A 112,028-nucleotide genomic window follows, 5' to 3' on the forward strand; every position below is an offset into this window, starting at 1 on the left:
GGCCAGCCCGAAACCGGAGGCGAGGTAGAGCAGACCGGCGAGCATCCATGGGCTGATGTCGCCGAGCAGCGCTTTCGCTAAAGGCGTGCTGGCGCCAAAGAGCGCGGCCGAGAGAAGCGCGTAGGCGATACCTTGCCAGCGGTGGGTCATGTCAGTTCCCCTCGGACGACATCAACCGGAACAAGGTGGAGGCGGCCGCCATCGTTTTCGACCTGAATGGTCGTGTGGCCAATGCCGCAACGCCCCGGCTTGGCAGTCGCGAGTGACGCCAGCAAACCAAGGCCCACGACCTCGCCATGGCAAAGGGCGAGTTCAGCCACTGACACCTGGACTGCAATCTGCTCAGACCAGGGTCCGGGCGATGGCGTTGATGGCCTTCATGCCGGAGCCGAAGCGGGCGATGGACTCCCGGTGGCTCTCGAGTTCACCGTACGGCAGGTAACGAACTTGGAGGTCGGCGACTCGGCTGAAGGCCGGTCGGGTCAATTGGGCACGGACCTCGTCCTCGCGGCCGTTCGGCGCCACCAGGAACATCCCTTCCAGGGCATGTGCCTCGGTGCCGAGCGCCAGGTCGAGCATGCGGACGATGCCCGAGTAGATCGAGGTGGAGTGCTCGACTTCGAAGGCGGCGGCGACGTGCGACTTGCCGCGATCGAGCCACAGCACGTCGATGAGCCGGACAGCGTCGGCGCCCGGCGACCTCTCGATGGCCTCCGGCAGGCGCTCGAGGCAGTCCTCGCCGAGCTTGCCGCCGTTGTAGGCCCGGTTGCGGTCGTTGGAGGCGATCCACACGTCGTAGCCCAGCGCCTTGCCCAGGTCGCGCAGCCAGCCCTGGATCTCGGTGTGCGTGCGGTCGCCCTCGCGCTCAGCCGCCGCGGCCTTTGTCGCCTTGGCGGTCTCCTCGCGCACCTTGGCCAAGTCGGCTTCCCAGGCGGCGCGAGCGGCCGCGTCATCTTCCCGCGGCGGGGGGGTGTACCGGCCGGAGCCAACATCGAACAGCAGGCCGCCGATGGCGCCCAGGTCGTTCGACAGCAGGGGGCGGTATTCGGCGTTGAGCGCCAGGATGCCCCGGCGCATGGCCAGGAACTCGTCCCACTTCCCGAGCTTCACCTTGGCGCCGGTGAGCGCGTTGTAGCCGTTCACGATGGCGGTGTTGAACGGCGGCACGATGGTCGGGTGCAGAAAATACAACAGGTTGGCGACGGCCGGACCGAGGCCTTTGACCTGCTTGGCGTCCAGCTGCTGAATGGCGGCGAGGACCTGGGCCTCGGCGTTGCAGCAGACGCACGTGTCGAGCAAACGGCCGAAGGCGCGCTGGTTGTCGGCGTTCTCGTAGATGTCCGGGATGCGCAGCTTGGGCTTCCACAGAAAGGCGTGGTCGGCGCCTTTGAAAATTTGGCGCTGCTCGGCGATGGAGTGGACGACCGTCTCGAGCGAAGAACCGCGGTAGGCATTGCCAAAGGTGCCTGCTTCAATGTCGGCGACGACCTGCTGGATGCCACGGCGGATCGAGCGGAAGTTCTTCACCCGCTCCTCCCAGAGAAACCAGCTGCGATAGGTGGCATTGAGGTCCTCCCGCCACCGCTGGATCAGAGTGCGCATCGCGTCCGACAAGGCCGTTCCCCGGAGAAAGTCCACACTCGGCCAAGGTAGATCACCGGAACGCCGAGGCGCAATCGTCGAGGTGTGGATTACCCGGCAGCTGCAACTTGGACAGCACGTACCCCTCTCCCATCAGCGCAAAACGATGCATGGCAATCGCAACAGATCAGGCAGGACCCGCGGCTGATCGCCTCCGCCCAACGAGCGCAGGGTGGCTGAAGAGGGCCTCGTGTATAGGGAGTTTAGTCCAGTTTTCTAAAATCTCGAAAACTCCAGAAAACTCGGTTGCCAATGAGCCCAGGACCTGCGGATCCTAGCCATGGCCATGGCCATGGCTATGGCGGCCCCGATTTCCTCGGACACGCTCCGTGGAGTCGTTGGGCTGGCACACGGGAGCCGCCCGTCGAGTCGGTCCTCGGCCGGTGAGCGGACTGGAGACCGAACGGCAGGCGCCGGATGTTACCCAAGGCGGTCCACAGCAGGGGCGATACTCGGCGCACAGAACAACGGTCCTGAGGCATACCCAGGTACCCGTCTTCAGTGCCTGCCGCTAAAGTGGAGGCTGGGCATTTCGTGGCGCCCCCTTCGGCGAAACAGTCGAAAACTTGGCCTGGCAGGCCGCTGAAGCCGTGTCGTCGCCTGGCAGCCTTTCCAAAACTTGATTGCCGGAGGAACGAAACAGGAACAGTATCCTGAAGCCGACCAGGGCGGAGGAATCAATGTCCGGCAGACAGATCATAATCCTTGAGCCTTATTTGAAAGACTCGTCTCCCGGTGCCCGCCACCGCCTCCGCATGGGGCGGCCTCTGGTTTGCTGCACAGAAAGAGCCGCCTGGGTGCAAGCCGAAAGAATGCTTGCCAGCATGGCCGGTGTGGTTGGCGTGCGCATCGTGCTGGCGCAGCCCGGCACCGACTCCGCCGACGTGGAATTCCTCGGATCGGTCGGCCGTGTCCCCAACGACGTGGAATAGGAGACTCACATGAAGGACAACAACTTTGTGGCGCAGGCGGGATACGTAATCCTGCGAGACACAACCGGGCTTCGCCATGCCGTGCGCCCCGAAGAGGTGATCGGGGTGAGCGAACTGTATGAGGACGGGGCTGAGTGCCTTGTGACGCTGTCCTGTGGGCAGTTCCTGCGGGTGCCCCGCGCACTTACAGAAATCCTTGAGGGGCTGAACTGACCAGCCTGCCAGCGTTCCAATCGGCTCGAAGGAGACCCCCATGGTCCCAGCGAACGACATGAGCAGTGGATTCACCGCGGGGCTTGATGAGCCCACGAAGGTGGAAGCAGGCGCGGGAGCAGCGGTCGGCGATGAAATGCTCAACGACCCGGCAGAGGCAGCGGCCTTTGAACTCCTTCATCAAGCGCTGGAGGCGGCACCTGGGCTGAAGGAAATGTTGGCGGTCGATGAGCCTGTGGCTGTGATCGTTGAGGTTCCCGGATCGGCGTGGGTTGCCCCTGTGGCAAGGATTTGGGGTGGGCTGGTCTGGCCGAACCGGACAGAGGACGATAACGGTGACGCCATAAGGCGCTCGTTCGGCTGGGAACCGCTCGAGACCTCGTCGTGGGTGGCCTACCGCCGTGACGGCACCCAGACACATCATACGCCCAACTGTGGAAATGAAGGAGTTTCAGCCGCTCTTGGTGCCGGATGCTCGGTGGTGGGATTCAGCCCGTCCCCAGAACGTTACCTTCCTCAGGACCTGATCCGGGTCGCCGATGCCCACGTCACTCTTCCGCAGATCAATGCAGAGGCGTTGGCCAGGTCGGTCAGCGCGTTGACCGGCCATCTCCCGTCGGCTGGGCTGCCGGATCGGTTGCACCGCTTGATCACCCTTGAGGATTTGCGCTTGGCTTGGCGGCCTGACCGGAACTCCGACGTCTATGTGGCGCGCTTGCGGCGGTTGCTTGAGCGCAAGGAGAGAGTCTCTCCCCTGGCCCTGGACCAGATGCACGGGATGGAGGAAGCGGTCGCCTGGGGAACGGCGCTGGCGCGTGATCTCGAGGATTACCGGCGCGGTCGCCTGCCATGGTCGGCAGTCGACCATGGCGTCCTGCTATTCGGTCCACCCGGCACAGGCAAGACAACCTTCGCAAGGGCTCTGGCAGGAACGTGTGGTGTTCCGCTGATCTGCGGTTCCTTGTACCAGTGGCAGGCAGCTGGACACCTGGGCGACCTGCTCAAGGCGATGCGTGCAACCTTCAACGAGGCGCGCGCCATGGCCCCGAGCATCCTGTTCATCGACGAGATCGACTCCTTCGGCGTCCGGGCCGCCTTCAAGCACGAATACAGGGATTACAGCATCCAGGTCGTGAACGCATTGCTTGAGGAGCTCGACGGCGTCAGAGGACGGGAAGGCGCTGTCGTGGTCGGGGCCTGCAACACGGCCGATCGTATGGACCCGGCCATTCTCCGGTCGGGACGGCTTGATCGGACCATCCATGTTCCCCGGCCGGGCAAGGAGGCATTGGCAGAAATCCTTCGGCACCACCTTGGTGGTGACCTCCCGGACGTCGACTTGGCCGCCGCAGCATTGTTGGCTTTGGGCAGCACCGGCGCTGATTGCGAGCGCTGGGTGCGCGGCGCCCGGCGGCGTGCCCGGCATGGCAGCCGGGCCATGACGGGAGACGACCTGCTGGAGGAAATCCGCGGAACACGGCATGCCCGATCCACCGAAGAGGCCTACCGCTACGCCATCCATGAGGCTGGGCACGCATTGGTGCTGGCGGTCGAGCGCCCGGGTGCCTTGGTCATCGCTTCCATCCGGGAAACCAGCGATTCCCAAGGTGGCGTTGTGTCCGACGGTCGGCTCCGGGGACCTGTGACGCGCAAGGAAATTGCCGGAGAACTCCGGATGATGCTGGCAGGTCGTGCGGCCGAGGAGGTGGTGTTCGGCGACGTGTCGGCTGGAGCGGGCGGCAGTGAGGACAGTGACCTGGCACGGGCGACTGCATTGGCGGTGTCGGCGCTGCACGCCTATGGCCTCGACGATGGTGAAGACGGGTTGCTCTGGCGCGGGATGCCGACGCCGGATGCATTGGCGGCGATGCTTGCTGTCCGCCCAGACCTGGGCAAGCGCATCACCGTCATACTGGCGACCGCCTATGCCGAGGCCAAAGACCTGATCGTGCGGCACCGACCGGGCTTGGATGCCGTCGCCCAACTGTTGGTCGAACGGGAGACGGTTGGCGGCAAGGAGATCGAGGCGTTGGTTAGCAGCGCACAGGCCTAACCGACCAGTGTGTAGGCCGGTAGGCCCGGCGCGTCAGTGTCGGAACATGGGGAGGCGCGCAGGCGATACCGAAGGATGCAATCCGCGAGAAAGACGTCACTGATACGAACCTGCTTTTATCCTTGCGCCTGCGCCTGGTTGCAATGGTTTCTTAACGAAAGCCGAGAATGCTGCACGCTGTCTTGATGGAGAGCAGCATGCCGGTCGTCGAAGCCAAACGTGGTCGCGGCCTTACTCCTCGCCCCAAAGGCTTCTTCAAAGCGCACGTGCACGACATGGGCCGGAGCACCTCCTTTGTTGCGCTGTGTGCCGGGTATGAGAGCGAGGCGTGGCGGACCCAAGGATTCGCCGAATACCTCATGGACTACCTGATCGAGTTTGCCCTCACCCGGGACGAGTGGCCGAACGTGAACACTGCGACGGCCTTCCGGTCCCTTCGGCAGGCAGCGCGGTCGGTCTATACGACCAAGAAGTCGGCCACCCGTGGCGAGATCGGGGAACTCCTCCTGCACGCCGTGATGCGGGAGCACTACGGGTCCGAACCCCTGGTGTCCAAGTTCTACTTCAAGAGCGCGGCCAATGACACGGTGAAGGGCTTCGACGCCGCCCACATCATGCTGACAGGCACGGGCGTGGAACTGTGGCTCGGGGAGGTCAAGTTCTACACGGAGGTTGCACGCGCTATCCGCGACGTGGTCAAGGAGTTGGATGCCCACTTGGAGGACCAATACCTCCGGGAGGAGTTCATGTGGCTCAGCCGGAAGGTGCCGGAGAACACGCCGGAGCTCGAGAACGTGATGCGCCTCCTCGACGAGGCGACCACGCTCGACGAGATCGTCGAGGTCATCCACGTGCCGGTGCTGCTGACCTACGAGAGCCCCGTCGTCGCGGCGCACAATCGCACCACCGACGCCTACGTCAAGGCCTTCGAAGCCGAGGTCGAGGCCCATTACCGGGCCTTCACCAGCCGGAACAAGCAGCGTCGCGTCGTCGTGCATCTCTGCCTTGTTCCGCTTCACAACAAAGAGGCGCTGATCACGAAATTCGACACCCTGCTCAAGGGCCAACAGGGACTGGGCTGAGATGGCTGCTGCTCTTCAATCGATCGCCGATCTGCGGGCGGCACTCGCCGATCCTGAAACGGATGGGGCGTCCGCATTCGCCCTGGCAAAGGGCATCTCCAGGTTTGTCAACGGTGGCGACGGCGCGCTGGCGCGAGAACTCGTCATCCGGGCGCTGGAGCGCCGGGACATCTTCGCTGGTCTGCCCGGCGTTCTCGACAGTCTGGTGCGTAGCGTCGGCTTGTTCCCCTACGCCGATCCCACCACCTTGGGCACCGCAGAGCGCCTTGCTTATGAGTACCACCGTGCGGATGGCCTGAGCCTTGATGGCGAGGACATCGTCTTCCACCGCGAGCAGGCCGAGGTGTTCCGTAGCTTGGCATCTGGGGAGAACCTGGTGTTGAGTGCCCCCACCAGCTTCGGAAAGAGCTTGGTGGTGGATGCGCTGGTGGCCAGCGGCCGCTACGCCACCATTGTCATCATCGTGCCGACCATTGCCCTGATCGACGAAACCCGGCGTCGCCTGAGCCGATTCGGCGACCGGTACAAGGTCGTCACCCACGGGTCGCAGACGCGGGCCGAGCGCACCATCTTCGTACTCACTCAGGAGCGCGCTGTCGAGCGCGTCGACCTGGGAACGATCGACCTGCTGGTCATCGACGAGTTCTACAAGCTCGACCCCACGGAGGACGACGGGGATCAGCGCAGCACGACGCTGAACCATGCGTTCTACAAGCTGAGCCGCAAGGCGGCGCAGATATACCTGCTGGGCCCCAACATCAATGAGATCCCGGAGGGGTTCGGGCAACGGTTCGACTGCCGGTTCAAGCGCACTGATTTCAACACTGTGGTTTCCGAGCTCCACCGGGTCCCGTGGAAGGGCGACCGTTCGGCTGCGCTCCTGAAGCTGTGCCATGGACTGGACGAGCCAACCCTCATCTACTGCAAGTCGAAGCCGCAGGCCCAGGAGGTCGCGACCATTCTCGCCAGAGCCAAGCTGGGAACGCCCAACCCCATGCTGGATGCGGCGGCCGATTGGGCATCGCAGGAGTACCACCCAGCTTGGAGCTTCGCCCACGCGCTGCGGCAAGGCATCGGACTGCACCACGGCGGCATCCCGCGCGCGCTCGCCCAGCAGAACGTGGCGTTCTTCAACGACGGGACATTGCGCTTCCTGGTGTGTACGTCGACGCTGACCGAAGGCGTGAACACGGCAGCCAAGAACGTGGTCGTCTACGAGGGGAAGGTTGCGACTCGGAAGCTGAACCATTTTGCGTTCAGCAACATCCGGGGGCGTTCCGGGCGGATGCGGCGCCACTTCGTGGGCCGGGTCTACATTTTCGACGACGCTCCGGCCGAGGAATTCGACTTCGTGGACATCCCAGCGTTCACGCAAGGCGATGACGCTTCCCTGGCGCTCCTTGCCCAGTTGGACGACGGAGACCTGACGCCCCGGTCGAAATCCAGGCTGTCCCCGGTGCATGGACAGCTGGAACTGTCCTTCGAGACCATCCGCGCCAACTCGGGCATCGACCCGCAGTCCCAGATCGCTCTGGCGCGAAAGATCCGCCAGAACGCCCAGGCGTGGCGGCATCTTCTCGGATGGAACGGGTATCCGACGTACGACCAGCTGAAGCTGGTGTGTGGGCTGATCTTCGATGCCTTCGTCGGCAAGCGTCGTGACGGCATCTCGTCCGGCAGCCAGTTGACCTTCCGGCTGAACCGCTTCCGGATGGTCAACGGCGACATCCGGGCTTTCATCGCCGACGTGCTGGCGAACGACAACCAGGTGGCGGGAGAGCCGGACGCCGCGGTCTTGACGGCGCTCGAGTTCCAACGCAGTTGGGCCATGTTCCGCTTCCCGAAGCTCCTGATGGCGCTGGACCGCATTCAATCTGAGGTTCTGTCCAGCCTCGGCATGAAGCCTGGAAACTATGGGAAGTTCGCCTCCGACCTCGAAAACGGCATGATGCCTCCGGAGTTGGTGGGCCTGGACGAGTATGGCCTGCCGGTCCAGATTGGCCGCAAGCTGACCGGGGCACTGCCCCTCGGGCAGGGTTTGGACGCGGCACTGGTTGCCTTGCGCAGGCTCAATCCGGCATCGGTCAGGTTGACCGCATACGAGCGCCTAGTCCTGGATCGCGTGAAAAGCAGCATTTGACGGCCGCAGCTGGGACACCAAATAAGAGATGTCCGGGATGGCCCAGCGCGTGCATCGAGGAGGCCTCGTCACCATGAGCTTCCCCCGCCGACAGAAGGCCTCACGATGCCGGGGCGGCCCCAAGGTCGACCGGTGTGCACGCTGTGGTCGGCGCCCGGACCAGGTATGGTTCGGACCCAATGCTCTGGATGGGCGGGACTGGTGGTCGATGTTCGGGATTGTAACGCTCTGCCCGGATTGCGTGGCCCGCTTGTGGCGCAGAGCGCCTGAGAAGGCGGACTGGGGTGACTATGATCAAGTCTGGGCGATGCTGCTGCGCCATGCTGGTCTGCTGGATGACCGGCAGCGACGCCCTCCTGGCACGCCGATTACGCTCGACTGATGCACCCAGTGAATGCTTATGACTCGATCGGGTTGGTCACAAAGCAGATCACGTTGAAGATTGGGCAAGTTATGTAATCGTGGGCAGCGTGATTGCTCGCCGTCGCCGCCCTTAGAGTCATTAAGGCGGTAGCTACTCGGCTAATTCAACTATCGTAGTGAGCAACTGCCAAGCCTTCTGCCCAGCAGAGGATCAGCAATTAGCCTCCTTTTAGGTCCACTTTAGACAAAATTCTCATTTGCGCCCACACCAACCAGTAGACGCTTCTCTACCAATCCAAACCGAGAGGCAAGGACCGCCTGCCCAGCATGAACACGCGAGCAAACTTCTTCCCACTGAGGGGAGGCCTTCAGTGCCCGATACCGGTCCTTTGCTCGCTTACGTGCTTCCGTATCCAGATCCATGCCCGACCATCTGATGGCCAGTTGCAGCGGCTCAAAGTGGGTAAGGATGGTATCGTCTGACTCATCCACCCCCTCGAGGTTTCTGCGCACCTCCGCAAGCACATCGGTGCCATCGAAGCCAAATACGTGGCCCATGGTGAGACCGACCAGAGCGAGGTGGGTTTCTGTCTCTGTAGTCAGCATGGTTTCCTCGTGGCTCTCAAGCATGTGTCGCACTTTGCCATCATATTATGAATCCGTGGGCGATTCACAAGTAGGGTCGTTATAGCCTGTTGAGTATGAAATGAGATTTGGTCCATCTGTTCGTACACGGTACGATAGCGATGGTTCCTTGCTACTGGGCCAAGAACGATGTCAAAGTTTGCATTGGTGCCAACTCTGCCATGGTCCTCTAAATCATTTTCGCGAAATCTATCAACAAAAGACCAAAAATGCTCCGTGGTGCGGCTAAAGTGCAGACACGACAGAGGAATAAGGTCTTCCCTGCACACCGAAAACTCCAGCATAGCCGGGTTCTTAGAGTGTAGCTGCGTGGCGAATTTGGACGCCTGTTCCGGGCATTCGGTACAATAGAAGCCAGGTCCGAAATCCGCGTTCGGATCGGCTTTGCCCAGGTCCGGACCTCCGGTGAGGATGGCCATGGCTGCCTCACGCGAGGTGCCGTGATATAGGATTAGCGGTTGGCTCCAGTTCATAGTGGCGCCTCTGTACCACCTGGGTCGGGGAACTTCAACTGCCATCCACAACCGACCACTGAACAAATGCAATTGTTTGGCGCTTTCCTTTGTGCGGCGGATGAAGAGGTCTTTTGCGCGCAGTTTGAAGGGACGGGGAAGGCGTTGTGCTTATTCCTGATCGAAGGGCGGTGACCCAGCCGGACCCAGGCTGGGATGCCAACCTATGTAGAGTATGATCAGCGGGCGACACAGGCCGCGTCCTCCATGTGACGCTGGCGACGCTCACCTGCGAGGTATTCATTGACCAAACGCGCGCCACACATCTGGCGACATCGATCTTGTGGCACAATGTTGACATGTAACAAGCTGTGCTTGATGCCACGCTGGTGGCGTACAACCAAAAATCTCATCCCAGGCTTAAATTCCTAATCCCTCAAGAACGCAACCTTTTGTCGTCTGGGTTTATGCGTCAACACGCACACGCGAATCCGTCTTTATGTGTCAAGGAATCCAGGTTTATGTGTCACGGGGGGACAGGGAACCAAAGAGTTGATGAGGGCGACAGGCAGGGTTATGTGTCATCCGACAGGTGGCTGGTTGAGCGAAAACGAAAAAAGCGGAGCCTCCATGGCTCCGCTTTTTTTTGCCCTGACTTTTTATGCCCTGACGCAGCCGCCCTCGCCTGCGTCCTTACTGCTGCGCCTCGCGCGCCTTGCGGGCCATCTCGTTGAGCGTGGTCACCGCCTCGTCGAAGCGGTGCTCCGCCTCGGCCTGGCGCTGGAAGGCGACGCGCTGCACCAGGATCTCGCGCGGGGTCGGCTGCTGCCGGAACAGCGCCATCACCTCGTCGATGAAGTCGGCCAGCGGCAGATAGCCCGGACGGCTGGCCTGTCCGGGGGTGAGGTCGGTCTGGACCGCCGGCGGCACCAGCTCGATGACCTCGATTTTGCCCTTCAGCGCCTCGCGCAGGGCGACCGTGTAGAGGTGCATGGCCGCCTTGGTCGCCGAGTAGGTGGGCGCTGCCACGAGCGGCACGAAGGCCAGGCCGGAGGTGACGTTGACCAGGGCCGCGTCGGGCTGGCGGCCAAGATGCTCGACCAGGGCGTCGGTCAGCCGGATGGGGCCGAGCAGGTTGGTGGCGACGGTCGCCTCCGCATCGCCAAGGCCGCGCTGCCGGTCCAGCGCCTCGAAGCGCATGATCCCGGCATTGTTGATCAGCACGTTGAGAGCCGGATGCTCCGCCGTCAGCCGTCGGGCGAAGTCGGCGATGCCCGCGGCGCTGTCGGCATCGAAGGTCATGGCGTGCATGTTCGGACGGCCGGAGATCGCCTGTTGCAGCACGTCGTCGCGGCGGCCGGCGACGATCACCGTGTTGCCGAGATCATGGAAACGGTGGGCCAGAGCCTTGCCGATCCCTGAGCCGCCACCCGTGATCAGGATGGTGTTCCCTTCGGTCTTCATGGGCGTGACTTTCGCTGTTGTCTGTCCGTAAGCTATCGCCCACACTCTCCAGACAGAAGTAGGCACCGAAAAGATTTATACGCACCAAAAGGAGAGTGTGTGATGCGCAAGGCTTTGCCCGACCCGCAGATCGAGGCACGGCGCCGGCAACCGCCCCCCGACACGGTCGATCCGGCCATCGAGGCGCTGGTCCACGACATCATCGGCAAGGTGGCCGACAAATGGACCATGCTGATCCTCGAAGCGCTGCATGAGCATGGCACCTTGCGCTTCACGCAGCTCGGCAAGGCGGTGGGCCGCATCAGCCAGAAGATGCTGACCCAGACCGTGCGCCAGATGGAGAGGGACGGGCTGGTGCGGCGGACGGTGCATCCGGTCATCCCGCCGCATGTGGATTACACGCTGACACCGCTCGGCGAGAGTTTGGGAGCGGCGTTCTGCGGCGTGTGGATCTGGGCGGAGACGCACCATGCCGAGATCGAGCAGGCGCGGGCGGCCTTCGCCGAGCGCGAGGCGGCATCCGGCACCCCGGCGATCCCGGCGCCGGACATCCTGCCGCCAGGCACCGGGCGGGGTCCCCACCCCGGCCCGGCTTGAGCGACGGGACAGGCGTCGATTACGCGCCCACCTCGTCCGTCCAGACCCGGAATTCCGTCAGCGTGTTGGGGCCGAAGGTGTGGGTGAGCGGCACATCGGCCGCATCGCGCCCCTGCGCGATCAGGATGCGCCCGATCCGGGGGGCGTTGTTGCGCGGGTCGAACACATGCCAGCGGCCGCCCAGATAGACCTCCATCCACGCCGCGAAATCCATCGGCCCATAAGGGGGCGGCAGCCCGATGTCGCTGATGTATCCGGTGCAGTAGCGCGCGGGAATGTTCATCGCGCGGCAGAAGGCGATGGCGAGATGGGCGAAGTCACGGCAGACCCCGCGCTTCTCGGCATAGGTCTGGGCGGCGGTCCGCGTCGGGCGCGAATGCTCGTAGCCGAATGTCACGTGGTTGTGGACGAAGTCGCAGATCGCCTGCACCCGGGCCCAGCCCGGCGCCGTGCCCGCAAACATCCGCCATGCCTCGTCCGACAGGACATCGGTCTCGCAATAGCGGCTTCCCAGCAGGAACAGCAGCGTGTCGGCCGGCAATTCGTCGACGCGGTGCTGGACGGCGCCGGGATCGACCGGGTCGAACGCCCCGCTGTCCCGGATGATGCTGTCGGCGCTGATGGTGACGGGACCGGCGGGCGCGACCAGCCGGCTGCACCAGTTGCCGAAGCTGTCGCGATAGCCCTGGATCGGCGCCGGAACGCTGGTGACGATATGGTCTGGCCGCTCCAGGTCGCCGACGCGGGAGTAATGCACGTTCAGCATCACGATCATGGGGGTGGGGGCGGGAAAGCTGAAATTCAGCTGGTAGCCCAGGCGTATGCGCATGAATGCCCTCCGATGAAAAAGCGTGCTGGCGCTGCCGGATACAGGTGTTGCCTCCGAGGCTGAAGAAGATCGAGGGAAAAGGATACTTATTTTATGGTATCGGCCGGCCAGCCTGGCAGGAATGGAAAATAAAAAAGGGCGGACCACACCGGCTCCGCCCGTTCTTTTCGCGACATGCCTGAAAAAAGAGCAAATTCCCCGCAGCGGTGGCACTGCGCGCCGCCGGCCGGTATCAGAAGATCACGCCATGATCCTTGCCGAAGGTCTTCAGCTTGTCGCGCAGGCTGTGGTCGGCACCGGTGTAGAGCCCGCTCATATATTGCCGCAGGGCGGCGACGTCGAGCGAGCGCAGCATGGTCTTCACCGGGCCGACGGACGGCGGCGACATCGACAGGGTGCGGAAGCCGACGCCGATCAGCGCCATGGCGTCCAGCGGCCGCCCCGCCATCTCGCCGCAGATGCTGAGCGACACCTTGTGCCGGCTGCATTCGTCGACCAGACGGCGCAGCACGCACAGCATCGACGGCGACAGCGGGTCGTAGCGGGTCGAGGTGCGCGGGTTGCCGCGGTCGGCGGCGAACAGATACTGGGTCAGGTCGTTGGAGCCGACCGACAGGAAGTCCAGCTTCGGCAGCAGGGCCGGGAGTTGCCACAACAGCGACGGCACCTCCAGCATCGTGCCGACGCGCAGGCTGCTGGGCGCCTCGATCCCCTGGGCGGCAAGGCGCTTCAGCTCCAGCTCCAGCAGGCGGCGGGCGCCGTCGAACTCCGCGACCTCGGCGATCATCGGGAACATCACCGACAGCGGCCGGCCGGCGGCGGCCAGCAGCAAGGCTCGCAGTTGCTGGCGCAGCAGCGACGGGTGGTCCAGCCCGATGCGCACCGCACGCCAGCCCAGCGCCGGGTTCTCCTCCTCGCCGCCGGTCATGTAGGGCAGCATCTTGTCGCCGCCGACATCCAGCGTGCGGAAGACGATCGGCTTGTGGCCGACCTCGTCCATGATGCGGGAATAGAGGGTCGTCTGCGCCGTCACGTCAGGATATGACGCCCGGACCATGAAGGGGATTTCGGTGCGGTAGAGCCCGACGCCCTCCGCCCCGCTGGCGGTCAGATGCGGCAGGTCGATCAGCAGGCCGCAGTTCAGCTGGATGGAGATCGGCACGCCGTCGCGCGTCACCGAGGGCAGGTTGCGGATCTCCGCATACATCTGCTCCTTGCGGTGCTGCAACGCCACCGCCTCGCCGAAGGCCATCTGGATGTCTTCGGCCGGGCGGATGAAGACCGAGCCATGGTCGCCGTCGACGATCAGCTGGTCGAGCGGCTCGATCCGGTTCAGCGCGTCGGCGGCCTGCACCACCGGGATGTTGAGCGCGCGGGCGACGATGCAGACATGGCTGGCCGGCGACCCTTCCTCCAGCAGCAGGCCGCGCAGGCGGGTGCGGTCGTAATCCAGCAGCTCCGCCGGCCCCATCGAGCGGGCGACCAGGATCATGTCGTCCGGCAGGGTGGCGCCGTCGGCGGTGCCTGTCTTGCCGGCCAGATGTTGCAGCAACCTGTTGGTCAGATCCTCGAAATCCATCAACCGTTCCCGGATGTAGGGATCGGTCAGATGGCTCATGCGGGCGCGGGTGTCGTTCTGGACCTGCTGCACCGCCGCTTCCGCGGTCAGGCCGACGCGGATCGCCTCGCGGATGCGCGACAGCCAGCCGCGGTCCTCTGCGAACATCCGGTAGGTCTCCAGGATGTCGCGCGGCTCGCTCAAGCCCGCCAGCGACGCCGCCTCCAGCAGATCGTCGATGGCACTGTGCATGGTCTGGAGTGCCGTGTTGAAGCGCTCCAGCTCGGCATCGGCGTCCTCCGCCACCATCTGGCGGACGGTCAGCTGCGGCCGGTGGATGACGGCGAGGCCCATGGCCAGCCCGGCGCTCATCGCCGTGCCCGACAGGCGCGCCGGCGCCAGCACGGGGTCGCCGGTGGTGGTGACCTCGACCGGGTTGACCAGCTCGCTCTGCGCCACCAGCTCGGCGACGACCATGGCGATGGTCTGAAGGGTCTCGACCTCCTCCTCGACATAGCGGCGACGGTCCTTGTGCTGGATCACCAGCACGCCGCGCACCTTGCTGCCGCGCAGGATCGGCACGCCGGCCAGCGACTGGAACGGATCCTCGCCGGTTTCCGGACGGTAGGCGAAGCTGGGGTGGGAGGGCGCGTTGTCCAGCGCCACCGGGCGGGCATGGCCGGCGATGTAGCCGACGATGCCCTCGCCCACGCGCAGGCGGGTGTTGTGGACGGCGGTCTTGTTCAGGCCCTCGGTGGAGAACAGCTCCAGCACCTCGCCGGCGCGCATGACGTAGCAGGAGCAGACGTCGGCCTTCATCTCGGCGGCGATCAGCGTGACGATCTTGTCCAGCCGGTCCTGCCCCGACCCCGACCCGGCCATGATGTCGCGCAGCCGGGCGAGCAGCCGGCGCGACGAGGTGCCGTCGAAGCGGGGATGCACACCCCCGCCCATACCGCCGTCACCGGCTGCCGTGTCGAGGGTGTCGGTCATCGCTACAGCGCTCCCACCGTCGGCTCCGTCATCACGCTTAACGATGCCTCATCCATCGCCCGCCGTGCCAGCGCCGATTCGGCCTGGGCGATCAATTCGGCCAGGATTTCGGCCACCGGCTGTTCGCGGGTGACCAGCCCGACGCTCTGCCCGGCCATCAGGGAGCCGCTCTCCACGTCGCCCTCGATCACCGCGCGGCGCAGCGCGCCAGCCCAGAAATGCTCGATCTCCAGCATGCCCTCGTCGCGGCTCATCGCGCCGGAATCGACCCTGGCGATGACGTCGCGCTGGAACTCCATGAAACGCTTTGATGCCTCGTTCGCCAGCGCGCGCACCGGGATGACGGGGAAGCGCGGGTCGATCTGCACCGACGGCTGGGCGTCGCGGGCGGACGCCCGGATGAAGGCCTGCTTGAAATTGGCATGGGCCACGCATTCGGTGGCGCAGACGAAACGGGTGCCGACCTGCACGCCGGCGGCCCCCAGCTCCAGATAGGAGAGGATCGTCTCGCCCCGGCCGATGCCGCCGGCGACGAACACCGGGACCTCGCGCAGGTCGGGCAGGATTTCCTGCGCCAGCACGGTGGTGGAGACCGGGCCGATGTGCCCGCCGGCCTCGGTTCCCTCGATCACCAGCGCGTCGGCGCCATGCTTCGCCAGCCGCCGGCCGGCGGTCAGGGTCGGGGCGAAGGCCATCGCCTTGGCCCCGCCATCCTTGATGCGGCGCAGGGTGGCGCCGGTCGGCAGCCCGCCGGCGACGACCACATGACCGACCGCCTGCTCGCGGCAGACGTCGATCAACTGGTCCAGCGCCGGGTGCATGTTGATCAGGTTGACGCCGAACGGCTTGGTCGTAAGCGCGCGGGTGCCGGCGATCTCAACCGCCAGCTGGTCCGGCGCCATCGAGCCGCAGGCCAGCACGCCGAAGCCGCCGGCGTTGGAAATGGCGGAGACCAGATGCCGTTCCGACACCCAGCTCATCGCACCGCCCATCACGGCGGTGCGGGTGCCGAGAAAGTCCCGGCCCCGCTGCCAGAGACGATCGAGCCGGGCCGATGCTGCCGCCGCGTAAGATGTGGCGTCGGTCATGGCCGGCCCTCTCCTGATGTTCCCGTCCCCGGCACCCGCCTGCGATCAGGCGGCGTCCAGGCCGTAGGCGGTGTGCAGGGCACGCAGCGCCAGCTCCGCATACTCTTCGGCGATCAGGACCGAGATCTTGATCTCCGAGGTCGAGATGACCTGGATGTTGATGCCCTTGTCGGCCAGCGCCTTGAACATGCGCTGGGCGACGCCGGCATGGCTGCGCATGCCGACGCCGATGACCGACACCTTGACCACGTTGGCATCCGACACGATGCGCTTGTAGTTCAGGGTCGACTGCGCATCCTCCAGCACCTTCACGGCGCGGGCGATGTCCGCCTTGCCGACGGTGAAGGTCATGTCGGTGGACTTGCCGTCTTCCGACACGTTCTGGACGATCATGTCGACGTTGACGGCGTTGTCGGTCAGCGGACCGAAGATGGCGGCGGCGACGCCCGGCTGGTCGGCGACGCCCACCAGGGTGATCTTCGCCTCGTCGCGGCTGTAGGCGATGCCGCTAACAACTTCCTTTTCCACGATCTCGTCCTCGTCAACAACCAGGGTTCCGGGAAGCGAACTGCCCGCCGCCGCTTCGAAGCTCGACAGCACCTGCACGCGCACGCGGTGGTTCATCGCCATCTCGACCGAGCGGGTCTGAAGCACCTTGGCGCCTTGCGAGGCCAGCTCCAGCATCTCCTCGTAGGTGATCTTGTCGAGCTTGCGCGCCTTGGTGACGATGCGCGGGTCGGTGGTGTAGACGCCGTCCACGTCGGTGTAGATGTCGCAGCGGTCGGCCTTCACCGCCGCCGCCAGCGCCACCGCCGAGGTGTCCGAGCCGCCGCGGCCCAGCGTGGTGATGCGGCCATGCTCCGACACGCCCTGGAAGCCCGCGACCACGGCGACTTCGCCGGTCTGCAGGGACTTTTCCATCTCGGTGGTGTCGATGGAGACGATGCGCGCCTTGCCGTGCGTGTCGTCGGTGCGGATCGGAATCTGCCAACCGGCCCAGGAGCGGGCGGGAATGCCGAGCGACTGCAGGGCGACGGCCAGGAGACCGGAGGTCACCTGCTCGCCCGACGCCACGACCGCGTCATATTCGCGGGCGTCGTGCAGCTTGTCGATTTCGTTGCAGTATTTGACGAGCTGGTTGGTCACGCCGGACATCGCCGACACGACGACGGCGACCTGATGCCCCGCCTTCACCTCTTGCTCGACCTTCCGGGCCACGTTCTTGATGCGGTCGATGTCGCCGACCGACGTGCCTCCGAACTTCAGGACGATCCGCGCCATACCTCACACCATGTCTGGCCGCCCGGTCATGCCGTCTGGATCTCGCCATCTGGGTCATGCGGGTCGGCTGTGCGCACCCCCGCTCCACCGTTGCCGGCGCGGGGCGGCGTATCCATACTCCGTCGCTGGAAGCGAGGCAAGTTGCCCGCGCCCGTCCCGCCTCACAGTTTACGGATTTTCACCATGACCGCCTCATCCTCCGCCTTCCCGCACGCGTCCGCAACCGCTCCTGCCGGCGGAATTGGCGGCGGAACCGTGGATCCGGAGGATGTCGCCCGCTTCTCCGCCATCGCCGCCGAGTGGTGGGATCCGGCCGGAAAGTTCAAGCCGCTGCACCGGCTGAACCCGCTGCGCCTGACCTACATCCGCGATGCCGTCTGCAGGCGGCTGGGCCGCGACCCGCTGGCGCCGAACCCGCTTGCCGGCCTGCGCATCGTCGATATCGGCTGCGGCGGCGGGCTGCTGGCCGAACCGCTGGCGCGGATGGGCGCCACGGTGGTCGGGGTCGATGCGTCGGAGAAGAACATCAAGACCGCCGCCACCCACGCCGCCGAGACCGGCACTACGGTGGACTACCGCGCCACCACCGCCGAGGCGCTGGCGGCCAGCGGCGAGACGTTCGACGTGGTGCTGGCGATGGAGGTGATCGAGCATGTCGCCGACGTGCCCCTGTTCGTGAAGTCGCTGTCCGACCTGCTGGCGCCGGGCGGCGCGCTGTTCCTGGCGACGCTGAACCGCACGCCGAAGTCCTTCGCGCTGGCCATCGTCGGGGCGGAGTACATCCTGCGCTGGCTGCCGCGCGGCACCCACAACTGGCGCCAGTTCCTGCGCCCGTCCGAACTGAACGCCATCGTACGCCCGTACGGCCTGAGCGTACGCGACCTGACCGGCATCACGTACAACCCGCTGAGCGACGAGTTCCGGCTGAACGCGCGCGATCTGGACGTGAACTACATGGGCTGGGCGGAGCGGGGGTGAGGGTAGAGAGTCGCCCTCCGGTTCCTAGTCCGCACGACGCCAAAGAAAAAGGGCCGCGCACAGCCCGTGCGGCGGCCCTTTTGGCATACCATTCCCCCTCACTGGCGGCCCGTCAGTTGGACGGGCTCGGCTCGTGCTGGGTCAGGAGCGCGTACATCGCGTCGCCCGACTGGGCTCCGCGCAGCTTCTCGCACATGGACTGGTCCCGCAGAAGACGCGAGACGCGGGCAAGGGCCTTCAGATGATCGGCTCCCGCCTGTTCCGGGGCGAGAAGGAGGAAGATCAGGTCGACCGGCTGCTCATCGATCGCATCGAAATCGATGGGCCGCTCCACACGGGCGAAGACGCCATGGACGCGGTCCAGGCTGGATAGCTTGCCGTGCGGGATGGCGATGCCATGGCCCACGCCGGTCGTGCCCAGCCTTTCGCGCTCCAGAAGCACGTCGAAGATCGCCCGCTCGTGCTGACCGGTCAGCTCGGACGCTTTGCGCGCCATCTCCTGCAGGGCCTGCTTCTTGTTGCCGGCCTTCAGGTTCGGGAGGATGGCGTGCGGAGAAATGAGGTCGAGCATGACGCTTCTTGACCAGCGAGACGGGTCGGCGCCGTCAGGCGCCGGCCTTCTCCGCCGGGTCGACCCAGCCGATGTTCCCGTCGGCGCGACGGTAGACCATGTTCAGGCGGCCATGCGCACCGTTGTGGAACATCAGGGCCGGGGCCTGCGCCAGCTCCAGGCGCATCACCGCCTCGCTGACCGACAGGGTGGCGATGCTCGTCTCCATCTCGGCGACGACCATCGGGTTCGCGGCGCCGTCGGCGGCAGCCTCAACCTCGTCGTGATGCTCCTCGGTCTCGGCTTCCAGCACCCGGTAGCTCGCCGGGAGGGCGGCGCCGTTCTCGGCCGCGTGGTGGTCGCGCAGGCGGCGCTTGTAGCGGCGCAGGCGCTTGGCCAGCTTCTCGCAGGCGATGTCGAAGGCCGGATAGGGTTCGGTGGCGTCGCCCGCACTCTGCAGGACGATTCCGCGGCCGACATGGGCCTGGATGTCGGCCTTGTAGAGGTGCGCGTCCTTGGTCAGGATCACGTTCGCCTCGATCGGCTTGTCGAAGTACTTGCCGACCACGGCGTTCAGGCTGTCGGCCACATGGGTGCGCAGAGCGTCACCCACATCGAGCTGCTTGCCTTTGACGGAGAGTTGCATGGTGGAACGTTTCCAATATTGGTCCGCTGGGGACGGTGTAGACACGACGTCCGAAGATGTCGGGCTCATAGATGCTGATCCGCCGCTTGCGGGCCGGGACGATAGGCAAGGGTCACCGGACTGTCAATCGAGCCCTCCCCCATCGAACCCGCTTACATGCGTGACATCTTGGCACGGCGTCGCTGCACCGATGACGGTATTTTCATCGCTTCACGATACTTCGCGACAGTCCTTCGCGCAATGTCGATCCCTTCCGCCCGCAGAATCTCCACCAGTTTGTCGTCGGACAGCACATCGTCGGGCTTCTCGGCATCTATCATGGTTTTGATGCGGTGCCGAACCGCTTCTGCGGAATGGGATGCCTGCCCGTCCGCACCCTGGATTGCGGAGGTGAAGAAATATTTCAGCTCGAAGACGCCGCGCGGGGTCGCCATGAACTTGTTGGTGGTGACGCGGCTGACTGTGCTTTCATGCATGCCGATGGCCTCCGCGATGTCACGCAGGATCAGCGGTCGCAGGTGCGAGACGCCATGGATGAAGAACGCATCCTGCTGGCGGATGATCTCGCTCGCCACCTTCAAAATGGTGGTGGCGCGCTGGTGCAGCGACTTGACCAGCCAGTTGGCCGACTGGAACCGCTCGGAAATATACTCCTTGTCGGCCTTGTTGCGGGCGCCGTCGGAGATGCGGGCGAAATAGCGGTGGTTGACCAGCACCCGCGGCAGCGTGTCCGGGTTCAGGTCGATCAGCCAGCCGCCGCCGGGATTGGCGCGCATCAGGATGTCGGGGGTGACCAGCTGGGCCGGGGTGTGGTCGAAGGCCAGCGCCGGCTTCGGGTTCAGCTTGCGGATGTCGACGACCATGTCGGCGACGTCCTCGGCATCGACGCCGCAGACCTTCATGATGGCCGGCAGGTTGCGCGCGGCCAGAAGCTCCAGGTTGTCGAGCAGCGCCGCCATCGCCGGATCGAGCCGGTTCTTCTCGCGCAGCTGGATCGCCAGGCATTCCTTCAGCGAGCGGGCGAAGATGCCGGGCGGGTCGAAGCGCTGGCAGGCGGCCAGCACCCGCTCCACCCGGTCGGCACCGCAGCCGAGTTGCTCGGCCAGCGCCTGGGCGTCGAAGCCGATCAGCCAGCCGGCCTCGTCCAGCATGTCGATCAGGGCCAGCCCGATCAGCTGGTCGCCCAGGTCGGGCAGGTCGATCTTCAGCTGTTCGGTCAAATGGTCGCGGAGGTTCTTCTCGCTGGTCAGCGTCGCTTCGAGGTTGCTGTCGTCATCCTCGAAGCCGCTGCGGCCGCCGCGCTCGCCGTAGGAGCCGTAGACCTCGCTGCCGCCGTCCGAGCCGTCGGAAAAGCGGTCGTCGCTGTAGACATTCTCGAAATCGGTGTCGAGCGGCGACTCCGACGAGGAGGCCATCGTGTCCGACGAGGTCATCTCCACCGTGTCGCGGGTGCGTCCGTCGCTGGGGGCCAGACCCGGCCCGTCATCGCGGCCGTTCAGCCCGTCGACGCTGAGGCCGTTCGCCTCCATGCCGCCGGGGCCGTCCAGCCCGCCCGGAACATCGCCGCCGTCCGCCGGTCCCGCCGGATCGCTGCCGCCGTCGGCCGATCCGCCGTCACGCTCCAGCAGCGGGTTCTGCTCGATCTCGCGGTCGACGAAGTCCGACAGTTCGATGTTCGACAGCTGCAGCAGCTTGATGGCCTGCTGCAGCTGCGGCGTCATCACCAGGGTCTGGGCTTGTCGAAGGTCGAGACGTTGAGCAAGCGCCATGGCTGTGGAACCGGAACCAGTGGAAACGGAGGGCTACAGACTGAAGCGGTCACCGAGATAGACCCGGCGAACCCCCTCGTGCGCCACGATCTCGTCGGGCCGTCCCTCCATTAGTACCACACCGTCGTGCAAAATGTATGCCCGATCGACGAGGTCCAATGTTTCACGCACATTGTGGTCGGTGATCAGCACGCCGATGCCGCGGTCGCGCAGGTGGCCGACCAGCTCGCGGATGTCGTTCACCGCGATGGGGTCGATGCCGGCCAGCGGCTCGTCCAGCAGGATGAAGTGCGGCTGCCCGGCCAGCGCGCGGGCGATCTCCACGCGCCGCCGCTCGCCGCCCGACAGCGCCAGGGCGGGGGAGCGGCGCAGATGCGTGACCGAGAACTCGGCCAGCAGCTCGTCCAGCATCGCTTCGCGCGCGTCGCGGTCGCTCTCGACCACCTCCAGCACGGAGCGGATGTTGTTCTCCACCGTCATGCCGCGGAAGATCGAGGCCTCCTGCGGCAGATAGCCGATGCCGAGCCGGGCGCGGCGGTACATCGGCAGCGCGGTGATGTCCTGGCCGTCCAGCGTGATCGTGCCGGAGTCGGCGGCGATCAGCCCGGTGATCATGTAGAAGCAGGTGGTCTTGCCGGCGCCGTTGGGGCCGAGCAGCCCGACCGCCTCGCCGCGCTGAACGCTGATCGAGACGTCGCGCACCACCGGCCGCTTCTTGAACGACTTGCCAAGATGCTGGGCCACAAGCCCTTCGGTCGGGACGGATGCTGCGGCGATGCTGCCGGCAGAAGCGGCGCCGGGCCCGTTCGCGGTCAGCACGGTCACTGCTTCTTGCCCGCGGGCGCGCCGGGCCCGTTCTTCTCGCCGGGAATCAGCAGGCCGCTGACCCGGCCGCCGGCGTCGCGGCCGGCGATGACGCGGTTGATCTTGGTGTTCATGTTCATCTCGGCGGCTTCGCCGTTCAGCTGGTTGTCGCCGCGGGTGATCTTCACGTTGCCGATCAGCACCGCGACATTGTCGGCGACCGAATAGACCAGCTTGTCGGACAGCGCCACGTCGGTGGGGGTGGTGACGACGATGTTGCCGGACCCGTCGATCCGCTCCATCTGGGTGGTGCCGTCCGGCATCTTCTTCAACCGGCCGATCAGCACGTCGGCGCGCAGCCGGTCGTTGCCGCGCACCGCCACCGCGTCGCCGCGCGCCACGGTCAGGTCCTGCGCCTCGTAATATTCCAGGCTGTCGCGGGCGGTGACCACGTCCTTGGTGGTGATCAGCCTCAGATCCCGGCCGGTGACGACGGCGACCTGCTTGTCGACGTCATAGACGCCGTGGTCGCCATAGACCTGCTGGGTCGGGCTGACGATGCGGACGTTGCCGTCGGCCACCAGCTGGAACACCTCGTTCCCCTTGCCCGGGGTCTCGCGGTAATAGGCGGTCAGCACGTCGGCGAAGACGGTCGAGTCGTTGCGCTTGGCCGACGCGTTGCCGCGCGCCACATAGGCGCGGACGTCCTGGTGCCATTCGATCGCCTGGTCGGCGTTGATCTCCACCGGCTGCTTGCCGCCCATGCCGGGCAGGCCCTGGGCGAAGGCCGGAGCGGAGATCGGAGATGCGAAAGCGAAAAACCCGCCGGCCAGGATGGCCGACAGGGTCAGGGCGGTACGAAATGGGGCGGTACGGAGTGTTGGGGGACGGATTGGCGACCGTTTGGACGTCACGGCTTCTTGCTCCCGGGGCGCTCGGCGGCCTGGACCTCGGCCTTCGACTGGTTGAGGAAGACGACATTCTTGCCGCGGTCCGTCATGCGGAAGCCGATGGCGTTGATCTCGCCCTGCGGACCCTGGCCGGTCACCGCCTTGTCGCCCCAGGCGTTGCCCTTGCGGATGTCGGCCTCGGCCTCGCTGGTGGTGAACTCGTTGCCGTCGTCGCGCAGCACATGGACGTTGCCGCGCATCAGCAGGATGCCGGTGGCCTGGTTGTACCAGCCCTTGTCGGACCGCATGGTCACCCAGGTGCCGGTGGTCTCCGTCATCTCCGCCTGCGGGTCGTCCAGCAGGACGATGTCGGGCTGGTCGGCCGACTTGTCGGCCTTGGCCGCCACCAGCGAGAAGGGCTGGTTGTGCTCGTCCAGGCTGAAATAGCGCGGTTTCAGCATCTCGCTCTGCCCGGCGTCGGCGCTGACGCGGGCGCTCTGCGGGCTGTTCAGCGACGGCCAGGCGGCCAGCAGGGCCACCATCGCCAGCGCCGCCGCCGGCAGCACGAACTTCATTGCGGAAACGAAACGGCTGTAGACCCGGCTAACCGGACGGGTGTCGCGCCGCCGGTGCGCCCGCAGCGCCGCCGGCGGTTCGGCGGCGGCCGACAGGCGGCGGTCCGGCGCGCGAAGGTTCGGCGCACCGGCAGCGGACAGGCCGCCGATGGAGCCTTGCCCGCTGCTCGGGGCGGCGGGGGCGGTGCGATCAGGGCTGCGCAGGTCGTCCAGGCTCAAATCCTCGTCCCTCCGGCTCGGCGCTTCGCTTCCATCATGGACAGAACAATCGTCAGGCCGCACCGGCGCGCAGGACATCGTGGATGTGCACGATGCCGAGCGGCCGGTCGGCCTCGATCACGAACAGGGTGGTGATCTTCTTGTCGTTCATCTCGCGCAGCGCTTCGACGATCAACGCCTTGGGGCGGATGGTCTTGGGCCGCGGCGACATGATGCTGTCCGCGCGTTCCGCCAGAAGCTCCGGCGTCAGATGACGGCGCAGGTCGCCGTCGGTGATGATCCCGACCAGCGCGCCGGCATCGTCGGTCACCCCGACGCAGCCCAGCCGCTTGGCCGTCATCTCGAAGATGACGTCGGACAGCGGCGAGTCAAGACGGCACAGGGGCAAATCCTCGCCCTTGTGCATGATGTCGGTGACTTTCAGCAATGCGCGGCCCAACTGGCCGCCGGGGTGGAACTCGCGGAAATCGGCGGCGGAGAAGCCGCGCCGCTCCAGCAGGGCCACCGCCAGCGCATCGCCCAGCGCCAGCATCATGGTGGTGGAGGTGGTGGGCGCCAGCCCCAGCGGGCAGGCTTCCGGCTCCGGCGGGATGACCAGCGCCACGTCGGACTGTTCGGCCAGGGCGGAGGCGGCGCGCCGCGTCATGCCGATCAGCGGAATGCCGAAGCGGCGGGTGTAGGCGATGATGTCCGCCAGCTCGTGCGTCTCGCCGGAATTGGACAGCGCCACCACCGCGTCGATCTTCGCGATCATGCCGAGGTCGCCGTGGCTCGCCTCGCCCGGATGGACGAAGAAGGCCGGCGTGCCGGTGGAGGCCATGGTGGCGGCGATCTTGCGGGCGACATGGCCCGACTTGCCCATGCCGGTGACGATCACGCGGCCTTCGATGCCCTGCAGGATGTCGAGCGCCCGCAGGAACTCGCCGTCGAGGCTGTCGGCCAGCGCCAGCAGCGCATCGGCCTCGGTCCGCAGGACGCGGGTGGCGCAGGCGAGATCGCGGTTTTCCACCGGGCTCGACTCCGTCGAAACGGCCTGGCTGCCGGCGAGGCTGGACGTAATGACACTGGTCAAGGCTGTGATGCCTTCCATTCGCAAGGCCCGGCGATGGGCCGTTCACAAAGACGGCGCCTGCCCGGAGGACTCCCGGACAGGCGCATCAGGCAGTATGCCCACCGGCGGACGCCGGGTCAAATCAACGCCCGGTCAGCCCCCTCTCCTCCCCGCTTTCGCGCAAACGAAGTTTGCGCTGTCGCGACAGGCGGACCGAAGGTCCGCTGAGAGCGGGGAGAGGGATTCCTCCCGCCATTTGAAGCACCAAAGACGCCCGCTGTCAGTGCGCCAGAATGTCCGGGGTTTCCCAGCCGCCGAGGTCCAGCTCGCCGCGGGCGGGCAGGAAGTCGAAGCAGGCCTGGGCCAGATGGGTGCGGCCCTCGCGCGCCAGCATGACGTCCAGCTTCGCCTTCAGGTCGTGCAGGTGCAGCACGTCCGACGCGGCGTACTTCATCTGGTCGGTGGTCAGCTCCGGCGCGCCCCAGTCGGAGGACTGCTGCTGCTTGGAGATCTCCACGCCCAGCAGGTCCTTGCACAGGTCCTTCAGGCCATGGCGGTCGGTGAAGGTGCGGACCAGCTTGGAGGCCACCTTGGTGCAGTAGACCGGCTGGCAGCTGACGCCCAGATAGGCCTTCATCACCGCCACGTCGAAACGGGCGAAGTGGAACAGCTTGGTCACGGTGGGATCGGTGAGCAGGCGCTTCAGGTTCGGCGCCTCATACTGGCCGGGGCGGAACTGCACCAGATGGATCGCACCGTCGCCGGCCGACAGCTGCACCAGGCAGAGGCGGTCGCGGTGGGGGTTCAGCCCCATGGTCTCGGTGTCGATGGCGACGCAGTTGTCGCGGGCGCCGGCGCCGAGGTCGAGGCCGTCGGGGAGGTCGCCGTCATGAAGGTCGATGGGCATGGTCGCGTTCCGGGGTGGTCAGGCCCCCGGCCATGGACCCTAGAAACGACGAACGCCGCTCTGCACGTCCTCCCTCTCGATCGAAGGAGCTGTGCATGCGGCGCAGCCGGGTAGAAAGAAATGGTGCCCAGGAGAAGACTCGAACTTCCACGACATTTCTGCCACAGGTACCTGAAACCTGCGCGTCTACCAATTCCGCCACCTGGGCTCGGTGCTCGGTGTGTGGGCGGTTGTTTAATGATCCTTCCGGGGGGCGTCAACAGCTTTTTTCCGACCCCTTCATTTTTTTGCCGCATCGCGGGTTTTCGCCCGCGGAGCACCGGCCGCGGCGATGCAGTCCCTAGATTGGGCGCGGTCCATTCGCTATAAGCAGGACCGCAGTTCCAGCAGTCCTTTATGGCGACACACAGTCGGACGACGCGCGGGGGCGCGCGCAAAAAGCGCGAAGACCCCGGTTTCGGCGCGCAACGGCACGGGAGACGGTCGATGTCCTATCGCACTCAGGTTATCACGGTGTTCGGCGGTTCGGGCTTCATCGGCCGCCACCTGATCCGGCGCCTCGCCAAGTCGGGCGCCCTCATCCGCATCGCCACCCGCAACCCGGGCAAGGCCGGCTTCCTGAAGACGGCCGGCGCCGTCGGCCAGATCGTGCCGTTCGCCACCGACTGCACCGACGACCTGTCGGTCGCCCGCGCCCTCCAGGGGGCGGATGTCGCCATCAACCTGCTGGGCGTGCTGTACGAGCGCGGCAGCCAGAGCTTCCAGGGCGTGCATGTCGACGCCGCGTCGCGCATCGCCCGGCTGGCCGCCGCGGCGGGCGTCAACCGGCTGATCCAGATCTCCGCCATCGGCGCCGACGCCTCCTCGCCGTCGGTCTATGCCCGCTCCAAGGCGGCCGGCGAGCAGGCGGTGCTGTCCGCCTTCCCGGCGGCGACCATCCTGCGCCCCAGCATCGTCTTCGGGCCGGAGGACAATTTCTTCAACAAGTTCGCCGCGATGGCGCAGAAGGCCCCGGCCCTGCCGCTGATCGGCGGCGGCAAGACCCTGTTCCAGCCGGTCTATGTCGGCGACCTGGCCGACGCCGTGATCGCGGCGCTGGACAGCGACGCCAGCCGCGGCAAGACCTACGAGCTGGGCGGTCCGCGCATCTACACCTTCCGCGAACTGCTGGAACTGACCCAGAAGGACATCCAGCGCCACCGTCCGCTGGTGACCATCCCCTGGAACGCCGCCGAGTCGCTGGCCGGCATCCTGGAGAAGGTGCCGGTGCTGGCCCCGGCCCTGACCCGCGACCAGGTGGCATTGCTGAAGCAGGACAACGTCGTCTCGCCGGGCGCGCTGGGCTTCAAGGATCTGGGCATCACCGAGCTGGCGGCCTGCGAGGTGATCCTGCCGACCTACCTGTCGCGCTTCATCGTCGGCGGCAAGTTCAGCGGCCAGACCAACAGCGCCCATTGAGGCAACGCCCGCCAGCAGGCGGGTTCGCGCCCATGCCTCCCGAAAGCCCCGGCCCTGCGCCGGGGCTTTTCCTTTGCCCGGACCATCGGCCTGCTGCCGCGGGCATGGCACGCCTGCTCCAACACCGCTTGAATTCCCCCGCCGCCGCCGTCATGTGGGCGGTTCAACCAGGGCGGGAACGGTGATGACGGGAGCAGAGGATATCCGGGGCGTTTCGGGCCGGATGGCGGAACAGGCATCGGCCGCGCGCTGGGCGACCGTCGCCGCCTTCTTCCTGAACGGCACCGTCTTCGGCGTTTGGGCGACGCAGATTCCGCTGCTGAAGAACCGGCTCGACCTCAGCCCGGCGGTGCTGGGTGCCGCCCTGCTCTGCCTCGCCGTCGGCGCCCTGACGGCGATGATCGCCAGCGGGCCGCTTCTGGGCCGGCTGGGCAGCGCGCCGGTGACGCGGGTGACCGCCCTGCTGTTCGCCGGGCTGCTTCCCCTGCCCTCGCTGGTGCCGGACGTGACGACGCTGTGCATCGTGCTGGCGCTGTTCGGCGCGTCGGGCGGCACTATGGACGTCGCGATGAACGCCCAGGGCGCGCTGGTGGAACGGCGGATGGGCCGGCCGATCATGTCATCGCTGCACGGAATGTGGAGCCTCGGCGGGCTGGCCGGCGCCGGCCTGGGCGGGCTGCTGCTGCCGCTGATGCCGCCGGCGGCGCAGGCCGGACTGGTGTCGGCCGGGCTGCTGGCGCTGTTCCTGGCCTTGCAGGGGCGCTTCCTGCCCGACCGCAACGCCGGCGGCGGCGGGCTGGTGCTGCCCGACCGCAAGACCCTGCTGCTCGGCCTGCTCGCCGCGATGGCCTTCATGGGCGAAGGCGCCATCCTGGACTGGAGCGCCATCCACCTGCGCGACGATCTGGGGGCGCCGGCTTCCATCGCCGGCATGGGCTTCGGCGTGTTCTGCGCCGCCATGGCGGCCGGGCGGTTCAGCGGCGACCGGCTGCGCCACCGCTTCGGCGGGGCGACGCTGATGCGCGCCGGCGGACTGCTGGCCACGGCCGGGCTGGGCTGCGTGCTGGCCGGGGGGATCGTCGGAGGGGGAGCGCCGGTGCTGGCGATGGTCGGTTTCGGACTGACCGGGATCGGCCTGTCGAACATCGTCCCGGTGCTGTTCAGCACCGCGGGGTCGGTGGACAGCGGTCATCCCGACCATGCGGTCGCCGCGGTGTCCACCATGGGCTATGCCGGCGTGCTGGCCGGTCCGCCGCTGGTCGGCTTCATCGCCGAGGCCACCAGCCTCGCCACCGCCTTCGCGATGATCGCGCTGCTGGCGCTGGGCATGGCCGCCGCCGCGGCCCGTGCGGTGCCGCGGCGGGTGGTTTAGCTTTTTTGCCCTCAATCGGCGGGCGCGGCCATCCGGCCGCTTGCCTGCGCAGGCATGGGCCTGCGGGGGCCGCAGTCGCGGCCCTCGTCCTTACAGGTAAAGGAACGCCAGCATGCCGGTGCCGACGGCGATGCGGTACCAGCCGAACGGGGTGAAGCCGTAGCGGCCGACGAAGTCCACCAGCGTCCTCACCACCAATGCTGCGGCAATGAAGGCGGTGACGAAGCCGACCAGGATCAGCAGGCCGCTGTCCAGGCTCATCACCGACCAGTTCTTGTAGAGGTCGTAGACGGTGGCGCCGGCCATGGTCGGCACCGCCAGGAAGAAGGAGAACTCGGCCGCCGCCTTGCGGTCGACGCCCATCAGCAGGGCGCCCAGGATGCTGGCACCCGACCGCGACACGCCCGGCACCAAGGCGAGGCACTGGCAGAAGCCGATCTTCAGCGCCAGCGGGGCGGAGAAGTTCTCGATCTTGTGGTAGCGGGCGACCGGGATCAGCCGCTCCACCAGCAGGATGGCGATGCCGCCGACGATCAGCGCGATGCTGACCACGGTGGGGTTGAACAGCACCGCCTTGATGACGCCGTGCAGGCCGGCGCCCAGCACCATCGCCGGCAGGAAGGCAATGACCACCGCCATCACGAAGCGCCGGGCGCCGGGATCGTCCTTCAGCCCTGTGGCGACATGCCACAGCCGCTGGAAATAGACCACGCAGATCGCCAGGATGGCGCCGAGCTGGATCACCACTTCGAACACCTTGCCGGGCGGGCCCTCGAAACCCAGCAGTTCGTCCAGCATGATCAGGTGGCCGGTGGAGGAGACGGGGAGGAACTCGGTCAGCCCCTCGATCAGCCCCAGGAGGGTGGCGTCCAGATATTGATCGATCATCATCGCGGCACGCAGCCTTCGGCACGGTGAATGTTGCAGCGCTTATAGCAGGCGGCGGCGGCGGTTGGCGATGGCGTGGGGTCGGTACCCCTATTCGGGCGATAGTCCTGAATTGGGACTAATTTTCTGTCGCGTTTTTGTGACACCCCACCGCCACGCCCACGCATTTCAGCCTTGCGGAAGAAAAGGTCAACAAACCGGACCTATCGGTGTTTTTGTGCTTCCGCGGGGTGGGCGCATGCGTTATATGACGAGCGTCCGCCACTTCGCGGACGTTCGATTTCAACCCATCCGGTCGGTGTAGGCCACAGCCGCAGCCCCCGGTCAGGCCCAGCAAGGCGATGCCCCCGCGACAGCGGGCGGGGCCGCGAAGCAAGGAGCAGACGTCATGGCGAACCAGAAAATGTTGGGCTTCGTGCACACCGCGCAGAAGATGCCCGACAAGCGGTCTGCCGCCGACCGCCGCCAGGACTTCGCCGAGATCTATGCCCGCTTCAGCAACGAGCGCGCCGGCGAGCAGGCCAACCGCTGCTCGCAGTGCGGCGTTCCCTTCTGCCAGGTGCACTGCCCGGTCTCCAACAACATCCCCGACTGGCTGAAGCTGACCGCCGAGGGCCGGCTGGAGGAGGCTTACGAGGTCTCCCAGGCCACCAACAACTTCCCGGAAATCTGCGGCCGCATCTGCCCGCAGGACCGGCTGTGCGAGGGCAACTGCGTCATCGAGCAGTCGACCCACGGCGCCGTCACCATCGGCTCGGTCGAGAAGTACATCAACGATACCGCCTGGGAAAACGGCTGGGTCAAGCCGCGCAAGCCGGCCCGCGAGCTGGGCCTTTCGGTCGGCGTGGTCGGCGCCGGCCCGGCCGGTCTCGCCGCCGCCGAGGAGCTGCGCGCCAAGGGCTACGAGGTCCATGTCTACGACCGCTACGACCGCATGGGCGGCCTGCTGGTCTACGGCATCCCCGGCTTCAAGCTGGAGAAGGACGTCGTCGCCCGCCGGGTCCAGCGTCTGGCCGATGCCGGCGTCATCTTCCATTCCAATTTCGAGGTCGGCCGCGACGCCACCCTGGCCGAGCTGCGCGAGCGCCACGTCACCATCCTGATCGCCACCGGCGTCTACAAGGCCCGCGACATCGAGGCCCCCGGCTCGGGGCTGAAGAACATCGTCCCGGCGCTGGAATACCTGACCACCTCGAACAAGGTCGGTCTCGGCGATTCCATGGAGGCCTATGAGGACGGCTCGCTGAACGCCGCCGGCAAGAAGGTGGTGGTGCTCGGCGGCGGCGACACCGCGATGGACTGCGTGCGCACGGCGATCCGCCAGGGCGCGACCTCGGTCAAGTGCCTTTACCGCCGCGACCGCAAGAACATGCCGGGCTCGCAGCGCGAGGTGGCGCATGCCGAGGAAGAAGGCGTCGAGTTCGTCTGGCAGGCCGCACCCGAGGCCTTCACCGGCACCGATGTCGTCACCGGTGTGCGCGCCGTGCGCATCCATCTGGGTGTCGCCGACGCCACCGGCCGCCAGACCCCGCAGGTGATCGAGGGCTCCGACTTCACCGAGCCGGCCGACCTCGTCATCAAGGCGCTCGGCTTCGAGCCGGAGGACCTGCCGGGCATGTTCGGCTCGCCGGACCTGACCGTCACCCGCTGGGGCACGCTGCTGGTCGACCACCGCACCAAGATGACCAGCCTGGACGGCGTCTTCGCCGCCGGCGACATCGTCCGCGGCGCCTCGCTGGTGGTGTGGGCCATCCGCGACGGCCGCGACGCCGCCGACGCCATGCACGCCTACGCCCAGACCGTCGGCGCGCCCAAGCTGGCCGTCGCCGCCGAGTAAGCCGCTCCGTCTTTCCGCTATCAGTACCACCGTCTACCCCAGGGGGCCTTCCCTTCCGCCCCCCAGGTCAACGTCCAGACTGTGAAAGGGTCGTTCCATGACCACCGAATTGAACCAGGGTGAGCAGTTCGTCGCCGATTTCCGCGCCAACGCCGCGGCGCTGACCACTGCCCACGCCTACAATCCGGCCGACGAGCACGACGCCTGCGGCGTCGGCTTCATCGCCGCGATCGACGGCAAGCCCCGCCGTTCGGTGGTCGAAAAAGGCATCGAAGCCCTGAAGGCGGTCTGGCACCGCGGTGCGGTGGACGCCGACGGCAAGACCGGCGACGGCGCCGGCATCCATGTCCAGGTGCCGCAGAAGTTCTTCAAGGACCACGTCAAGATCATCGGCCACCTGCCGCCGGAGAACAATCTGGCGGTCGGCCAGGTTTTCCTGCCGCGCATCAGCCTGGACGCCCAGGAAGCCTGCCGCTGCATCGTCGAGACCGAGATCCTGGCCTTCGGCTACTACATCTATGGCTGGCGCCAGGTGCCGATCAACGTCGACATCATCGGCGAGAAGGCCAACGCCACCCGGCCCGAGATCGAACAGATCATCATCGGCAACGCCAAGGGCGTGTCGGACGAGCAGTTCGAGCTCGACCTCTACATCATCCGCCGCCGGATCGAGAAGGCGGTGCAGAACGAGCGCATCAACGACTTCTACATCTGCTCGCTGTCGGCGCGCTCGATCATCTACAAGGGCATGTTCCTGGCCGAACAGCTGTCCACCTTCTATCCGGACCTGACCGACGACCGCTTCGAGTCGTCCTTCGCCATCTACCACCAGCGCTATTCGACCAACACCTTCCCGACCTGGCCGCTGGCGCAGCCCTTCCGCATGCTCGCCCACAACGGCGAAATCAACACGCTGAAGGGCAACGTCAACTGGATGAAGGCGCACGAGACCCGGATGGAGCATCCGGTGTTCGGCGCCAACATGGGCGACCTGAAGCCGGTGATCGGCGTCGGCCTGTCCGACTCCGGCGCGCTCGACAGCGTGTTCGAGGTGATGGTCCGCGCCGGCCGCAGCGCGCCGATGGTCAAGATGATGCTGGTGCCGCAGGCGCTGACCAGCTCGCAGACCACGCCGGACAACCACAAGGCCCTGATCGCCTACTGCAACTCCGTCATGGAGCCGTGGGACGGCCCGGCGGCACTCGCCATGACCGACGGCCGCTGGGTCGTCGGCGGCATGGACCGCAACGGCCTGCGCCCGATGCGCTACACCATCACCACCGACGGCCTGATCATCGGCGGCTCCGAGACCGGCATGGTCAAGATCGAGGAGAACCAGGTGGTCGAGAAGGGCCGCCTCGGGCCGGGGGAGATGATCGCCGTCGATCTGCAGGCCGGCAAGCTGTTCAACGACCGTGAGCTGAAGGACCATCTGGCGAGCCAGAAGCCCTGGGGCCAGTGGGTCAAGAACACCACCCATCTGGACGAGCTGGTGAAGACCGCCGCGCTGAAGGGCGAGCCGTCGGAGATGGAGAAGGACGAGCTGCGCCGTCGCCAGATGGCCTTCGGCCTCGCCATGGAAGACATGGAGTTGATCCTCCACCCGATGGCGGAGGACGGCAAGGAGGCCGTCGGCTCGATGGGCGACGACAGCCCCATCGCCGTGCTGTCGGACAAGTACCGCGGCCTGCACCATTTCTTCCGCCAGAACTTCTCCCAGGTCACCAATCCGCCCATCGACTCGCTTCGCGAGCGCCGGGTGATGAGCCTGAAGACGCGTCTGGGCAATCTCGGCAACATCCTGGACGAGGATGAGAGCCAGACCCGGTTGCTGCAACTCGACAGCCCGGTGCTGACCACCGCCGAATTCCACGCCATGCGGGACTATATGGCCGACACCGCGGCGGTGATCGACGCCACCTTCCCGGTCGACGGCGGCCCCGACGCGCTGCGCGACGCGCTGCGCCGCATCCGCCAGGAGGCGGAGGACGCCGTCCGCGGCGGCGCCAACCACGTCACCCTGACCGACGAGGCGATGGGCCCGGCCCGCGCCGCCATCCCGGCGATCCTGGCGACCGGTGCGGTCCACACCCACCTGATCCGCTCCAACCTGCGCACCTTCACCTCGCTGAACCTGCGCACGGCGGAATGCCTGGACACCCATTACTTCGCGGTGCTGATCGGCGTCGGCGCCACCACCGTCAACGCCTATCTGGCGCAGGAAGCGGTGGCCGAGCGCCAGCGCCGCGGCCTGCTCGGCTCGCTGTCGCTGGAAAAGGCGATGACGAACTACAAGAAGGCCATCGACGACGGCCTGCTGAAGATCATGTCCAAGATGGGCATCTCGGTCATCAGCAGCTACCGCGGCGGCGGCAACTTCGAGGCCATCGGCCTCAGCCGCGCCCTGGTCGCCGAGCATTTCCCGGCGATGGTCAGCCGCATCTCCGGCATCGGCCTGAACGGCATCCAGAAGAAGGTCCTTGAGCAGCACGCGCTGGCCTATGCCGGCGAGGCGCTGCCCCTGCCGGTCGGCGGTTTCTACCGCTTCCGCAAGTCGGGCGACCGCCATGGCTGGGAGGGTGGGATCATCCACACCCTGCAGCAGGCCGTCACCAACGACAGCTACACCACCTTCAAGAAGTATTCCGAGCAGGTGAACAAGCGGCCGCCGATGCAGCTGCGCGACCTCTTGGAGTTCCGCACCACCAAGGCCGCCGTTCCGGTGGACGAGGTCGAGAGCATCACCTCGATCCGCAAGCGCTTCATCACGCCCGGCATGTCGATGGGTGCCCTGTCGCCCGAGGCGCACGGCACGCTGAACGTCGCGATGAACCGCATCGGCGCCAAGTCCGACTCGGGCGAGGGCGGCGAGGATCCGGCGCGCTTCCGTCCCGACAAGAACGGCGACAACTGGAACTCCGCCATCAAGCAGGTGGCGTCGGGCCGCTTCGGCGTCACCGCCGAGTACCTGAACCAGTGCCGCGAGCTGGAGATCAAGGTCGCCCAGGGCGCCAAGCCCGGCGAGGGCGGGCAGCTGCCCGGCTTCAAGGTGACGGAGATGATCGCGCGGCTGCGTCACTCGACGCCGGGCGTCATGCTGATCAGCCCGCCGCCGCACCACGACATCTACTCGATCGAGGATCTGGCGCAGCTCATCTATGACCTGAAGCAGATCAACCCGGACGCCAAGGTCACGGTGAAGCTGGTCAGCCGGTCCGGCATCGGCACCATCGCCGCCGGCGTCGCCAAGGCCAACGCCGACATCATCCTGATCTCCGGCAACTCCGGCGGCACCGGCGCGTCCCCTCAGACCTCGATCAAGTTCGCCGGCCTGCCCTGGGAGATGGGCCTGTCGGAGGTCCATCAGGTCCTGACGCTGAACAAGCTGCGCCACCGCGTGCGGCTGCGCACCGACGGCGGCCTGAAGACCGGCCGCGACATCGTCATCGCCGCCATGCTGGGCGCGGAAGAGTTCGGCATCGGCACCGCCAGCCTGATCGCCATGGGCTGCATCATGGTCCGGCAGTGCCATTCCAACACCTGCCCGGTCGGCGTCTGCGTCCAGGACGAGAAGCTGCGCGAGAAGTTCGTCGGCTCGCCGGAGAAGGTGGTCAACCTCTTCACCTTCCTGGCCGAAGAGGTCCGCGAGATCCTGGCCAAGCTGGGCTTCCGCTCGCTGACCGAGGTGATCGGCCGCACCGACCTGCTGCATCAGGTCAGCCGCGGCGGCGCCCATCTCGACGACCTCGACCTCAACCCGCTGCTGGCCCAGGTCGATCCCGGCGAGAACGCGCGCTACTGCACGCTCCAGGGCCGCAACGAGGTGCCGGACACGCTGGACGCCCGCATCGTCGCCGACGCCCGCCCGCTGTTCGAGGAAGGCGAGAAGATGCAGCTCGCCTACAACGCCCGCAACACGCAGCGCGCCATCGGCACGCGGCTGTCCTCGATGGTGACGCGGAAGTTCGGCATGTTCGGGCTCCAGCCCGGCCACATCACCGTCCGTCTGCGCGGCACTGCCGGCCAGTCGCTGGGCGCCTTCGCGGTGCAGGGCATCAAGCTGGAGGTGATGGGCGACGCCAACGACTATGTCGGCAAGGGCCTGTCGGGCGGCACCATCGTCGTCCGTCCGGCGACCAGCAGCCCGCTGGAGTCGAACCGCAACACCATCATTGGCAACACGGTGCTGTACGGCGCCACCGCCGGCAAGCTGTTCGCCGCCGGCCAAGCGGGCGAGCGGTTCGCGGTGCGCAACTCCGGCGCCACCGTGGTGGTGGAGGGCTGCGGCTCCAACGGCTGCGAGTACATGACCGGCGGTACGGCGGTCATCCTGGGCAAGGTCGGCGACAATTTCGGCGCCGGCATGACCGGGGGCATGGCCTACATCTACGATCCGGAGGACTCGCTGCCGCTCTTCATCAACGAGGAGAGCGTCATCTTCCAGCGGGTCGAGGTGGCCCATTACGAGGCCCAGCTGCGCGCCCTGATCGAGGAGCATGTCGCCGAGACGCAGAGCCGTTTCGCCGCCGAGATCCTCAACGACTGGCAGCGTGAACTCGGCCACTTCTGGCAGGTGGTCCCGAAGGAGATGCTGCACCGTCTGGCCGTGCCGGTGACCCTGCCGCGCGCCATCCCGGCGGAGTGACCGACGGCCGAACCTCCGCCCCGCCCTCACCGGCGGGGCGGAGGGCGGATAGGGGAACGGCGCGCCATCCGGCAGGACGGCGCGCCGTTTTCCGTTTCAGCGGGGCGAGGCCTGGCTAAAGGCCCCGCTCCATCACGATGCTGTCGAAGCGGTTGCCGGGCGGGAACTCCATCGAATTCCGGCCGGTCGCCACGAAGCCGGCGGAGGCATAGAATTCCTCCGCCACCAGGCTGGCGTAGCACAGCATCCGCGATGCACCAGCATCGGCGGCATCGGCGAAGCAGCGGTCGAGCAGCGCCCGTCCGACGCCGCGGCGCAGCCAGCCGGGATGGGTGGCGAAGTGCCGGACATGGGCCAGCCCGGCTTGCTGCGGACGCACCGGCTCACCCGGCCAGTCGAAGCTCCAGCCGCCGGAGCCCACCGGCGTGCCATCCGCGGCCTCCGCCAGATAATAGGTGCCGGCGCCCAGCAGCGCCGGATTCGACCGGGTGATGATGGGCAGCACCCTGTCCATGACCTCGGGCGGATAGCCGGCCGGCATCAGGGCCGGGTAGGAGGCCGACAGCACCCGGTCCACCGCCGCGGCATCCTCCGGCCGGGCGGTGCGGACGGTAAAGCTCACGGTTCAAATTCCCACGGCTCATCCTTGGCCGCCGCGGTCCAGTCCCGCATCGCCGGCAGCGCCAGCACGGCGTCCATATAGGCGCGCGACACCGGCGACACCGCGACGCCATAGGTCTCCAGCCGCGTCACCACCGGGGCGAACATGGCGTCGGCGATGGTGAAGGAGCCGAACAGGAAGGGGCCGCCGGCCGGAACGCCGAAGCGGGCGCGGGCATCGGCCCACAGCGCCTCGATCCGGGCGATGTCGGCGGCGGTCGCCTCGGTCATGCCCTGGCCCTTGCGGTCGCGCTTGAGGTCCATCGGCATGGTGGTGCGCAGCGAGACGAAGCTGGAATGCATCTCCGCCGCCACCGAGCGCGCCACCGCCCGCGCCGCCCGGTCCGCCGGCCACAGCCCGGCCTCCGGCGCCAGTTCCGCCACATACTCGCAGATCGCCAGCGAATCCCAGATGGTCAGCCCGTCATGGATCAGGGCGGGCACACGGCCCGACGGCGAATGCTCGGCGATGCGCGCGGCGCTGTCCGGCTGGCGAAGGACGATCGGGGTCTCGGCGAAGGCGATCCCGGCCTGCTTGAGGACCAGCCATGGACGCAGCGACCAGGACGAATAGGCCTTGTTCCCAATCACCAGGGTCGGGTCGGACATCGGACGGCACCTTTCGCGCGAAGGAATAGGATGGGAACGGTTGGAGCGACGGATTGCGCCTTCGCGCAACCGCTCCCCCCTTCTTACGCCGGCACGAGGTCCTGGGGAACCCGCGGCGCGTGCGCGACACGGTTGCGGCCGTCGCGCTTGGCCTCGTAGAGCGCCATGTCAGCGGCATGGACGAGGTCGGGCCAGTTCTCCCCCAGCCGGACGACCTGGGCGACGCCGATGCTGGCCGTCACCCCCAGCGGGTTTCCCTGAAGCTGGAACGGGATCGCCTGGATCGCCTCGCGGATCCGCTCGGCGACCGGCAGCGCGTCCGATGTCCGCAATTCCGGCAGGAACAGCAGAAATTCCTCCCCGCCCATCCGCGCCAGCACATCGTCGGAACGCTTCAGGTTGCGCAGCGTCGCCGCCACCGCGACCAGCACGGTGTCGCCGGCGGCATGGCCGAACCGGTCGTTGATCCGCTTGAAATGGTCGAGGTCGATGCAGAAGACGGTGTCGCCGGGACGCAGATGGCCGGGCAGCATCCGTTCCAGCCAGCGCCGGTTGCCGATGCCGGTCAGGCTGTCCAGCTCCGCCATCAGGCTCAGCTTGCGCTCCGCCCGGTCGGTGGCGACGCTGTAGATCAGGATCGAGACGGCGAAATTGCCCAGGATCTGGATGAAGAACTCCCAGGCCAGCCAGGGCACGAAATCCGCGACGAACAGGATGACCACAGCACCGAGCAGGAACGACGCCCCGCTGAGCGCCAGCACCGCCGCCAGCGGCCGGCAGGACGGCAACTGCTCGACCCGCCGGAGCCGGGTCACGATCCGCGCCGCCAGCATCAGGCAAAGCGCCGCATTCAGATGAAAAAAGGCGGCGCGGAGTTGGTTGTCCAGGTGGAAACCGGTCGCCCAAGCGGCGATCAGGACCGAAAGCGGATAGAGCGCCAGCAGGCGCCACCCCCGCGGCAGGCGCCCGGACCGCAGGCGTTCGATCCCCAGCGCCAGCAGCCCATGCCCGACCACGCCGAGCAGCAGGCTGCCCAGGGTCCAGACGATCTTCGGCAGCATGGCCTGCTCGCCGAAGCCGGCCAGGGCGCCGCCGATCCCCACCAGGGAAAACGCCGCCGCCAGCGTGCCGAATCCCGATGCGGGGACGTTTCGCAACCGCGCGAGCAGAAAGACGGCCGCCCCCACCAGAAGTGACGACTGGTACAGAAACAGCACCGTGGCGATGTCGAGCACAATCATGGACGGCAACGCCGGTTGATGATCACAGGGTCTTATACCGTGAACGTCGCTGTTGGTGAACCGGGCCGTTGGGGAAAATCTCTCAGTCTGAAATATCGGACACCGCAATCGAGCTTTGCAAAAATGATCGGAGCCATGAAATTTTCCGCTGATTTTGGTGAAGTGGGTGAAACCGAAGGCTTCTGGTTCGCATGACGGATTTTCCTTTTCCCTGTCCTTAAAGGCTTGTTGGGGCATGGATTCGGCAGTCACCGGACCCGACGCCCAGCGCCCATGCCGATCGAAGGAAACATCCATGCGCCAACCGTTTCACTCCGTTCCACGCCCCCCCTTTCCAGCCGGCTCCAGGCGCGCCATCCTTGGGGGATGGGCATCCGCATCGGATGCGTGACGTGTTCTCGTGAAAAGGAACCCCCCGTCTTGCTCGCCACCCTGCTTGCCGTCGACGGTCCCGACACCGTCGCCCTCACCCCCGTGACCAAGGCCGGGCTGGCCGACTGGCTGGCGGCGCAGTCGCCGGCCGTTGCCTCCTGGGTCAAGGCCGTGGGCTTCACCGGCGAGGCCGGATCGACCGTCTTCCTGCAGGGGCCGGACGGCGCCGTCGCCCGCGTGCTGGCCGGCGTGTCGGCGGTCGACGACCTGTGGGCCTTCGCCGGCCTGCCCGCCGCGCTGCCGGCCGGCTCCTACCGGATCGACGCGGCGCTGGATGCGCGGGCGGCGACGCGGGCGGCGCTGGGCTGGGCGCTCGGCAGCTACCGCTTCACCCGCTATCGCAAGCCGCCCGAGAAGGGCTTCGCCGCCCTGGTCTGGCCGGCGGAGGCCGACCGCGGCGAGGTGGAGCGGGCGGCGACCGCCACCTGGCTGGTGCGCGATCTGGTCAACACCCCGGCCTGCGACATGGGTCCGGCCGAGCTGGCCCAGGCGGCGCAGGATCTGGCCGCCGAGTTCGACGCGGCGGTGGAGGTCATCGTCGGCCAGGACCTGCTCGACCGCGACTATCCGGCCATCCATGCCGTCGGCCGCGCCAGCCCGCGGGCGCCGCGGCTGGTCGACCTGCGCTGGGGCAACCCGGAGCACCCGAAGGTGACCATCGTCGGCAAGGGCGTCTGCTTCGACACCGGCGGGCTGGACCTGAAGCCGTCGTCCGCCATGCTGATCATGAAGAAGGACATGGGCGGTGCGGCGCATGCGCTGGCGCTCGGCCGGATGATCATGATGGCCGGGCTGCCGGTGCGGCTCCGCGTGCTGGTGCCGGCGGTGGAGAATGTCGTATCCGGCGACAGCTTCAAGCCGCAGGACGTGCTGAAGACCCGCAAGGGCCTGACCATCGAGGTCGGCAACACCGACGCCGAGGGCCGCCTGATCCTGTGCGACGCGCTGGCCGAGGCTGATTCGGAGAAACCCGAACTGCTGATCGACTTCGCCACCCTGACCGGCGCCGCCCGCGTGGCGCTCGGTCCCGACCTGCCAGCGCTGATGTCGAACAACGACACGCTGGCCAACGACCTGACCGAGGCCGGGACCGCGGAGGACGATCCGTTGTGGCGGCTGCCGCTGTGGGCGCCCTACCGCAAGGGGCTGGACAGCAAGGTGGCCGACATCAACAACGTCACCACCAACGGCTTCGCCGGCGCCATCACCGCCGGGCTGTTCCTCCAGGAATTCGTGTCGAAGGAGACGCCCTGGGCGCATCTCGACACCTATGCCTGGAACGGCTCGGCCCGTCCCGGCCGTCCGGAAGGTGGCGAGGCGCTGGGCCTGCGCGCCGCCTATGCGGTGATCGCCAAGCGGTTCGGCTGACCATCCACGGCGGTGGAGACTGGGGGAAGGACGGCGGCATGCTTCGCCGTCCTTCGATCCGGTGACGGAGGTGCCGCATGGCCGAAAGAACGGCAGCCGGAAAGAATGACTGGGTGGCGGTGCGCCGCGATTCGGAGACCGGCATCGAGACCATCCGCGCCCATTTCCGCGGCCATGCCTATGACCTGCACGACCATGACGAGCTTCTGGTCGGCGTCACCGAGCAGGGGGTGCAGGCCTTCCGCTGCCGGCGGCGGCTGCACACCAGCGTTCCCGGCCGCGTCATCCTGATCGAACCCGGCGAGGCCCATGACGGCCACAGCCCGGGAGAGGATGGCTTCACCTACGCCATGCTCTACCTGCCGGTGCCGCTGCTGACCGCCCGCAGCGAGGCCCTGCGCAGCCTGACGCCGCGGGGAACCGGCCTGCCGCTGGGCTTCCGCGACACGCTGGCCGACGATCCCGGCCTTGCGGCGACGATCCGCTCCGCCTTCCTGGCCCTGCACCAGGGCGAAGGGCGGCTGGCCCGCGACCTGTCGGTGGACCGGCTGGCGGCGAGGCTGGCCGGCCATCTGGCACCGCCGGAGGAGCGCCGGCCGCTTCGCCCCGACCGCGCCGCCGCCCTGGCGCGCGACCTGCTGCAGGCCCGGATGGCCGAGGATGTCGGGCTGGACGAACTGTCCGCCGCGGCCGGCGTCGACCGGTTCCGGCTGAACCGCGCCTTCCACGCCGCCTTCGGCCTGTCGCCGCACGCCTATCTGGTCCGGCTGCGCCTGCGCGCCGCCCGGCGCCGGCTGGCCGAGGGCGAGGCGCCGGCCCTGGTCGCGGCGGAGGTGGGGTTCGCCGACCAGAGCCATCTCGGCCGCTGGTTCCGCCGCGCCTATGGCCTGACGCCGGCCGCCTACCGCGATCTGTGCACGAACGTTCCAGACTGACGCGCCGCCGTCGGGCATCTGAAGGGGCGAAGGAGATGATTGCCATGCCCGACAGCACGATGTCCGATAACCCGCTGCCCGAAACCACCCCCGCGGATGCGCCCGTCCGCTTCGACACCAAGGTCGCGCTGGTCGTCCGCGCCGATCTGGCGGTCTGGCAGAAGCTGAACGTCACCGCCTTCCTCGCCACCGGGATCGCCGCCGCGGCACCGGACGCGCTGGGCGAAGAGTATGTCGACGGTGCCGGCCGCCGCTATGGCCGCATGCTGGGCCAGCCGATGATGATCTTCGCCGCCGACCGCGACCAGTTGCGCGCCATCCGCGATGCGGCGCTGGAGCGGGGCCTGACGCTGGTGCCCTATGTCGCCGCCATGTTCGCCACCGGCCACGACGCCGCCAACCGCGCCGCCTTCCAGGCCGAGGATCCGGACAGCCCCGATCTGGTCGGGCTGGCCCTGCGCGGGCCGAAGAAGGCGGTGGACAAGACGGTGAAGGGCCTCACCCTGCACGGATGAGGAACAACAGGGGGTAGCGTCAACCCGCCCGTCACAGCTCCTGCGGGACGGTGATCGTCACTGTGGTGCCGTTGCCCGGCGCGCTGTCGATGGCGAGCCGGCCGCCGAGCGGGCCGGTCACCGTGTTGAACACCACCGCCAGCCCCAGCCCCTTGTGGCCGCGGTAGCGCGCGGTGGTGAAGAAGGCATCGGTCAGGGTCGGCAGGTTGTTGGCCGGAATGCCGGCGCCGCGGTCGCGGACGATCAGGTTCCAGGCCGGGACCGCATCCAGCGTCGCCGGCTCCACCGTCACCTCCACCTCGCCCGGGCCGCCGCCATAGCCATGGGCGGCGGCGTTGGTGAACAGATGGTGCAGCACCCGCTCCAGATGCGGGGCATAGCCGATCCAGGGGCAGGCGGTGCCGGGGACGACCCGGACGGCCAGCGGCAGGTCGGGATGCTGGACCGCGAACAGGCTCGCCGCGTCCTCCGCCATGCGGCGGAGGTCCAGCGCCTCCAGCGGTTCGGCGGTCTGGCAGGCGGCGATGGCGGAAAATGCCTCCACCAACTCCACCGCGCGGGCGAGGTTGGCGTCGAGCAGGGCTGCCGGCTCCCGCAGTTCCTCGGTCGCCAGCGGGCCGTTGCCGGGGCGGGCCAGATCCTGCAAATGGCTGGCCGCGGTGACGCAGACGCCGAGCGGCGTGTTCAGCTCATGCGCCAGCCCGGTCACCGCCTGGGTGATGGCGCGCTGGCGGGCCAGCGCCGATTCGGCGATGCGGGCGCGGCGCTCCAGATCCTCGCGCACCACCCGCTCCGACACCTCGCGGATCATGCGGCTGAGTTCGCGCAGCAGCTTCGCCAGCAGGTCGGGCGAGGGGGAGATCAGCGCCAGGAACAGGTCGCGTTCCAGCTCGAACACCGTGACCGGCGTGGCGGCGATGACCGAGGCGGAGCGGGCGCCGCCGTCGATCAGCGCCATCTCGCCGAAACAGTCGCCGGCGCGGCGGAACCCGACCTCCACCTGACCGCCGAAGGGATCGTCGCGCACCACGCGCACCGTGCCGTCCAGCAGGACATACAGCGAGCTGGCGCTGTCGCCTTCGCGCATCAGGACGGCGCCGGCCGGGGCGTCGAACACCCGCCCGCGCGAGGCCACGGCCGCGCGCTCCTCCGGCGAGAAGGCCTCGAACAGGACGATGCCGTCGAGGATTCCGCCGGGCGCGGTTGTGCCGGTGGTGGCGCTGGTCATGGTGAGGGGATGCTCCGAATGGGCCTTGTCCCGGCAGCATAGATCAAGCAGCCGGGAAACCGCGAGACGTTACCCGAGGCTTTCGCGAATCGGAAACCGGCTTTCGCGCGACAGGCGGTCCAGCAGGCCGCGCGACCCGGCCTCGCACAGGTCCAGCACCTGCTCGAAACCGTCGGGGCCGCCATAATAGGGATCGGGCACCTCACGGCCTTCCAACCCAGGCGCATCGTCCAGGAACAGGCGCAGCGCCGCGGTGGCGCCCGCCGGGGCGATGCGGCGCAGTTGGGCCAGATGGCCGTGATCCATCGCCAGGATGTGGTCGAAGCGGGTGAAGTCGGCCGCCGTCACCTTGCGGGCGCGCAAGCCCGACAGGTCGACGCCGCGGGCCAGCGCCGCGCGCACCGTGCGCGGATCGGGCGGCTCGCCGACGTGATAGCCGTGGGTGCCGGCGGAGTCGGCGCTCACCAGGGCGCCGAGCCCGGCGCGGTCGGCCAGATGGCGGAACACTCCTTCGGCGGTGGGCGAGCGGCAGATGTTGCCCGTGCAGACGAACAGGACCTTGACCACCTTCGGTATCCCCTCTCTCGTGTTTCTTGCGGCTTTACATCGGGGCGTGACGGGCGTACGCCGCAGAAGTTTTCCACATGACCGGTTTCCGAACCGCTAAGGGGATTTCATGCCCGCTCCCGCCCTGACCAACCGCCTGCGCCCGACCGACCGGATCGTCATCCTGACCGGGGCCGGGATTTCCAAGGAATCGGGGCTGGACACCTTCCGCTGCGCCGGCGGCATCTGGAGCCAGGTCGATCTGGAGGATGTGGCGACGCCGGAAGGGTTCGCCCGCGATCCCGATCTGGTCCACCGCTTCTACAACGACCGCCGCCGCGGCCTCGCCGATCCGGCGGTGCAGCCCAACGCCGCGCACAGGGCGCTGGCGGAGCTGGAGCGGCGCTGGACGGGCGATGTCCTGCTGGTGACGCAGAACATCGACGATTTGCACGAGCGCGGCGGCTCGAAGGCCCCGCTGCACATGCATGGCGAGCTGCTGAAGGCGGTCTGCCTGCATTGCCGCACGGTGGTGGAGGTGCAGGGCGACCTGTCGGTGCACGACCATTGCCTGACCTGCGGCCGCAAGGGCGGCATGCGGCCCGACGTGGTGTGGTTCGGCGAGATGCCCTATCAGATGGAGCGCATCCAGCGGGCGCTGGAGGAATGCGACCTGTTCGTGTCGGTCGGCACCTCGGGCCATGTCTATCCCGCCGCCGGCTTCGTGGCGGAAGCGCGCTCGGCCGGCGCCTATACGGTCGAGCTGAACCTGGAACCGTCGGAGGGCGCCTCCTATTTCCACAGCTCGATCCACGGCCCGGCGACCCAGGTGGTGCCGGCCTTCGTCCAGGATTTGCTGACGCTTGTCTGATGAAACCGTTGACGGCGGCTCTGATCTCGACCGCCTGTTCTCGCGGGTGCGCGCCTGCACGCTGTGTGCGGGGGTTCTGCCCCATGGCTGCCGCCCGGTGCTGCGCGGCAGCCCGACCGCCCGCCTGCTGATCGTCGGGCAGGCGCCGGGCGCGCGGGTGCATGCCAGCGGCATCCCCTGGGACGACGCCTCCGGCGACCGGCTGCGCAAATGGCTGGCGATGGACCGTCCCGCCTTCTACGACGAATCCCGCATCGCCGTGGTGCCGATGGGACTGTGCTATCCCGGAACCATGCCGAAGGGCGGCGATTACCCGCCGCGTCCGGAATGCGCGCCGCTGTGGCACCCGCCGCTGCTGGACGCACTGTCGGGCGTGCGGCTGACCCTGCTGATCGGGCAGTATGCCCAGGCGCGCTACCTGGGCGAGCGGCGCAAGGCGACGATGACCGAGACGGTGGCGAACTGGCGGGAATACGGCCCGGCCCACATGCCGCTGCCGCACCCGAGCTGGCGCAACACCGCCTGGCTGAACCGCAACCCGTGGTTCGAGGAGGATCTGGTGCCGGCCCTGCGCCGCCGGGTGGCGGACGCGCTGGACGATTGAAGGCCCTGCCCTCCCCCGCCTGCTCCCCTACTCCATCGTCTCGATCCGTTCCATGTCGTCGTCGGAGAAGCCGAAATGGTGGCCGATCTCGTGGATCAGGACATGGCGGACGATGGCCGGCAGTTCCTCCCCCGTCTCGCACCAGTAATCGAGGATCGGGCGGCGGTAGAGGAAGATCATGTCCGGCCCGCCTCGCAGGTCGGCGACGCTTTGCCGCGTCAGATCCACGCCCCGATAGAGGCCCAGCAGGTCGAATGGGCTTTCCAGCTCCATCTCCCGCTCGGTATCCTCATCGGGGAAATCCTCGACATGGATCACGAGGTTCCCGACCGGGGCGAGCAGCTCCGCCGGGATGGTGTCGAGCGCCTCTTCGGCCATGCGCTCCAGGTCTTCGACCGTGGGCGGAACCGTATGGGGACCTGAAGGTTTCCGTATCATGCCGCAGAAGGTAGCGAACCGCCGCCCGTTCGCCAAGAAGCTGCGGGCGGCAAAAGAGAGACTTGAGGAAAGGGAGGTCATCATGTCGGATCGTCTTGTCGGCGCGCATCGCCAGACGGCGCTGAAGGAACTGCACGGCTGGGCGGAGGTGCTGGAACGCGACGCCATCCGCAAGACCTACCATTTCGCCGATTTCCCCGCCGCCTGGGGGTTCATGAACCAGGTCGCCCTGCTGGCCGAGAAGACCGGCCACCATCCCGAATGGTTCAACGATCTGGGCCGGGTCGAGGTGATCCTCTACACCCGCAACAACGACGCGGTGACCCAGGCCGACATCGACTTCGCCCATCGCCTGGACCAGATGGCGCCCCTGCACGACCGCTGATGGACCCAACGCCCGCTTGCGGGCGTTACCCTAGCCCTGTGACGTGCGGAGCCGCCGACCATGCCGAAACCCCTGACCCTGTCCATCCCCCACTCGCTTGGCCGGGCGGAGGCCAAGCGCCGGCTGGTCGACGGCATGGGCGAGGTGCGGGCGCGCCTGAGCGCCGTGTCGGCCAGCGTCGACGACAGCTGGACCGACGACCGCCTGAACTTCCACGTCGTGGCGCTGGCCCAGACCATCGCCGGCCACATCGACGTGCTGGACGACCGGGTCGAGATGGAGGTGCAGTTGCCCTGGGCGCTGGCCCTGCTGGCCGACAAGATCAAGAACAAGGTCTCGCGCCAGGGCACGCTGATGCTGGAGAAGAAGTAAGGGTTGACCGGGGAGGTGCGGGACTCGACGCCCTCACCTCCCCACCCATCCTTACCTGCCCTACCCCTCCGACGCCTCCTCCACCTTGCGGCGCGCCAGCGGATGGTGGTCGTGCATGACCCGCTTCAGACGTTCCGTCACGACGTGGGTGTAGATCTGCGTCGTCGCGATGTCGGCATGGCCCAGCATCTTCTGGACGGAGCGCAGATCGGCGCCATGGTCGAGCAGATGGGTGGCGAAGGCGTGGCGCAGGACGTGGGGGCTGACCTTTTCCGGGTCGATGCCGGCGTCGATGGCAAGTTGCTTCAACAGCTGGGCGAAGCGCTGGCGCGTCAGGTGCCCTTCGGCGGAGATGCGGGACGGGAACAGGAAGGGGCTGTGCCCGGCCTCCCCCCCTGCACCGGCGGCCGGCGGGATGAAGTGGCCGCGGAACGGGATGTAGCCGGCCAACGCCGCCAGCGCCGGGTCGGACAGCGGCACCATGCGTTCCTTGCCGCCCTTGCCGCGCACCAGCAGGCCGCGGCCGTCGCGCATGATCGCCGTCATCGGCAGGCCGACCAGCTCCGACACGCGCAGGCCGGTGGCGTAGAGCACCTCCAGCAGGGCCACCAGCCGCAGCCCCTCCGGCCCGCCGCGCGCCTCGGCGGTGGACAGCATGGCGCCGACCTCCGCCTCCGTCAGGATTTTGGGCAGCGGACGGCCCTGCTTGGGGCTGTCGAGCGGCGAGGCGGGATCGTCGAAGCGGCGGCCTTCGGACAGCAGGAAGCGGTAGAACTGCCGCATCGCCGACAGCCGCCGTGCCACCGTGCGGGGGGCACCGTCCTTGCTCTGCACCGCCAAATAGGCGCGCAGATCCTCGGTGCCCGCCGCCTCCAGCGCCACGCTGCGCTGGGCCAGCCAGCGGCCGAGGTCGGCGAGGTCACGCTCGTAGGCCAGCCGCGTGTTCACCGCCGCCCCGCGCTCCGCCGTCAGCATGTCGAGGAAGGCGTCCAGATGCGGCGAGGTGGCGAGCGGGCGCGGCTTGCACGGCCGGCCGCGCCGCTTGGCGCCGGCTTTGACGGCGGTCTTTTTGCTGCCGGTCATGGTGTCGGCGTCATGGTGGTGGCGGGCTCCACGGGGCGGAAGGTCATTCGGCAGTCGGATTTGGGGTCGGATTTGGGGTCGGATTCGGGATGGGGGTATGGGCGGTGGGGCCGGCGATTACGGCCATCGCCTCGCGAACCAGCGCGCGGGCGTCCGGTTCCAGCCCCACCGCCTTCAGGTTGGCCGCCACGCGGGCGGTGACGACGGGCGGAAGGATGGCGGGTCCGGCCTTCCCAAGCAGGATCAGGGCGACGGCCACCGTCTCGCCGATGCGCCCGCCGGCCGCGGCGTCGCCCAGCCGCTGCCACAAGGCGGGATCGACACCGGCCTCGCTGCCGCTGGGCGGGCCGGCACCGTCGGTGACGGTCATCCAGGCCGCGTCTGGGACGGCGACCCCGGTCGCCTGGAGAAGCGCCAGCTGGCCGGCGATGCGGCTGCGGGCGGCGGTGTCGGCGCCGCGCAGCGCCTCGTCCAGCCATTCGGTCAGGGCCCTCGGGTCTTGAGCCCCCTGCCCCGTCGCCACCACCGCCAGCGGCCACAGCCAGGCGGTGTCGGCGCTGCGGCCGCTGCGCAGGGCCAGATCGTGCCAGCGCCGCGCCTGGTCGAGCCGGCCTTGCGCGTAATAGAGCCGCGCCGCCGCCGGGGCCAGCAACGCGGCGTCGCCGGTCGGCGACACGCCGTCGAGCAGACCGGCGGCGGCACCGCCGACCGGCCCGGCGCGCAGGCGCGGATCGACCAGCTCCACCGCCAGCGCGGCCAGCGCCACGCGCAGCCGCCCGTCCATCGCCGCCGCCATCGCCTGATGGACCAGCGCGCGGGTGCGGGCGCCGCGGTCGCGCCGGGCGATGTCGCGGACCCGCAGCAGCTCGTCCCCCACCGCCGGGATCTGGGCATAGAGATCCTGCAACTGGCGGGCATCGAGGAACAGGGATGCCGCCGCCCGCTCGCCGGCGGCGGCACGGGTGGTCGGATCGACGGCGGGGTTGGTGGCGATGGCGGCCAGCGCCGGCAGATTGTCCAGCGGCAGCCGGTCGGGCGGCACGCCGATCCGCGCGATGCGCAGGGCGGCGAGCAGCAGCGCCAGCCCGTCCGCATCGGCTTGCAGCGACAGCGAGCGGGCCGGCGGCGGGGCGGCACCGGCCAGCGCCTCGGCAACCGGCAGGAAGGGGTCGGACCGGCGGCTGTCGCGCAAGACCGCCAGCGCCTCGTCCGTGCCGGCCCGGTCGCCGGAACGGGCACGGCAGAACAGGCCCAGCTTGGCCCAATAGGCGGAGGCGAAGCTCTTGCCGCGGGCCAGCGCGCGCGGGCAATCCAGGCCGCCGCGCACCAGCTCCGCATCGGTCAGCGCCCGGGCCGCCGGCTCGTCCGCCGCCAGCGCCGCCGGCAGGCGCCCGGCCAGCTCGGCCGCCCCGGCGGGATCGCCGAGCCGCGCCAGCTTTTCGATGCGCAGGGCGCCGAGGCGGCGGGACGGCGGCGCTTCCCCGGTCGCGACCGCCGGAGAGCCGGCGCTCAGCAGCAGGCGGCGCTCCAGCGTCTTGACGGTGGGAGACGGGGTGTCGACCGGCAGGGCGGCGATCAGGGGCAGAAGCTCGGCCCGGCCGATGCCGCGCCAGGGGTCGCCGCCCAGCCCCTGCACCCCGTCGAGGAGGCCGGCGCCGTCCGGGTCGGGCGCCCCCAGCGGCTCGCGCGCGACCGGCGCCGGCCGCGCCACCACCGGGGAGACGGCGGGCGGCGGCGTGACGATGGGCGGATAGGCCGGCACGATGACCGGAGCGGGGATGGAAGGCCGGGACTGGACGAGGGTTTCCACCGCGGCGTCGGGCGTCAGCCGGACCGGCGGGCCGAAGGCCTGCGCTGCGGCGGCCATGGACCAGCCGGCCGCCAGCAGTCCGGCCAGCAGCGGAACGGTTGCCTGTCGGACACCCTGGGGCCTGACCTTCCCGGCCGATGGTCGGGGTTCAGCGCGGGAAGCGCTCATCCGGCAGAACCTTCTCCACCGTTTTCGACGGAGCCGGCAGGTCCCACGAGGCGAGGAACACCATGCCACCGGCGATCACCAGCAACAGCAGGACGAAGAGGATCGAGAGAAACCGGCTCATGGCACCAGGGACATGTTGTGTCGGAAAACGGAGGATCGGAGCGGAGCTACCATGTCCTGCATCCGCAGGGCTTGGGACAAGCAAGGGCTTTTCTGCTAAAGCATCCGCGGCCCCGGCCGGCGGCCGGAGGACGGCGCAGTGTAGCCACAGGTTGGACCGCGGCGCAACCCGTCCACCGGGCCATTCGCCGGCTCCGCAGCAGGATGCGGGGCAGGGCATGGCGGAACCGGGGCGCTTGTGCCGGCCAGCTTTCGGCGGGTATGAGTGTTGTCTGTTGCAGCGGTGTGACGGCCGGCAAAGACGCCGGCATGCTGGCGCCGGGAGTGCGGGTGGCGGATCGGATGGATGTTATGGGACTGCGCAAGGCGATGACGGCCCAAGGTCCGGGAGCAGGTCTGGGCACGGGTGCGGCGGAGGATGCGGTGCCGCTGCTGCCGCGCACCGTGGTGCTGGTCGGGCTGATGGGAGCCGGCAAGAGCGCCATCGGGCGCCGGCTGGCCACGCGCCTGCACCTGCCCTTCCGCGACGCCGACACCGAGATCGAGGCGGCGGCCGGCTGCACCATCGCCGAGATTTTCGCCCGCGACGGCGAGCCGGTCTTCCGCTCCGTCGAACGGCGCATCATCACCCGCCTGGTGAAGGACGAGCCCGTGCACATCCTGGCGACCGGCGGCGGCGCCTTCATGGACCCGGAGACCCGCGCCGCCATCCGCCAGCACGGCATTTCGGTCTGGCTGCGCGCCGAACTGGACGTGCTGGTCGCCCGCACCGCCCGGCGCACCCACCGCCCCATCCTGAACCAGGGCGATCCGCGAACCATCCTGGGCCGGCTGATGGAGCAGCGTTATCCCGTCTATGCCGAGGCCGACCTGACCGTGGTCAGCGACGAACGCCCGCCCGACGTGACGGTGGAGCTGGTGATCGACGCGCTGGAGGCGCATTTCGGCGTCCAGCTTCCCCACCGCCAGCCCCAGGGCCAACCGCAGGGCCAGGGCAACGCCCAGCGCGGCGGCCGGCCCGGAAAGCCCGACGCCCCAAAAACCGACGCGCCCTGATCCCCGCCTCCCGCCCCTTGTCATGAACCACCAGCTTCGCGGACTGCCCCGATGACCTCCGTCAACGCCACCACCCCGGCCGCACTCGACACCGTCCGCCTGGAGCTGGGCGCCCGCAGCTACGACATCCTCGTCGGCGACGGGGTGCTGGCCGATGCCGGCGAGCGCATCGCCGCGATCACCCGCGGCCGGGCGCCCATCGTGGTGACCGACGCCAACGTCGCGCCTCTGCATCTGGACACGCTGAACGCCGCGATGCTGGCGGCGGGGATCGCACCGCAGCCGGCCATCGGCCTGCCGGCCGGCGAGAAGACCAAGGACTTCGCCCATTTCCAGCAGCTGATGGACGACATCCTGGGCCGCGGCATCGAGCGGTCCACCGTTCTGCTGGCGCTGGGCGGCGGGGTGATCGGCGACATCACCGGCTTTGCCGCGGCGTCGGCGCTGCGCGGCATCGACTTCATCCAGGTGCCGACCACGCTGCTGTCCCAGGTCGACAGCTCGGTCGGCGGCAAGACCGGCATCAACAGCCGGCACGGCAAGAACCTGATCGGCGCCTTCCACCAGCCGCGCCTGGTCATCGCCGACACCGCCACGCTGGACACCCTGCCGCGGCGCGAGGTGCTGGCCGGCTATGCCGAGGTGGTGAAATACGGCCTGATCCGCCAGCCCGACTTCTTCGCCTGGCTGGAGCGGAACGGCCGGCGGGTGGTGGACGGCGACAGCGACGCCCGGCGCCATGCGGTGACCGTCAGCTGCCGCGCCAAGGCCGACATCGTCGGCGTCGACGAGCGCGAGAGTGGCGACCGCGCCCTGCTGAACCTGGGCCACACCTTCGGCCATGCGCTGGAGGCGGCGACCGGCTTCGGCCAGACCCTGCTGCATGGCGAAGGGGTGGCGATCGGCATGGTGCTGGCCTTCGACCTGTCGGTCCGGCTCGGGCTGTGCCCGGCCGACGACGCGCGGCGCGCCCGCGCCCATCTGGCCGATGTCGGCCTGCCGGTGCGCCCGGCCGACATCCCCGGCGTCGCCTGGGACGTGGACGGGCTGGTGCGGTCGATGGCGAAGGACAAGAAGGTGCAGGACGGCCGCATCACCTTCATCCTGGCCGACCGCATCGGCAACGCCTTCACCCGCCGCGACGTCGATGCCGCCGCCGTCCGCGCCGTTCTGGACGAGTCGGTCCAGCCCGCCTGATCCCCGGTCATCACGGATAATCCGTCTTTCGCACAATAGCAGCGGCGGCGGTTGCCCGCCCATACTCCCTCCAACACCGCGGCCATCCCGCCGCGGCCGCAACGGGGAGGATGAGCGATGAAGGCGACGCTTGGGATGTCGGCGATGGGTGCGGTGCTGCTGGCGGCGGCTCCGGCCATGGCGCTGGAGGTGCGCGAGCAGGCGACGATCAAGGCGCCGGTCGAGCAGGTGTGGAAGCAGATCGCCCCCTTCTGCGCGATCAGCGACTGGCACCCGGCGGTGGAGGGCTGCACCCTGCGCAAGACCGGCGACCGCCAGGAGCGTGACATCGCCCTGAAGGGCGGCGGTGCGATCCAGGAACGGCTGACCGGCCTTTCCGCCGCCAAGCACCGGCTGCGCTACACCCTGCTGAACGGGCCGCTGCCGGTGAAGAACTACAATTCCACCATCCGGCTGAGCGCGGTGGACGCCCGCACCACCCGCATCACCTGGTCCTCGCGCTTCCAGGCCAGCGGCGCCTCCGATGCGGACGCGCGCAAGGCAATTGCCGGCATCTACACCAGCGGCTTCGACGGGTTGCGCAAGCGGCTGGAGTCCGGCCAGTAACGACAACGCCGTCGGCAGTGCCCCGGCACATGCGGGAAGTTCCAGACAATCAGTTCTATTGACGATCGGTCCATCAAGCTGACAGGATCGTGTATGCCGCGCTGCGAAATCGCGGTCGAGTGCATCGTTCGTCCACAAAACCTGCAATCACGAGGGAGATGGGACACATGCCGACACGCCGACTGATGCCCGATGTCATCAAGAACCAGGAACTGACCTGCCTGCCGCCGGGCGCCACCGTGCGCGATGCCGCCACGCTGATGGCGCAGAAGCGCATCGCCGCGGTGCTGGTCACCGACGGGAGGACGCTGAAGGGCATCGTCACCGAGCGCGACATGACCGCCCGCGTGGTCGCGGCCGGGCTCGACCCCGACACCACCCTGCTGTCGTCGGTGATGACCGCCGATCCCGACACGCTGGAGCCCTCGGCGACGGCGCTGGAGGCGCTCGACCTGATGGAGCGTCACCATTACCGCCACCTGCCCATCGCGGTGGAGGGCGAGGCGGTCGGCATGGTGTCGATCCGCGACCTCTTCGCCGTGGTGCGCACCCATCTGGAGGACGAACTGCGCAGCCGCGAAGCCTACATGTTCGGCAGCGGCTATTCGGCGGAGGCCACGCTGGGCTGACGGCAAGCTTGACCCATAGGTAACGCTGCGTTGCGGTGGGGTCGGGTTGACCGGGCGCCCGGCCCCACCGATAGTCGAGGGTGAGCCATCCTCTTTGCTGAACTGGAAAGCCCGATGTCCGCGCCCTCGCTGTCCGCCCCCGCCGCGCGCGAGCCGATCCACACCCGTCGTGTCACCTGCCAGGGCTTTCGGCGCGCCGACGGGCTGTGGGACATCGAAGGCCACCTGACCGACGTCAAAAGCTATGGCTTCCATACGGAGGAGCGCGGGCATCTGGAGCCGGGAACCCCGATCCACCAGATGTGGATGCGCCTGACCGTCGACGACAAACTGACCGTCCAGGCGGTGGAGGCGGTGACCGAACACAGCCCCTACAAGGCCTGTGGCAGCATCACGCCGCAGTTCCAGCAGCTGGTGGGCCTGCGCGTCGGACCGGGCTGGACCCGCGCAGTGAAGGACCGGCTGGGCGGAGCGAAGGGCTGCACCCATCTGGTCGAGTTGCTGGGTCCGCTGGCGACCACCGCCTTCCAGACCGTCTACCCGATCCTGGCCCGTGAAGCGGCGGACCGCGCGAAGGCGTCCGGCAAGCCGGCCCAGGACGACGGCAAGCGGCCGGTGCTGCTGAACATGTGCCATATCTTCGACAGCAACGGCGAGGCGGTGCGCAGACATTGGCCTGCGCACTACACCGGCGATGATCGCGCCGGCCCTGAAAACGAAGACGCCGCCCGGGACGAGGCGGCGGAATAGGATAGCCTTCGCCCCGGGCGCCCACCGGAAATCAGCCGGGCGGGCGCCGGGTGGCGCCGCTCAGGCGTCCAGGCCGGGCTGGGCCGGACCTGCGGCCTGGGTCGGGCCGGGGGTCGGACCGGGCGTGGGGAAGCTGCCGCCCGCGGCGACCGCGGCCTTGACACCGTCCTCCTCGTCAGCCAGCGGCAGCTCGAACGGCGTGCCGACGAACGGGTCGCTGCCGCCATGGCCGGCACGCAGATGACCGTCCTCGGTGCAGGCCCGCCGGTAATAGGACGCAATGAAGACGCGCACGGCCGATGTCAGGGTGACATCGGCGTCTTCCGGCTTGATGCCCTTGCGGCGCGCCTGCTCCTCGATCCGCTCCTTGATCTGGGTGCAGAGGCGGTTGACGGTCAGGCCTTCCCGACGGCCGATCTCCTCCAGAGCATCCCACATCGACGGTTCCAGCCGCATGCTCGTGCGGTGCCCGCCGATCATGATGTTCTGGCTCCTCAGCGGTTCCACCCCCGCATGGGAAGTGATCACGCGCTTTTTCTTCGGCCCACGCTTCGCCATCCGCAGCCCCTTCCACGAAGCCGCCAGCGGACATGCGAAGTTTGTGTCCGCCACGGCGCGATAAATGGTTGCATATATCATACTTTACTAAACGCAGCGGGAAATGCAACCACGCTAGCGCCTCTCATTCTTACAAGTTTTCCTAAAATCGACTCTTGGTTGCATCCATATGTATGTCATTTCGGCCGCTCAACCGCTCGTTATTTGAGGCGCACGAACGATCGGTGGGAACGCCCCGCGGACGGGATGGGTGCGGGCTTTCCGGCCCCGTTCAGGCCCCGGCTTCACCGGGGGCGTGGGTGGTCAGCCCCAGCGCATGCACCCGCTCGCGCAACTCGTCGGCCAGCAGCGCATAGACCATCCGCTGGCGCTCCACCCGCGACTTGCCGGCAAAGGCGGCGGAGACCACGGTGACGTGGAAGTGGGTTTCCCCGGCGGCGTCCGCCCCGGCATGGCCGGCATGGCGGGCGCTGTCGTCGACGACCTCGAGCCGGTCCGGCGCCAGTCCGGCGGTCAGCTTTTCGCGGATGCGGGTGGCGTATTCCATGGCGGATCCTGATGTCTCGTCGCTGGTCGGGGAGGGATGGGACAGGCTGCGGCGGGACGTCGTGACCCGCCCGGCGCGCCAACGGTCAGGAGACGGTGCGATCCCTGCCCTGTCAAGCGTCTGTCAAGCCCGGCGACCCGCAGATTGCGGATGACGGAAGCTCGATTCGGCGCGCTTGCCAGAGGCACCGGCTCTTCCCATACTTGGCCGATGACCAGGAACCGCGCCCGCTCCAGTTACGACAGCTACGCCGCCCCGCGCGCGGCCACCCGTGTGTGCGACCATCCCGATTGCGTCGCCGCCGGCGAATTCCGTGCGCCGAAAAGCCGCAGCAGCCTCAACGAGTACTGGTGGTTCTGCCTGGAGCATGTCCGGGAGTACAACCGGGCCTGGGACTATTACGCCGGCATGTCCACCGACCAGATCGAGGCGGAGGTGCGGCAGGACACCACCTGGCAGCGGCCGAGCTGGCCGCTCGGCAAATGGGCGACGCAGGAGCGCTTCATCCGCGACCGCGTGGTCAACGGCTTCAGTTTCGAATTCGGCCAGGACACCGGCAAGACGAAGACCGAGGAAAAGGCGCACCGGCGCCACCACGCCCGTACCGAAGAGGAAAAGGCGCTGGCAGTCCTTGAACTGACTCCGCCGGTGGACTTCGCACGGATCAAAGCACGCTATCGGGAGCTTGCGAAAAAGCATCATCCCGATGCCAACGGCGGCGACAAGGCTGCGGAAGAACGCCTGAAAGAAATCAATCAGGCCTACAATACGCTGAAAGCCTGTTATGCTGCCTGAACCCCCGTTGGCGGGCCGGGTCAATCCCGCGGCCGCTGGACAACCGACACTCGCTGGAACGTAAGAAACCACCCATGGCTTCCCAAGGAGCGACCCAGGCCAGCTCGGCCCTGTTCGACCACAAGCCCGACACGACGGTCTCGGTGCGTGAGGTCTTCGGCATCGACAGCGACATGCAGGTGCCGGCCTTCAGCCAGCGCTCGGAGCATGTGCCCGACCTCGACAGCGCCTACCGCTTCGACCGGGACACGACCCTGGCCATCCTCGCCGGCTTCGCCTACAACCGCCGCGTCATGGTCCAGGGCTATCACGGCACCGGCAAGTCGACCCACATCGAGCAGGTCGCGGCCCGGCTGAACTGGCCCTGCATCCGCGTCAACCTGGACAGCCACATCAGCCGCATCGACCTGATGGGCAAGGACGCCATCGTGCTCCGCGACGGCGTGCAGGTCACCGAATACCGCGAGGGCATCCTGCCCTGGGCCCTGCAGCATGCCTGCGCCCTGGTGTTCGACGAATATGACGCCGGCCGCCCCGACGTGATGTTCGTGATCCAGCGCGTGCTGGAGGTGGAAGGCAAGCTGACGCTGCTCGACCAGAACCGCGTCATCCGCCCGCATCCGGCCTTCCGCCTGTTCGCCACCGCGAACACCGTCGGGCTGGGCGACACCACCGGCCTCTATCACGGCACCCAGCAGATCAACCAGGGCCAGATGGACCGCTGGAACATCGTGGCGACGCTGAACTACCTGCCGGTCGACGCCGAGGTGAAGATCGTCCAGGCCAAGGTCGCGTCCTATGACGACGCCAAGGGCCGCGACACGGTGGCGTCGATGGTGCGTCTGGCCGACCTGACCCGCGCCGGCTTCATCAACGGCGACATCTCCACCGTCATGAGCCCGCGCACGGTGATCACCTGGGCCGAGAACGCCAAGATCTTCAGCGACGTCGCCTTCGCCTTCCGCATCACCTTCCTCAACAAGTGCGACGAGGTGGAGCGGCCGACGGTGGCCGAATACTACCAGCGCTGCTTCGGCGTCGAGCTGCCGGAGACGGGGGTCCAGGCGAACCTCGTGTGATCTTGTGCGCTGCGCCCCGCTCCTCGGTGAAGTCGGGGCACAGCACACAAGGATTCACACGGATTTCACGGATTAAAACACGGATTTCACGGATGAAGGTGAGCCTGGGCGCCGATCTCGACCGCTTGACCGAGCGGGTCATCGGCGCCGCCTTTGCGGTTCATGCCGTATTGGGCCATGGGTTTGCCGAACAAGTCTATAAAAAGGCGCTGTTTCGTGAGTTATCCGACGCCGGTTTGACGGTTGCCACGGAAGTACCTTTCAAGGTTCTTTACAAAGGTGATCCCGTCGGCAGCTATTTTGCGGATCTCGTGGTAGAACAGCGGCTGATCGTGGAGTTGAAGGTTTGCGAGGCTTTGATCCAAGCCCACAGCCGCCAAGTCCTGAACTATCTGCGGGCAAGCGGATTGCCGGTTGGGCTTCTGTTCAACTTCGCCGGACCTAGCCTTACGGTCAAGCGAGTGCTGGCACATTAGAAAATCCGTGAAATCCGTGCCCAAATCCGTGAAATCCGTGTCAATCTTGCCCGCAGTTCTCCGACCTTGTCCGAAGCCGGTACCACAACCCGAAGACGCCCCGCGATGACCACCCAGAACGACACCCCCGTCGAAGCCTTCAAGCGGTCCACCACCGCCACGGTGCGCGCCATGTCCCGGCGGGCGGAGGTGCAGGTGGGCTTTTCGTCCGATCCGCCGGGTCTGGCGGGCCAGCGGGTGCGGGTGCCGCTGCCGGCGCGCGACCTGAACCCGGTCGAGGTCGCCAAGCTGCGCGGGGCGGCCGATGCCGTCGCGCTTCGGCTGCGCCATCACGACGCCACGGTGCATGCCCACCGCATGCCGCTGGGCGACACCGCGCGCCAGGCCTACGACGCGATGGAGCAGGCGCGCTGCGAGGCGCTGGGCAGCCGCGACATGGCCGGCGTCGCCCACAATCTGGAAGCGGCGCTGGAGGATCGCTACACCCGCCAGGGCTTCGACCGCTTCGACGACCGCGGACAGGTGCCCTTGTCGGAAGCGCTGCGGATGATGGCGCGCGAGGCGATGACTGGTGCGCCGCCGCCGCCCGCCGCCGCCCATGCCGTCGACCTCTGGCGCCCCTGGATCGAGGAGCGGCTGGGCCGGGACATGAAGGGGCTGGCCAACTACGTCGGCGACCAGGAGGCCTACGCCAAGGCCGTCCGCCGGCTGCTGGCCGACCTCGACATGGAAGTCGGGCAGGAAGCCGACCAGGAGGAGGAGGAGGACCAGCAGACCCAGTCCTCCGAGGACGAGGAATCGCCCCAGCACGGCCAGACCCGCGGCCAGGACGAGGACCAGTCCGACGCCGAATCGATGGCCTCGTCGGAGATGCAGGACTCGTCGGAGGCCGGCGAGAGCGCCGAGGAGGGCGCCGGCGAGGAAGGCGACATGGAGATGGGCGAGGGCGAGGGGGCGGAGGAGCCCGCCGGCCCCGGCCAGCCCTGGCGCAACGACCTCAACCGCCGCAACGAGCCCGATCCCAACGCCTACAAGGCCTTCACCACCCAGTATGACGAGGTGGTGGACGCCGCCGACCTCTGCGACCCGGCCGAGCTGGAACGGTTGCGCCACCTGCTGGACCAGCAGTTGCAGAACCTGCAGGGCGTGATCTCCAAGCTGGCGAACCGGCTGCAGCGGCGGCTGATGGCCAAGCAGCAGCGCTCCTGGAACTTCGACCTGGAGGAGGGCATCCTCGACGCCGCCCGGCTGGCCCGCGTCGTCGCCAACCCGGTCCTGCCGCTCTCCTTCAAGGCGGAGAAGGAGATGGACTTCCGCGACACCGTGGTGTCGCTGCTGATCGACAATTCCGGCTCGATGCGCGGCCGGCCGATCTCCATCGCCGCGATGAGCGCCGACATCCTCGCCCGCACGCTGGAGCGCTGCGCGGTGAAGGTCGAGGTGCTGGGCTTCACCACCCGCGCCTGGAAGGGCGGACAGGCGCGCGAGGCCTGGGTGGCCGGCGGCAAGCCGCCGCATCCCGGCCGGCTGAACGACCTGCGCCACATCGTCTACAAGGCGGCCGACATGCCGTGGCGCCGCGCCCGCAAGAATCTCGGCCTGATGCTGCGCGAAGGCATCCTGAAGGAGAACATCGACGGCGAGGCGCTGCAATGGGCGCACAACCGGCTGCTCGGCCGGCCGGAACAGCGCCGCATCCTGATGGTGATCTCCGACGGCGCCCCGGTCGACGACTCGACCCTGTCGGTGAATGCCGGCAACTATCTGGAACGCCACCTGCGCCAGACCATCGAGCAGATCGAGACCCGCTCGCCCGTCGAGCTGGTGGCGATCGGCATCGGCCACGACGTGACCCGCTATTACCGCCGCGCCGTGACCATCGTCGATGCGGAGCAGCTGGGCGGCACGATGATGAACAAGCTGGCCGAACTGTTCGACGAGGACGACCGCCGCGGCGGCCGTCGCAGCTGGCGCTGAAGTAAGGAAGCGGGCAGGGGCGTTTCCAGTCTTTCCAATGACTTATCTGGAAACGCCGGCCCGCTTCAGGGCGTATCCTTACCTGCGAACACCGGTTTGGCAGTCTCACCCGCCACCGGCGGGAGGGCGGCGGGCGGCGCTGCCGGCGCCACTGCCGCCGCTGCCACTGCCGCCGCCTTCGCCGCGTCCTTCTTCTCCTCCTCCAGCACCAGGCGCCAGAGTTCGGTCATCCCGGTCCGGCCGCGCAGCGACCGGCCGCCCTGGCGGACCAGCGGAACGGCGTCCTTGCCCTTGGCGGCGGTGACGCCGCTGGTCAGGACGATCACCTCGGACTCGCCCTGAAGGGCGGCCGACAGCTCCTCGATCCGGGCGGCGACGTTCACGGTGTCGCCGACGATGGTGTAGTTGATCCGGCTGTCGGAGCCGATGTTGCCAACCACCACCGGGCCGCTGTGCAGCCCGACGCGGACATGGATCGGCGCCCGGCCTTCGGCGACACGGCGGCGGTTGTCGGCGCGGATGGCGTGGTGGATCGCCAGTGCGGCACGCAGCCCGCGGACGGCATGGTCCTCCTGCGCCTCGGGCGCGCCCCAGAAGGCCATCAGCGAATCGCCGATGAACTTGTCCACCGTGCCGCCCTCCGCCTCGATGCAGGCGGCAAGCAGGGTGAAATGCTCGTTCAGCAGGGCGGCGGTATCGGCGGCGGCCATATGCTCGGCCATGCGGGAGAAGCCGCGGATGTCGGTGAACATCACCGTCACCTCGCGCTGCACCGAGTCGAGCCCGCCCTCGGTCTCGCGCTGGCGCATCAGGCGCAGGACCAGCGCCTTCGGCACATAGGTCTCGAACCAGCGCAGGCCGGCGACCATGGCGTTGAAGGCGGTGGCGGCGCGCGCCATCTCGCGCAGGCGGGAGTCGGGCAGGTCGGAGATGGCGCGGAACTCGAAGGCGCGGACGCGGTCGGCGGCCTCGGCCAGCCGCGCCACCTGCCGGCTGATCCGCCGCCCGACCAGCAGCGCCACCCCGACCGACACCAGCAGGATGGCGAGGCCGACGGCGCCGGTGATGTAGAGCCGCCGGACCTCGACATTCAGCTCGCCGTCGCGATAGCCGATGCCGATGATCCAGTCCTGCTGCCCGTATCCCGACATCTTGCGGGTCAGGAAGATGTAGTCGCTGCCGAGAACCTGGACGGCGCGCGCCTCCACCCGCTTCTTCAGCGACTGGACGGGCACGCCGCTGGACCACAGCGCCGCCAGCGCCGGGTCGTCGACCTGATCGGTGCGCGGCAGCGGCGGGCCGTCCAGCTTGCCGGAAAAATCGAAGCTGCGGCCGACCAGCGCCGGATGGGCCAGCACATGGCTCTGGTCATACAGCACGAAGGCGTTCAGCCCCTGCTCCACATACAGCACCGACAGGAAGCGCGACAGGTCGCCCAGCGACACGCCGACCGCCACCTGCCCCAGATAGCGGCCGTCGCGCCGCACCGGCTGGTAGAGGGTGACGAAGCTGTTCTGCGCCTCCTTCAGCCAGCGCGGGTCGGCCCAGGTCGCGGCGCTGCGGTTGGGGCCGTCCAGGATCTCCGGCGGAATGTCGCTGTCGCCCTGCAAGTCGATGGGATCGGCGGCTAGCCCGCCGTTCAGCCGGCCGACGCGGACGCCGGTCAGGTCCGGGCGGACGAAGGCGAGGCCGGTGACGTCCGGGGCGCCGGCCAGCGCGCCACGCAGCGTGTCGATCATCGCCGTGTTGTCGCCGGCGCGCAGGTCGCCGCGCTCGATCAGTCCGGCGACGAAGCGCGCCATCTCGCGCGCAGGGTCGAGCTGGTGGCGGACCCGCACCTCCACCCCGGCCAGCGCCAGATCGGCCTTGTCGTTCAGCAGGGCGAAGGTGTTGGTGCTGGCGCTGACCAGACCCAGCACCAGAACACTGGCGACCGCCGCCAGCATCAGCGAGCCGAACCCCGCCACCAGCACCGCGGCGATGGGCAGCCGCAGGCGCCGGCGCCCGGCGGGCTTCAGGCCGGCTTTTCCCGCAGCCTTCGCCGACGCCTTCGCCGCCGCCTGTCCGGCCGGCTTCACGGCCGTCGCCGGAAGGGGCGGAGCAATCTGGGGGCGCGCTGACGGGGTATCGGACATGCGCGGCAGCCTACCCGCCCATCCGGCCGGCGGCAACCCGCGGGGCTGTATCCTTACGCGGATTTCATGCGGTCATGCTCATGCTTGGGGTTGCCGCTACTCCCCGCTCACTATTGCCCGCCCTATTGCCCGACAATCACCTTCACCCGCTGGCCGGGTTGCAGCGGCGTGCCGGGCGGGAGGTCGTTGATGATCCGGAACAATTCTTCGGCATAGGGCTCCTGCGGCATGCGACGAACGAAGCCGGCGACGCTGTCGCCGGGCTGCACCGCCGTCACCTGCACCCGGCGCGGGCGGTAGCGGGCGGCCTCCTCCGCGGTCATGCGGTGGAAGCTGTTGGCCGCCGCCTGGAAATCGTTATCGAAACGAGCCAGCGATCCGGCGGGCGCCAGGAAGGTGAAGCGGTACATCTTGCCGTCCTGGGCGCGGATCGCCACCAGCCGGATGTCGGCGCTGGTGCCGTCGGTCTCGCCGCGCGTGGTGGCCGTCGCCGCTGCCATGCCGCCGATGGTGAGACGCTGGAGGTTCGACAGCGTCGCGTCCTTGCCCCACACGCCGGTCAGGAAGCCGGCCGGGTCGGACACGCCGGCGGCCGATCCGCCGTCGAAGGCCATGGCGGTGCCGTTCGGTCCCTTGGCGACCACCTGATCGGCGCCGTTCAGCAACGAATAGCCCTGCGGCACGGTGAAGGCGATGCCCAGTTGAGGGTGGGCGAAGGTGCGGCCGCGGACATAGCCGTTCTCCGGGCTGTCGCCATAGATCATGCCGTCGACCGCCGCCAGGTAAGGATCGCGCGGGCGGGCACCGCCCGGCGGGATGGCGCGGGCGAGGTCGGCGGCGAGGCGGACGCGCTCCTCGGTCGCCGGATGGCTGGCGAGGAAGTCGAAGCCGCCCCCGCCCTTGTTGCCGGCGCGCAGGCCGTCATACTGGCTGTCGCGGCGCAGCGTCTCCAGGAAGGTCGCCATGGCGAAGGGATCGTAGCCGGTCCGCCGCAGCGTCTCGACGCCGAGCTGGTCGGCCTCCAGCTCCTGCTCGCGCGAATAGCTGGCGACCATCGCAGTGCCGCCCAGCCCGGCCAGCTGCGCCAGCGTGTCGTTGCCGAACACCAGCCCGACCCCGGCGGCGAGCAGCCCGGCGATGGTCTGTCGGGTCTGGCGCTGCGCCGAGTGGTGGGCGGTGACGTGGCCGATCTCGTGCGACAGCACCCCGGCCACCTCGGCCTCGTCCTTCGCCAGCGCCAGCAGGCCGCGGGTGACATAGACATAGCCGCCGGGCAGGGCGAAGGCGTTGACCACGTCGCTGTCCAGCACGGTGAAGGTCCAGGGCTCGCGCGCCAGCGCCGTGGTGGCGGCGAGCTTGCGGCCGAGCTGGTCGATGTAGCCCTGGAGCTTGGCATCCTTCACCGCGCCGCCGAACTGGGCCAGGATCTTCGGGTGTTCCTGCGCCCCCAGCGCCGCCTCGTCGCCGCCGGAGAGGACATTGTCGAGCAGCCCGGCGCGGGCGGGCGCGGGCGCGACAAGGGCGGGCGCGGCGGCTGCCAGCATCAGGGTGGCCAGTGCGGCGCGGAGGGGTGCGGCGCGGAGGGGCTTGCGGAAGGGGAGATGGGTCGGCATACCGGTCAAAACCCCGCCCGGCGGCGGATGTTCCGCAAGGACGGCCTTCCCGATGCGACGTGTCACGCTTCCGCTTGTGCGCTTGTCGATTCTGCTGCTGGCCGGGCTGCTGGTGACTGGCGCCGCCTGGGCGGACGGGCTGCGGGTCACCGCCGTGCTGGACGGCGACACGCTGGAGCTGGAGGACGGCCGCCGGGTCCGTCTGGCCGGGATCGACGCGGCAAAGCCGCCGCGGAACGCCAATCCCGCCGACGGGCGGGTCTGGCCGCTGGCCGAGGCGGCGACCGCGGCGCTCGCCGATCTGTCGCTGGGCCACCGCGTCAGGCTGCATGGGCCGGCGCCGACCGACCGCCATGGCCGGCTGCTCGCCCATCTGGTGCGGGAAGACGGGCTGTGGCTGCAATCGGCGCTGCTGGTCCGCGGGCTGGCGCGCGTCCACACCCGGCCCGATGCCCGTGCCTATGCGGCGGAGCTGCTGGCCGGCGAGGAGGCCGCGCGCAACGCCGGGCGCGGGCTGTGGCGCAGCCGGGTCTATGCGGTGCGCGACGCCGCCGACGCCGACGGGCTTTCCCGCGACCGCGACAGCTTCCAACTGGTGGAAGGGCTGGTGCTGGCGGTGTCCAAGGGCGGCGGTGAGAGCTGGCTCGATTTCGGCACCGACTGGCGCAGCGACGTCACCGTCCATATCGGCCGCGCCGCGATGCGCGAGGTCACCCGCGCCGGCATCGACCCGCTGTCCTACGAAGGCCGCCGGGTGCGCGTGCGGGGCTGGATCACGCTGCGCAATGGCCCCATGATCGAGATCACCCATCCCGACCAGATCGAGCGGCTGGAGCGGGAGCCGGCCGCCGCCGCCGCGCAGCGTGCCGGCGCCGACGATGACGACCCATGGGATGACGACGAAGGGGAGGAGGATCCGGAATGAGGAAGCCGTCGCTTGGGCCTGTGGCTGGACGCCTGTTTGCCGCTCTGTCTTTGCTGCTCGTCGCCCTGCCGCTGCATCCGGCACTGGCCGGCGGGCCGGCGCTGACCGTCGCCGTCGCCGGAACCGAGCGGGTGTTCGACCGCGACACCCTGCTGGCCCGTCCGGACGCGGTGACCGTCGACATCCCGGCCGACATCTCCTATGGCCGGCCGATGAGCTACCGCGCCGTGCCGCTCGCCAGCCTGCTCGGCACCGCAGATTTTCCGCCCGGCACGGTGCTGGAGGGGGTGGCGTCGGACGGCTTCACCGCGCAGCTGCCGCCGGAGCTGTGCCTGCGCAGCGGTCCCGACGGCGCCGTCGCCTTCCTGGCGGTGGAGCCGGCCGACCGGCCCTGGCCCAACCTGCCAGGAAAGGAGGTCTCCGCCGGTCCCTTCTATCTGGTCTGGGTGCGGCCGGAGGCGTCGGGGGTGCGCAGCGAACAATGGCCCTATCAGCTGGCCCGCATCGTCGCTTCCGACGATCCGCTGCGCCGCTGGCCGCAGCTGGCGGTCGAGCAGGGCCTGCCCGCCGACTCGGCCATCCGCGCAGGACAGGCGGTGTTCATCACCCAGTGCATGGCCTGCCACACCCTGAACGGCGCCGGCAGCGCCACGATGGGGCCGGACCTGAACCGGCCGATGAACCCGACCCAATACCTCACGCCCGCCGGGCTGAAGACGCTGATCCGCGATCCGCGATCCGTCCGGACATGGCCCGGCCAGCAGATGCCGGGTTTCGACACCACAATGCTGAGCGATGCCGATCTGGACCGGGTCGTCGCCTATCTCGGCCATATGGCGGGGCGGAAGGCGCCGTGAGAGGGGGGCTTTCGCCCCCATCCCACCGGCGACACATCCGGCGGGGCGTCACAGGGTCGCGTTGAAATCGTCCAGCAGCGTGGCGATGCGGCCGCTGTCGCTCTGGTCCATGATGACGCGGGCGCGGCGGCCCGCCTCCACAAGGTCGAGCGAGCGGATGCGCTTCTTCACCGCCGGCACCGCCAGCGGCGCCATCGACAGCTCGCGCACGCCCAGCCCCAGCAGCAACGCCGTATAGCGCGGGTCGCCGGCGATCTCGCCGCAGACCGACACCGGGATGCGGGCGCGCAGGGCGGCCTCCACCGTGAACTGGATCAGCCGCAGCACGGCCGGATGCAGCGGGTCGTAGAGGGTGGCGACCTGTTCGTCGGCGCGGTCGATGGCCAGCGTGTACTGGGTCAGGTCGTTGGTGCCGATGGAGAAGAAGTCGGCGGCATAGGCCAGCGCGTCGGCGGCCAGCGCCGCCCCCGGCACCTCCACCATCACGCCCACCGGCGGCAGCGGGTCGGCGATGGCGACGCCGCGGCGGCGCAGCCGGCGGGCGACCTGCCCCATCATCTCGCGCACCTTCTGCACCTCGGTGACCGAAGCGATCATCGGCAGCAGGATGCGCAGCGGTCCGTGGACGCCGGCCCGCAGCATGGCGGCGAGCTGCGTCTCCAGCAGCTTCGGCTCGCGCAGGCCGAGGCGAATGGCCCGCAGGCCCAGCGCCGGGTTGGCCGGCTCGCCATAGCGCCCGGCCATCCAGCCGGCCAGCTTCTCGCCGCCCAGATCCATGGTGCGGGCGGTGACGGTGCGGCCGCCCATCCCCTCGATCATGGTGCGCAGCACGGCGTACTGCTCATCCTCGTCGGGCAGATGGTCGCGGTTCATGAACATGAACTCGGTCCGCAGCAGGCCGATGCCCTGGGCGCCATGCTCCAGCGCGTGGTCGAGATCGCGCGGCAGCTCCAGGTTCGCCATCAGCGTGATGGCGGTGCCGTCGCGGGTGACGGCGGGCAGCTTGCGCAGGCTCTTCAGCCCCTGGCGTTCGCGTTCGCGGGCGGCGCGCCGCTCGCTGTAATCGGCCAGCACATCGGCCGGCGGGTCGATCAGCACGCGGCCCTGCAGGCCGTCGACGACCACCGTCACGCCGTTGCGCACGCCGGCCAGCAGGCCGGGGGCACCCAGTACCGCCGGCAGGCCGAGCGAGCGGGCGAGGATGGCGGTGTGCCCTTCCGCCCCGCCCAGCACCGTGGCGAAGCCGCCGACGACGGTGGGGTCGAGCAGGGCGGTGTCGGCGGGGGTCAGCTCCTCCGCCAGGATGATGCTGCCGGGGGGCAGGCTGCTGAAGGCCCGGTATTCCTGCTTCATCAGGTTGCGGGTCAGCCGCCGCCCGACCTCGCGGATGTCGTCGATGCGGCCGGCGAGATAGGCGTCGTCCATGCCGGCGAAGGTCGCGGCGATGGTGGCGATCTCCGCCTGGATGGCGGCCTCGGCGTTGATCCGGTCCTGCTTGATGCGATGCTCCACCCCGCGGGTCAGGCGCGAGTTGGTGACCATCGACAAATGGGCGTCGAGCAGGAAGCCGATCTCCTCCGACGCCGAGTCGGGCAGGACGAGCGCCTTGCTCTTCAGCTTCTTGATCTGCCGGCGCGCCTTGGTCGCCGCCTCGTTGAATCGGGCGACCTCCGCCTCGACCGCTTGCGGTTCGACGACATATTCGGGGATGGCGACGGCGCCGCTTTCCACCACATGGGCCGGGCCGATGGCGATGCCGGGCGACACGCCCAGGCCGCGCAGGGCGCGCGCCGCAGCGCTGGCCGAAGCGCTCACCGGCTCGGGCGACGGGGTGCCGCCGGAACCGCCGCGGTCGGGGCCGGATACTTGGCCGCCAGTTGGGCCGCCGGGGGGCAGGTCATTCTTCATCGAACTTGCGGTTGATCAGGTCCAGGAGGGCGTCCATCGCGGCATCGGCCTCAGCGCCGCTGGCGCGCAGCTCCACACTGGTGCCGGGACCGGCGGCCAGCATCATCAGCCCCATGATCGACTCGCCGGACACCACGGACTCGCCGCGGCGCACCGAGATCTCGGCATCGAAGGTGGCGACCAGCTTGACGAACTTGGCCGAGGCGCGCGCGTGCAGGCCACGCTGGTTGGTGATGGTGGCGGTGCGGCGGATTTCGCCGTCGGCGGATGCCGTGTCGTCGGGGTGGCTCATCGCGGGCGGTCAGTCCGACAGGAGGGTGGAGGCGACGTTGATGTATTTCTGCCCGGCGTCGCGGGCGGCGATCACCGATTTGTCCAGCGGCTCGGTCTTGCGCACGCTGGCGAGCTTGATCAGCATCGGCAGGTTGACGCCGGCGATCACCTCGACCTTCGCCTTGTCCATGATGGAGATGGCGAGGTTGGACGGCGTGCCGCCGAACATGTCGGTCAGCACCACGACGCCCGACCCGTCGTCGACCTCCGCCACCGAGTTCAGGATGTCCTGGCGGCGCTGTTCCATGTCGTCGTCCGGGCCGATGCACACGGCGCGCACCTGCTGCTGTTCGCCCACCACGTGGAACAGTGCGGCGATGAATTCCTCGGCCAGCCGCCCGTGGGTGACAAGAACCATACCGATCATGGGACATCCTTCAAGGTTGGGTCCTCCCCGGAGACCTGCGCGAGGGCCGCCGCCGCGGGGCGGCAGCGCTCATCGCATCTGGATCGTTGGTTGGACGCATGGTCGTCAAGGCGCAATTTGCATCATCCCTGATGGTTGGCCTGATGGTTGGCCTGATGGCCGCCGGCTTGCTGGCCGCCGGCCGGCTGATTGTTGGCCGGGCTGGCCCCGGCGGTCCGCAAGCCCAGCCGTTCCAGTTCGCGGTGGCTGAGATTGACCCGCAGCCCCTGGTCCTTCAGCCAGGCCGCCAGCCGTTCGGCGATGAAGACCGACCGGTGCTTGCCGCCGGTGCAGCCGATGGCGATGGTCAAATAGCTCTTGCCTTCCTGGTTGTAGCGCGGCAGCAGCGGGCGCAGCAGCTCCGTCAGGTTGCCGAAGAAGGCGGGGAAATCGGGATCGCTCTCCACCCGCGCGGCGACGGCCGGGTTCAGGCCGGTCAGCGGCCGAAGCTCCGGGTCGTAATGCGGGTTGGTCAGGAACCGCACGTCGAAGACCAGATCGGCTTCGCGCGGCAGACCCTGGCGGAAGGAGAAGGAGGTCACGAACACCTGCAAGGCTGCCTGGGCGTCACGCCGGAAATGCCCGGACAGGATGCGCCGCAAATCGTGAATGGACAGTTGCGTCGTGTCGATGGTGACGTCGGCTTCCTCCTTCAGCGGGAACAGCAGGGCGCGTTCGCGCTGGATGCCGTCGGGCACCGTGCGGTCCTCCGCCAGCGGATGGCGGCGGCGCGTCTCGGTGAAGCGGCGCTGCAGCACCTCGTCGCCGCAGTCCAGGAAGACCAGACTGACGTCGAGATCGCCGTCGCGCCGCAGCTCCTCAAGCTCGTCGAGGAAGTTCTGCGCGGAAAAGTCGCGGGTTCGGCTGTCGATCACCAGGGCCAGCGGCCGGCGCTTCGGATCGGCCTGCCGGATCAGGGCCGGCACCAGCGACAGGCGCAGATTGTCCACCGCCTCGTAGCCCAGATCCTCCAGCGCCTTCAGCGCCACCGACATGCCGGCCCCCGACATGCCGGTGACCAGGACGATGCGCCCGCGGGCGGCAGGGGCGGCGGGGTCGGCCGGCGCGTCGGACATCAGGGTGTCGGGAGGTTTCATGATGGGGCCGAAAGGCTGGCGGGCACCCGGTCCAGCCGTCCGCCGCACAGGCTGGCGGCGGCAAGGCGGATCTTCGCGGGGGTGGAGGCATCGAAGGCGTGCAGGCCGAGGCGGGGCAGGGCGACGCCCAGCAGCGTGTCGGTCTCCGCCTCCGGCAGCCGCTCCACCTCGTCACGCTCGAGCAGATCGACGACGAGGCCGACGGGGGACGGCCCGGCCGACGGAACGGGAAGAATGCCGACGCCCCGCACCTCCAGCAGCCCGGCCAGGGCGGGCGGGGGAGAGGCGGTCAGGCGGCCGGAATCGCAATGCAGCGCCACCCGGTCATCCGCGACCAGCAAGGCTCCGCCATCGATCAGTCGCAAGGCCAAATCCGATTTTCCCCGTCCGGACTCCCCACGCAGCAGCACGCCGATGCCGGAGAGCAAGACGCAGGTGCCGTGAATCGTCACCATAGTCTGGCGAAGGTGAGACGTGGCGCCGGTTCTGTCAATGGGAACGGAACGGTGTCCCGCAAGGTCAGGCGGGGAAACCTGTCCGGGATCCCCCATCCGCTTCCAACCGTTCTTTCGGCATGGATAAGGACTGTGCCGACCTCAGGCGCCGGCGGCGCCGCGGGGAGTGCGGCGGATCGCCTCCAGCTCCAGGGCGAGGGCGTCGCGGCGGCGGATCATCTCGTCCAGATCCTCCAGTTCCGCCGCCTCCTGGCAGGCGTCGCGGAAATCCTTCTCCCGCTTCAGCCGAACCAGCAGGACCTTGTAGTTGTCGGCGATGCTGGCGAGGTGGCGCTGCGCGCCCTGGAGCGCTTCGGCGAGCTGGGTCCGTTCCCGCGCGGATTGCCGCATCATCCTTGCCAGTTCGCCCTGCTGCCGGCCGGCATCCCGGATCAGGCGGGCCAGACGGTAGCGGCGCAGGTCGACGACGTCGCCCGGCGCAGCACCCGGGACGGCGCCCGCGGCGGCACCCACGACTGCGGAACGGCGGCCGGCCGCGGACAGGGTATGCACGGAGGAGGATTCGGGCGGAACGCACTCAAGCATGGCAACCCCACATCTTTGTCCCGGGGTATGGCCACCTTCCCGTTGCCGTATGGTGCAGGCACACAACCGGACCGGCATGGTCCGTCCGACCCGGCAGCCGACAAGCGAGAACGACCAAGACCATGATCGATGCTTGGACAGGGCTTGTCTAGCCGAGAGTGGGAAGGAAGCCTGGAATTCCGCAGAGTTTCTCACAGCAAAGGCAGAGTCACCACGAAGTCGGCGCCCTCGATGGTCCCGTCCGATACATGACGATTTTTCGCAAATACAGAACCATTGTGCGCACTGACTATCTGCTTGGCAATCGATAGGCCGAGACCGGAGTGGGTTCCGAACTTCTCGCCCGCCGGACGTTCGGTGTAGAAGCGGTCGAAGATCGCCTCCTCCTTGCCGTCGGGAATGCCCGGCCCCTGGTCCGACACGACCACCTTGACGCTGCGGCCGCTGCGCCTTGCGGTCAGCCGCACCGTGCCGCCGGGCGGCGAAAAGGACAGGGCGTTGTCGATCAGGTTCTGGAACACCTGGGTCAGGCGCCCTTCCAGCCCCGGCACCACCAGCCGCTCGCCGGCCGGCAGGTCGAGCACGAGGCGCGGCGGCCGCGCCCCGCCATCCCCGCCATCGCCATCTCCGGCCGCCACCCGCTCGTCCATGGTTGCGGCAACCGTCTGGCGCAGCTCCGCCAGCATGGTCAGCAGCAGTCCGATGTCCACCGGCTCCGGCTCCGCCCGCGACAGTTCGGCATCCAGGCGCGACGCGTTGGAGATGTCGCTGATCAGCCGGTCCAGCCGCTGCACGTCGTCGGCGATGATCGCCATCAGCCGGTCGCGGTGGCGCGGGTCGCTGACACGCTCCGCCGTCTCCACGGCGCTGCGCAGCGAGGTCAGCGGATTCTTGATCTCGTGGGCGACGTCGGCGGCGAAGCGCTCGATGGCGTCCATCCGCGTCCACAGCGCGTCGGTCATCTCGCGCAGCACGCCGGACAGCTCGCCGATCTCGTCGCCGCGGCGGGTGAGGTCGGGGATTTCGGCATGGCGCCCATGGCTGGTGCGCAGCCGGTCGGCGGCCTGGGCCAGCCGGCGGATCGGCCGGGCGATGGTGCCGGCCAGATAGAAGGACAGCGCGATGGTCACCAGCAGCGCCACGCCGAACACCCGCAGGATGTCGAAGCGGACGGAGCGGATGGCCCGGTCGATCTCGCCGCCGCCGCGGGTCAGCAGCACCGCCCCCAGCACCTCGCGGTAGCGCTGGACCGGAACCGCCACGGTCAGCAGCAGTTCCGGGTCGCCGCCGGCGCCGTCGACGCGCCAGACGGTGGCCGCCGCCTCGCCGGCCAGCGCCCGCTCCACGTCCGGATTGGGCTGGCCCGGCTTCTCGCGGTAGACCGGCAGCCCTTCACGGCTGGGCACCACGTCGATCAGGCGGGTGTAGAGGTCGTTGATCGCCCGGCTGACCGGATCGCCGGACGGCGGGGTCGGCAGCTCGCGGATTTCGATGCGGCCCTGCGATCCAACCAGCACCCGGCTGTCGGACAGCATGTTCCCGTCGATGTCGAAGAGGCGGGTGCGGGTCGATGTCGCCTCCGCCAGCCGGCGGATCATCGGCCGCGCCAGTTCGGGCGCCAGCTCGAAGCGCTCGCCGCTCTCGTCGCCGGTGGGGGAGGGGGCGGTCAGGATGCGGTTCACCGCCCCTTCGCCAAGCGCGGAGGCGAAGATGCGCGCCTCCGTCGCCAGCGCCTCGGTCTCCGCCTGGATCAGCCTGTCCTGGTAGCGGCCGAGATAGAGCAGACCCGCCAGCAGCACCAGCAGCGCCAGCACGTTCACCGCAAGGATGCGCAGGGTCAGCGGCGAGACGCCGCCCAGCCTCCGCCGCTTCCCGCCCCCGGTTCCGCCCCCAGCCCTGCCGAGCGTGGACACCGCGTTATTCCTTGTACCGGTAGCCGACGCCATAGAGCGTTTCGATCTGGGAGAAGTCGGCGTCGACCGCCTTGAACTTCTTGCGCAGCCGCTTGATGTGGCTGTCGATGGTGCGGTCGTCGACATAGACATGCTCGCCATAGGCCGCGTCCATCAGCTGGTCGCGGTTCTTCACATGGCCCGGCCGCTGGGCCAGCGCGCGCACCAGCAGGAACTCGGTCACGGTCAGGTCGATCGGCTGGCCCTTCCAGCTGCAGGCATGGCGGGCGCCGTCCAGCAGCAGCGGGCCGCGGGTGATGATCTGGCCGGGATCGACCTCCGGGCTCTCGCCGCGCAGGGCCTCGCGCCGCAGCAGCGCCCGGATGCGCTCGATCAGCAGGCGCTGCGAGAAGGGCTTCTTGATGTAGTCGTCCGCGCCCATGCGCAGGCCCATCAGCTCGTCCAGCTCGTCGTCCTTGCTGGTCAGGAAGATGACGGGCATCTGGCTGGTCTGGCGCAGGCGTTGCAGCAACTCCATGCCGTCCATGCGCGGCATCTTGATGTCGAGCACGGCGAGGTCGGGCGGGCGCTGGCTCAATCCGCGCAGCGCCTCGGCGCCGTCGGTGTAGGTGCGCACGTCGAAGCCCTCGGCCTCCAGGGCGATGGAGACCGAGGCCAGGATGTTGCGGTCGTCATCCACCAGGGCGACGGTGTGGGCCATGGTCGTAACTGATCCTATCGAAGCGGGGCAGGGACAGTGGGAAGCGGACAGTCGGGAACAGTTTGGCGCGGTCGAACTGCCGGAACCCGGTAATGTTAGCGGAAACATCAGGCATAGGACGAGTGGTCATTCCAATACTTTATGCCAGAGTCCAGGTACCAGCGGCAGTTTTCTCTTTTCCCGCAGCATTTGTATGGGCCAATATGGCGGCAATGCGGCGCCGAACAACGGTGCCGCGCGGGAGAACGCGCTCGTTTTGGAATGAGTTTTTCGAACGCCCTTTCCGCGTCCTCTCCGGCCGGCGCCACTGCGGACGGCCAGGGGGGCGCGACGCCGCCGGGTTCCGACCGGCCCGGCACGGCTCAAGCCAACCCGGCTCCGGCGACCCAGGGTCCGGCGACCATGGCTCCGGCCTTGCGTGCCCGGCGCCTGATGCGCGCCTGCGACCGCGCCGCGCTGGCAACCGTGCAGCGGCCGACCCCGGCCGACGAGGGTGCCGGAGCGATGGCGGATGCCGCCGGCTGGCCCTACCCCTCGCTGGTGCTGGTGGCGTTCGACCATGACGGCAGCCCGCTGCTGCTTCTTTCCACGCTCGCCGACCACACGCGCAACCTGCTGGCCGACGGCCGGGTCGGGCTGCTGTTCGACGGCACCGCCGGGCTGGCGCAGCCGCTGACCGGCGCGCGCCTGTCGGTCCAGGGCCGGGCGGAACGGTCGGACGATCCGGACCACCGCGCGCGCTACCTGCGCCGCCATCCCGACGCCGCCCTCTATGCCGGTTTCGGCGACTTCGCGATCTACCGCGTGGCGGTGGAGCGCGCCCATCTGGTCGCCGGCTTCGGCCGCATCCACTGGCTGTCCGCCGCGGAGCTGGACCTTCCCGCCCCTGCCCCTGCCTTGGCGGCGGATGAGGCGGCGCTGCTCGACCGTCTGAACGGCGAGGGGTACGGCCCCCGGCTGGCGCCCGCCTCCGACGATGGGACGGACGGCTGGAGCGTGACCGGGATCGACCCGGAGGGATGCGACCTGCGACGCGGGGGGTACGTCGCCCGCGTCGATTTTGAGCAGAGAATCCATGACCCCGAATCGGCTAAACTGATGCTGGACACGCTGGTCCGGCCGCCGGACGGGTCGGGACAACCCGGAGGATCGACATCCGGGACACCAACGGCTGGAACCCCACCTGACAGCGGCGGAGGCGCCTGACGTCTCCGCAGCCGGACAAAAGCAAGAAACAGGTCAAAAAGAACAAAAAGAACGGTCAGAGAAGCAAAAAAATGAGAGAGGCGGGAAGCCAACCGTCAGCCTGCCAACCGCAAGCATAAACGACCAGCCGAGAGGTCGCTTCGACACCACCGGGCGCCGCACCAAAAACAAGAACGCGGCGCGCGGGCACGCGCAACCAGGAGAACACTTCAGTGGACCATAACGGATCGACCCGTTTCCCGTCCGGGCCATTGGCCCCCAGACCTGTCGCCTCAGGACCGCCTTTTGCCCCGTATCGTCGCCGCACCCTGCCGGTGCCGCGCCTCGCGGCGGGTTCGCAGCCCGGCCGCCTGTTCGGACCGGCACGCCGCTGATGCGGCCGATGCCATCCATCTGACACGACAACGGACGAAAGAACGGCCGGACCGGCCGCGGGAGCCCCGGACAAGGGGCATGCCCGGCGCGGCGGTACCGGCCCAGCCTTCGAGAGGGACGATATGACTGGTAACACACGGACGCGGAACAAGAAGCTCCTGGCCTGGGTCGAGGAGATCGCCCTGAAATGCAAGCCGGAGCGCGTTCACTGGTGCGACGGTTCGCAGGAGGAATATGACCGCCTCTGCAACGAGATGGTCGAGGCCGGCACCTTCATCCGCCTGAACGAGGCCAAGCGCCAGAACTCCTTCCTCTGCCGCTCCGATCCGGGCGACGTCGCCCGTGTCGAGGACAGCACCTACATCTGCTCGAAGACGCGCGAGGAGGCCGGTCCAACCAACAACTGGATGGACCCGGCCGAGATGAAGGCCAAGCTGGACGGCCTGTTCGAGGGCTGCATGCGCGGCCGCACGATGTATGTGGTGCCGTTCAGCATGGGCCCGCTGGGCTCCGACATCTCGCACATCGGCGTGCAGATCTCCGACAGCCCCTATGTGGCGGTCAACATGCGGATGATGACCCGCATGGGCCAGAAGGTGCTGGACATCCTGGGCGACGGCGACTTCGTTCCCTGCCTGCATTCGATCGGCGCCCCGCTGGAGCCCGGCCAGCCGGACGTGGCCTGGCCCTGCAACGCCGACAACAAGTACATCGTCCATTTCCCCGACGAGCACCGCATCGTCTCCTACGGCTCCGGCTATGGCGGCAACGCGCTCTTGGGCAAGAAGTGCTTCGCGCTGCGCATCGCGTCCGCCATGGGCCGCGAGCAGGGCTGGCTGGCCGAGCACATGCTGATCCTCGGCGTGGAAAGCCCGGCCGGCGAGAAGACCTATGTCGGCGCCGCCTTCCCGTCGGCCTGCGGCAAGACCAACTTCGCCATGCTGGTCCCGCCGAAGGAGTTCGAGGGCTGGAAGGTCCGCACCATCGGCGACGACATCGCCTGGATCAAGCCGCAGCCCGACGGCACGCTGCGCGCCATCAACCCGGAGGCCGGCTTCTTCGGCGTCGCCCCCGGCACCAGCGTGAAGTCGAACCCGAACGCGCTGAAGACGCTGGACCACAACGTCATCTTCACCAACGTCGCGCTGACCGACGACGGCGACGTCTGGTGGGAAGGCCTGACCGACGAGGCGCCGGCGCACCTGATCGACTGGCAGGGCAAGGACTGGACGCCGGGTTCCGGCCGTCCGGCCGCCCACCCGAACAGCCGCTTCACCGCCCCGGCGGCGCAGTGCCCGTCGATCGACCCGGCCTGGGAGGATCCGGCCGGCGTTCCGATCAGCGCCTTCATCTTCGGCGGCCGGCTGTCGAAGACCTTCCCGCTGGTGTTCGAGGCCTACAACTGGCGCGAAGGCGTCTATTGGGCGGCGACCATGGGTTCGGAGGCCACCGCCGCCGCCGTCGGCCAGGCCGCCATCCGCCGCGACCCGTTCGCCATGCTGCCCTTCTGCGGCTACAACATGGCCGACTACTGGAACCACTGGCTGTCGATGGAAGGCAAGGTCGAAAGCCTGCCGCGCATCTACCGCGTCAACTGGTTCCGCAAGGACGAGAACGGCAAGTTCGTCTGGCCGGGCTTCGGCGACAACATGCGCGTGCTGAAGTGGATCGTCGACCGCGTCCGCGGCCGCGCCACCGACGTGGCGGAATCGCCCTTCGGCTATTCCCCGCGCTACCAGGATCTGAACTGGTCCGGCCTGACCTTCCCGGCCGACAAGTTCGCCAAGATCATGGACATCGACCGCAAGGAGGCCGAGGCCGAGGCGAAGGACCAGGAAGAGCTGTTCAACCGCTTCGGCGACCGCCTGCCCGAGGAGATCGAGCAGCAGCGTGTCAACGTCCTGAAGCGGCTGGAGAACAGCCCGGACGTCTGGCGCATCGGCTGACCGTCCAGAGCGGTTCGCAGGTAAGGCCCATCGGTCAGGTAAGGCCCATCGGTCAAGTAAGGATAGGGGCTGCCGCAAGGCGGCCCCTTTTCCGTTCGGCGTTGTCCGCTTGTGGCGAAGATGAACCGGAATTCATCCGGAATTGCCCGATGGACCGCCAATGCGACGGGCGTCGCCGGCCCTGTCCAGTCATTGCAAGGCGGCCGCTTCCTTACCTGCGGTCTTCGCCTTTCGGTGATTTAACCGGATTGTCAAAATAATCAGGCATAAAGTCGCCCGCGCCGGAATGTGCATGCGGGGAGGGCGACATCATGGCCGATCATCAGTTTCCACCGGAGGACGGTGACGAGTCCGCGGAGCCGACTTTCCCATCCACCAATCACGATGCCGCCGATCAGGCGTCCAAGCGGCAGCCCTGCGCCATCAGCGGCAAGCGCCGGCCGAAGCGCGACCTGATCGCGCTCGACGCGCTGCGCCCCAGCCTGGCCGACCGCATCCGCCACGACCACCCGCATCTGGAGCATGACGCGCAGATCAGCCGGCAGGAGCTGGCGCGCTACCGTTCGCTCTATGTCGCCGAGCTGCTGAAGGAGGAGCATGGCGAACTCAGCGAGCTGGACCGCGAGGTCGCCGAAAGCCTCGCCCGGCACGAGACGCTGGCCGAGAACCCGGAGGAGGAATATGACGACCACCGCACGCTGGGCGAACGGCTGTCGGACGGCCTCGCCACCTTCGGCGGCAGTTGGGCCTTCCTGATCTCCTTCGCCTTCTTCCTCGGCGTGTGGATGCTGATCAACATCGTCGAGGGCGATGCGCGCGCCTTCGATCCCTATCCCTTCATCCTGCTGAACCTGCTGCTGTCCTGTCTGGCCGCCATCCAGGCGCCGGTCATCATGATGAGCCAGAAGCGGCAGGAGGCGAAGGACCGGCTGCGCTCCGAAAACGACTACCGGGTCAACCTGAAGGCAGAGCTGGAAATCCGGCACCTGCACGAGAAGATGGACTATCTGATCCAGCGCCAGTGGCAGCGGCTGACCGAAATCCAGCAGCTGCAGCTGGAAATCATGCAGGAAAAGCGCCTGCGGAGATAAGCGCCCTCCGGCTGGACGGCCGGAGCGTCAGCGCTTGCGCCGACCGTCCAGCTCCAGCATGCCGCGCAGCGCGGCGATGGTCTTGCTGAGCGGCGTCGGCTCGCCGACGGGCTTGCCGGACAGGTCCTCTTCCGGCGGCGCCACCTCCGGTGCCTGGACGCTTTGCTGACGGACGGCATCTGGCGCGGCCGGTCCGCCGCGGGACTGGCGCGGCTTGCCGGCACGGGGCTTCGGCTGAACCGGCGGAGGCGCCGAGGGAGATGCCGGGGGAGATGCCGGCGGGTCGGCGTTCACCTCGTCCTCGATCAGCCCGCGCAGGGCCTTCATCGCCTCCTCGATCTCGCGCTCCTGGGCCGAGCGGCGCCCGGCAGGGGCCGCGTCGGGGGAGGCGGTCTCCGCGACGGGCGGCTCCGGCGCCGGGTCGGGATCGCCCCAGCCGGCCGGCAGCGACCAACCATCGTCGTCGTCATCGTCCCGGCCGGCCGGCGGCTCGTCCTCCTCCTCGCGGGGAAGAGGCTTGTCCACCGGCTTCACCGCGGACCTGTCGGCCGTCTGGCCGGCGCCGCGCGGCGTCCTGCGCGGCGGGGGCGGCGTGGGCGGGGGCAGGGGCGCGGCGTCCTCCTCCGTCTCGCTCGCCGCATCCTCTATCATCGACCGCAGGGCGGCCAGGGTGCGGTCGAAGCCTTCCTCGTCCTCCGGCGGCGGCGGGCGCAGGGCGCGGCGTTCGGCGCGGTGCTGGTCGAAGTCGAGTGGCTCGGCGGCCGGCGCCGGCACGGGTTTGGCGGGACGGGAGGCTGTGGCGGGCTTTTCCGGGTCGCGGATGGCGAAGGACAGGATGTCCTCCTCCGATGGTTCCTCGCCGTCCGGCTCGCCGTCGTCGAACCCGTCCTCGCGGTCGTCATCCTCCGCGTCCGCCGCCCAGGGGTCGGCATCGCCATCGGTATCGCTATCGGCCCACTCGTCCTCGAAATCCCGGCGCACCAGAACCTTGTGCGAGAAGGCCGGCGGTTCGTCGTCATCAGGGCCGGAGGCAGGCCCGTTGCCACCATTCAAACCGCCCCTCAAACCACCGCTGAAGCTGTCGCCGGCGAAATCGTCGGCAGGCCGCCGGTCAGCGGCGTTCGCAGCACGGCCGGCGGGAGGCTGCGGCATGGCGCCGTTCCGCCCGTCCTCCTGCTCACCCTCCTGATCCTCGTCGAACTCGTCATCCGACCCATAGGCCTGCGCCAGCAGTTGGCGCATCGCCATCAGCGTCTCGTCGTCGCCATCCTCATCATCATCGACATCGTCCGGAGCGCCCGCAGGAGCCGGTTCCGGCAACGCGTCGTTGGCCGGGAACCTGGTCGGACCCCTGGAATCGCCCGCAGCCGGTTCCTCCTCCGGATCGTCGTCCCACTTGTCGTCCCACTCGTCGGGCGGCGAACTGCGGCCAAGCCGGGCCGCCATGTCGGCGAGGGACACCGGCTCCCACAACGGTTCGGCCTCGCCGTCTCCCGGCCCGTCGGCCACGAGATCGGACAGCGGACGCTCCGACAGGGGCTTGGCGCGAGCGGGGGGAGGCGGGGGAGCGGGCGGATCCCTGTCCACGGCCCTGTCCGGACCATTGTCTCCCCGCAACGAGGCGAGCAGCCCGTTCAGCGCCGCCAGCGGCGCGTCGAAGGACGGCTCGTCAGCGGCGGGGGCAGCGGTGGGGGCCGCCGGAACGGCCAGGATCGGCCGGCTTTCGGTGTCGCGGGAATCGCAGCGCGAGCAGCGGTAATGCGGCGCGATCGACAGAACCGGGTAATTGGGGCCGAAGCGCCGCTCCAGCATGGCACGGGGCAGCACGCCGCCATGTCCGCAGGCGCGGCAGCGCAGTTGCACGTCGGCGTCGATGTCGCGGAGGAACAGCATACGGGCCATGCCGCGCAGTATAGCGGCGGCCCCGCAGCTTTCCCAATCGTTTCAATCCGCAATCCGTCGGTGCTGACGGCTTGCCGCAGCGGCGGCGTTGGCAGACGGAAGCGGGGTGGACGGCGCCCGGGCGGCAGTCGCCCTTGCGGCCGTCGTTCCGGGCGCCGTCCACATAACGCTCAGACCGCGCGGGTGACGGTCAGTCCCTGCTCGGACAGGCTTTCAAAGACGTCCTTGAACTTCCGCAGGTAACGGGTGCGGTAGGCGTCGAAATCGGCGGCGATGGCCGCCTCGGCATTCTGGGACTTCTCGAATTCGGACACACGGTGGGCATTCTCGGCGCGATAGAGCGCGAAAGCGCCCTTCGTCACCAGATCGTTGCCGGTCAGGTCCGCGTTCTTCGGTTTGTCGCTGTTCATCAATCCATGTCCAGGTGCAGTGGACATCCGGCCACCGGAGCCGGATGATCGGCAATGGCGGCGGCACAACCCTGCGGCCGTACCGGTTCGTCGCAGCCATTGCAAAAAGCCTACGCCCGCTTTTCCACACCCGCAATGCTGCGACGCACCATCAAGCCACCACCCCACGCAGGGCCGCCATGCGGTCCCGGTCGACACGGATGCGGTCGAGATGCTGGGCGATCACCGCGGTGATCGGCAGCGGAAGCTCCTTCGCCATCGCCTCGTCATAGCGGCGCAGGCATTCGCTTTCGCCGCGCTCGACCTCGGTGATGATGGCGGCCCGGTCATGGCCGAGCACGGTGGATTTCAGTTCCAGGAAGAAGCGGTGCGCGCCGCCCAGCATGGTGCCGCCCATGTCCGGCGCCCCGCCCTGTTCGGCGACCAGCCGCTGAATCTCGCGCACGATGGCGCCGCGCTGGGCGGCGAGATCGTTGAACAGGGCCTTCAGATCCCCGTCCTCGGCGGTTTCGGCGGCCTGCCGATAGCCTTCATGGCTGTCCTCGACGATGCGGATCAGCTCGTTCAGCGTATCGACGATCTCGTCCTTTTCCATGACGGCAAGCCCTCCCATGCGTCCCCTACGGTGCCACAACCAATGCGCAGGGCTGAATGTTCCCGCCAGCCACCGGGAGCACTCCGGGAGAGACAGGCGGGGAGAGACACGCCAAGGGAGACAAGGCGGGCAGGCGAACGAGGACGCCTTATGCCGCCACTTGGCCGGAGGGGTTGCGTGCAGGGAACGGACGGCCGCGGAATATCCCAGCCCGCCACAAGCCAATGCAATGACCGGACAGGCCCATCGCGTCGGACACCAGCCCGAAGACAGAGCCGGCCAGCATATTGTGTCCCGACCCGACCAGGGTCGCCAGGATGAAGAACAGGCGCATCCGCCCGACCTCGCTCTGCCAGCGGCCGAGCGTGGCCAGCAGGAAGCCGGTCGCCGACAGCGCCGACATCGGCCCCTGCCAGCTCAGCGCCGCCACCGCCAGCGCCGCCGGAACGGTCAACCCATAGAGAAGGCCGAGCGCCCGACCGGGGTGCCGGCGCACGCGCACCGCCATCTGGATCAATCCCAGCCCGCACATCAGCATGCCGGTCTGGGCGCCCAGCAACAGGAAGTGAAGCAGGAAGAGGGAGGAGGCCGTCGCCTGCGCCAGCAGGATCGCCCGCCGGCCGCCGAGCAGCGTCGACAGGGTGGCCGCCGACAGTCCGGCGATGCCGGTTGCCGCAACCGGCGACAGCGTGACGGACTGGGAGGTCAGGGTCGGAAGATAATCCAGCAGAAATGCCGTCATGGAACGCCTTCGCACGAAGAACATGCCGCAGTGCAGCGAAGGCGGCGGACGCTAGTCCCGGACGGTTAACCAGATATGAACATCGATGTGACCGGAAACAGACCAAAAGACGACCGGCTGGCAACCACCGAAAGTTGGGAAGCGCAATCATGTGTCTCCCGTCGTCAAAGCCGGTGATTATTGTGTGTCCTCTGCCCCGGCGCCCTGTGATGGAAATGGTTTTGAAAGATTGCACAGGTGCGGGCCCGGCGATTTCGGGTTGGATCCTGTCCATCCTTGTCGTTGGCAAAGCGGACTGAGGACGGCATTCTCGCCCCGTCACGGCGGCATCGTTATCGACGGCCTCGTTTTCGGAGGATTCGTTGCGAGGGTCGCCGGACCGGGATCGGGGGATCATCCGCAATCAGGGCGAACGCAATCAGGGCGAACCGGGGGAACCACCATGGCGCTGTATGGACGGCATCCCGCCTCATTGGGCTGGGAACCGAAACCGAAGTCGACCAAGACCGGTGCATCGCGCGCGCATGGTGGCCGTGCCGGCCGCAACGGGCCGCTGTGCTGTTGCTGCGGCAGGCCGATCCGTGCCGGCGACCCCCATTGGGCCGGGCATGGCGACCAGAACCCTTGGCATTACGCCTGCGCCGAGCGTGCCGGCCTTACATGGTCATGGGCGGGCCGTCCGGCCGAACCGTCGCTTCCGGCCGCTGAACTGGACTGACCGCACCGGCGGCCAGCCCCGCCTGTGCCTCCTCGCGCCCGCGCCGGTAGGCCTCGCGTTCGGCCTCGACGATGGCGTCGGCCAAACGCCGTTCGAATTCGCGCTCGACAAGGGCGGAGAACAGGTCGATGCGGAAGCGCGCCTGCAACGAGCGGCTCAGCCTGCGGGCTCTTTCGATCGGCGGCATCGGCGGTTCCCTTCTCGCTGCTGAACGGTATCGCCCAGCTTCAGAGATCGGGGCTCTCCGAGCAATTGCGCCATCGGCGAACCGCCCACGCAAAAGAGAGCGCCCATCCGCACCCATCGGTGCGAACCGCCCGTCTTTGAAATTCAAATTTTCAGGAACTGAAGCGGCCCAAGGCCGGATGCCATGCAGCCGGCATGGCGTTTGGAGCGGGTGAAGGGAATCGAACCCTCGTCGTAAGCTTGGGAAGCTTCTGCTCTACCATTGAGCTACACCCGCGCGCCCGCTGTTTATAGGCGAGTGCCGCATCGGATACAAGAGCGGAATCAAGCACTCGCGGCGGTGGGAGCGGGGGCCGGAGACGTGGCTTCTTTCGCCGGGGCGGGGACGGACGGACGGCCGGAAATGGCGCAGGCGACGCCGTCGGAAATCACCCGATGGCAATGCTCGGCCAGCGCCTTGCGGCTGCTGAAGCCGTCGATGGTCACCGGCGGGTGGAACTCCACCTCCACCGTCATGCCGCCCAGGCGGAAGGCCTGCCACAGGTGCGGCGCCAGATCCATGTCGCCGTACCACGCATAGAAGGGGCGGAAGGCGAAGCCCATCGGGATGCCGTCCAGGCGGGTGGCGGCGACGCTGACCGGCTGCACCGTCAGCGGACGGCCGTCGATGCGGCGGGCGGCGACCGCGAACAGGGCGGTCTTGAAGGGCAGGGTGCGGTTGCCGTCGCTGGAGGTGCCCTCCGGGAACAGGATCAGGCTGTCGCCGGCATCCAGACGGCTGCCGATGTCGTCGCGCTGCTTGTCGACCGAGGCGCGGGCCTTGCGTTCCACGAACACCGTGCGCTGAAGCCGGGCCAGCAGCCCGAAGAAGGGCCAGCTCCCAACCTCCGACTTGGCGATGAAGGAGCCGGGAATCTGCGACCCCAGCGCCGTGATGTCCAAATAGGAGGAGTGGTTGGACACGAACAGCACCGGCCCGTCGGCCACCCGCTGGCCGCGCACCACCACATCCAGCCCCATCACACGGGCACAGACGCCGTGATAGAAGGCCGGCAATGTGCTGCGCAGCCGCCAGCCGCGCGCCACCGCCAGGGCTTGCAGCGGGATCAGCAGCAGCGTCCACAGCAAATAGATCGTCAGGCGCAGGGCGCCGCGGCCGGAGGAGCCCAGGGCGCGGGCGGTGCGGGTCATGATGGCCTCAGCCGGTTTGGCTGTCGCGGCTGCGACGCTCGTAATGCTTGGCGTACTTGTCGGTGATCAGATCGCTCTTCACCACGATGCAGACGTCGGTGGTGTTGAACTGATGGTCGATCACGGCACCGTCGCCGATGAAACCGCCCAGCCGCAGATACCCTTTGATCAGCGGCGGCAGGATGTTCAGCGCGCGGCGCGGATCGATCTGGTCCTTGGGCATGCGGTTCAGCGAGACGAAGCGTTCCGGCAAGGCCGTCGCCCGCAGCTCCGCCGGGGCGAGATGGTGATGGTAGAGGTAGGACAGCGGCTCCGCCAGCGCATCCGGATCGGTGCCGGGCAGGCTGGCGCAGCCGAACATCAGGGCGATGTCGTGCTGGAACACATAGGCGGCGATGCCCTGCCACAGCAGCTGCATGCTGCCGCGGGACCGATAGCCGGCATCGACACAGGAGCGCCCCAGCTCCAGCACCTCGCCGGGATAGCTGGCGAGGCGGCCGATGTCGTATTCGTCGCTGGAATAGAAGCGGCCGACCTTCTCGGCGGCGGGGCGGCGGATCAGCCGGTAGGTTCCGACCACCATGTCGGGGCCGTTGCCGCGGGCGTGGTCGATGACCAGCAGATGGTCGGCCACACCGTCGTAATCGTCGAAATCGCGGGACCGGGCCTGCATCGCCGGAGAGGGGACCGCCGCCATCTCTTCATAGAAGACACGGTAGCGCAGCGCCTGCGCCCAATCGATCTCCTCCGCCGAGCGGGCCAGCCGCACCTCCAGTGTGCCCAGGCGAATACCGTCCGCCAGCTTCTCGCCGCCGACACCGGAGGCATCGGGTGCGGACGCCTCGCGCCGCTCCGGGCTAGTCCGGGTCATGCCCGGCTGGTCCAAGCTTGCATCAGCCATGTCGAGGGTCCGCTGCGATGATGGTTCGGGACTATGCGCTGCGCCTCCCTGCCTGACGCCGCCGGACTGTAACGGCCGGGCCACAGCGGCTGGGTCGGGACGACAGAGTCGCGCGCGCCACAAGGCATAACACGATCCGCCGGTTGCCGGTCAACCGACATCGTAGCCGACAGCGCGGCACGCGGTCAGCCGGCACCCTTGGCCGGCAGCGGATCGGCCTGCGTGATTTTGCAGTTGTGGAGTCTGGAGCGCCGGAGAGCAGGTCGGCGCCGATGCCCTGCCGGACGGACCACCCGCAGCGAAGGCGGGATGGACGGGCGCGGAAGGGAAGGGGAGGGGGCGGAAAAGGGCGGCGGCGCCGGCACGGCACCGGTCCGCCCTGCGGGACCCCCAACCCTCAGGCGCCGCGGCGGGCGCGGGTACCGAGACCGATCTGCTTGGCCAGCGAGCTGCGCTGGCGGGCGTAGTTCGGCGCGACCATCGGGTAGTCGGCCGGCAGGCCCCAGCGGTCACGGTATTCTTCTGGTGTCATATTGTACGCCGTCTTGAGATGGCGCTTCAGCATCTTCAGCTTCTTGCCGTCTTCCAGGCACACAATATAGTCCGGCGTGACCGACTTCTTGATCGGCACGGCAGGCTGCGGACGCTCTTCCGCCACCACCGGTTCGGTGCCGACATTGGCCAGCGACTTGTAGACCTGTTCGATCAGAGTCGGAAGATCGGTCAGTGCGACTGTATTGTTTGAGACATGCGCCGCCACGATCTCCGTGGTCAGAGACAACAGCGCGTTGGAAGGGGACCCGTTGCTCATGTAAGCTTGCTCCGCGGCATTCGTACCTCACCATATAAAGAGGTTTCCTGCATCGTGCAATATCCATCCTTTGGAACAAAGAGGAATCGGTGACCGAAAAAATCTCCACAGACTTGTTTCTCGACATCACCTCGCAGGTTTGTCCGTTAACCTTCGTCAAGACCAAGTTGATGGTGGAGCGGATGGACGCGGGGCAGACCCTCGAAGTCCGGCTGAATGCCGGTGAACCCTTGGAAAACGTTCCACGATCCTTGATCGAGTTGGGTCACAGCATTCTCTCTGTCCACCCCGAACGAATGGATGAGCCCGACGGCGTCCATCGCCTGATCGTGCAGAAAAATTAACCCCTATGCCCCGTCAAGATTGCGGCGCAGAACAAGTGCCGCGACCCGTCCATCCGGTCGTTTGTAGTATCCGGGGCGACGCCCGACCGAAAAAAAGCCGCTGGCCTTGTATAGACTCGAAGCTGCCGGGTTATCCTCGGCTACTTCAAGAAACAATGCAGTCGCGCCCAGGTCCTGCGATCCGCTGACCGCAGCCTCCACCAGCAGGCGGCCGATGCCGCCGCGGCGGGCCTGCGGCAGCACGCCGATGGCGAGGATCTCCGCATCCTCCGCCGCGACCCGGGCCATCACGAAACCGAGCGGCCGGTCCCGGTCGTCGAGGGCGATGGTGGCGAAGCCGGCCGGCGGGACGATCAGGGTGGCGACCGACGCCTCGTCCCAGGGATCGTCCGGGAAGCAGGCCTGCTGCAGGGCCGCCACCACACCGGCCTCCAGCAGGCCGGCGGGGTGGAGGCGGACGGCAGCGGTCATGCCGCGGCTCCGCCCGGTACGGCTTTGCTCCCCGGCTTGGCTGCCGCGGTCTTCGGTTCCGCGGTCTTAGGCCCCCCCGTCTTAGGCAGGGTGACGTCGGGCGGGCGGAGATAGAAGGGGTCGACCGGCAGGCCGGTGGGGCGGACGGCCCCGAGCGCCGCCACCACGGCGGCATCCGGCAGCCCGTCGCCGGACGCCAGCGCCAGATCGCCACGCCCGGCCAGCAGCGGCGCCAGCACCGCCGCCGCGTCGCCGGCCAGCAGCAGCGGGCCGGACGGGTACAGCCCGTCGAGCCAGCCGGGGATCGCCGCCGGATCGGGCATCGCCGGATCGCCGACGGGGGCGAGCGCCGCGTCGTAGAGCTGAAGGAAGGGTTCCGCCCGCCGGCTGTCGACGGCAACCAGCAGGAACCGGCCGGCACGCTCGGCGACCGGCACGCCATGGGCGATGGCGTCGAAGCTGGTGATGCCGATCACCGGCAGGTCCCGGGCGACGGCGATGCCGCGCGCGGCGGCCAGCGCGATGCGCAGCCCGGTGAAGGCGCCCGGCCCGACGGTGACGGCGATGCGGTCGAGGTCGGCGAAACCGGCGCCGGCGTCGGCCAGCACCTCCTGCGCCAGCGGCACCAGCACTTCAGCCTGCCCACGCGCCATCGGCGGGCTGCGCCGGACGGTCACCCGCGCACCGTCATCCTGACCGGCCGTTCCGTCCCACACTGCCGCCGAACAGCCCGACGTGGCCGTATCCAGACCCAGAACCTTCATCACCCCACCTTCCCTGCCGCCGCGACCCGCGGACGGCCCGTTCATGATACGCAAGCCAGACTGCCACGGATTTCCTCACCGTGCGGCATCATCCCGAAATGGGGCCGGCCGTCATGGCACGCCGCCATGCGAATGGCAGACCCGCGACCATGGCAGACGGCGCCGCGGCCATGCTACAGGACGATCATCTTTCTCATATGCCGACGGTTGCCCTGTTCATGCTGACCGAGATCACGCCTCCGGCCTTCGACATCGACCTGGAGCTTCTCTACGCCACCGCCGACAATCTGTCGGGCGTGCCGATCTACCGCTCGGCGGTGTGCATGCTGCACCCCGACGCGGCCCGCAGGCTCGCCGACGCCATCCGGCTGGCCCGCGGCATCGGCTGCCGGCTGCGGGTGTACGATGCCTTCCGCCCGGCGGAGGCGCAATGGAGGCTTTGGCACGCCTTCCCCGATCCCACCTATATCGCCGACCCGCGGCTGGGGTCCAACCACACCCGCGGCGTGGCGATCGACCTGACGCTGGTGGATGCCGCCGGCGTGCCGCTGGACATGGGCACCGGGTTCGACGCGATGACCGAGCGGTCGCACCATGGCCGCAGCGACCTGACCGCCGACCAGCAGCGCAACCGTGCCCTGCTGCTGGGCGTGATGGTGGGGGCGGGGTGGGAGCATTACCCCTCGGAATGGTGGCACTACCAGCTGCCGGATGCCGAACGCTACCCGCTGCTGACCGACGCCGCGGCCGGCGGCCGGCTGATGTAGGCACAGGGGCGGCCGGTACCGGCCCGAACCCATCTACCTAACCCCATCTGCCGAAGCTCATTTGCCCCGGCTCATTTCTACGTGTGCTACGCCTGAGGCGTTCCATTGTTGCACGCGCGCACCGCATCTCTGCTCTCCGCAGGAAAGCGGCGGACGGCGCTTGTTCGCAGGACGGGGACTGTGGCACATCATTTGCGTTGGGGCGGAGGTCGCCCCAATCAGCCTTTTCCGCAAGGGCGCCATGCCGTTCCGTCGTGCCGTCTCGGTAGTCGCCGCCGCCGCGCTGTCCATCTGGACCGCGTTCGTGCCGGTGTCCCGGCCCGCCGCCGCCGAAGCCGCCTCTCCGCAGGGCGCCAGCGCGGTGGTGTTCGCCTATGACCGCTTCGGCGAGGACCAGAACCCGTCGATCAGCATCCGCATCGACCAGTTCGAGGCCCATCTGGACGAGCTGACCGACGGCGACTACACCGTCCTGCCCCTGCCGAAGATCCTGGACGCCCTGCGCACCGGCAAGCCGCTGCCCGACCGCACCGTGGCGATCACCATCGACGAGGCCAGCCGCTCCGCCTTCACCGAGGCGTGGCCGCGGCTGAAGGCGGCCAATCTGCCCTTCACCCTGTTCGTCGCCACCGATGCGGTGGACCGCGGCTCCCCCGCCCACATGACCTGGGGCGAAATCCGCCAGCTGGCGGCGGCCGGCGTCACCATCGGGGCGCTCGGCACCTCCACCCAGTCGATGCTGGCGCGCAGCCCCGACCAGCTCGCCGCCGACCTGCGCCGGATGTCCGACCGCTTCCAGGCGGAGCTGGGGCGGCGCCCGGCGGTCCTGGCCTATCCGCAGGGAGAATATTCGCTGGCGGTGCGGCAGATGGTGATCGACCAGGGCTTCACCGCCGCCTTCGGCCAGCAGTCGGGGGTCCTGCACCCGCAGGCCGATCCCTGGAGCCTGCCGCGCTTCGTCATGAACGAGACCTATGGCAGCGCCGACCGGTTCGAGCTGGCGGCCAACGCGCTGCCGCTGCCGGTGTCGGACCTGACGCCCGACGACCCGCTGGTCACCGTCAACCCGCCGCCGCTGGGCTTCACCATCGCCGACGGGGTGGGCGACAGCTCCAAGCTGGCCTGCTTCGCCACCGGCCAGGGCCGCACCGCGCTGGAACGCATCGCCGAGGACCGGGTGGAGGTCCGCATCCGCGATCCCTTCCCGCCCGGCCGGGCGCGCGTCAACTGCACGCTGCCGGCCGCCGACGGCCGCTGGCGCTGGCTGGGCGTGCAGTTCCTGATCCCGGAATAACCGGCCGGACCGGCGCTTCCCGGCGCATTTCCGACCGCGTCAATCGGGCATTGGCGGCCGGTTCCGCCACGCCTATGGTGCCGGTTCCGGCGGGCCGTCGCGTGGCGCGCTGCGGTTTCCAGAAATGGGCGTTTTCACAAGCGGGCGATTTTTCGGGAGCGGGCCATGGCCGACGACACCTATTCAGCAAGCGGGCCTGGGGGCGCGCAGGGCTCCGACATCGGCTGGGCCGACACGGTGCGGTTCCGGCTGCCGGCCGGCTGGGCCGTCGATGTGGAGGAGCATGAAGGGCAGCCGGTCGGCACCTTCCGGCCGCCGCCGCCGGCCGCGGGCGTCCTGCGGCTGGTGACCGACCGGGTGGTGCCGCGGCCGGACTCCGGCGGCACCGCCGCAACCTTGCAGGAAATGGCTCTGCGCTTTGTCCGGCCGCAGGACCAGCGGGCAGGGGACCGGACCGTGGACAGCCGGTCCGACGGCGCCGTGATCGCCCAGGCGATGATGCGGACGGAAGAGGACGGCCGGGCGGAGACCCATTATCTGTGGCTGGTCGGTGCGGAGCGCGCCGATGCGGCAGGGTCCGTCGCCGCGGTCGCCATGTTCAGCTTCGCGCTGCCCGACCTGATGGATGGCGACGAATCCTGCGCCGAGATGCTGGGCCGGATCGACGACGCCATCCGCAATGCGGAGATTTTGTGAGGCGGCAGGTTTTGTGAGACGGACGACATCCGCCTCTTCGGGACAGGGTTACCGCAACGCCGTCATGGGGGGAACGCCGGTCAGCAGTGGCCGGCGCCGGTGGCCATCAGCGCCTTCATGCGGAGCGCATGCGGGTCGTGGGCGACGGCGGCCTCTTCGGCCGCAAGGGCGGCGAGGCTGAGGAAGCGCACCAGATCGTCCAGATCGCATCGCGTGGCATCGCTCATCAGGCTGTCGAGGCAGGACTTGATGGCCAGGGCCACGTCGCGTCGTTCGTCCATCATCGCGCTTCCCTTTCACACCTGTGTGACCAGCATCGCAATTGAACCGCATGGCCCGGCGGCGGCAGCGGCAGCATTGCCGGCCCCTTCCCTTGCGGTCATCCCCAATGGGTAAACGAGATAGCATATTCCTTTTGGGGTTTCACTATTAGATTCTCCAAAACTTGAATAATCATAGCAACTGCGAATTGATTGCACACAGCTTTGCACGCGGTTGCTTGTTAATGAAAGGTTAACTTCCTTGACTAGTTCATGAGCTAAGGATTTATCTCTTGTAACACCTGTGACGATTTGAATCATCGCGCTTGAATATCGGGATACTCGTCCTTGCGTACTTGAATACACCGGTATTCTATTGCCAGGAGCAATAGGACGGCGGCGGTGTGGCAAAGGCTGTTGGGGACGCGTTTTTTCCCCGCTTTTGCAAGCTGAAAGGCGCGCCACCCTGTTGCAGCCCGAAACGGCTCCGCCTATATCTCCGCCAGCACGGGCCGGACCCGGGGGCATCGCTTTCATGTGTCGCCCCCGGACACCAGGACCCCAAGCGCTCCACCGACGTTTCACCGACCCTATGGGGATCGCGGCGGTGCCGGACCAGACGGGCCGCCACGCATCTGCCGAACGAAAGAGGCTGAACATGAGCAAAGTGATTGGTATCGACCTCGGCACCACGAACTCGTGCGTCGCCGTTATGGAAGGCGGCAGCGCCAAGGTGATCGAGAACGCCGAGGGCGCGCGGACGACGCCGTCCATGGTCGCCTTCAGCCAGGGCGGCGAGCGGCTGATCGGCCAGCCCGCCAAGCGCCAGGCGGTCACCAATCCGGAAAACACCCTCTTCGCCATCAAGCGTCTGATCGGCCGCCGCTTCGACGATCCGCTGACGAAGAAGGACCAGGGCCTGGTTCCCTACCGCATCATCTCCGGCGACAACGGCGACGCCTGGGTCGAGGCGCACTCCAAGAAGTACAGCCCCAGCCAGATCAGCGCCTTCATCCTCACCAAGATGAAGGAGACCGCCGAGAACTATCTGGGCGAGAAGGTCACGCAGGCGGTCATCACCGTCCCGGCCTACTTCAACGACAGCCAGCGCCAGGCCACCAAGGACGCCGGCAAGATCGCCGGGCTGGAAGTCCTGCGCATCATCAACGAGCCGACGGCCGCGGCGCTCGCCTACGGCATGGAGAAGAAGGGGTCCGGCACCGTCGCGGTCTATGACCTGGGCGGCGGCACCTTCGACATCTCCGTGCTGGAGATCGGCGACGGCGTGTTCGAGGTGAAGTCGACCAACGGCGACACCTTCCTGGGCGGCGAGGACTTCGACAGCCGCATCATCGAGTATCTTGCCGACGAGTTCAGCAAGGAGCAGGGCATCGACCTGCGCAAGGACAAGCTCGCGCTGCAGCGCCTGAAGGAAGCTGCCGAGAAGGCGAAGATCGAGCTGTCGTCCACCACGCAGACCGAAGTCAACCTGCCCTTCATCACCGCCGACCAGACCGGTCCGAAGCACCTGAACATCAAGCTGACCCGCGCCAAGCTGGAAGCCCTGGTGGACGAGCTGGTGCAGCGCACGATCGAGCCCTGCAAGGCGGCCCTGAAGGACGCCGGGCTGAAGGCCAGCGAGATCGACGAGGTGATCCTGGTCGGCGGCATGACCCGCATGCCCAAGGTCATCGACGCGGTGAAGCAGTTCTTCGGCCGTGAGCCGCACCGCGGCGTCAACCCGGACGAGGTGGTCGCCATCGGCGCCGCCATCCAGGGCGGCGTGCTGAAGGGCGAGGTCAAGGACGTCCTGCTGCTCGACGTCACCCCGCTGTCGCTGGGCATCGAGACGCTGGGCGGCGTCTTCACCCGCCTGATCGACCGCAACACCACGGTGCCGACGAAGAAGAGCCAGACCTTCTCGACCGCCGAGGACAACCAGAACGCCGTCACCATCCGCGTCTTCCAGGGCGAGCGCGAGATGGCGGCCGACAACAAGATGCTGGGCCAGTTCGACCTGGTCGGCATCCCGCCGGCCCCGCGCGGCGTGCCGCAGGTCGAGGTGACCTTCGACATCGACGCCAACGGCATCGTCAGCGTCACGGCGAAGGACAAGGCGACCGGCAAGGAGCAGCAGATCCGCATCCAGGCCTCGGGCGGCCTGTCGGACGCGGACATCCAGAAGATGGTCAAGGACGCCGAGGCCCATTCGGCCGACGACAAGAAGCGCCGCGAGCTGGTCGACGCCCGCAACCATGCCGACGCCCTGATCCACACCACCGAGCGGACCATCAAGGAGAACGGCGACAAGATCCCGGCCTCCGACAAGACCGCCGCGGAGGCTGCCGTCGCCGAACTGAAGTCGGTGCTGGACAGCGAGGATCTGGACGGCATCAAGGCGAAGACCGAGGCCCTGGCCCAGGTCTCCATGAAGCTGGGCGAGGCGATGTACAAGGCCGGCCAGGGCGAGGCCCCGGCTGCGGGCGGCGAGGCGCCGGGCGCCCAGCCGAACGAGCCGGGCGTCGTCGACGCCGACTTCGAGGAGGTCCAGGACGACAAGAAGAAGTCGGCATAAGCCCGACGCCAGCTTCTTTTTGATACGGACCTGACGCGAGCATCGATGGCCCGCCGCCTTTCCCCGGCGGCGGGCCTTCGGTATGCTGGGGTCAGGCTCCGACGCGACGCGGACAGTTTGGACCAGAACGACTCAAAGGCGGTCGGCCCCCATGGCGAAACAGGATTATTACGAGCTGCTCGGTGTGGCGAAGAACGCCAGCGCGGATGAGCTGAAAAAGGCTTATCGCAAGATGGCGATGCAGTACCACCCGGACCGCAACCAGGGTGACAAGGACGCCGAGCAGAAGTTCAAGGAAGTCAGCGAGGCTTATGAGGTCCTGAAGGACGATCAGAAGCGCGCAGCCTACGACCGGTTCGGCCACGCCGCCTTCGAGAATGGCCGTGGTCCGGGTGCCGGTGCGGGCGCCGGCGGCTTCAACTTCGACTTCGGCGGCGGCGGCGGCTTCGCCGACATCTTCGACGAGATGTTCGGCGAGTTCATGGGCGGGCGCCGCGGCGGCGGCGGTGCGTCCGGCCGCGGCCAGGACCTGCGCTACAATCTGGAGATCGGGCTGGAGGAGGCCTTCAAGGGCACCCAGACCACCATCCGCGTGCCCACCACCGTGCAGTGCGACGGCTGCAACGGGTCGGGTGCCGCGGCGGGGACCCAGCCGATCACCTGCCCGACCTGCCAGGGTCACGGCAAGGTGCGGGCGCAGCAGGGCTTCTTCACCATCGAGCGGACCTGCCCCGGCTGCCACGGCGCCGGCAAGGTCATCAAGGACGCCTGCAAGACCTGCGGCGGCTCCGGCCGGCTGCGCAAGGAGAAGACCCTTCAGGTCAACATCCCCGCCGGCGTCGAGGACGGCACCCGCATCCGTCTGGCGGGCGAGGGCGAAGCCGGGTTGCGCGGGGCGCCGGCCGGCGACCTCTACATCTTCCTGGCGCTCGCCCCGCACCCGATCTTCCAGCGCGACGGCGCCAACATCCACTGCCGGGTACCGATCCCGATGACCACGGCGGCGCTCGGCGGGGCGGTGGAGGTGCCGACCATCGACGGCAGCCGCACCAAGGTGACGGTGCCGCCGGGAACCCAGTCGGGCCACCAGTTCCGCATCAAGGGCAAGGGCATGTCGGTGCTGCGCAGCGCCCAGCGCGGCGACATGTACATCCAGGCGGTGGTGGAAACCCCGGTGAACCTGACCAAGCGCCAGCAGGAACTGCTGCGCGAGTTCGAGGGCGCCGCAAAGGAAGGGTCGAACCCGCAGTCGGAGGGCTTCTTCGCCAAGGTGAAGGAGCTTTGGGAAGACCTGAAGGACTGATCCCGGCCGCGGCCGGGCACAAATCGGACTTGTCTGGACGGGCGGCGCGTCGATGATGCGCCGCCCGTTACTTTTTGTCGCATACTGGGATCTTTGCGTGTTTTCCACGGCTGCCGAGCGGTTTTTGCGCGAAAGCCGTTGAAGGGGCGGTCATGCACGTGTAATCACCCAGCATGGCTAATCCATTGGCGACAAGCCCGGCCGGTGCCGGGGGCAGGCTGCCTCATGCGGGTTGAGAGGCTTCTCACCGCGCTGGTCGACGCTTTCGTCCGCGGCGACGAGCTGCCCGACCTGATCCTGCCGGCGGGCCACTCGCCGATCCTGCAACGCCGCCGCGCCGCGATGATCCAGTCGCGCGTGCGCATGGTGGCGCTGATCTTCGGCATCCTGACGCCGCTGTGGATCGCCATCGATGTCACCGTCTTTGAATGGTCGCTGGCGATCTGGCTGATCCTGCTGCGCCTGACCGCCAGCGCCGCCTTCCTGGCGCTCGCCTTCGACCGCCGGTCCTGCGAGGACATGGCCTGCGCCTGGTGGCGGCTGGCCGCGCTGCTGGCGATCCCGACCGTGTTCTTCGCCGTCTCGCACCCGCTCCTCTACAACCAGGGGGTCGACGACCTGCGCATCGCCGTCAGCGCGGGCTACGGCTATCTGCCCTTCGTGATGGTGGCGGGGCTCAGCGTCTTTCCGCTGACCGCGCTGGAGGGGGCGCTGTTCGCCGCACCGATGCTGGGTGCCCATCTGGCCGCCGGCTTCTATGGCTCGCTGGTGATGCCGTTCCCCTCCTACATCAGCGCGCTGTGGCTCTTGGCGCTGATCGCGGTGGTGGCGACGCTGGCGGCGATCAGCCAGCTGCATTTCATGATCGCGCTGCTGGAGCAGGCGGCGCACGACGCGCTGACCGGCGCCTTCTCCCGCCGGATCGGCGAGGAGTTGCTGAAACTCCAGGTCGCCCATGCCGAGCGGGCATCACAGCCGCTGACGGCGATCTTCGTCGATCTGGACGACTTCAAGGCGGTCAACGATCGCTATGGCCATGAGGAGGGCGACCGCGTCCTGCGCCATGCCGCCAACACCATCCGTAGCCTGCTGCGCCAGTCCGATGCCCTGATCCGCTGGGGCGGCGAGGAGTTCCTGGTCGTCATGCCCGACACCCCGGTGGACGGCGCGATGATCGCGGTGGAGCGCATGCGCCGCGCCGGCTTCGGCAAGCGGCCGGACGGCAGTTTGCAGACCGCCAGCATCGGCATCGCCGAACAGACGGCCGACCGCCCCGCCGATTGGGAAGCGCTGGTGGAACTGGCCGATCAGCGCATGTACCGCGCCAAGCAGGACGGCAAGGACCGGGTGGTCGTCACCGGCGCCGGCGTCAAGCCCGACGCCGAGACCGATCCCTGGGACGGCATCACCGCCTGAGCGCCCAGTCAGCTTTCCGCCGGGCCGTCCAGCGGATACTCCCCCAACGCCTCATACACCGCGCCGCCGTTGCCGAGATGGCTGCGGTAGAGGGTGAGGCGGTCGACCGGCATCGGGCCGGCGCGGAACAGGCCGCGGTCGGACAGGAAACGGCCGATGCGGTCGGCCGGCGCGTCCTTCAGCCGGGCCAGCGTGATGTGGGGGGAGAATTTCCGCTCCTCCGCCGGCAGGCCGCAGCGGACGACGACGGACTCGACCTTGGCCTGGAGATGGGCCAGCGCCTCGTTGCGCTCCACCCCCGCCCACAGCACCCGCGCCTTGCGGCCGGCGCCGAACACGCCGACCCCGTCGAGGGTGAGCGCGAAGGCCGGCGCCCGCAGTTCCGCCAGGGCGGCGTCGATGTCCATCGCCTGATCCTCCGGCACCTCGCCGATGAAGCGCAGGGTAAGGTGCATATTCTCAGGCTCGGTCCAGCGCGCGCCGGGCACCCCGCCGCCCAGACCGGCCAGCCGCCGGCGAACCTCCTCCGTCAGGTCGAGCGCGACGAACAGGCGGAGCATGGGGTACCTCCAGATTTACTGGGCCGGTTGCTGCAACCACCCGCCCCCAAGGCAATCGCTTGAACGCGGAGTGCGGGAGAAGCGGGCAACAATCGACACGGATTACACGGATTGGACCCGGATTACACGAAACTGCCCCGGTTCAGCACGGTCCATCCCAGCGGCCCCCCTATGGATCGGCTTCCCGGATATGGCCCGATCCGTGAAATCCGTGTCAAAATCCGTGAAATCCGTGTTCATGTTGCTTCCAACGGTGCGACTTCCGCCTTCAGGCGGTTGCCGCAACCGCCCGCCCCAATTCGAGAAAGGGGGCGGGCGGCAATGCAGCTTACGGACACGGATCCGGCATGCGGTTGTGCACGGCGTCGATCTCCGCCAACACCTCGGGCGACAGGGTCAGCCCGACGGAGTCGATGTTGGAGATCAGCGTCTCCATCGTCGTCGCCCCGATCAGCGAGGAGGTGACGAAGGGCTTCTGCAGGGTGAAGGCGATGGCCATCTGGTTCGGCGCCAGACCGTGGCGGCGGGCGATGTCCAGATAGGCCTCGGTCGCCGCGTCGGCATTGACCGTGTTGTAGCGCGACGGCCGGTGGTCGAGCGAGCGGCGGCTGCCCGGCGGGATGGCGCCCTTCAGGTACTTGCCGGTCAGCGTGCCGGCGGCGAGCGGCGAATAGGCCAGCAGCCCGACATCCTCGCGCAGGGCCACCTCCGACAATCCGTTCTCGAAGGTCCGGTTCAGCAGGTTGTAGGCGTTCTGGATCGAGGCGACGCGCGGCAGCCCGGCCGGCTCCCCTGCCACCTCGGCGGCGCGCAGCCAGCGCATGACGCCCCACGGGCTTTCGTTCGACAGGCCGACATGGCGGATCTTCCCCGCCTGCACCAGCTCGGCCAGCGCCGCCAGCGTCTCCTCGATCGGCACGGCGTCCTGCTCGGGCTTGTGCTGATAGGTGCGGCCGCCGAAGCGGTTGGTGACGCGGTCGGGCCAGTGGATCTGGTAGAGGTCGATGTAGTCGGTCTTCAGCCGCGACAGGCTGGCCTCCACCGCCGCGAAGAGGTTGGCGCGGTCGAGCCGCGACTTGCCGTCGCGTATCCAGCCGAAGCCGCCGGCCGGCAGGCCGATGATCTTGCTGGCGAGGATCACCCGGTCGCGCTTGCCGCGCGACTGGAACCAGCTGCCGATCACCTCCTCCGTCTTGCCATAGGTGTCGGCGGTGGGCGGGATGGCGTACATCTCCGCCGTGTCCCAGAAATTGATGCCGCGGTCGAGCGCCGCATCCATCTGGGCATGGCCTTCGGCCTCGGTGTTCTGGCGGCCCCAGGTCATGGTGCCCAGGCCGATGGCGCTGACCGACAGGCCGGTGCGGCCAAGCGGACGATACTGCATCCGGAACGTTCCTTATACGAAATGATCTTTACAGAAACAGCGTCAGCACGCCGGTGTAGCCATAGAGCCGGTTGTGCGACACCTCGCCCGAGGCGAAGAAGCCGGTCAGCGGGATGTCGCCGAAGACCTCGCGGATCATCGACAGCTCGGCATTGGCGGCACCGAACAGGCTGGGGCCGCGGGCGATGCAGCTGACATACACCGCCCCCTTCGGCGTCGCCTTCACCCGTTTCTTGAGGCTGTCCAGCATCCGGCGCATGTCGGCGGCGGCGGTCTCCGCGTCGCGGCGGGTGAACATCACCGGCTGGCCGGTGGTCACCCGTTCGGCGATGGAGAGCCAGCCGGCGCGCGGGTCGATGGCGATCAGGTCGCGCACCAGATAATCCTGGGTGTCGGAGCCGGCGATCGGCAGCCCGGCGCAGATCACCCCGGCCACCTGCCGCAGGTCGGCGGCAAGCTCCGGCCCGATATCCTCCTTGAACACGTCGAGCGCCGGGCGGCCGTCGATCTCCAGGATCACGTTGTCGTCGCTGGCGGTGACGGTGCGCGTCGGCCCGATGGGGCGGCAGCCCTGGGTCAGCGCGGTGGCGACCGGCAGCTGCGGCGCGAACAGCACGCCGGACACGCCGCCGTCGGTGACCGGGTCGGCATCCTCCGCCCCGGCGGCGATCTGCGGGAACTCCCCGCGCGAGGCGGTCAGGCCGCCGACCAGGAAGACGCCGGCCTCCTCCGACAAACGGGCGACCAGCCCGGCCATGTCGGCATGGTGCGGGTCGACATGGATCAGCGCCAGCGCCGCGCCATGCTTGTCCAGCCAGCCGCCGGCATTGCCGCGCAGCGGCTCCAGCCCGTCGGTCAGTGTGGGGAACAGGCGGAAGCTGTCCTCCGGCAGGCGGGCGGCCATGATCGCCAGCCCCGGCTCGTCGAACAGGGCCGCACCGTTCGCCATCACGCCGATGCCGGCGGTGCCGACCCAATGGCGGATGCCGGTGACGCCGCGCAGCAGGGTGACGATGCTGGTCGCATGCTCCGCCAGCCCGTCGGTCAGATAGAGGAAGCCCAGGTTGCAGCCGGCGACCGGCCCCAGCCGGTCCAGGCAGGCCTTGACCGTCGGCCCCCACTCGGACCCGGCGGCGCAGGCGGCGGTAAAGCGGGTGTCGCTGTCCTGGGGCACGGTCATGGGGGTCACGGTCATGGGGGTCACGGTCATGGCGGCTCAGCCTCCGGTCTTTTCCGTAGTCTTCTGGATTTGCGGCAGGCTGTCGAGCAGGGCGGTGACGGAGGGCAGGATGCGCTCGACGATCACTGCCACGCCCTGGGCGTTGGGGTGCAGGCCGTCCGGCTGGATCAGCGCCTGCTGCAACGCCACCCCGTCGAGGAAGAAGGGATAGAGCGGCACATCGTAGGTCTTGGCGAGATCCGGGTAGATGGCGTTGAAGCTGTCGGTGTAGGGCTTGCCCAGGCTGGGCGAGGCGAACATGCCGGCCAGCAGGGTCGGCACCTTGCGCTCCTTCAACGTCTTCAGGATGGCGTCGAGGTTGGCCCTGGCCTGACCGGGGTCGAGCCCGCGCAGCATGTCGTTGGCGCCCAGCTCGACGATGGCGGCGTCCGGCTTGTCGGCCAGCGCCCAGTCCAGCCGCGCCCGCCCACCGGCGGTGGTGTCGCCCGACACGCCGGCGTTGACGACGGTGACGCTGTAGCCCTTCGCCGCCAGCGCCTTTTCCAGCTGGCGGGTGAAGCCCTGCGGTTCGGGCAAGCCGTAGCCGGCGGTCAGGCTGTCGCCCAGCGCCAGCAGCTTCACCGGCGGCGCGGCGACCGCGCGGGTCGGAACGGTCATCGATGCCCCTGCGGCAAGAAGAAAGGCGAGTGCGGCGCCAAGGGCGCCCGTGTTGAAAGCCCGGCGGGTCGTGCCATATGGCGATGGTCCATTCCGCTTGTGCGAGTGTCGCATGTCCAAGGCTCAGTCCCCTGCAACGTCGTCAAATTCCATCGCCCGCTCTTCAAACGAAATCATCGTTGAACTCGACGACGTCCATCTGAAATTGGACAGCGGCGCCGGACCCGTCAACATCCTGCGCGGCGTGAATCTTCAGGTGTCGGCCGGCGAGCGGGTCGGCGTCGTCGGCCCCAGCGGCTCCGGCAAGTCCACCATGATGATGGTGATGGCCGGGCTGGAGCGCCCCAGCGGCGGCCTCGTCCGCGTCGCCGGCCAGGATCTCGGGAAGCTGGACGAGGATGGGCTGGCCCGCTTCCGCCGCCAGCATGTGGGGATCGTCTTCCAGGCTTTCCATCTGGTGCCGACCATGACGGCGCTGGAGAATGTCGCCATCCCGCTGGAGTTCGCCGGGGTCGCCGACGCCTTCGACCGCGCCCGCGTCGGGCTGGAGCAGGTGGGCCTGGGCCACCGCATCCACCATTATCCCGGCCAGCTGTCGGGCGGCGAGCAGCAGCGCACGGCGCTCGCCCGCGCCTTCGTCACCGAGCCGTCGCTGCTGCTGGCCGACGAGCCGACCGGCAACCTCGACATCGACACCGGCGCCACCATCGTCAAGCTGCTGTTCGATCTGGCCGAGCGGCGCGGCACGACGCTGGTGCTGATCACCCACGACCAGAGCCTGGCTGCACGCTGCGACCGCACGGTGCGGCTGGCGGACGGGCGGATCGCCGACGACGGGCAGGCCGCCCGGCGCGCGAAGCTCCAGGCGGCGGGGGAGTGAGGGGGATGACCGACCTCCGCCTCGCGCTCCGGCTTGCCCGGCGGGAGCTGCGCACCGGCCTGAAAGGGTTCTGGGTCTTCCTCGCCTGCCTCGCGCTCGGCGTCGCCGCCATCGCCGCAGTACAGTCGGTGTCGAGCGGGCTGCTCGACGGGCTGGCGAGCGACGGTCGCTCCATCCTTGGCGGTGACGTCGCGTTGCGGCAACTCTACAATCCGCCGGACGACGGGCAGATGGCCGCGCTGAAGGCCGGCGGCCGGGTGTCGACCTCCGCCGAGATGCGGGCGATGGCCCGCGCGGATGACAATGTCCGCTCCTCGCTGGTCGAGCTGAAGGCGGTCGACGATGTCTATCCGCTCTATGGCGCCGTGACGCTGCAGGGTGGCGGCGACCTGCGCGATGCGCTGGCGCAGAAGGACGGCCGCTGGGGTGCGGTGGTCGAGGCCAGTCTGGTCGACCGGCTGGGCATCAAGCCCGGCGACACCATCCATGTCGGCGAGGGCGCCTACCGCGTCGCCGCCGTGCTGGACCGCGAGCCGGACCGCGCCTCCTCCAACGCCTTCTCGCTCGGGCCGCGGCTGCTGGTGGCGCTGCCGTCGCTGGCGAACACCGGGTTGCTGCAACCCGGCAGCCTCACCTGGTGGAGCGCCAAGGTGGCGCTGCCGCCGGACACCGACCTCAAGGCATGGCAGGAGACCCTGCGCAGCCGCTTCCCCGACGCGCCCTGGCGGATGCGCGACTACACCAACGCCTCGCCGCAGATCGAGCGCTTCATCGACCGCATGACGCTGTTCCTGACGCTGGTCGGGCTGACCGCGCTGCTGGTCGGCGGCGTCGGGGTCGGCAACGCGGTGCGCAGCCATCTCGATTCGCGTGCCCGCACCATCGCCATGATGAAGTGCATCGGTGCGCCCGGCGCCCTGGTGTTCCAGCTCTATCTGGCGCAGATCCTGGCGCTGGCGCTGCTGGGCATCGTCATCGGGCTGGCGCTGGGGGCCGTGGCGCCGCTGGTGCTCGGCCGGCTGCTCGACGGCGTGCTGCCGGTGTCGGCCCACATCGGCGTCTATCCCGGCGCCCTGGCGCTCGCCGCCCTCTATGGCGTGCTGACCGCGCTGACCTTCTCGCTGTGGCCGCTCGGCCGGGCGCGCGAGGTGCCGGCGGGCGCCCTGTTCCGCGACGTGATCGCGCCGACCGGCGGACGGCCGCGCACGCCTTATACGGTCGCGATGGTGGTATCGACCGCGGCGCTCGCCGGGCTGGCGGTGCTGACCGCCCACAACAAGATCTTCGCCCTGTGGTTCGTCGGCGGCTCCATCGCCACCTTCCTCGCCTTCCGCGCCGCCGCCGCCCTGGTCACCTGGGGTGCTGCGAGGGTAGGGCGGGTCAGGCGTCCGGGCCTGCGGCTGGCGCTCGCCAACCTGCACCGGCCGGGCAACCCGACGGCGGCGGTGGTGCTGTCGCTGGGGCTTGGCCTGACGGTGCTGGTCGCCATCGCGCTGATCCAGGGCAACTTCTCCCGCCGGGTGTCGGAGACGATCCCGCAGGACGCCCCGGCCTTCTTCTTCGTCGACATCCAGCGCGACCAGTTCGACCCCTTGCGCGAGCTCGTCACCGCCGTCCCCGGCGCCAGCGCCTTCGAGGCGGTGCCGAGCCTGCGCGGTCGGATCGAGCGGGTGAACGGCGAGGATGCCGAAAAGGCGCTGGTCAACCCGGAGCAGGCCTGGATCCTGGCCGGCGACCGCGGCATCACCTATTCGGCGACGCTGCCGAAGCACTCCACCGTCACCGCCGGGTCCTGGTGGCCGACCGACTATGCCGGGCCGCCGCTGATCTCCATCCACCAGAGCGTCGCCGAGGCCTTCGGCATCGGTCCCGGCGCCACCATGACCGTCAACATCCTGGGCCGCAGCTTCGAGGCGAAGGTCGCCAACGTCCGTTCCGCCGATTTCAGCAGCATGGCGATCAACTTCACCATGGTCTTTGCCCCCGGCACGCTGGAAGGGGCGCCGCAGACCTGGGTCGCCACCGTCCGCGCCACGCCGGACGCCGAAACGCAGGTGCAGCGCGCCGTCCTGCAACGCTTCCCCAACATCACCATGGTGCGGGTGAAGGACGCGCTGGACACGGTGGCGGAGATGCTGGGCCATATCGGCACCGCGGTGCGCATCGTCGCCGGCATCACGCTGGCCGCCGGCACGCTGGTGCTGGCCGGGGCGGTCGCCGCCGGCCACCGCCGCCGGGTCTACGACGCGGTGGTGCTGAAGGTGCTGGGGGCCACGCGCGGCGACATTCTGCGCGCCTTCCTGCTGGAATACGGGCTGCTCGGCCTGCTGACCGCGGTCATTGCCGGCTTCATCGGAACCTTGACCGCCTGGGCGGTGCTGAAGTTCCTGATGCATTGGGAATGGAGCTTCCTGCCGTCGGCTGTCGTCACCACCGCTTTGCTGAGCACGGCGATCACGCTGGCTTTCGGGTTCTATGGTACTTGGCGGGCTCTGGGCCAGCCTTCGGCGCCATTGCTTCGGAACGAGTGACTCCCGTATGATGAAGCCGCAGGAAAAACGAATCGTGAAAGCTTTTTCATCTGGAAAAAGCGCCGCCGATTCCTATTGAACCGCCTGGCGGACTCGCCAATATGTCCTGCGACGGGATCACCCAATTCCACCGAGGAAACCAAACCATGGCAGACCCGACCTATAACCGCTTCGCGACCGCAGGCCGCGCGACAGATCGGGGATACTTCGACGAAGGCCTGCGCCAGCACATGCTGCGCGTGTACAACTACATGGGTGCCGGCCTGATCCTGACGGGTCTGGTCGCCGCGCTCGTGTCGTCCAGCCCGGCCATGATGGCCACCATCTTCGGCACGCCGCTGAAGTGGGTGGTGATGCTGGCGCCGCTGGCCTTCGTCATGGTGCTGTCCTTCGGCATCCAGCGCCTCTCCTTCGCATCGGCACAGATGATCTTCTGGGCCTATTGCGGTGCCATGGGCCTGTCGATGTCGGCCATCTTCCTGGTCTTCACCGGGGCGTCGATCGCGCTGACCTTCTTCGTCACCGCCGCGACCTTCCTGGCGATGAGCCTCTACGGCTACACCACGAAGGCCGACCTGTCGAAGATGGGCTCGTTCCTGATGATGGGCGTCATCGGCCTGGTGATCGCCGGCCTGGCGAACATCTTCTTCCAGTCGCCGGCCCTGCACTTCGCGATCTCCGCCATCGGCGTGCTGATCTTCACCGGCCTGACCGCCTACGACACCCAGGCGATCAAGGAAAGCTACGCCGAGGGCTACGATCACGAGAGCACCGGCAAGCTGGCCCTGATGGGCGCCCTGACGCTGTACCTGGACTTCATCAACCTGTTCCAGTTCCTGCTGCAGTTCCTGGGCCAGCGCAACAACGACTGAGCCTGAGGACATCCGACCCGAGACGCCCGATCGGACAAGCATCGGATCGAGCAGAAGCCGCCCGGAAGCACCCCGCTTCCGGGCGGTTTTCTTTTGGTCAGGTTTCCATCGTCACCGCATCGCCGACCTTGAGACCCAGCACGTCCTCGGCCCGCCCGCGGTTGACGGCGATCTCGGCCAGCCCGTTGGAGTTTTCGTACCACAGCGGCTGCCCCGGCCCGACGGCGCCGAAGGTGTGGGCAGGGGCGATGCGGGCGCCGCCGGCAATCAGCACCGCATCGGCGGGCAGGGTGGAGGCCCGCATCCCGGTCATGGCGTTGCCGTAGACATCGACATAGACGATGCAGGCCAACTCGTCCGGCCAGTCCGGACGGTCGATGGCGGCGGGATCGAGCGGGCTGCGCGCGACGGCCCGGCCGGTGGCAAGGCTGGCGGCGACGGGGGCGAACAGGTCGCGGCCGTGGAAGCTGGCGGACAGCCGGTCCGGGATCCAGTCGATTGTCCAGGCGTTTAGCGACGTTGCGCGGCGCGCGATCAGGGCGAAAAGGCCGTTGTCCGGACCGACGAACCAGCGCCCGTCGGCCTCCACCATCACCGGCCGCCGGTCGGTGCCGACGCCGGGATCGACAACAGAGAGAAAGACGCTGCCAGCCGGGAAGGCCGGAGCATAGGCTGCCAGCAGATAGGCGGACAGCTGTGGGTCGAAGGCGGGGGCGTCGGCGAACAGGTCGATGACCGGCACGCCGGGCGCCTGTTGTGCCAACACCGCCTTCATCTGGCCGGTGTAGGGGCCGGAAAGTCCGAAATCGGTGAAGAGCAGGATCATCGAGGGCCTTCTCACCAGGGCTGTGGTGGTCTTGGCCCCCATCCTACCCCCATCCGAACCCCGCACTCACACCGACTTGGTATCGAGCGCGTAGCCGGCCGACCGCACGGTGCGGATCAGGTCCAGCTCGTCCTCCTCGTTCATCGCCTTGCGCAGGCGGCGGATGTGTACGTCGACCGTACGCGGCTCGACATACACGTCGTGGCCCCACACCAGATCGAGCAGCTGCTCGCGCGAGAACACCCGGCCGGCATGCTGCATGAAGTGGCGCAGCAGGCGGAATTCGGTCGGGCCGAGGTGTACGTCACGGCCGTTGCGGCGGACGCGGTGGGCGGCCAGATCCATCGTCACGTCGGCAAAGGTCAGCACCTCGTCGGTCATGCCGGGAGAGGCGCGGCGCAGCACCGCGCGCATGCGGGCGACCAGCTCGGTCGGCGAGAAGGGCTTGGTGATGTAGTCGTCGGCGCCGGAGTTCAGGCCGCGCACCCGGTCGCCTTCCTCGCCGCGGGCGGTCAGCATGATGATCGGGATGTCGCGGGTCTTGGCATTGCGGCGCAGCTGGCGGCAGACCTCCAGCCCGCTCATCAGCGGCAGCATCCAGTCGAGCAGCACGATGTGCGGCGTCTGCTCGCCGGCGGCCAGCAGGGCCTCCTCGCCGTCGCTGGCGGTGGCGACGCGGAAGCCTTCCTTTTCCAGGTTGTACTTCAGCAGCGTCAGGATGTCGGCCTCGTCCTCGACGATCAGGACGAGCGGCTTCAGGGCCGCGTTCATGGTGGCTCCGTTGACAGCGCGCGTCTCGACGTTAACCGGCATGGGACAGCCTTTTCAACAAAGGAGGAGGGGAGGGCGCAGAGGTAAGGCGGGGCTCAGCCATAGCGGCCGGTGATGTAGCCCTGGGTGCGCTCGTCGCGCGGGTTGGTGAAGATGTCCTCGGTGTCGTCGCACTCCACCATCTCGCCCAGATGGAAGAAGGCGGTGCGCTGCGACACGCGGGCGGCCTGCTGCATGTTGTGGGTGACGATGACGATGGTGTAGTTGGCCCGCAGCTCGTCGATCAGCTCCTCGATGTGGGCGGTCGCGATGGGGTCGAGCGCCGAGCAGGGCTCGTCCATCAGGATCACCTCGGGGCTGACGGCGATGGCGCGGGCGATGCACAGCCGCTGCTGCTGGCCGCCGGACAGGCTGGTGCCGGGTTCGCGCAGGCGGTCCTTCACCTCGCCCCACAGCCCGGCGCGCTTCAGCGAGGTCTGCACCACCTCGTCCAGTTCGTCGCGGCCGGAGGCCAGGCCATGGATGCGCGGGCCGTAGGAGACATTGTCGTAGATCGACTTGGGGAAGGGGTTCGGCTTCTGGAACACCATGCCGACGCGGGCGCGCAGCTGCACCGCATCGACCGCCTTGCCATAGACGTCCTCGCCATCCAGCGCGATCCGCCCCTCGACCCGGCAGCCCTCGATGGTGTCGTTCATCCGGTTCAGGCAGCGCAGGAAGGTCGACTTGCCGCAGCCGGACGGGCCGATCAGCGCCAGCACCCGGTTTTCCTGGATGTCGAGGTCGATGCCCTTCAACGCCTGCTTGGCGCCATAGAACACCGTCACCCCGCGGGCGGTCATCTTGTTGGGCAGGGCGGCACCCGCGCGTTGACCGGGGCGGTCTTCGGCGCGGGGCCGTAGCTTCAGCGGGTTCTGAATGCTCATGACGCTCACCACCGTCTCTCGAAAATCTTGCGCAGGATCACGGCCGCGCCGTTCAGCAGGATCAGGACGCCGAGCAGGATCAGGATCGCCGCCGAGGTGCGCTCGGTGAAGGCCCGCTCGGGGCTGTCGGCCCACATGTAGATCTGCACCGGAAGCACCGTGGCGCTGTCGGTCAGCCCGTGGGGCACGTCGACGATGAAGGCGACCATGCCGATCAGCAGCAGCGGCGCCGTCTCGCCCAGCGCGCGGGCCATGCCGATGATGGTGCCGGTCAGGATGCCGGGCATCGCCAGCGGCAGCACATGGTGCAGCACCGTCTGCAAGGGCGAGGCGCCGATGCCCAGCGCCGCCTGGCGGATCGACGGCGGCACCGCCTTCAGCGCGACGCGGGACGCGATGATGATGACCGGCAGCGTCATCAGCGCCATCACCAGCCCGCCGACCAGCGGGGCGGAGCGCGGCATGCCGAAGAAACCGAGGAACACCGCGAGGCCGAGCAGGCCGAAGATGATCGACGGCACCGCGGCGAGGTTGTTGATGTTCACCTCGATCAGGTCGGTCCAGCGGTTCTTCGGCGCGAACTCCTCCAGATAGACCGCGGCGGCGATGCCGGTCGGCACCGACAGCGCCATGGTCACCAGCAGGGTCAGCAGCGAGCCCACGATGGCGCCGCCGATGCCTGCCTGTTCCGGCTCGCGGCTGTCGCCGGCGGTGAACAGGGTGGTGTTGAAGCCCTGCGCCAGCGCGCCGGAGGCCAGCAGCGCGTCGGCGGCGGCGACCTTGGCGTCGCTGAGCCCGCGCTCGCTCTCCGGCAGGTCGCGGCGGTAGCCGCCCTTCACCAGCTGGTCGATCTGGTCGTCGGCGCGGACCCAGATCGTCTGCGTGGTGCCGGCCAGCGCCGGGTTCTTGGCAACCATCGCCTCCAGCTCGTAGGGTGCCCCCGACGACAGCAGGTCGTTCAGCACGCGGCGGCCGGCGCGGTCGGTCACCTGGGGGAACTGGGCGTAGAGCGCCCGGCGCAGCGGGGCGGCGTAGTTGCGGTCGGCGACATCCGCCGGGTCCAGCGTCACCTCCAGCCGGATGCGCGCCTCAAGGAAGGCACTGGCGCCCTTGGCGACGATGGAGCCCAGCAGCAGAACCAGCATCAGCGCCGCCAGCGCCACCGCCGCGGCGCCGGCCAGCCGGAAGCGGCGCTCCGCGGCATGGCGGGCGCGCAGGCGGCGGGCGAAGGCCTCGCTGCGCAGGCGCGACTTCGGCGGGGTGGTTGAGGCGGGGGAGGGCGTCACGGCCGCCGCGTCCCGCTCGACGAGGTCAGTCATATTTTTCCCGATAGGTCCGGACCACCCGCAGGGCGACCATGTTGAGGCAGAGCGTGACGAGGAACAGCACGAGGCCGAGGCCGAAGGCCGACAGCGTCTTCGGGCTGTCGAACTCCTGGTCGCCGACCAGCAGCGTGGCGATCTGGGTGGTGACGGTGGTGACCGCCTGCAACGGGTTGGCGGTCAGGTTGGCGGTCAGGCCCGACGCCATGGTGACGATCATCGTCTCGCCGATGGCGCGGCTGACCGCCAGCATCACCGCGGCGACGATGCCCGGCAGCGCCGCCGGCAGCACCACCTGCCTGATGGTTTCCGACTTGGTGGCGCCGAGGCCGTAGGAGCCGTCGCGCAAGCTCTGCGGCACCGCGTTGATGACGTCGTCCGACAGCGAGCTGACGAAGGGGATGATCATCACCCCCATGACGATGCCGGCGGCCAGCGCCGATTCCGAACTGACGTCCAGCCCCAGCCCCTCGCCGACCGAGCGCACGAAGGGCGCCATGGTCAGTGCTGCGAAGAAGCCGTAGACCACGGTCGGGATGCCGGCCAGGATCTCCAGCGCTGGCTTCAGCCAGGTGCGCACGCCGCGTCCGGCATATTCCGACATGTAGATCGCCGCCATCAGCCCGACCGGCACCGCCACTGCCATGGCGATCACCGTGATCAGCAGCGTGCCGGCGAACAGCGGGATGGCACCGAAGGAACCGCTCGATCCGACCTGATCGGCCCGCATCGCCATCTGCGGGCTCCAATGGGTGCCGAACAGGAAGTCGAGCGGTGAGACGACGCTGAAGAAGCGCAGCGCCTCGAACAGCAGCGACAGGACGATGCCGACCGTGGTCAGGATGGCGACCAGCGAACAGACGACCAGCGCCACCCGCACCACCCGCTCCACCGCCGGACGGGCGCGCAGGTCGGGGCCGATGCGGTGGCGGCCCCAGGCGAGCCCGGCGACGGCGAGGCTGGCGCCGACCGCCAGCAGGCTCCAGCCGGCGAGATCGCGGAAGCCCGCATAGCGGCGCGCCGCCTCGACCACCAGCGGATCGGAGTTGCGCCCGGTCGAGATGCCGTGGGCGAGGTTGAGGATGTCGGCCTTCAGCAGGGCGACCGACTGGCCGTCACCGGTGGTCAGCCGCTCCGGCAGGGCCGACAGCACCAGCTGCATCGCCAGCCAGCCTTCCGACGCCGTCCAGGCGACGAACAGCAGCAGCGCCGGCAGCCCGGCCCACAGCGCGACATAGACGCCATGATATGACGGGACCGAATGCAGCTCCGCCACCCGCCCGCCAACGGACGCCGCCGCCCGCGACCGGCCGATCATGAAGCCGATCAGGGTGAGCAGGGCCAGGATCAGGGCGAGGAGGGTCAGCTGCATGCGGGTCGCTCAAGAGGAGGAGTTGGTCAGAACTGCAACGGCGTCAGGTTGACCGCCTCGACGCGGGCGGCGTCGCGCAGCGCCTTCGGCTCCGGGATCAGGCCCTTGTCGACCAGATAGCCGTCGTCGCCCATCGCCCGCTCCGACGTGTATTCGCCGATGAACTCGCGGATGCCCGGAATGACGCCGGCATGGGCGTTCTTGACATAGATGTAGAGTGGGCGGGCCAGCTCATACTTGCCGGCGGCCACCGTCTCCGCCGTCAGCTCCACCCCGTCCATCTTCGCGGATTGCAGCGTGTCGCGGTTCTGGTCGAGGTAGCTGTAGCCGAAGACGCCGAAGGCGTTGGGGTTGGCGAGCAGTTTCTGGACGATCAGATTGTCGTTCTCGCCGGCCTCGACATAGGCGCCGTCCTCGCGGATGGTCATGCAGGCGCGCTCGCGCGCCTTCTCGTCGGGAACCGCCTTGGCGACCTCGGCCAGTTTTTTGCAGCCTTCCAGCATCGCCAGCTCGTTGAAGGTGTCGCGCGTCCCGGAGGTGGGCGGCGGTCCCAGCACCTCGATCGCCGCCTTGGGCAGCGACGGGTCGATGTCGGACCACAGCTTGTAAGGATTGGCGACCAGGGCGCCGTTGACCGGCACCTCCTTCGCCAGCGCCTTCCACAGCAGGACGGTGGACAGTGACACCGGCGCGGCCTTCTTCGAGGAGGCCAGCGCGATGCCGTCATAGCCGATCTTCAGCTCGGTCATCGTGGTGACGCCGTTGCCGGCGCACTGGTCGATTTCCGACTTCTTGATCCGGCGCGAGGCGTTGGCGATGTCGGGATGGGCCGGGCCGACGCCGGCGCAGAACAGCTTCAGCCCGCCGCCGGTGCCGGTCGATTCGACCACCGGGGTCTTGAACTTGCCGGTCTTGCCGAAGGCCTCCGCCACCGCGGTGGTGAAGGGGAAGACGGTGGAGGAGCCGACCGCACGGATCTGGTCGCGCGACTGCGCCCAGGCCGGGGCGGCAAGGCTCAGGGCCACGCCCAAGGCGCTCGCGGCGACGACATGCGTCCGGGTGGTCATGATTGCCCCTCCTCGCTCGAATGGAGACCTGTCCATCGGAATGGCGCGGACCATAGACCCGGAGGGCGACCGATTGATTACGTTTTTATGACGCTTTCATGACAGCGTCATGGAGTGGTGCGCCCCTCTCACACCCCGCCATATCCCCTCTCTCCCCCGGGGAGAGGGTTAGGGTGAGGGGGAAGCACGACGGCCCTTCCACGAAAATCCTGACGCGTCTCCCCCTCTCCCCGGCCCTCAACTCGGGAAAGGGAAGGGGTCTCGGCCGGCAGATAGACCGTGAAGGCGCTGCCGACCCCGACCTCGCTTTCGATGGTCAGCCGGCCGCGGTGGCGGTTCAGGATGTGCTTGACGATGGCCAGCCCCAGCCCGGTGCCGCCCATGGCGCGGGAGCGCGCGGCGTCGACGCGGTAGAAGCGCTCGGTCAGGCGGGGCAGGTGGGTGCGGGCGATGCCGTCGCCGCGGTCGCGCACCGACACCGACACCATAGCAGTGCCGCCGCGCCCGACCCGCTTGTCCTTCGCGGCAGCGCCGGGCGCCGGCAGGCCGACGAAGCCCACCGCGGCACCGTCGGCCAGCGCCACACTGACGGTCACGTCGGTGTCCTCGCGCGTGTATTTGATCGCGTTGCTGACGAGGTTCTGGAAGACCTGGGTCAACTGGTCCTCGTCGCCGACGACCGGCGGCAACTCCTCCGGCGCCTCCAGGCGCAGGCGGATGCGGCGCTCCGCCGCCTTCAGCTGAAGCGCGGCGATGACGTTCTCCAGCTCCTCCACCACATCGACGCGGCCGTTGGGCTGCATGTGCTCGTCAAGCTCGATGCGCGACAGCGACAGCAGGTCGTTGACCAGACGGGTCATGCGGCTGGCCTGATCGTGCATGATCGCCAGGAAGCGGTCCTGCGCCTCCGGATCGTCGCGGGCCGGGCCGCGCAGCGTCTCGATGAAACCCAGCAGGGAGGACAGCGGCGTGCGCAGCTCGTGGCTGGCGTTGGCGATGAAGTCGGCGCGCATCTGCTCCGACCGGCGGGCGGCGGTCACGTCATGCAGGGTCAGGATCGCCATGCGGGCGACGGTGGGCGGACGCGGCGCCGGCTCCTCCTCGATCTCGCCGTCCAGCAGCGAGGGGTCGGGTTCCTGCACCAGCCGCTGGAACGGCTTCACCTGCGCCTCGAAGCTGCGCTCCACCGGGACCGGCAGCGTGAACTCGATGATGCGGGACGCGCCGCCGCGCAGCACCGAATCCACCGCCTCCAGCACCGCCGGCGTGCGCAGGGACGAGGCGAGGTCGCGGTCGACGATCTTGTCGCCGAACAGCTCCCGCGCCGTCTGGTTGGCGCGCACCACCTGCCGGTCGGCATCCATCAGCAGGAGAGGGGCGGGCAGGGCGTCGATCACCGCCTCGTCGGCGTCCAGCTGCATCCGCACGCTTTCGGCCCGGCGCAGCCCGACCCGGTGCAGGCGGCCGATGGTGGCGGCCAGCGCCTTCAGCGCGGGCGGCGTGCCGGCCGGGGCCAGCGGCTCGTCGGCTTCGGCCAGCCGGGCGGCATAGTCGGTCACCGCGTTGGCATCACGCCGATAGGTCCGCAGGATCTGGACCGCACCCGCCACTGCCACGATGCCGGCCGCCAGCGCCAGCCCGCCATGCAAGGCCCCACTATAGACCGCCCAGCTCAGCACGCCGGCAAGGGGGGCCAGCATCAGCAGGATGGCGGTCAGAAGCGGGGTGGGCGGCGACGCCTTCTGGCGCATGGGGTGGCACCGGATTTGGGGGTGGAGACGGAACGGGAAACCGCAGGTTCAGCCCTTCTACACCATCGCCACGACCCCCGCGCGGCGGTCATAAAAGATTCATGGCGGCGACTGTGCGGCTGGCCGTTGACTCCAATATCCTGGACCTTCATTCTATCTTCATGGAAAAGATGGAAAACGACATCGACAGCCGGCTTGCCACCCGGTTGCGCGCGCTGCGGGCGGATCGTGGCCTGACGATGGACGGCCTGGCCGAGCGGTCGGGCGTCAGCCGCTCGATGATCTCGCTGGTGGAGCGCGGGGAGAGCAGCCCGACGGCCTCGGTGCTGGAACGGCTCGCCGCCGGGCTTGGCGTGACGCTGGCGACGCTGTTCGCCGAGGCGGAGCGCGCGGACGCCGACCCGGTGGTTCGCCGCGCCGACCAGATCGCCTGGACCGACCCGGCCACCGGCTATCGCCGCCGCAACCTGTCGCCGCCGGGCTATCCGTCCCCCATCGAGCTGGTGGAGGTGGAGCTGCCCCCGGGCGCCCGCGTCTCCTACGACAGCGGCGCCCGCGCCGCCGTCGTCGAGCAGCAGATCCATCTGCTGGACGGCACCATCGAGCTGAGTGTGGGAGAGGTGACGCACCGGCTGGACACGGGCGATTGCCTCGCCATGCGGCTCGACCGGCCGACCGGCTTCCACAACCCGACCGACCGCACCGCCCGCTACATCGTGGCGCTGACCACCGAGGGGCGCGGCGGTTCAAACGCCGCTAAACGCTGAAGGAGCGAGTCATGGATGCTGCCTGCCTGGACCCGAACCGGCGGACTGGAGACGGTGCGGTGACGGTCCGCCTGCTGACGGCGGAGGACGCCGGCGCCGCCGTGCCGGGCCTGACCGACGTGCTGCTGGATTGCGTGGAGGGCGGTGCGTCGGTCAGCTTCATGGCCCCGCTCGACCGCGCCACCGCCGAAAATTTCTGGCGGAACGTGGCCGCCGGGGTGGAGCAGGGGGAACGCATCCTGCTGGTGGCGGAGGATGGCGCGGGCGTGCTTGGCACCGTCCAGCTGGTGGTCGCCCAGCCGCCGAACCAGCCGCACCGCGCCGACCTGTCCAAGATGCTGGTCCACCGCCGCGCCCGCCGCCGGGGCGTCGGCGCCGCCCTGATGCAGGCTGCCGAGGATGCGGGACGCGCCGCCGGCAAGACCCTGCTGGTGCTGGACACCGCCTCGCCCGAGGCCGAACGGCTCTACACCCGCTCCGGCTGGGTGAAGGTCGGCGTCATCCCGAACTTTGCCCTGTGGCCGCAGGGCGGGCTCTGCGACACGGCGTTCTTCTACAAGGCGTTGGGGTAAGGGACAGTTCGAACGGTACTAGAAGGCAAGGAGGTCTTCGAGAACCGATGCATTGGCCGGGGCAAATGGGTTGATAAACCGAACCCCTTCAAGCTCCCGGCCATCTTGCAAATCTTCACTGAACAGGACACGGCCGCCAGCGCGCCTTACCACAGACCAGATCATACCATCCCAGAATTGGACGCCATGGTCACGGTGTATGCGCATAGCATCGACAACATCTGCAAAGACTGCCTCGCGTACCGGAAAAACGCCGCTCCATACATCGATGTAACGTGAAGCTTGCTCCGGAGAGGCGCGGTACTTCCTGACCGCGACCGAGTAGAACTCCGTCAAAGTCTGAAGCGGCAACACCCCACGCGCACCAGCAGCCAGCCGATCGAGAAGATCGACCGCCCTGCGATGCTTTTCGGAGTCCCCAGTATTGTCGACCGCGTAGAGAAGAATGTTGGTATCGATCCCAGCCAACATCATCGCGAATGTACATCGTCGCGGTCGACACCACCCCGGAAGCCAAGGGGAAGCCCTTCCGCAAGCAACTCCATCATCCGCCGATGCGTGCTGCTGCGATCCAAGTTCATGGATGGATCGGCAGGCGACAACACGGCAACCGGTTTGCCATCCTTGGTGATGGTGATACGCGCGCCGCCTTCGACGTCGCGCAGCATTTTCGAGAAGTCGCGGTTCGCTTCCGCCGCACTGACAAGACCATCCGGCATGGGCA

At 68.3% G+C, this 112,028-nt stretch carries 107 protein-coding genes and 2 tRNA genes (1 of these 109 running past the window's edge); 44 read left to right on the forward strand and 65 right to left on the reverse strand.

All coding sequences use genetic code 11. The features are described 5' to 3' along the window. Nucleotides 1-150 carry the beginning of a DMT family transporter gene (locus TSH64_RS05790; RefSeq protein ID WP_109095941.1) on the reverse strand. 900 nt of this gene lie to the left of the window's left edge, so only the first 150 of its 1,050 coding nucleotides appear in the window; it begins with the start codon at nt 148-150; the stop codon falls past the left edge of the window. A gap of 192 nt (nt 151-342) precedes the next feature. Further along, nucleotides 343-1,614, reverse strand: coding sequence for a type II restriction endonuclease (locus TSH64_RS05795; RefSeq protein WP_109095942.1), 1,272 nt, complete (start codon nt 1,612-1,614; stop codon nt 343-345). Between the two features lie 968 nt (nt 1,615-2,582). On the opposite strand from TSH64_RS05795, the gene TSH64_RS05800 reads away from it, so the two are divergent. The 4 genes from TSH64_RS05800 (at nt 2,583) to TSH64_RS05815 (ending at nt 8,061) form a co-directional block, all read left to right on the forward strand. Then, nucleotides 2,583-2,786: a hypothetical protein gene (locus TSH64_RS05800; RefSeq protein WP_109095943.1), complete on the forward strand. Its 204-nt coding sequence runs from the start codon at nt 2,583-2,585 to the stop codon at nt 2,784-2,786. 40 nt (nt 2,787-2,826) lie between these two features. After that, the gene (locus TSH64_RS05805; RefSeq protein ID WP_109095944.1) at nt 2,827-4,839 is read left to right on the forward strand and encodes an AAA family ATPase; all 2,013 of its coding nucleotides are present in this window, start codon (nt 2,827-2,829) and stop codon (nt 4,837-4,839) included. 197 nt (nt 4,840-5,036) lie between these two features. After that, a complete protein-coding gene (locus tag TSH64_RS05810; RefSeq protein WP_158285349.1) occupies nt 5,037-5,921 on the forward strand; it encodes a DUF1837 domain-containing protein in 885 nt (294 codons plus the stop codon). A gap of 1 nt (nt 5,922) precedes the next feature. Beyond that, entirely contained in the window at nt 5,923-8,061 is a 2,139-nt protein-coding gene (locus TSH64_RS05815) for a DEAD/DEAH box helicase (RefSeq protein WP_109095946.1), read from the forward strand. 603 nt (nt 8,062-8,664) lie between these two features. Here TSH64_RS05815 and TSH64_RS05820 read toward each other — a convergent pair. Both TSH64_RS05820 and TSH64_RS05830 read right to left on the reverse strand, forming a co-directional pair. Next, nucleotides 8,665-9,054, reverse strand: a complete 390-nt coding sequence (locus TSH64_RS05820; RefSeq protein WP_146207993.1) for a hypothetical protein — start codon at nt 9,052-9,054, stop codon at nt 8,665-8,667. A 1,160-nt stretch (nt 9,055-10,214) separates the two neighbouring features. After that, nucleotides 10,215-10,985: an SDR family oxidoreductase gene (locus TSH64_RS05830; RefSeq protein ID WP_109095949.1), complete on the reverse strand. Its 771-nt coding sequence runs from the start codon at nt 10,983-10,985 to the stop codon at nt 10,215-10,217. Between the two features lie 102 nt (nt 10,986-11,087). On the opposite strand from TSH64_RS05830, the gene TSH64_RS05835 reads away from it, so the two are divergent. Further along, complete coding sequence (locus TSH64_RS05835) at nt 11,088-11,582, forward strand: helix-turn-helix domain-containing protein (protein WP_109095950.1); 495 nt, start codon at nt 11,088-11,090, stop codon at nt 11,580-11,582. Nucleotides 11,583-11,601: 19 nt separating this feature from the next. Here TSH64_RS05835 and TSH64_RS05840 read toward each other — a convergent pair whose 3' ends face one another. From TSH64_RS05840 to TSH64_RS05855, 4 genes are all read right to left on the reverse strand, one after another. After that, complete coding sequence (locus TSH64_RS05840) at nt 11,602-12,411, reverse strand: transglutaminase family protein (RefSeq protein WP_109095951.1); 810 nt, start codon at nt 12,409-12,411, stop codon at nt 11,602-11,604. Nucleotides 12,412-12,643: 232 nt separating this feature from the next. Next, on the reverse strand, nt 12,644-14,923 hold the full coding sequence (ptsP, locus tag TSH64_RS05845; RefSeq protein WP_109452331.1) for a phosphoenolpyruvate--protein phosphotransferase: 2,280 nt from the start codon (nt 14,921-14,923) through the stop codon (nt 12,644-12,646). A 41-nt stretch (nt 14,924-14,964) separates the two neighbouring features. Continuing rightward, on the reverse strand, nt 14,965-16,050 hold the full coding sequence (locus TSH64_RS05850; protein ID WP_109095952.1) for a nitronate monooxygenase: 1,086 nt from the start codon (nt 16,048-16,050) through the stop codon (nt 14,965-14,967). 45 nt (nt 16,051-16,095) lie between these two features. Further along, nucleotides 16,096-17,331, reverse strand: a complete 1,236-nt coding sequence (locus TSH64_RS05855; RefSeq protein ID WP_109095953.1) for an aspartate kinase — start codon at nt 17,329-17,331, stop codon at nt 16,096-16,098. Between the two features lie 183 nt (nt 17,332-17,514). On the opposite strand from TSH64_RS05855, the gene ubiG reads away from it, so the two are divergent. Then, entirely contained in the window at nt 17,515-18,309 is a 795-nt protein-coding gene (ubiG, locus tag TSH64_RS05860; RefSeq protein WP_247872774.1) for a bifunctional 2-polyprenyl-6-hydroxyphenol methylase/3-demethylubiquinol 3-O-methyltransferase UbiG, read from the forward strand. 112 nt (nt 18,310-18,421) lie between these two features. Here the strand turns inward: ubiG and ptsN are convergent, their stop codons facing one another. From ptsN to TSH64_RS05910, 9 genes are all read right to left on the reverse strand, one after another. Beyond that, the gene (ptsN, locus tag TSH64_RS05865; protein WP_109095955.1) at nt 18,422-18,880 is read right to left on the reverse strand and encodes a PTS IIA-like nitrogen regulatory protein PtsN; all 459 of its coding nucleotides are present in this window, start codon (nt 18,878-18,880) and stop codon (nt 18,422-18,424) included. 34 nt (nt 18,881-18,914) lie between these two features. Beyond that, on the reverse strand, nt 18,915-19,505 hold the full coding sequence (gene raiA, locus TSH64_RS05870) for a ribosome-associated translation inhibitor RaiA (RefSeq protein WP_109095956.1): 591 nt from the start codon (nt 19,503-19,505) through the stop codon (nt 18,915-18,917). Between the two features lie 152 nt (nt 19,506-19,657). Continuing rightward, entirely contained in the window at nt 19,658-21,274 is a 1,617-nt protein-coding gene (gene rpoN, locus TSH64_RS05875; protein ID WP_109095957.1) for an RNA polymerase factor sigma-54, read from the reverse strand. 33 nt (nt 21,275-21,307) lie between these two features. Beyond that, a complete protein-coding gene (gene lptB, locus TSH64_RS05880; RefSeq protein WP_244592950.1) occupies nt 21,308-22,051 on the reverse strand; it encodes an LPS export ABC transporter ATP-binding protein in 744 nt (247 codons plus the stop codon). A 44-nt stretch (nt 22,052-22,095) separates the two neighbouring features. Beyond that, nucleotides 22,096-22,992 (reverse strand): LptA/OstA family protein, encoded by an 897-nt coding sequence (locus TSH64_RS05885; protein ID WP_247872775.1) that lies wholly within the window; start codon nt 22,990-22,992, stop codon nt 22,096-22,098. Further along, complete coding sequence (gene lptC / locus TSH64_RS05890) at nt 22,989-23,762, reverse strand: LPS export ABC transporter periplasmic protein LptC (RefSeq protein WP_247872776.1); 774 nt, start codon at nt 23,760-23,762, stop codon at nt 22,989-22,991. The genes TSH64_RS05885 and lptC overlap by 4 nt, the downstream gene beginning before the upstream one ends. A gap of 52 nt (nt 23,763-23,814) precedes the next feature. Further along, a complete protein-coding gene (locus TSH64_RS05895) occupies nt 23,815-24,852 on the reverse strand; it encodes a KpsF/GutQ family sugar-phosphate isomerase (protein WP_247872777.1) in 1,038 nt (345 codons plus the stop codon). Nucleotides 24,853-25,093: 241 nt separating this feature from the next. Continuing rightward, the gene (locus TSH64_RS05905; protein ID WP_109095959.1) at nt 25,094-25,720 is read right to left on the reverse strand and encodes a ribonuclease D; all 627 of its coding nucleotides are present in this window, start codon (nt 25,718-25,720) and stop codon (nt 25,094-25,096) included. 121 nt (nt 25,721-25,841) lie between these two features. Beyond that, a tRNA-Leu gene (locus TSH64_RS05910) sits at nt 25,842-25,928 on the reverse strand. 278 nt (nt 25,929-26,206) lie between these two features. On the opposite strand from TSH64_RS05910, the gene TSH64_RS05915 reads away from it, so the two are divergent. Together TSH64_RS05915 and TSH64_RS05920 are read left to right on the forward strand one after the other, a co-directional pair. Then, the gene (locus TSH64_RS05915; RefSeq protein WP_109095960.1) at nt 26,207-27,178 is read left to right on the forward strand and encodes a complex I NDUFA9 subunit family protein; all 972 of its coding nucleotides are present in this window, start codon (nt 26,207-26,209) and stop codon (nt 27,176-27,178) included. A 184-nt stretch (nt 27,179-27,362) separates the two neighbouring features. Beyond that, the gene (locus TSH64_RS05920; protein ID WP_109095961.1) at nt 27,363-28,550 is read left to right on the forward strand and encodes an MFS transporter; all 1,188 of its coding nucleotides are present in this window, start codon (nt 27,363-27,365) and stop codon (nt 28,548-28,550) included. A 90-nt stretch (nt 28,551-28,640) separates the two neighbouring features. On the opposite strand, the gene TSH64_RS05925 is transcribed toward TSH64_RS05920, so the two are convergent. Continuing rightward, nucleotides 28,641-29,441, reverse strand: coding sequence for an undecaprenyl-diphosphate phosphatase (locus TSH64_RS05925; protein WP_109095962.1), 801 nt, complete (start codon nt 29,439-29,441; stop codon nt 28,641-28,643). A gap of 385 nt (nt 29,442-29,826) precedes the next feature. On the opposite strand from TSH64_RS05925, the gene TSH64_RS05930 reads away from it, so the two are divergent. Together TSH64_RS05930 and gltB are read left to right on the forward strand one after the other, a co-directional pair. Beyond that, nucleotides 29,827-31,275: an NAD(P)-dependent oxidoreductase gene (locus TSH64_RS05930; protein ID WP_109095963.1), complete on the forward strand. Its 1,449-nt coding sequence runs from the start codon at nt 29,827-29,829 to the stop codon at nt 31,273-31,275. Between the two features lie 97 nt (nt 31,276-31,372). Beyond that, on the forward strand, nt 31,373-35,920 hold the full coding sequence (gene gltB / locus TSH64_RS05935; protein ID WP_109095964.1) for a glutamate synthase large subunit: 4,548 nt from the start codon (nt 31,373-31,375) through the stop codon (nt 35,918-35,920). Between the two features lie 115 nt (nt 35,921-36,035). On the opposite strand, the gene TSH64_RS05940 is transcribed toward gltB, so the two are convergent. The 3 genes from TSH64_RS05940 to TSH64_RS05950 all read right to left on the reverse strand — a co-directional run bounded on the left by TSH64_RS05940 (nt 36,036) and on the right by TSH64_RS05950 (nt 38,430). Further along, nucleotides 36,036-36,542, reverse strand: coding sequence for a GNAT family N-acetyltransferase (locus tag TSH64_RS05940; RefSeq protein ID WP_109095965.1), 507 nt, complete (start codon nt 36,540-36,542; stop codon nt 36,036-36,038). After that, nucleotides 36,539-37,189, reverse strand: coding sequence for a glutathione S-transferase family protein (locus TSH64_RS05945; RefSeq protein ID WP_109095966.1), 651 nt, complete (start codon nt 37,187-37,189; stop codon nt 36,539-36,541). Before TSH64_RS05945 ends, TSH64_RS05940 begins: the two co-directional genes overlap by 4 nt. An 83-nt stretch (nt 37,190-37,272) precedes the next feature. Continuing rightward, on the reverse strand, nt 37,273-38,430 hold the full coding sequence (locus tag TSH64_RS05950) for a GGDEF domain-containing protein (protein WP_158285351.1): 1,158 nt from the start codon (nt 38,428-38,430) through the stop codon (nt 37,273-37,275). Nucleotides 38,431-38,469: 39 nt separating this feature from the next. Between TSH64_RS05950 and TSH64_RS35600 the strand changes: the two genes are divergently transcribed. From TSH64_RS35600 to TSH64_RS05965, 4 genes are all read left to right on the forward strand, one after another. Beyond that, entirely contained in the window at nt 38,470-38,625 is a 156-nt protein-coding gene (locus tag TSH64_RS35600; protein ID WP_158285352.1) for a hypothetical protein, read from the forward strand. A 225-nt stretch (nt 38,626-38,850) separates the two neighbouring features. Continuing rightward, nucleotides 38,851-40,230 (forward strand): leucyl aminopeptidase family protein, encoded by a 1,380-nt coding sequence (locus TSH64_RS05955; RefSeq protein ID WP_109095968.1) that lies wholly within the window; start codon nt 38,851-38,853, stop codon nt 40,228-40,230. 77 nt (nt 40,231-40,307) lie between these two features. Then, the gene (locus tag TSH64_RS05960) at nt 40,308-41,165 is read left to right on the forward strand and encodes an AraC family transcriptional regulator (RefSeq protein ID WP_109095969.1); all 858 of its coding nucleotides are present in this window, start codon (nt 40,308-40,310) and stop codon (nt 41,163-41,165) included. A gap of 44 nt (nt 41,166-41,209) precedes the next feature. Then, nucleotides 41,210-41,680 (forward strand): DUF2000 domain-containing protein, encoded by a 471-nt coding sequence (locus TSH64_RS05965; protein WP_247872778.1) that lies wholly within the window; start codon nt 41,210-41,212, stop codon nt 41,678-41,680. 31 nt (nt 41,681-41,711) lie between these two features. Here TSH64_RS05965 and TSH64_RS05970 read toward each other — a convergent pair whose 3' ends face one another. After that, a complete protein-coding gene (locus TSH64_RS05970; RefSeq protein WP_109095970.1) occupies nt 41,712-42,908 on the reverse strand; it encodes a cyclic nucleotide-binding domain-containing protein in 1,197 nt (398 codons plus the stop codon). A 69-nt stretch (nt 42,909-42,977) separates the two neighbouring features. After that, nucleotides 42,978-43,475, reverse strand: a complete 498-nt coding sequence (locus TSH64_RS05975; RefSeq protein WP_109095971.1) for a low molecular weight protein-tyrosine-phosphatase — start codon at nt 43,473-43,475, stop codon at nt 42,978-42,980. A 109-nt stretch (nt 43,476-43,584) separates the two neighbouring features. On the opposite strand from TSH64_RS05975, the gene cobB reads away from it, so the two are divergent. Beyond that, nucleotides 43,585-44,325, forward strand: a complete 741-nt coding sequence (gene cobB, locus TSH64_RS05980; protein WP_109095972.1) for a Sir2 family NAD+-dependent deacetylase — start codon at nt 43,585-43,587, stop codon at nt 44,323-44,325. Continuing rightward, nucleotides 44,318-44,929, forward strand: a complete 612-nt coding sequence (locus TSH64_RS05985) for a uracil-DNA glycosylase family protein (protein WP_109095973.1) — start codon at nt 44,318-44,320, stop codon at nt 44,927-44,929. Before cobB ends, TSH64_RS05985 begins: the two co-directional genes overlap by 8 nt. 27 nt (nt 44,930-44,956) lie before the next feature. On the opposite strand, the gene TSH64_RS05990 is transcribed toward TSH64_RS05985, so the two are convergent. Next, the gene (locus tag TSH64_RS05990; protein WP_098740823.1) at nt 44,957-45,307 is read right to left on the reverse strand and encodes a metallopeptidase family protein; all 351 of its coding nucleotides are present in this window, start codon (nt 45,305-45,307) and stop codon (nt 44,957-44,959) included. 142 nt (nt 45,308-45,449) lie between these two features. On the opposite strand from TSH64_RS05990, the gene TSH64_RS05995 reads away from it, so the two are divergent. Continuing rightward, complete coding sequence (locus tag TSH64_RS05995; protein ID WP_109452339.1) at nt 45,450-45,752, forward strand: 4a-hydroxytetrahydrobiopterin dehydratase; 303 nt, start codon at nt 45,450-45,452, stop codon at nt 45,750-45,752. A gap of 60 nt (nt 45,753-45,812) precedes the next feature. Then, nucleotides 45,813-46,124, forward strand: a complete 312-nt coding sequence (locus TSH64_RS06000; protein WP_098740825.1) for a polyhydroxyalkanoic acid system family protein — start codon at nt 45,813-45,815, stop codon at nt 46,122-46,124. Between the two features lie 60 nt (nt 46,125-46,184). On the opposite strand, the gene TSH64_RS06005 is transcribed toward TSH64_RS06000, so the two are convergent. Genes TSH64_RS06005 through TSH64_RS35785 form a run of 3 tightly spaced genes read right to left on the reverse strand, consistent with a single transcriptional unit; the run spans nt 46,185 to nt 49,306 of the window. Then, nucleotides 46,185-47,207 (reverse strand): site-specific tyrosine recombinase XerD, encoded by a 1,023-nt coding sequence (locus TSH64_RS06005; RefSeq protein ID WP_109095974.1) that lies wholly within the window; start codon nt 47,205-47,207, stop codon nt 46,185-46,187. Nucleotides 47,208-47,250: 43 nt separating this feature from the next. Then, entirely contained in the window at nt 47,251-49,185 is a 1,935-nt protein-coding gene (locus TSH64_RS06010) for a hypothetical protein (protein ID WP_109095975.1), read from the reverse strand. Next, nucleotides 49,166-49,306, reverse strand: coding sequence for a hypothetical protein (locus TSH64_RS35785; protein WP_167393297.1), 141 nt, complete (start codon nt 49,304-49,306; stop codon nt 49,166-49,168). Before TSH64_RS35785 ends, TSH64_RS06010 begins: the two co-directional genes overlap by 20 nt. 368 nt (nt 49,307-49,674) lie before the next feature. Here TSH64_RS35785 and TSH64_RS06020 point away from each other — a divergent pair, with 368 nt between their 5' ends. The 5 genes from TSH64_RS06020 (at nt 49,675) to TSH64_RS06040 (ending at nt 53,543) form a co-directional block, all read left to right on the forward strand. Beyond that, on the forward strand, nt 49,675-50,361 hold the full coding sequence (locus TSH64_RS06020) for a shikimate kinase (RefSeq protein ID WP_247873351.1): 687 nt from the start codon (nt 49,675-49,677) through the stop codon (nt 50,359-50,361). Nucleotides 50,362-50,412: 51 nt separating this feature from the next. Next, nucleotides 50,413-51,558: a 3-dehydroquinate synthase gene (gene aroB / locus TSH64_RS06025; protein WP_109095976.1), complete on the forward strand. Its 1,146-nt coding sequence runs from the start codon at nt 50,413-50,415 to the stop codon at nt 51,556-51,558. A gap of 117 nt (nt 51,559-51,675) precedes the next feature. Further along, nucleotides 51,676-52,164: an SRPBCC family protein gene (locus TSH64_RS06030; protein WP_109095977.1), complete on the forward strand. Its 489-nt coding sequence runs from the start codon at nt 51,676-51,678 to the stop codon at nt 52,162-52,164. Between the two features lie 167 nt (nt 52,165-52,331). After that, a complete protein-coding gene (locus TSH64_RS06035) occupies nt 52,332-52,793 on the forward strand; it encodes a CBS domain-containing protein (protein WP_109095978.1) in 462 nt (153 codons plus the stop codon). 114 nt (nt 52,794-52,907) lie between these two features. Then, entirely contained in the window at nt 52,908-53,543 is a 636-nt protein-coding gene (locus tag TSH64_RS06040) for a DUF2889 domain-containing protein (protein WP_109095979.1), read from the forward strand. Between the two features lie 60 nt (nt 53,544-53,603). Here the strand turns inward: TSH64_RS06040 and TSH64_RS06045 are convergent, their stop codons facing one another. Beyond that, nucleotides 53,604-54,071: a ribbon-helix-helix domain-containing protein gene (locus TSH64_RS06045; protein ID WP_247872779.1), complete on the reverse strand. Its 468-nt coding sequence runs from the start codon at nt 54,069-54,071 to the stop codon at nt 53,604-53,606. Nucleotides 54,072-54,372: 301 nt separating this feature from the next. Beyond that, a complete protein-coding gene (locus tag TSH64_RS06050; protein ID WP_085087049.1) occupies nt 54,373-54,648 on the reverse strand; it encodes a BolA family protein in 276 nt (91 codons plus the stop codon). 150 nt (nt 54,649-54,798) lie between these two features. Here TSH64_RS06050 and TSH64_RS06055 point away from each other — a divergent pair, with 150 nt between their 5' ends. From TSH64_RS06055 to cobT, 4 genes are all read left to right on the forward strand, one after another. Then, nucleotides 54,799-55,443 carry a J domain-containing protein gene (locus tag TSH64_RS06055; protein WP_348770320.1) on the forward strand — a complete coding sequence of 215 codons (645 nt, stop codon included), beginning with the start codon at nt 54,799-54,801 and terminating at the stop codon, nt 55,441-55,443. Nucleotides 55,444-55,517: 74 nt separating this feature from the next. Further along, nucleotides 55,518-56,522: a cobaltochelatase subunit CobS gene (cobS, locus tag TSH64_RS06060; protein ID WP_109095981.1), complete on the forward strand. Its 1,005-nt coding sequence runs from the start codon at nt 55,518-55,520 to the stop codon at nt 56,520-56,522. 92 nt (nt 56,523-56,614) lie between these two features. Next, a complete protein-coding gene (locus TSH64_RS06065) occupies nt 56,615-56,998 on the forward strand; it encodes a GxxExxY protein (RefSeq protein WP_109095982.1) in 384 nt (127 codons plus the stop codon). 105 nt (nt 56,999-57,103) lie between these two features. After that, a complete protein-coding gene (gene cobT / locus TSH64_RS06070) occupies nt 57,104-58,975 on the forward strand; it encodes a cobaltochelatase subunit CobT (RefSeq protein ID WP_109095983.1) in 1,872 nt (623 codons plus the stop codon). A gap of 65 nt (nt 58,976-59,040) precedes the next feature. On the opposite strand, the gene TSH64_RS06075 is transcribed toward cobT, so the two are convergent. Continuing rightward, nucleotides 59,041-61,053 carry an adenylate/guanylate cyclase domain-containing protein gene (locus tag TSH64_RS06075; RefSeq protein ID WP_247872780.1) on the reverse strand — a complete coding sequence of 671 codons (2,013 nt, stop codon included), beginning with the start codon at nt 61,051-61,053 and terminating at the stop codon, nt 59,041-59,043. A gap of 179 nt (nt 61,054-61,232) precedes the next feature. Next, the gene (locus tag TSH64_RS06080; RefSeq protein WP_247872781.1) at nt 61,233-62,723 is read right to left on the reverse strand and encodes a M48 family metalloprotease; all 1,491 of its coding nucleotides are present in this window, start codon (nt 62,721-62,723) and stop codon (nt 61,233-61,235) included. Between the two features lie 52 nt (nt 62,724-62,775). On the opposite strand from TSH64_RS06080, the gene TSH64_RS06085 reads away from it, so the two are divergent. Beyond that, complete coding sequence (locus tag TSH64_RS06085; RefSeq protein WP_247872782.1) at nt 62,776-63,648, forward strand: thermonuclease family protein; 873 nt, start codon at nt 62,776-62,778, stop codon at nt 63,646-63,648. Then, nucleotides 63,645-64,505, forward strand: coding sequence for a cytochrome c (locus TSH64_RS06090; protein WP_109095985.1), 861 nt, complete (start codon nt 63,645-63,647; stop codon nt 64,503-64,505). Before TSH64_RS06085 ends, TSH64_RS06090 begins: the two co-directional genes overlap by 4 nt. A gap of 48 nt (nt 64,506-64,553) precedes the next feature. On the opposite strand, the gene ptsP (TSH64_RS06095) is transcribed toward TSH64_RS06090, so the two are convergent. The 8 genes from ptsP (TSH64_RS06095) to TSH64_RS06130 form a co-directional block, all read right to left on the reverse strand. Continuing rightward, on the reverse strand, nt 64,554-66,413 hold the full coding sequence (gene ptsP / locus TSH64_RS06095; protein WP_109095986.1) for a phosphoenolpyruvate--protein phosphotransferase: 1,860 nt from the start codon (nt 66,411-66,413) through the stop codon (nt 64,554-64,556). Next, on the reverse strand, nt 66,403-66,705 hold the full coding sequence (locus TSH64_RS06100) for an HPr family phosphocarrier protein (protein WP_109095987.1): 303 nt from the start codon (nt 66,703-66,705) through the stop codon (nt 66,403-66,405). The genes ptsP (TSH64_RS06095) and TSH64_RS06100 overlap by 11 nt, the downstream gene beginning before the upstream one ends. 9 nt (nt 66,706-66,714) lie before the next feature. Further along, the gene (locus TSH64_RS06105) at nt 66,715-67,113 is read right to left on the reverse strand and encodes a PTS sugar transporter subunit IIA (protein ID WP_042690507.1); all 399 of its coding nucleotides are present in this window, start codon (nt 67,111-67,113) and stop codon (nt 66,715-66,717) included. Nucleotides 67,114-67,235: 122 nt separating this feature from the next. Further along, nucleotides 67,236-68,228 (reverse strand): RNase adapter RapZ, encoded by a 993-nt coding sequence (rapZ, locus tag TSH64_RS06110; protein ID WP_247873352.1) that lies wholly within the window; start codon nt 68,226-68,228, stop codon nt 67,236-67,238. A 17-nt stretch (nt 68,229-68,245) separates the two neighbouring features. Further along, complete coding sequence (locus TSH64_RS06115) at nt 68,246-68,704, reverse strand: HPr kinase/phosphatase C-terminal domain-containing protein (protein ID WP_109095988.1); 459 nt, start codon at nt 68,702-68,704, stop codon at nt 68,246-68,248. A 141-nt stretch (nt 68,705-68,845) separates the two neighbouring features. Beyond that, nucleotides 68,846-69,256, reverse strand: a complete 411-nt coding sequence (locus tag TSH64_RS06120; protein WP_247872783.1) for a hypothetical protein — start codon at nt 69,254-69,256, stop codon at nt 68,846-68,848. Between the two features lie 224 nt (nt 69,257-69,480). Continuing rightward, nucleotides 69,481-71,202 (reverse strand): stimulus-sensing domain-containing protein, encoded by a 1,722-nt coding sequence (locus TSH64_RS06125; RefSeq protein WP_109095990.1) that lies wholly within the window; start codon nt 71,200-71,202, stop codon nt 69,481-69,483. Nucleotides 71,203-71,206: 4 nt separating this feature from the next. Continuing rightward, on the reverse strand, nt 71,207-71,902 hold the full coding sequence (locus TSH64_RS06130; RefSeq protein WP_109052301.1) for a response regulator transcription factor: 696 nt from the start codon (nt 71,900-71,902) through the stop codon (nt 71,207-71,209). A gap of 261 nt (nt 71,903-72,163) precedes the next feature. On the opposite strand from TSH64_RS06130, the gene TSH64_RS06135 reads away from it, so the two are divergent. From TSH64_RS06135 to TSH64_RS06145, 3 genes are all read left to right on the forward strand, one after another. Then, nucleotides 72,164-73,108 (forward strand): pyridoxamine 5'-phosphate oxidase family protein, encoded by a 945-nt coding sequence (locus TSH64_RS06135; protein WP_109095991.1) that lies wholly within the window; start codon nt 72,164-72,166, stop codon nt 73,106-73,108. A 497-nt stretch (nt 73,109-73,605) separates the two neighbouring features. Further along, on the forward strand, nt 73,606-75,429 hold the full coding sequence (locus tag TSH64_RS06140) for a phosphoenolpyruvate carboxykinase (GTP) (RefSeq protein ID WP_109095992.1): 1,824 nt from the start codon (nt 73,606-73,608) through the stop codon (nt 75,427-75,429). 311 nt (nt 75,430-75,740) lie between these two features. Next, entirely contained in the window at nt 75,741-76,520 is a 780-nt protein-coding gene (locus TSH64_RS06145) for a DUF1003 domain-containing protein (RefSeq protein ID WP_109095993.1), read from the forward strand. 27 nt (nt 76,521-76,547) lie between these two features. On the opposite strand, the gene TSH64_RS06150 is transcribed toward TSH64_RS06145, so the two are convergent. The 9 genes from TSH64_RS06150 to TSH64_RS06190 form a co-directional block, all read right to left on the reverse strand. Then, the gene (locus tag TSH64_RS06150) at nt 76,548-78,413 is read right to left on the reverse strand and encodes a hypothetical protein (RefSeq protein WP_146207995.1); all 1,866 of its coding nucleotides are present in this window, start codon (nt 78,411-78,413) and stop codon (nt 76,548-76,550) included. Nucleotides 78,414-78,592: 179 nt separating this feature from the next. Continuing rightward, nucleotides 78,593-78,832, reverse strand: a complete 240-nt coding sequence (locus TSH64_RS06155; protein ID WP_109095995.1) for a hypothetical protein — start codon at nt 78,830-78,832, stop codon at nt 78,593-78,595. Between the two features lie 151 nt (nt 78,833-78,983). Continuing rightward, nucleotides 78,984-79,427 (reverse strand): PA2169 family four-helix-bundle protein, encoded by a 444-nt coding sequence (locus TSH64_RS06160; protein WP_109095996.1) that lies wholly within the window; start codon nt 79,425-79,427, stop codon nt 78,984-78,986. A 148-nt stretch (nt 79,428-79,575) separates the two neighbouring features. Continuing rightward, nucleotides 79,576-80,169 (reverse strand): YgjV family protein, encoded by a 594-nt coding sequence (locus TSH64_RS06165; protein ID WP_158285353.1) that lies wholly within the window; start codon nt 80,167-80,169, stop codon nt 79,576-79,578. A 656-nt stretch (nt 80,170-80,825) separates the two neighbouring features. Further along, complete coding sequence (locus TSH64_RS06170) at nt 80,826-81,074, reverse strand: hypothetical protein (RefSeq protein WP_109095998.1); 249 nt, start codon at nt 81,072-81,074, stop codon at nt 80,826-80,828. Nucleotides 81,075-81,276: 202 nt separating this feature from the next. Further along, a tRNA-Gly gene (locus TSH64_RS06175) sits at nt 81,277-81,350 on the reverse strand. A gap of 47 nt (nt 81,351-81,397) precedes the next feature. Then, entirely contained in the window at nt 81,398-82,264 is an 867-nt protein-coding gene (locus tag TSH64_RS06180; protein ID WP_109095999.1) for a lysophospholipid acyltransferase family protein, read from the reverse strand. 7 nt (nt 82,265-82,271) lie between these two features. Further along, nucleotides 82,272-83,165, reverse strand: a complete 894-nt coding sequence (locus TSH64_RS06185) for a GNAT family N-acyltransferase (protein ID WP_109096000.1) — start codon at nt 83,163-83,165, stop codon at nt 82,272-82,274. A gap of 397 nt (nt 83,166-83,562) precedes the next feature. Further along, nucleotides 83,563-83,976, reverse strand: coding sequence for a MucR family transcriptional regulator (locus TSH64_RS06190; protein WP_014249126.1), 414 nt, complete (start codon nt 83,974-83,976; stop codon nt 83,563-83,565). 89 nt (nt 83,977-84,065) lie between these two features. On the opposite strand from TSH64_RS06190, the gene TSH64_RS06195 reads away from it, so the two are divergent. Further along, entirely contained in the window at nt 84,066-84,320 is a 255-nt protein-coding gene (locus tag TSH64_RS06195) for a sulfurtransferase TusA family protein (protein ID WP_098740857.1), read from the forward strand. Nucleotides 84,321-84,323: 3 nt separating this feature from the next. On the opposite strand, the gene TSH64_RS06200 is transcribed toward TSH64_RS06195, so the two are convergent. Both TSH64_RS06200 and tsaB read right to left on the reverse strand, forming a co-directional pair. Continuing rightward, nucleotides 84,324-84,791, reverse strand: a complete 468-nt coding sequence (locus TSH64_RS06200; protein ID WP_109096001.1) for a GNAT family N-acetyltransferase — start codon at nt 84,789-84,791, stop codon at nt 84,324-84,326. After that, complete coding sequence (gene tsaB, locus TSH64_RS06205; protein WP_109096002.1) at nt 84,788-85,555, reverse strand: tRNA (adenosine(37)-N6)-threonylcarbamoyltransferase complex dimerization subunit type 1 TsaB; 768 nt, start codon at nt 85,553-85,555, stop codon at nt 84,788-84,790. The genes TSH64_RS06200 and tsaB overlap by 4 nt, the downstream gene beginning before the upstream one ends. Before the next feature lie 197 nt (nt 85,556-85,752). On the opposite strand from tsaB, the gene ddpX reads away from it, so the two are divergent. The 3 genes from ddpX (at nt 85,753) to TSH64_RS06220 (ending at nt 88,312) form a co-directional block, all read left to right on the forward strand. Next, nucleotides 85,753-86,322 (forward strand): D-alanyl-D-alanine dipeptidase, encoded by a 570-nt coding sequence (ddpX, locus tag TSH64_RS06210; protein WP_247872784.1) that lies wholly within the window; start codon nt 85,753-85,755, stop codon nt 86,320-86,322. Nucleotides 86,323-86,563: 241 nt separating this feature from the next. After that, a complete protein-coding gene (locus TSH64_RS06215; RefSeq protein WP_109096003.1) occupies nt 86,564-87,616 on the forward strand; it encodes a polysaccharide deacetylase family protein in 1,053 nt (350 codons plus the stop codon). A 165-nt stretch (nt 87,617-87,781) separates the two neighbouring features. Continuing rightward, nucleotides 87,782-88,312, forward strand: coding sequence for a hypothetical protein (locus TSH64_RS06220; protein ID WP_109096004.1), 531 nt, complete (start codon nt 87,782-87,784; stop codon nt 88,310-88,312). A gap of 80 nt (nt 88,313-88,392) precedes the next feature. Here TSH64_RS06220 and TSH64_RS06225 read toward each other — a convergent pair whose 3' ends face one another. Both TSH64_RS06225 and TSH64_RS35255 read right to left on the reverse strand, forming a co-directional pair. Further along, complete coding sequence (locus TSH64_RS06225; RefSeq protein ID WP_098740861.1) at nt 88,393-88,596, reverse strand: hypothetical protein; 204 nt, start codon at nt 88,594-88,596, stop codon at nt 88,393-88,395. Between the two features lie 12 nt (nt 88,597-88,608). After that, nucleotides 88,609-88,893: a hypothetical protein gene (locus TSH64_RS35255; protein WP_146207996.1), complete on the reverse strand. Its 285-nt coding sequence runs from the start codon at nt 88,891-88,893 to the stop codon at nt 88,609-88,611. A 337-nt stretch (nt 88,894-89,230) separates the two neighbouring features. Here TSH64_RS35255 and dnaK point away from each other — a divergent pair, with 337 nt between their 5' ends. From dnaK to TSH64_RS06240, 3 genes are all read left to right on the forward strand, one after another. Further along, on the forward strand, nt 89,231-91,147 hold the full coding sequence (gene dnaK / locus TSH64_RS06230) for a molecular chaperone DnaK (protein WP_109052287.1): 1,917 nt from the start codon (nt 89,231-89,233) through the stop codon (nt 91,145-91,147). A 151-nt stretch (nt 91,148-91,298) separates the two neighbouring features. Then, nucleotides 91,299-92,450 (forward strand): molecular chaperone DnaJ, encoded by a 1,152-nt coding sequence (dnaJ, locus tag TSH64_RS06235; protein ID WP_109096005.1) that lies wholly within the window; start codon nt 91,299-91,301, stop codon nt 92,448-92,450. 225 nt (nt 92,451-92,675) lie between these two features. Continuing rightward, nucleotides 92,676-93,866 (forward strand): GGDEF domain-containing protein, encoded by a 1,191-nt coding sequence (locus tag TSH64_RS06240; protein ID WP_247872785.1) that lies wholly within the window; start codon nt 92,676-92,678, stop codon nt 93,864-93,866. 8 nt (nt 93,867-93,874) lie between these two features. On the opposite strand, the gene thpR is transcribed toward TSH64_RS06240, so the two are convergent. From thpR to TSH64_RS06260, 4 genes are all read right to left on the reverse strand, one after another. Continuing rightward, a complete protein-coding gene (gene thpR / locus TSH64_RS06245) occupies nt 93,875-94,426 on the reverse strand; it encodes an RNA 2',3'-cyclic phosphodiesterase (protein ID WP_109096006.1) in 552 nt (183 codons plus the stop codon). A 328-nt stretch (nt 94,427-94,754) separates the two neighbouring features. Further along, nucleotides 94,755-95,810, reverse strand: coding sequence for an NADP(H)-dependent aldo-keto reductase (locus tag TSH64_RS06250; RefSeq protein ID WP_109096007.1), 1,056 nt, complete (start codon nt 95,808-95,810; stop codon nt 94,755-94,757). A gap of 28 nt (nt 95,811-95,838) precedes the next feature. Then, nucleotides 95,839-97,020 carry an FIST N-terminal domain-containing protein gene (locus TSH64_RS06255; RefSeq protein WP_247872786.1) on the reverse strand — a complete coding sequence of 394 codons (1,182 nt, stop codon included), beginning with the start codon at nt 97,018-97,020 and terminating at the stop codon, nt 95,839-95,841. Nucleotides 97,021-97,026: 6 nt separating this feature from the next. Beyond that, on the reverse strand, nt 97,027-97,647 hold the full coding sequence (locus TSH64_RS06260; RefSeq protein WP_109096008.1) for an arylesterase: 621 nt from the start codon (nt 97,645-97,647) through the stop codon (nt 97,027-97,029). A gap of 112 nt (nt 97,648-97,759) precedes the next feature. Here TSH64_RS06260 and TSH64_RS06265 point away from each other — a divergent pair, with 112 nt between their 5' ends. The 3 genes from TSH64_RS06265 to TSH64_RS06275 all read left to right on the forward strand — a co-directional run bounded on the left by TSH64_RS06265 (nt 97,760) and on the right by TSH64_RS06275 (nt 101,930). Further along, nucleotides 97,760-98,527 carry an ABC transporter ATP-binding protein gene (locus TSH64_RS06265; protein WP_109096009.1) on the forward strand — a complete coding sequence of 256 codons (768 nt, stop codon included), beginning with the start codon at nt 97,760-97,762 and terminating at the stop codon, nt 98,525-98,527. Between the two features lie 5 nt (nt 98,528-98,532). Continuing rightward, the gene (locus TSH64_RS06270; RefSeq protein ID WP_109096010.1) at nt 98,533-101,058 is read left to right on the forward strand and encodes an FtsX-like permease family protein; all 2,526 of its coding nucleotides are present in this window, start codon (nt 98,533-98,535) and stop codon (nt 101,056-101,058) included. A gap of 146 nt (nt 101,059-101,204) precedes the next feature. After that, a complete protein-coding gene (locus tag TSH64_RS06275; protein WP_063635611.1) occupies nt 101,205-101,930 on the forward strand; it encodes a Bax inhibitor-1/YccA family protein in 726 nt (241 codons plus the stop codon). Between the two features lie 97 nt (nt 101,931-102,027). On the opposite strand, the gene TSH64_RS06280 is transcribed toward TSH64_RS06275, so the two are convergent. The 7 genes from TSH64_RS06280 to TSH64_RS06310 form a co-directional block, all read right to left on the reverse strand. Continuing rightward, nucleotides 102,028-102,756, reverse strand: a complete 729-nt coding sequence (locus tag TSH64_RS06280) for an SAM-dependent chlorinase/fluorinase (protein WP_109096011.1) — start codon at nt 102,754-102,756, stop codon at nt 102,028-102,030. 66 nt (nt 102,757-102,822) lie between these two features. Continuing rightward, nucleotides 102,823-103,527 (reverse strand): phosphate regulon transcriptional regulator PhoB, encoded by a 705-nt coding sequence (gene phoB / locus TSH64_RS06285; protein WP_109452346.1) that lies wholly within the window; start codon nt 103,525-103,527, stop codon nt 102,823-102,825. 95 nt (nt 103,528-103,622) lie between these two features. Further along, nucleotides 103,623-104,453 carry a phosphate ABC transporter ATP-binding protein PstB gene (gene pstB / locus TSH64_RS06290; RefSeq protein WP_109096012.1) on the reverse strand — a complete coding sequence of 277 codons (831 nt, stop codon included), beginning with the start codon at nt 104,451-104,453 and terminating at the stop codon, nt 103,623-103,625. Nucleotides 104,454-104,458: 5 nt separating this feature from the next. After that, the gene (gene pstA, locus TSH64_RS06295) at nt 104,459-105,772 is read right to left on the reverse strand and encodes a phosphate ABC transporter permease PstA (RefSeq protein WP_109096013.1); all 1,314 of its coding nucleotides are present in this window, start codon (nt 105,770-105,772) and stop codon (nt 104,459-104,461) included. Then, nucleotides 105,765-107,147 (reverse strand): phosphate ABC transporter permease subunit PstC, encoded by a 1,383-nt coding sequence (gene pstC, locus TSH64_RS06300; RefSeq protein WP_109096014.1) that lies wholly within the window; start codon nt 107,145-107,147, stop codon nt 105,765-105,767. The genes pstA and pstC overlap by 8 nt, the downstream gene beginning before the upstream one ends. Before the next feature lie 26 nt (nt 107,148-107,173). Then, nucleotides 107,174-108,214, reverse strand: a complete 1,041-nt coding sequence (locus TSH64_RS06305) for a PstS family phosphate ABC transporter substrate-binding protein (protein WP_109096015.1) — start codon at nt 108,212-108,214, stop codon at nt 107,174-107,176. 128 nt (nt 108,215-108,342) lie between these two features. Then, a complete protein-coding gene (locus TSH64_RS06310; protein ID WP_109096016.1) occupies nt 108,343-109,965 on the reverse strand; it encodes an ATP-binding protein in 1,623 nt (540 codons plus the stop codon). Between the two features lie 170 nt (nt 109,966-110,135). On the opposite strand from TSH64_RS06310, the gene TSH64_RS06315 reads away from it, so the two are divergent. Both TSH64_RS06315 and TSH64_RS06320 read left to right on the forward strand, forming a co-directional pair. Further along, entirely contained in the window at nt 110,136-110,732 is a 597-nt protein-coding gene (locus tag TSH64_RS06315; RefSeq protein ID WP_247872787.1) for an XRE family transcriptional regulator, read from the forward strand. Between the two features lie 11 nt (nt 110,733-110,743). Continuing rightward, nucleotides 110,744-111,304: a GNAT family N-acetyltransferase gene (locus TSH64_RS06320; protein WP_109096017.1), complete on the forward strand. Its 561-nt coding sequence runs from the start codon at nt 110,744-110,746 to the stop codon at nt 111,302-111,304. Nucleotides 111,305-111,322: 18 nt separating this feature from the next. On the opposite strand, the gene TSH64_RS06325 is transcribed toward TSH64_RS06320, so the two are convergent. Continuing rightward, nucleotides 111,323-111,778 carry a PIN domain-containing protein gene (locus TSH64_RS06325; protein ID WP_109096018.1) on the reverse strand — a complete coding sequence of 152 codons (456 nt, stop codon included), beginning with the start codon at nt 111,776-111,778 and terminating at the stop codon, nt 111,323-111,325. Next, nucleotides 111,775-112,023, reverse strand: a complete 249-nt coding sequence (locus tag TSH64_RS06330) for a type II toxin-antitoxin system prevent-host-death family antitoxin (RefSeq protein WP_109096019.1) — start codon at nt 112,021-112,023, stop codon at nt 111,775-111,777. The genes TSH64_RS06325 and TSH64_RS06330 overlap by 4 nt, the downstream gene beginning before the upstream one ends. Between the last annotated feature and the right edge of the window lie 5 nt (nt 112,024-112,028).

Origin of the sequence: Azospirillum sp. TSH64 (assembly GCF_003116035.1) — a bacterium.
Lineage (GTDB): Bacteria > Pseudomonadota > Alphaproteobacteria > Azospirillales > Azospirillaceae > Azospirillum.

Bases quoted from the DNA above. Each gene is read 5' to 3' on its own strand.
- TSH64_RS05800 (WP_109095943.1), top strand. From the start codon at position 2,583: ATGAAGGACAACAACTTTGTGGCGCAGGCGGGATACGTAATCCTGCGA.
- TSH64_RS05805 (WP_109095944.1), top strand. From the start codon at position 2,827: ATGGTCCCAGCGAACGACATGAGCAGTGGATTCACCGCGGGGCTTGAT.
- TSH64_RS05810 (WP_158285349.1), top strand. From the start codon at position 5,037: ATGCCGGTCGTCGAAGCCAAACGTGGTCGCGGCCTTACTCCTCGCCCC.
- TSH64_RS05815 (WP_109095946.1), top strand. From the start codon at position 5,923: ATGGCTGCTGCTCTTCAATCGATCGCCGATCTGCGGGCGGCACTCGCC.
- TSH64_RS05820 (WP_146207993.1), bottom strand. From the start codon at position 9,054: ATGCTTGAGAGCCACGAGGAAACCATGCTGACTACAGAGACAGAAACC.
- TSH64_RS05830 (WP_109095949.1), bottom strand. From the start codon at position 10,985: ATGAAGACCGAAGGGAACACCATCCTGATCACGGGTGGCGGCTCAGGG.
- TSH64_RS05835 (WP_109095950.1), top strand. From the start codon at position 11,088: ATGCGCAAGGCTTTGCCCGACCCGCAGATCGAGGCACGGCGCCGGCAA.
- TSH64_RS05840 (WP_109095951.1), bottom strand. From the start codon at position 12,411: ATGCGCATACGCCTGGGCTACCAGCTGAATTTCAGCTTTCCCGCCCCC.
- ptsP (WP_109452331.1), bottom strand. From the start codon at position 14,923: ATGGGCGGGGGTGTGCATCCCCGCTTCGACGGCACCTCGTCGCGCCGG.
- TSH64_RS05850 (WP_109095952.1), bottom strand. From the start codon at position 16,050: ATGACCGACGCCACATCTTACGCGGCGGCAGCATCGGCCCGGCTCGAT.
- TSH64_RS05855 (WP_109095953.1), bottom strand. From the start codon at position 17,331: ATGGCGCGGATCGTCCTGAAGTTCGGAGGCACGTCGGTCGGCGACATC.
- ubiG (WP_247872774.1), top strand. From the start codon at position 17,515: ATGACCGCCTCATCCTCCGCCTTCCCGCACGCGTCCGCAACCGCTCCT.
- ptsN (WP_109095955.1), bottom strand. From the start codon at position 18,880: ATGCTCGACCTCATTTCTCCGCACGCCATCCTCCCGAACCTGAAGGCC.
- raiA (WP_109095956.1), bottom strand. From the start codon at position 19,505: ATGCAACTCTCCGTCAAAGGCAAGCAGCTCGATGTGGGTGACGCTCTG.
- rpoN (WP_109095957.1), bottom strand. From the start codon at position 21,274: ATGGCGCTTGCTCAACGTCTCGACCTTCGACAAGCCCAGACCCTGGTG.
- TSH64_RS05895 (WP_247872777.1), bottom strand. From the start codon at position 24,852: ATGGAAGGCATCACAGCCTTGACCAGTGTCATTACGTCCAGCCTCGCC.
- TSH64_RS05905 (WP_109095959.1), bottom strand. From the start codon at position 25,720: ATGCCCATCGACCTTCATGACGGCGACCTCCCCGACGGCCTCGACCTC.
- TSH64_RS05915 (WP_109095960.1), top strand. From the start codon at position 26,207: ATGTCCTATCGCACTCAGGTTATCACGGTGTTCGGCGGTTCGGGCTTC.
- TSH64_RS05920 (WP_109095961.1), top strand. From the start codon at position 27,363: ATGACGGGAGCAGAGGATATCCGGGGCGTTTCGGGCCGGATGGCGGAA.
- TSH64_RS05925 (WP_109095962.1), bottom strand. From the start codon at position 29,441: ATGATGATCGATCAATATCTGGACGCCACCCTCCTGGGGCTGATCGAG.
- TSH64_RS05930 (WP_109095963.1), top strand. From the start codon at position 29,827: ATGGCGAACCAGAAAATGTTGGGCTTCGTGCACACCGCGCAGAAGATG.
- gltB (WP_109095964.1), top strand. From the start codon at position 31,373: ATGACCACCGAATTGAACCAGGGTGAGCAGTTCGTCGCCGATTTCCGC.
- TSH64_RS05945 (WP_109095966.1), bottom strand. From the start codon at position 37,189: ATGTCCGACCCGACCCTGGTGATTGGGAACAAGGCCTATTCGTCCTGG.
- TSH64_RS05950 (WP_158285351.1), bottom strand. From the start codon at position 38,430: ATGATTGTGCTCGACATCGCCACGGTGCTGTTTCTGTACCAGTCGTCA.
- TSH64_RS05960 (WP_109095969.1), top strand. From the start codon at position 40,308: ATGGCCGAAAGAACGGCAGCCGGAAAGAATGACTGGGTGGCGGTGCGC.
- TSH64_RS05965 (WP_247872778.1), top strand. From the start codon at position 41,210: ATGCCCGACAGCACGATGTCCGATAACCCGCTGCCCGAAACCACCCCC.
- TSH64_RS05970 (WP_109095970.1), bottom strand. From the start codon at position 42,908: ATGACCAGCGCCACCACCGGCACAACCGCGCCCGGCGGAATCCTCGAC.
- cobB (WP_109095972.1), top strand. From the start codon at position 43,585: ATGCCCGCTCCCGCCCTGACCAACCGCCTGCGCCCGACCGACCGGATC.
- TSH64_RS05990 (WP_098740823.1), bottom strand. From the start codon at position 45,307: ATGGCCGAAGAGGCGCTCGACACCATCCCGGCGGAGCTGCTCGCCCCG.
- TSH64_RS05995 (WP_109452339.1), top strand. From the start codon at position 45,450: ATGTCGGATCGTCTTGTCGGCGCGCATCGCCAGACGGCGCTGAAGGAA.
- TSH64_RS06000 (WP_098740825.1), top strand. From the start codon at position 45,813: ATGCCGAAACCCCTGACCCTGTCCATCCCCCACTCGCTTGGCCGGGCG.
- TSH64_RS06005 (WP_109095974.1), bottom strand. From the start codon at position 47,207: ATGACCGGCAGCAAAAAGACCGCCGTCAAAGCCGGCGCCAAGCGGCGC.
- TSH64_RS06010 (WP_109095975.1), bottom strand. From the start codon at position 49,185: ATGAGCGCTTCCCGCGCTGAACCCCGACCATCGGCCGGGAAGGTCAGG.
- TSH64_RS35785 (WP_167393297.1), bottom strand. From the start codon at position 49,306: ATGAGCCGGTTTCTCTCGATCCTCTTCGTCCTGCTGTTGCTGGTGATC.
- TSH64_RS06020 (WP_247873351.1), top strand. From the start codon at position 49,675: ATGACGGCCCAAGGTCCGGGAGCAGGTCTGGGCACGGGTGCGGCGGAG.
- aroB (WP_109095976.1), top strand. From the start codon at position 50,413: ATGACCTCCGTCAACGCCACCACCCCGGCCGCACTCGACACCGTCCGC.
- TSH64_RS06030 (WP_109095977.1), top strand. From the start codon at position 51,676: ATGAAGGCGACGCTTGGGATGTCGGCGATGGGTGCGGTGCTGCTGGCG.
- TSH64_RS06035 (WP_109095978.1), top strand. From the start codon at position 52,332: ATGCCGACACGCCGACTGATGCCCGATGTCATCAAGAACCAGGAACTG.
- TSH64_RS06040 (WP_109095979.1), top strand. From the start codon at position 52,908: ATGTCCGCGCCCTCGCTGTCCGCCCCCGCCGCGCGCGAGCCGATCCAC.
- TSH64_RS06050 (WP_085087049.1), bottom strand. From the start codon at position 54,648: ATGGAATACGCCACCCGCATCCGCGAAAAGCTGACCGCCGGACTGGCG.
- TSH64_RS06055 (WP_348770320.1), top strand. From the start codon at position 54,799: ATGACGGAAGCTCGATTCGGCGCGCTTGCCAGAGGCACCGGCTCTTCC.
- cobS (WP_109095981.1), top strand. From the start codon at position 55,518: ATGGCTTCCCAAGGAGCGACCCAGGCCAGCTCGGCCCTGTTCGACCAC.
- TSH64_RS06065 (WP_109095982.1), top strand. From the start codon at position 56,615: ATGAAGGTGAGCCTGGGCGCCGATCTCGACCGCTTGACCGAGCGGGTC.
- cobT (WP_109095983.1), top strand. From the start codon at position 57,104: ATGACCACCCAGAACGACACCCCCGTCGAAGCCTTCAAGCGGTCCACC.
- TSH64_RS06080 (WP_247872781.1), bottom strand. From the start codon at position 62,723: ATGCCGACCCATCTCCCCTTCCGCAAGCCCCTCCGCGCCGCACCCCTC.
- TSH64_RS06085 (WP_247872782.1), top strand. From the start codon at position 62,776: ATGCGACGTGTCACGCTTCCGCTTGTGCGCTTGTCGATTCTGCTGCTG.
- TSH64_RS06090 (WP_109095985.1), top strand. From the start codon at position 63,645: ATGAGGAAGCCGTCGCTTGGGCCTGTGGCTGGACGCCTGTTTGCCGCT.
- ptsP (WP_109095986.1), bottom strand. From the start codon at position 66,413: ATGAAGAATGACCTGCCCCCCGGCGGCCCAACTGGCGGCCAAGTATCC.
- TSH64_RS06100 (WP_109095987.1), bottom strand. From the start codon at position 66,705: ATGAGCCACCCCGACGACACGGCATCCGCCGACGGCGAAATCCGCCGC.
- TSH64_RS06105 (WP_042690507.1), bottom strand. From the start codon at position 67,113: ATGATCGGTATGGTTCTTGTCACCCACGGGCGGCTGGCCGAGGAATTC.
- rapZ (WP_247873352.1), bottom strand. From the start codon at position 68,228: ATGTCCGACGCGCCGGCCGACCCCGCCGCCCCTGCCGCCCGCGGGCGC.
- TSH64_RS06115 (WP_109095988.1), bottom strand. From the start codon at position 68,704: ATGGTGACGATTCACGGCACCTGCGTCTTGCTCTCCGGCATCGGCGTG.
- TSH64_RS06130 (WP_109052301.1), bottom strand. From the start codon at position 71,902: ATGGCCCACACCGTCGCCCTGGTGGATGACGACCGCAACATCCTGGCC.
- TSH64_RS06135 (WP_109095991.1), top strand. From the start codon at position 72,164: ATGAGTTTTTCGAACGCCCTTTCCGCGTCCTCTCCGGCCGGCGCCACT.
- TSH64_RS06140 (WP_109095992.1), top strand. From the start codon at position 73,606: ATGACTGGTAACACACGGACGCGGAACAAGAAGCTCCTGGCCTGGGTC.
- TSH64_RS06145 (WP_109095993.1), top strand. From the start codon at position 75,741: ATGGCCGATCATCAGTTTCCACCGGAGGACGGTGACGAGTCCGCGGAG.
- TSH64_RS06150 (WP_146207995.1), bottom strand. From the start codon at position 78,413: ATGCTGTTCCTCCGCGACATCGACGCCGACGTGCAACTGCGCTGCCGC.
- TSH64_RS06155 (WP_109095995.1), bottom strand. From the start codon at position 78,832: ATGAACAGCGACAAACCGAAGAACGCGGACCTGACCGGCAACGATCTG.
- TSH64_RS06160 (WP_109095996.1), bottom strand. From the start codon at position 79,427: ATGGAAAAGGACGAGATCGTCGATACGCTGAACGAGCTGATCCGCATC.
- TSH64_RS06165 (WP_158285353.1), bottom strand. From the start codon at position 80,169: ATGACGGCATTTCTGCTGGATTATCTTCCGACCCTGACCTCCCAGTCC.
- TSH64_RS06170 (WP_109095998.1), bottom strand. From the start codon at position 81,074: ATGCCGCCGATCGAAAGAGCCCGCAGGCTGAGCCGCTCGTTGCAGGCG.
- TSH64_RS06180 (WP_109095999.1), bottom strand. From the start codon at position 82,264: ATGACCCGCACCGCCCGCGCCCTGGGCTCCTCCGGCCGCGGCGCCCTG.
- TSH64_RS06185 (WP_109096000.1), bottom strand. From the start codon at position 83,165: ATGGCTGATGCAAGCTTGGACCAGCCGGGCATGACCCGGACTAGCCCG.
- TSH64_RS06190 (WP_014249126.1), bottom strand. From the start codon at position 83,976: ATGAGCAACGGGTCCCCTTCCAACGCGCTGTTGTCTCTGACCACGGAG.
- TSH64_RS06200 (WP_109096001.1), bottom strand. From the start codon at position 84,791: ATGACCGCTGCCGTCCGCCTCCACCCCGCCGGCCTGCTGGAGGCCGGT.
- tsaB (WP_109096002.1), bottom strand. From the start codon at position 85,555: ATGAAGGTTCTGGGTCTGGATACGGCCACGTCGGGCTGTTCGGCGGCA.
- ddpX (WP_247872784.1), top strand. From the start codon at position 85,753: ATGCCGACGGTTGCCCTGTTCATGCTGACCGAGATCACGCCTCCGGCC.
- TSH64_RS06215 (WP_109096003.1), top strand. From the start codon at position 86,564: ATGCCGTTCCGTCGTGCCGTCTCGGTAGTCGCCGCCGCCGCGCTGTCC.
- TSH64_RS06220 (WP_109096004.1), top strand. From the start codon at position 87,782: ATGGCCGACGACACCTATTCAGCAAGCGGGCCTGGGGGCGCGCAGGGC.
- TSH64_RS06225 (WP_098740861.1), bottom strand. From the start codon at position 88,596: ATGATGGACGAACGACGCGACGTGGCCCTGGCCATCAAGTCCTGCCTC.
- TSH64_RS35255 (WP_146207996.1), bottom strand. From the start codon at position 88,893: ATGATTCAAATCGTCACAGGTGTTACAAGAGATAAATCCTTAGCTCAT.
- dnaK (WP_109052287.1), top strand. From the start codon at position 89,231: ATGAGCAAAGTGATTGGTATCGACCTCGGCACCACGAACTCGTGCGTC.
- dnaJ (WP_109096005.1), top strand. From the start codon at position 91,299: ATGGCGAAACAGGATTATTACGAGCTGCTCGGTGTGGCGAAGAACGCC.
- TSH64_RS06240 (WP_247872785.1), top strand. From the start codon at position 92,676: ATGCGGGTTGAGAGGCTTCTCACCGCGCTGGTCGACGCTTTCGTCCGC.
- thpR (WP_109096006.1), bottom strand. From the start codon at position 94,426: ATGCTCCGCCTGTTCGTCGCGCTCGACCTGACGGAGGAGGTTCGCCGG.
- TSH64_RS06250 (WP_109096007.1), bottom strand. From the start codon at position 95,810: ATGCAGTATCGTCCGCTTGGCCGCACCGGCCTGTCGGTCAGCGCCATC.
- TSH64_RS06255 (WP_247872786.1), bottom strand. From the start codon at position 97,020: ATGACCGTGACCCCCATGACCGTGACCCCCATGACCGTGCCCCAGGAC.
- TSH64_RS06260 (WP_109096008.1), bottom strand. From the start codon at position 97,647: ATGACCGTTCCGACCCGCGCGGTCGCCGCGCCGCCGGTGAAGCTGCTG.
- TSH64_RS06265 (WP_109096009.1), top strand. From the start codon at position 97,760: ATGTCCAAGGCTCAGTCCCCTGCAACGTCGTCAAATTCCATCGCCCGC.
- TSH64_RS06270 (WP_109096010.1), top strand. From the start codon at position 98,533: ATGACCGACCTCCGCCTCGCGCTCCGGCTTGCCCGGCGGGAGCTGCGC.
- TSH64_RS06275 (WP_063635611.1), top strand. From the start codon at position 101,205: ATGGCAGACCCGACCTATAACCGCTTCGCGACCGCAGGCCGCGCGACA.
- TSH64_RS06280 (WP_109096011.1), bottom strand. From the start codon at position 102,756: ATGATCCTGCTCTTCACCGATTTCGGACTTTCCGGCCCCTACACCGGC.
- phoB (WP_109452346.1), bottom strand. From the start codon at position 103,527: ATGAACGCGGCCCTGAAGCCGCTCGTCCTGATCGTCGAGGACGAGGCC.
- pstB (WP_109096012.1), bottom strand. From the start codon at position 104,453: ATGAGCATTCAGAACCCGCTGAAGCTACGGCCCCGCGCCGAAGACCGC.
- pstA (WP_109096013.1), bottom strand. From the start codon at position 105,772: ATGACTGACCTCGTCGAGCGGGACGCGGCGGCCGTGACGCCCTCCCCC.
- pstC (WP_109096014.1), bottom strand. From the start codon at position 107,147: ATGCAGCTGACCCTCCTCGCCCTGATCCTGGCCCTGCTCACCCTGATC.
- TSH64_RS06305 (WP_109096015.1), bottom strand. From the start codon at position 108,214: ATGACCACCCGGACGCATGTCGTCGCCGCGAGCGCCTTGGGCGTGGCC.
- TSH64_RS06310 (WP_109096016.1), bottom strand. From the start codon at position 109,965: ATGCGCCAGAAGGCGTCGCCGCCCACCCCGCTTCTGACCGCCATCCTG.
- TSH64_RS06315 (WP_247872787.1), top strand. From the start codon at position 110,136: ATGGAAAACGACATCGACAGCCGGCTTGCCACCCGGTTGCGCGCGCTG.
- TSH64_RS06320 (WP_109096017.1), top strand. From the start codon at position 110,744: ATGGATGCTGCCTGCCTGGACCCGAACCGGCGGACTGGAGACGGTGCG.
- TSH64_RS06325 (WP_109096018.1), bottom strand. From the start codon at position 111,778: ATGATGTTGGCTGGGATCGATACCAACATTCTTCTCTACGCGGTCGAC.
- TSH64_RS06330 (WP_109096019.1), bottom strand. From the start codon at position 112,023: ATGCCGGATGGTCTTGTCAGTGCGGCGGAAGCGAACCGCGACTTCTCG.